At 56.4% G+C, this 114,755-nt stretch carries 108 protein-coding genes, 3 tRNA genes and 1 pseudogene; 63 read left to right on the top strand and 49 right to left on the bottom strand.

Features of this window, described 5'->3' with window-relative positions:
- A tRNA-Asp gene (locus AC2FPW_RS05210) sits at positions 1–77 on the bottom strand.
- A 181-nt stretch (positions 78–258) separates the two neighbouring features.
- Between AC2FPW_RS05210 and AC2FPW_RS05215 the strand changes: the two genes are divergently transcribed.
- A tRNA-Val gene (locus tag AC2FPW_RS05215) sits at positions 259–333 on the top strand.
- Positions 334–471: 138 nt separating this feature from the next.
- Here AC2FPW_RS05215 and lon read toward each other — a convergent pair.
- From lon to AC2FPW_RS05230, 3 genes are all read right to left on the bottom strand, one after another.
- Positions 472–2,880, bottom strand: a complete 2,409-nt coding sequence (gene lon, locus AC2FPW_RS05220; protein ID WP_480537778.1) for an endopeptidase La — start codon at positions 2,878–2,880, stop codon at positions 472–474.
- Positions 2,881–3,159: 279 nt separating this feature from the next.
- On the bottom strand, positions 3,160–4,290 hold the full coding sequence (tgt, locus tag AC2FPW_RS05225) for a tRNA guanosine(34) transglycosylase Tgt (protein ID WP_496812779.1): 1,131 nt from the start codon (positions 4,288–4,290) through the stop codon (positions 3,160–3,162).
- A gap of 63 nt (positions 4,291–4,353) precedes the next feature.
- A complete protein-coding gene (locus AC2FPW_RS05230; RefSeq protein ID WP_496812780.1) occupies positions 4,354–5,265 on the bottom strand; it encodes a nucleoside hydrolase in 912 nt (303 codons plus the stop codon).
- Positions 5,266–5,440: 175 nt separating this feature from the next.
- Here AC2FPW_RS05230 and AC2FPW_RS05235 point away from each other — a divergent pair, with 175 nt between their 5' ends.
- From AC2FPW_RS05235 to AC2FPW_RS05245, 3 genes are all read left to right on the top strand, one after another.
- A complete protein-coding gene (locus AC2FPW_RS05235; RefSeq protein WP_267364498.1) occupies positions 5,441–6,331 on the top strand; it encodes an SPFH domain-containing protein in 891 nt (296 codons plus the stop codon).
- Positions 6,331–6,609, top strand: a complete 279-nt coding sequence (locus AC2FPW_RS05240) for an NfeD family protein (protein ID WP_267364499.1) — start codon at positions 6,331–6,333, stop codon at positions 6,607–6,609. Before AC2FPW_RS05235 ends, AC2FPW_RS05240 begins: the two co-directional genes overlap by 1 nt.
- Positions 6,610–6,703: 94 nt before the next feature.
- Positions 6,704–7,066, top strand: coding sequence for an SUF system Fe-S cluster assembly protein (locus AC2FPW_RS05245; RefSeq protein WP_267364500.1), 363 nt, complete (start codon positions 6,704–6,706; stop codon positions 7,064–7,066).
- Positions 7,067–7,297: 231 nt separating this feature from the next.
- On the opposite strand, the gene AC2FPW_RS05250 is transcribed toward AC2FPW_RS05245, so the two are convergent.
- Entirely contained in the window at positions 7,298–7,639 is a 342-nt protein-coding gene (locus tag AC2FPW_RS05250) for a hypothetical protein (RefSeq protein WP_496812781.1), read from the bottom strand.
- A gap of 217 nt (positions 7,640–7,856) precedes the next feature.
- On the opposite strand from AC2FPW_RS05250, the gene AC2FPW_RS05255 reads away from it, so the two are divergent.
- Both AC2FPW_RS05255 and tpiA read left to right on the top strand, forming a co-directional pair.
- The gene (locus tag AC2FPW_RS05255) at positions 7,857–8,222 is read left to right on the top strand and encodes a HesB/IscA family protein (RefSeq protein ID WP_480481127.1); all 366 of its coding nucleotides are present in this window, start codon (positions 7,857–7,859) and stop codon (positions 8,220–8,222) included.
- 149 nt (positions 8,223–8,371) lie between these two features.
- Positions 8,372–9,121, top strand: a complete 750-nt coding sequence (tpiA, locus tag AC2FPW_RS05260; RefSeq protein WP_480537770.1) for a triose-phosphate isomerase — start codon at positions 8,372–8,374, stop codon at positions 9,119–9,121.
- Between the two features lie 9 nt (positions 9,122–9,130).
- On the opposite strand, the gene AC2FPW_RS05265 is transcribed toward tpiA, so the two are convergent.
- From AC2FPW_RS05265 to AC2FPW_RS05295, 7 genes are all read right to left on the bottom strand, one after another.
- Positions 9,131–9,646, bottom strand: coding sequence for a nucleoside deaminase (locus AC2FPW_RS05265; protein ID WP_267364504.1), 516 nt, complete (start codon positions 9,644–9,646; stop codon positions 9,131–9,133).
- On the bottom strand, positions 9,643–9,954 hold the full coding sequence (locus AC2FPW_RS05270) for a DMT family transporter (protein WP_480481130.1): 312 nt from the start codon (positions 9,952–9,954) through the stop codon (positions 9,643–9,645). The genes AC2FPW_RS05265 and AC2FPW_RS05270 overlap by 4 nt, the downstream gene beginning before the upstream one ends.
- Before the next feature lie 153 nt (positions 9,955–10,107).
- Positions 10,108–11,484 (bottom strand): TRAP transporter large permease, encoded by a 1,377-nt coding sequence (locus tag AC2FPW_RS05275; RefSeq protein WP_480505350.1) that lies wholly within the window; start codon positions 11,482–11,484, stop codon positions 10,108–10,110.
- The gene (locus AC2FPW_RS05280; protein ID WP_480772642.1) at positions 11,484–12,161 is read right to left on the bottom strand and encodes a TRAP transporter small permease; all 678 of its coding nucleotides are present in this window, start codon (positions 12,159–12,161) and stop codon (positions 11,484–11,486) included. Before AC2FPW_RS05280 ends, AC2FPW_RS05275 begins: the two co-directional genes overlap by 1 nt.
- 116 nt (positions 12,162–12,277) lie before the next feature.
- Positions 12,278–13,279 (bottom strand): DctP family TRAP transporter solute-binding subunit, encoded by a 1,002-nt coding sequence (locus AC2FPW_RS05285; protein ID WP_209504066.1) that lies wholly within the window; start codon positions 13,277–13,279, stop codon positions 12,278–12,280.
- Positions 13,280–13,565: 286 nt separating this feature from the next.
- Entirely contained in the window at positions 13,566–14,795 is a 1,230-nt protein-coding gene (locus tag AC2FPW_RS05290; protein ID WP_496812782.1) for a sigma-54-dependent transcriptional regulator, read from the bottom strand.
- On the bottom strand, positions 14,792–16,573 hold the full coding sequence (locus AC2FPW_RS05295) for a sensor histidine kinase (protein ID WP_496812783.1): 1,782 nt from the start codon (positions 16,571–16,573) through the stop codon (positions 14,792–14,794). Before AC2FPW_RS05295 ends, AC2FPW_RS05290 begins: the two co-directional genes overlap by 4 nt.
- On the opposite strand from AC2FPW_RS05295, the gene AC2FPW_RS05300 reads away from it, so the two are divergent.
- Entirely contained in the window at positions 16,572–17,753 is a 1,182-nt protein-coding gene (locus AC2FPW_RS05300; RefSeq protein WP_496812784.1) for a cytochrome P450, read from the top strand. The genes AC2FPW_RS05295 and AC2FPW_RS05300 overlap by 2 nt on opposite strands.
- Positions 17,754–17,798: 45 nt before the next feature.
- Here the strand turns inward: AC2FPW_RS05300 and AC2FPW_RS05305 are convergent, their stop codons facing one another.
- Positions 17,799–18,281 (bottom strand): Lrp/AsnC family transcriptional regulator, encoded by a 483-nt coding sequence (locus AC2FPW_RS05305; RefSeq protein ID WP_267365581.1) that lies wholly within the window; start codon positions 18,279–18,281, stop codon positions 17,799–17,801.
- Positions 18,282–18,455: 174 nt separating this feature from the next.
- Between AC2FPW_RS05305 and cobA the strand changes: the two are divergent.
- The 7 genes and pseudogenes from cobA to infC form a co-directional block, all read left to right on the top strand.
- Positions 18,456–19,202 (top strand): annotated as a pseudogene (gene cobA / locus AC2FPW_RS05310) (uroporphyrinogen-III C-methyltransferase); the annotation flags it as partial.
- Positions 19,202–19,516: a DUF2849 domain-containing protein gene (locus AC2FPW_RS05315; protein ID WP_267365584.1), complete on the top strand. Its 315-nt coding sequence runs from the start codon at positions 19,202–19,204 to the stop codon at positions 19,514–19,516. The pseudogene cobA and the gene AC2FPW_RS05315, both read left to right, overlap by 1 nt.
- A gap of 65 nt (positions 19,517–19,581) precedes the next feature.
- Positions 19,582–21,246, top strand: a complete 1,665-nt coding sequence (locus AC2FPW_RS05320) for a nitrite/sulfite reductase (RefSeq protein WP_496812785.1) — start codon at positions 19,582–19,584, stop codon at positions 21,244–21,246.
- Complete coding sequence (locus AC2FPW_RS05325) at positions 21,236–21,997, top strand: phosphoadenylyl-sulfate reductase (protein ID WP_480472505.1); 762 nt, start codon at positions 21,236–21,238, stop codon at positions 21,995–21,997. The genes AC2FPW_RS05320 and AC2FPW_RS05325 overlap by 11 nt, the downstream gene beginning before the upstream one ends.
- Positions 21,994–22,401, top strand: coding sequence for a DUF934 domain-containing protein (locus AC2FPW_RS05330; protein ID WP_267365587.1), 408 nt, complete (start codon positions 21,994–21,996; stop codon positions 22,399–22,401). The genes AC2FPW_RS05325 and AC2FPW_RS05330 overlap by 4 nt, the downstream gene beginning before the upstream one ends.
- A gap of 107 nt (positions 22,402–22,508) precedes the next feature.
- A complete protein-coding gene (locus tag AC2FPW_RS05335; protein ID WP_209504075.1) occupies positions 22,509–23,342 on the top strand; it encodes a ferredoxin--NADP reductase in 834 nt (277 codons plus the stop codon).
- A gap of 245 nt (positions 23,343–23,587) precedes the next feature.
- Positions 23,588–24,049, top strand: a complete 462-nt coding sequence (infC, locus tag AC2FPW_RS05340) for a translation initiation factor IF-3 (protein WP_480481680.1) — start codon at positions 23,588–23,590, stop codon at positions 24,047–24,049.
- A 57-nt stretch (positions 24,050–24,106) separates the two neighbouring features.
- Here the strand turns inward: infC and AC2FPW_RS05345 are convergent, their stop codons facing one another.
- Genes AC2FPW_RS05345 through AC2FPW_RS05355 form a run of 3 tightly spaced genes read right to left on the bottom strand, consistent with a single transcriptional unit; the run spans position 24,107 to position 26,659 of the window.
- The gene (locus tag AC2FPW_RS05345) at positions 24,107–24,565 is read right to left on the bottom strand and encodes a hypothetical protein (protein ID WP_496812786.1); all 459 of its coding nucleotides are present in this window, start codon (positions 24,563–24,565) and stop codon (positions 24,107–24,109) included.
- 7 nt (positions 24,566–24,572) lie between these two features.
- Positions 24,573–25,889 (bottom strand): aspartate aminotransferase family protein, encoded by a 1,317-nt coding sequence (locus tag AC2FPW_RS05350; protein ID WP_496812787.1) that lies wholly within the window; start codon positions 25,887–25,889, stop codon positions 24,573–24,575.
- Positions 25,886–26,659 (bottom strand): beta-keto acid cleavage family enzyme, encoded by a 774-nt coding sequence (locus AC2FPW_RS05355; RefSeq protein WP_496812788.1) that lies wholly within the window; start codon positions 26,657–26,659, stop codon positions 25,886–25,888. Before AC2FPW_RS05355 ends, AC2FPW_RS05350 begins: the two co-directional genes overlap by 4 nt.
- A 71-nt stretch (positions 26,660–26,730) precedes the next feature.
- Here AC2FPW_RS05355 and AC2FPW_RS05360 point away from each other — a divergent pair, with 71 nt between their 5' ends.
- Complete coding sequence (locus AC2FPW_RS05360) at positions 26,731–27,645, top strand: MurR/RpiR family transcriptional regulator (protein WP_496812789.1); 915 nt, start codon at positions 26,731–26,733, stop codon at positions 27,643–27,645.
- A gap of 64 nt (positions 27,646–27,709) precedes the next feature.
- Here the strand turns inward: AC2FPW_RS05360 and AC2FPW_RS05365 are convergent, their stop codons facing one another.
- Positions 27,710–28,711: a molybdopterin-binding protein gene (locus AC2FPW_RS05365; protein WP_496812790.1), complete on the bottom strand. Its 1,002-nt coding sequence runs from the start codon at positions 28,709–28,711 to the stop codon at positions 27,710–27,712.
- Positions 28,708–29,676 carry an XdhC family protein gene (locus AC2FPW_RS05370; protein WP_496812791.1) on the bottom strand — a complete coding sequence of 323 codons (969 nt, stop codon included), beginning with the start codon at positions 29,674–29,676 and terminating at the stop codon, positions 28,708–28,710. Before AC2FPW_RS05370 ends, AC2FPW_RS05365 begins: the two co-directional genes overlap by 4 nt.
- Positions 29,677–29,900: 224 nt before the next feature.
- Here AC2FPW_RS05370 and AC2FPW_RS05375 point away from each other — a divergent pair, with 224 nt between their 5' ends.
- Positions 29,901–30,407: a hypothetical protein gene (locus AC2FPW_RS05375; protein ID WP_496812792.1), complete on the top strand. Its 507-nt coding sequence runs from the start codon at positions 29,901–29,903 to the stop codon at positions 30,405–30,407.
- A 4-nt stretch (positions 30,408–30,411) separates the two neighbouring features.
- Here the strand turns inward: AC2FPW_RS05375 and AC2FPW_RS05380 are convergent, their stop codons facing one another.
- Both AC2FPW_RS05380 and AC2FPW_RS05385 read right to left on the bottom strand, forming a co-directional pair.
- Entirely contained in the window at positions 30,412–31,671 is a 1,260-nt protein-coding gene (locus AC2FPW_RS05380) for a vWA domain-containing protein (RefSeq protein WP_496812793.1), read from the bottom strand.
- Positions 31,672–31,729: 58 nt separating this feature from the next.
- Positions 31,730–32,638 (bottom strand): AAA family ATPase, encoded by a 909-nt coding sequence (locus AC2FPW_RS05385; RefSeq protein WP_480583993.1) that lies wholly within the window; start codon positions 32,636–32,638, stop codon positions 31,730–31,732.
- A gap of 163 nt (positions 32,639–32,801) precedes the next feature.
- Here AC2FPW_RS05385 and pyrC point away from each other — a divergent pair, with 163 nt between their 5' ends.
- Positions 32,802–33,839, top strand: a complete 1,038-nt coding sequence (pyrC, locus tag AC2FPW_RS05390; RefSeq protein WP_496812794.1) for a dihydroorotase — start codon at positions 32,802–32,804, stop codon at positions 33,837–33,839.
- Here pyrC and AC2FPW_RS05395 read toward each other — a convergent pair.
- Both AC2FPW_RS05395 and AC2FPW_RS05400 read right to left on the bottom strand, forming a co-directional pair.
- Positions 33,836–35,128 (bottom strand): MmgE/PrpD family protein, encoded by a 1,293-nt coding sequence (locus tag AC2FPW_RS05395; RefSeq protein ID WP_496812795.1) that lies wholly within the window; start codon positions 35,126–35,128, stop codon positions 33,836–33,838. The two genes, pyrC and AC2FPW_RS05395, sit on opposite strands and share 4 nt — an antisense overlap.
- Positions 35,129–35,165: 37 nt before the next feature.
- Positions 35,166–35,612 carry a type II toxin-antitoxin system RatA family toxin gene (locus tag AC2FPW_RS05400; RefSeq protein ID WP_480481682.1) on the bottom strand — a complete coding sequence of 149 codons (447 nt, stop codon included), beginning with the start codon at positions 35,610–35,612 and terminating at the stop codon, positions 35,166–35,168.
- Between the two features lie 72 nt (positions 35,613–35,684).
- On the opposite strand from AC2FPW_RS05400, the gene hpt reads away from it, so the two are divergent.
- Together hpt and AC2FPW_RS05410 are read left to right on the top strand one after the other, a co-directional pair.
- Positions 35,685–36,227 (top strand): hypoxanthine phosphoribosyltransferase, encoded by a 543-nt coding sequence (hpt, locus tag AC2FPW_RS05405; protein ID WP_267365856.1) that lies wholly within the window; start codon positions 35,685–35,687, stop codon positions 36,225–36,227.
- A 117-nt stretch (positions 36,228–36,344) separates the two neighbouring features.
- On the top strand, positions 36,345–36,704 hold the full coding sequence (locus tag AC2FPW_RS05410; protein WP_496812796.1) for a hypothetical protein: 360 nt from the start codon (positions 36,345–36,347) through the stop codon (positions 36,702–36,704).
- A gap of 11 nt (positions 36,705–36,715) precedes the next feature.
- On the opposite strand, the gene AC2FPW_RS05415 is transcribed toward AC2FPW_RS05410, so the two are convergent.
- Both AC2FPW_RS05415 and lipA read right to left on the bottom strand, forming a co-directional pair.
- On the bottom strand, positions 36,716–37,867 hold the full coding sequence (locus AC2FPW_RS05415) for an amidohydrolase (RefSeq protein ID WP_496812797.1): 1,152 nt from the start codon (positions 37,865–37,867) through the stop codon (positions 36,716–36,718).
- Complete coding sequence (gene lipA, locus AC2FPW_RS05420) at positions 37,864–38,814, bottom strand: lipoyl synthase (protein WP_496812798.1); 951 nt, start codon at positions 38,812–38,814, stop codon at positions 37,864–37,866. The genes AC2FPW_RS05415 and lipA overlap by 4 nt, the downstream gene beginning before the upstream one ends.
- A gap of 261 nt (positions 38,815–39,075) precedes the next feature.
- Between lipA and AC2FPW_RS05425 the strand changes: the two genes are divergently transcribed.
- Positions 39,076–39,624: a peroxiredoxin gene (locus tag AC2FPW_RS05425; RefSeq protein WP_496812799.1), complete on the top strand. Its 549-nt coding sequence runs from the start codon at positions 39,076–39,078 to the stop codon at positions 39,622–39,624.
- A gap of 50 nt (positions 39,625–39,674) precedes the next feature.
- Here AC2FPW_RS05425 and AC2FPW_RS05430 read toward each other — a convergent pair whose 3' ends face one another.
- The gene (locus AC2FPW_RS05430) at positions 39,675–40,757 is read right to left on the bottom strand and encodes a DUF6456 domain-containing protein (protein ID WP_496812800.1); all 1,083 of its coding nucleotides are present in this window, start codon (positions 40,755–40,757) and stop codon (positions 39,675–39,677) included.
- A 241-nt stretch (positions 40,758–40,998) separates the two neighbouring features.
- Here AC2FPW_RS05430 and AC2FPW_RS05435 point away from each other — a divergent pair, with 241 nt between their 5' ends.
- Positions 40,999–41,298, top strand: coding sequence for a DUF6477 family protein (locus AC2FPW_RS05435; RefSeq protein ID WP_496812801.1), 300 nt, complete (start codon positions 40,999–41,001; stop codon positions 41,296–41,298).
- On the opposite strand, the gene AC2FPW_RS05440 is transcribed toward AC2FPW_RS05435, so the two are convergent.
- Complete coding sequence (locus tag AC2FPW_RS05440; protein ID WP_267366259.1) at positions 41,299–42,843, bottom strand: trimethylamine methyltransferase family protein; 1,545 nt, start codon at positions 42,841–42,843, stop codon at positions 41,299–41,301.
- 306 nt (positions 42,844–43,149) lie between these two features.
- Here AC2FPW_RS05440 and guaA point away from each other — a divergent pair, with 306 nt between their 5' ends.
- The 9 genes from guaA (at position 43,150) to AC2FPW_RS05485 (ending at position 52,572) form a co-directional block, all read left to right on the top strand.
- On the top strand, positions 43,150–44,709 hold the full coding sequence (gene guaA, locus AC2FPW_RS05445) for a glutamine-hydrolyzing GMP synthase (RefSeq protein WP_480505386.1): 1,560 nt from the start codon (positions 43,150–43,152) through the stop codon (positions 44,707–44,709).
- A gap of 211 nt (positions 44,710–44,920) precedes the next feature.
- Positions 44,921–45,826, top strand: a complete 906-nt coding sequence (locus tag AC2FPW_RS05450) for a DMT family transporter (protein ID WP_480558544.1) — start codon at positions 44,921–44,923, stop codon at positions 45,824–45,826.
- Between the two features lie 123 nt (positions 45,827–45,949).
- Entirely contained in the window at positions 45,950–47,113 is a 1,164-nt protein-coding gene (locus tag AC2FPW_RS05455; RefSeq protein ID WP_480481189.1) for an OmpP1/FadL family transporter, read from the top strand.
- A gap of 99 nt (positions 47,114–47,212) precedes the next feature.
- Complete coding sequence (locus AC2FPW_RS05460; protein ID WP_496812802.1) at positions 47,213–48,109, top strand: DMT family transporter; 897 nt, start codon at positions 47,213–47,215, stop codon at positions 48,107–48,109.
- A gap of 46 nt (positions 48,110–48,155) precedes the next feature.
- On the top strand, positions 48,156–49,028 hold the full coding sequence (locus tag AC2FPW_RS05465) for an ATPase (RefSeq protein WP_480583960.1): 873 nt from the start codon (positions 48,156–48,158) through the stop codon (positions 49,026–49,028).
- A 36-nt stretch (positions 49,029–49,064) separates the two neighbouring features.
- Complete coding sequence (gene metA / locus AC2FPW_RS05470; protein WP_496812803.1) at positions 49,065–49,982, top strand: homoserine O-acetyltransferase MetA; 918 nt, start codon at positions 49,065–49,067, stop codon at positions 49,980–49,982.
- A complete protein-coding gene (locus AC2FPW_RS05475; RefSeq protein WP_496812804.1) occupies positions 49,972–50,925 on the top strand; it encodes an alpha/beta fold hydrolase in 954 nt (317 codons plus the stop codon). The genes metA and AC2FPW_RS05475 overlap by 11 nt, the downstream gene beginning before the upstream one ends.
- 49 nt (positions 50,926–50,974) lie before the next feature.
- Positions 50,975–51,844, top strand: coding sequence for a polyphosphate kinase 2 (gene ppk2, locus AC2FPW_RS05480; RefSeq protein WP_496812805.1), 870 nt, complete (start codon positions 50,975–50,977; stop codon positions 51,842–51,844).
- Between the two features lie 113 nt (positions 51,845–51,957).
- Positions 51,958–52,572, top strand: coding sequence for a TetR/AcrR family transcriptional regulator (locus AC2FPW_RS05485; protein WP_209504101.1), 615 nt, complete (start codon positions 51,958–51,960; stop codon positions 52,570–52,572).
- A gap of 6 nt (positions 52,573–52,578) precedes the next feature.
- On the opposite strand, the gene AC2FPW_RS05490 is transcribed toward AC2FPW_RS05485, so the two are convergent.
- From AC2FPW_RS05490 to pyrH, 11 genes are all read right to left on the bottom strand, one after another.
- Positions 52,579–53,637, bottom strand: coding sequence for an adenylate/guanylate cyclase domain-containing protein (locus AC2FPW_RS05490; protein WP_209504102.1), 1,059 nt, complete (start codon positions 53,635–53,637; stop codon positions 52,579–52,581).
- A complete protein-coding gene (locus AC2FPW_RS05495; protein ID WP_209596705.1) occupies positions 53,634–54,002 on the bottom strand; it encodes a group I truncated hemoglobin in 369 nt (122 codons plus the stop codon). Before AC2FPW_RS05495 ends, AC2FPW_RS05490 begins: the two co-directional genes overlap by 4 nt.
- A gap of 237 nt (positions 54,003–54,239) precedes the next feature.
- Positions 54,240–54,329, bottom strand: a tRNA-Ser gene (locus AC2FPW_RS05500).
- A 143-nt stretch (positions 54,330–54,472) separates the two neighbouring features.
- Positions 54,473–56,899, bottom strand: coding sequence for a DUF3772 domain-containing protein (locus tag AC2FPW_RS05505; protein ID WP_496812806.1), 2,427 nt, complete (start codon positions 56,897–56,899; stop codon positions 54,473–54,475).
- On the bottom strand, positions 56,899–57,933 hold the full coding sequence (locus AC2FPW_RS05510; protein WP_496812807.1) for a cysteine synthase A: 1,035 nt from the start codon (positions 57,931–57,933) through the stop codon (positions 56,899–56,901). The genes AC2FPW_RS05505 and AC2FPW_RS05510 overlap by 1 nt, the downstream gene beginning before the upstream one ends.
- 68 nt (positions 57,934–58,001) lie before the next feature.
- Entirely contained in the window at positions 58,002–59,117 is a 1,116-nt protein-coding gene (locus tag AC2FPW_RS05515; protein ID WP_496812808.1) for an NUDIX domain-containing protein, read from the bottom strand.
- Positions 59,118–59,143: 26 nt separating this feature from the next.
- Positions 59,144–59,584, bottom strand: a complete 441-nt coding sequence (locus AC2FPW_RS05520) for a TrgA family protein (protein ID WP_496812809.1) — start codon at positions 59,582–59,584, stop codon at positions 59,144–59,146.
- Positions 59,585–59,595: 11 nt separating this feature from the next.
- Complete coding sequence (locus AC2FPW_RS05525; protein WP_496812810.1) at positions 59,596–60,807, bottom strand: class I SAM-dependent methyltransferase; 1,212 nt, start codon at positions 60,805–60,807, stop codon at positions 59,596–59,598.
- Positions 60,808–60,876: 69 nt separating this feature from the next.
- Positions 60,877–62,301: a cryptochrome/photolyase family protein gene (locus tag AC2FPW_RS05530; RefSeq protein WP_496812983.1), complete on the bottom strand. Its 1,425-nt coding sequence runs from the start codon at positions 62,299–62,301 to the stop codon at positions 60,877–60,879.
- A gap of 48 nt (positions 62,302–62,349) precedes the next feature.
- Positions 62,350–63,576: an aminotransferase class V-fold PLP-dependent enzyme gene (locus AC2FPW_RS05535; RefSeq protein ID WP_496812811.1), complete on the bottom strand. Its 1,227-nt coding sequence runs from the start codon at positions 63,574–63,576 to the stop codon at positions 62,350–62,352.
- 262 nt (positions 63,577–63,838) lie between these two features.
- Positions 63,839–64,591, bottom strand: coding sequence for a UMP kinase (gene pyrH, locus AC2FPW_RS05540; protein WP_209504110.1), 753 nt, complete (start codon positions 64,589–64,591; stop codon positions 63,839–63,841).
- A gap of 97 nt (positions 64,592–64,688) precedes the next feature.
- On the opposite strand from pyrH, the gene miaA reads away from it, so the two are divergent.
- From miaA to AC2FPW_RS05565, 5 genes are all read left to right on the top strand, one after another.
- On the top strand, positions 64,689–65,582 hold the full coding sequence (gene miaA, locus AC2FPW_RS05545; protein WP_496812812.1) for a tRNA (adenosine(37)-N6)-dimethylallyltransferase MiaA: 894 nt from the start codon (positions 64,689–64,691) through the stop codon (positions 65,580–65,582).
- A gap of 352 nt (positions 65,583–65,934) precedes the next feature.
- The gene (locus tag AC2FPW_RS05550; RefSeq protein ID WP_480558556.1) at positions 65,935–67,605 is read left to right on the top strand and encodes an ABC transporter substrate-binding protein; all 1,671 of its coding nucleotides are present in this window, start codon (positions 65,935–65,937) and stop codon (positions 67,603–67,605) included.
- A gap of 123 nt (positions 67,606–67,728) precedes the next feature.
- A complete protein-coding gene (locus tag AC2FPW_RS05555; RefSeq protein ID WP_209504113.1) occupies positions 67,729–68,775 on the top strand; it encodes an ABC transporter permease in 1,047 nt (348 codons plus the stop codon).
- A gap of 13 nt (positions 68,776–68,788) precedes the next feature.
- Positions 68,789–70,252 (top strand): ABC transporter permease, encoded by a 1,464-nt coding sequence (locus AC2FPW_RS05560; RefSeq protein ID WP_209504114.1) that lies wholly within the window; start codon positions 68,789–68,791, stop codon positions 70,250–70,252.
- A gap of 93 nt (positions 70,253–70,345) precedes the next feature.
- Positions 70,346–72,433: a dipeptide ABC transporter ATP-binding protein gene (locus AC2FPW_RS05565; protein ID WP_267363907.1), complete on the top strand. Its 2,088-nt coding sequence runs from the start codon at positions 70,346–70,348 to the stop codon at positions 72,431–72,433.
- A gap of 111 nt (positions 72,434–72,544) precedes the next feature.
- On the opposite strand, the gene AC2FPW_RS05570 is transcribed toward AC2FPW_RS05565, so the two are convergent.
- The 3 genes from AC2FPW_RS05570 to AC2FPW_RS05580 all read right to left on the bottom strand — a co-directional run bounded on the left by AC2FPW_RS05570 (position 72,545) and on the right by AC2FPW_RS05580 (position 75,299).
- Entirely contained in the window at positions 72,545–73,531 is a 987-nt protein-coding gene (locus AC2FPW_RS05570; RefSeq protein ID WP_496812813.1) for an MBL fold metallo-hydrolase, read from the bottom strand.
- A gap of 130 nt (positions 73,532–73,661) precedes the next feature.
- The gene (locus AC2FPW_RS05575; RefSeq protein ID WP_267363905.1) at positions 73,662–74,624 is read right to left on the bottom strand and encodes a LuxR C-terminal-related transcriptional regulator; all 963 of its coding nucleotides are present in this window, start codon (positions 74,622–74,624) and stop codon (positions 73,662–73,664) included.
- Between the two features lie 96 nt (positions 74,625–74,720).
- Positions 74,721–75,299 carry a lytic transglycosylase domain-containing protein gene (locus AC2FPW_RS05580; RefSeq protein WP_496812814.1) on the bottom strand — a complete coding sequence of 193 codons (579 nt, stop codon included), beginning with the start codon at positions 75,297–75,299 and terminating at the stop codon, positions 74,721–74,723.
- A 201-nt stretch (positions 75,300–75,500) separates the two neighbouring features.
- Here AC2FPW_RS05580 and ssb point away from each other — a divergent pair, with 201 nt between their 5' ends.
- Positions 75,501–75,989, top strand: a complete 489-nt coding sequence (gene ssb / locus AC2FPW_RS05585; protein ID WP_209504119.1) for a single-stranded DNA-binding protein — start codon at positions 75,501–75,503, stop codon at positions 75,987–75,989.
- 18 nt (positions 75,990–76,007) lie between these two features.
- Entirely contained in the window at positions 76,008–77,078 is a 1,071-nt protein-coding gene (locus AC2FPW_RS05590; RefSeq protein WP_480537706.1) for a site-2 protease family protein, read from the top strand.
- Between the two features lie 9 nt (positions 77,079–77,087).
- Here AC2FPW_RS05590 and aroB read toward each other — a convergent pair whose 3' ends face one another.
- Positions 77,088–78,200 (bottom strand): 3-dehydroquinate synthase, encoded by a 1,113-nt coding sequence (gene aroB / locus AC2FPW_RS05595; protein WP_496812815.1) that lies wholly within the window; start codon positions 78,198–78,200, stop codon positions 77,088–77,090.
- Positions 78,200–78,787 (bottom strand): shikimate kinase, encoded by a 588-nt coding sequence (locus AC2FPW_RS05600; protein WP_496812816.1) that lies wholly within the window; start codon positions 78,785–78,787, stop codon positions 78,200–78,202. The genes aroB and AC2FPW_RS05600 overlap by 1 nt, the downstream gene beginning before the upstream one ends.
- 79 nt (positions 78,788–78,866) lie before the next feature.
- Between AC2FPW_RS05600 and AC2FPW_RS05605 the strand changes: the two genes are divergently transcribed.
- The 9 genes from AC2FPW_RS05605 to AC2FPW_RS05645 all read left to right on the top strand — a co-directional run bounded on the left by AC2FPW_RS05605 (position 78,867) and on the right by AC2FPW_RS05645 (position 90,412).
- A complete protein-coding gene (locus tag AC2FPW_RS05605; RefSeq protein ID WP_267363898.1) occupies positions 78,867–79,016 on the top strand; it encodes a hypothetical protein in 150 nt (49 codons plus the stop codon).
- Positions 79,006–80,526 carry a hypothetical protein gene (locus AC2FPW_RS05610; protein WP_496812817.1) on the top strand — a complete coding sequence of 507 codons (1,521 nt, stop codon included), beginning with the start codon at positions 79,006–79,008 and terminating at the stop codon, positions 80,524–80,526. Before AC2FPW_RS05605 ends, AC2FPW_RS05610 begins: the two co-directional genes overlap by 11 nt.
- A 2-nt stretch (positions 80,527–80,528) precedes the next feature.
- Positions 80,529–81,485 carry a site-specific tyrosine recombinase XerD gene (locus tag AC2FPW_RS05615; RefSeq protein WP_267363895.1) on the top strand — a complete coding sequence of 319 codons (957 nt, stop codon included), beginning with the start codon at positions 80,529–80,531 and terminating at the stop codon, positions 81,483–81,485.
- A gap of 63 nt (positions 81,486–81,548) precedes the next feature.
- Positions 81,549–82,856, top strand: a complete 1,308-nt coding sequence (locus tag AC2FPW_RS05620) for an HlyC/CorC family transporter (protein WP_209504126.1) — start codon at positions 81,549–81,551, stop codon at positions 82,854–82,856.
- Between the two features lie 96 nt (positions 82,857–82,952).
- Positions 82,953–85,370 carry a GcvT family protein gene (locus AC2FPW_RS05625; RefSeq protein ID WP_496812818.1) on the top strand — a complete coding sequence of 806 codons (2,418 nt, stop codon included), beginning with the start codon at positions 82,953–82,955 and terminating at the stop codon, positions 85,368–85,370.
- Positions 85,371–85,401: 31 nt separating this feature from the next.
- The gene (locus AC2FPW_RS05630; RefSeq protein ID WP_496812819.1) at positions 85,402–86,001 is read left to right on the top strand and encodes a nucleotidyltransferase family protein; all 600 of its coding nucleotides are present in this window, start codon (positions 85,402–85,404) and stop codon (positions 85,999–86,001) included.
- Positions 86,002–86,750: 749 nt separating this feature from the next.
- Positions 86,751–88,187 carry a DegQ family serine endoprotease gene (locus tag AC2FPW_RS05635; RefSeq protein ID WP_496812820.1) on the top strand — a complete coding sequence of 479 codons (1,437 nt, stop codon included), beginning with the start codon at positions 86,751–86,753 and terminating at the stop codon, positions 88,185–88,187.
- A gap of 181 nt (positions 88,188–88,368) precedes the next feature.
- A complete protein-coding gene (locus AC2FPW_RS05640) occupies positions 88,369–89,049 on the top strand; it encodes a response regulator transcription factor (protein WP_267366336.1) in 681 nt (226 codons plus the stop codon).
- Positions 89,042–90,412, top strand: a complete 1,371-nt coding sequence (locus AC2FPW_RS05645) for a sensor histidine kinase (RefSeq protein ID WP_496812821.1) — start codon at positions 89,042–89,044, stop codon at positions 90,410–90,412. Before AC2FPW_RS05640 ends, AC2FPW_RS05645 begins: the two co-directional genes overlap by 8 nt.
- Here AC2FPW_RS05645 and AC2FPW_RS05650 read toward each other — a convergent pair.
- The 3 genes from AC2FPW_RS05650 to AC2FPW_RS05660 are packed head-to-tail and all read right to left on the bottom strand — an operon-like array spanning position 90,409 to position 92,775.
- Positions 90,409–90,876, bottom strand: coding sequence for a CYTH domain-containing protein (locus AC2FPW_RS05650; RefSeq protein WP_496812822.1), 468 nt, complete (start codon positions 90,874–90,876; stop codon positions 90,409–90,411). The two genes, AC2FPW_RS05645 and AC2FPW_RS05650, sit on opposite strands and share 4 nt — an antisense overlap.
- A gap of 27 nt (positions 90,877–90,903) precedes the next feature.
- Positions 90,904–91,251: an AAA family ATPase gene (locus AC2FPW_RS05655; RefSeq protein ID WP_496812823.1), complete on the bottom strand. Its 348-nt coding sequence runs from the start codon at positions 91,249–91,251 to the stop codon at positions 90,904–90,906.
- Positions 91,252–91,254: 3 nt separating this feature from the next.
- Positions 91,255–92,775, bottom strand: coding sequence for a CHAD domain-containing protein (locus AC2FPW_RS05660; protein WP_496812824.1), 1,521 nt, complete (start codon positions 92,773–92,775; stop codon positions 91,255–91,257).
- Positions 92,776–92,987: 212 nt separating this feature from the next.
- Between AC2FPW_RS05660 and AC2FPW_RS05665 the strand changes: the two genes are divergently transcribed.
- Positions 92,988–93,335, top strand: coding sequence for a TfoX/Sxy family protein (locus AC2FPW_RS05665; protein WP_267364152.1), 348 nt, complete (start codon positions 92,988–92,990; stop codon positions 93,333–93,335).
- A 59-nt stretch (positions 93,336–93,394) separates the two neighbouring features.
- On the opposite strand, the gene ndk is transcribed toward AC2FPW_RS05665, so the two are convergent.
- Entirely contained in the window at positions 93,395–93,817 is a 423-nt protein-coding gene (gene ndk, locus AC2FPW_RS05670; RefSeq protein ID WP_008757405.1) for a nucleoside-diphosphate kinase, read from the bottom strand.
- A 115-nt stretch (positions 93,818–93,932) separates the two neighbouring features.
- On the bottom strand, positions 93,933–95,135 hold the full coding sequence (locus AC2FPW_RS05675; RefSeq protein ID WP_496812825.1) for a multidrug effflux MFS transporter: 1,203 nt from the start codon (positions 95,133–95,135) through the stop codon (positions 93,933–93,935).
- A 107-nt stretch (positions 95,136–95,242) separates the two neighbouring features.
- Here AC2FPW_RS05675 and AC2FPW_RS05680 point away from each other — a divergent pair, with 107 nt between their 5' ends.
- The 11 genes from AC2FPW_RS05680 to AC2FPW_RS05730 all read left to right on the top strand — a co-directional run bounded on the left by AC2FPW_RS05680 (position 95,243) and on the right by AC2FPW_RS05730 (position 109,036).
- Positions 95,243–97,093 (top strand): ABC-F family ATP-binding cassette domain-containing protein, encoded by a 1,851-nt coding sequence (locus AC2FPW_RS05680; protein WP_496812826.1) that lies wholly within the window; start codon positions 95,243–95,245, stop codon positions 97,091–97,093.
- A complete protein-coding gene (locus AC2FPW_RS05685; RefSeq protein ID WP_496812827.1) occupies positions 97,090–97,482 on the top strand; it encodes an ACT domain-containing protein in 393 nt (130 codons plus the stop codon). The genes AC2FPW_RS05680 and AC2FPW_RS05685 overlap by 4 nt, the downstream gene beginning before the upstream one ends.
- Complete coding sequence (locus AC2FPW_RS05690; RefSeq protein ID WP_496812828.1) at positions 97,479–98,099, top strand: MarC family protein; 621 nt, start codon at positions 97,479–97,481, stop codon at positions 98,097–98,099. The genes AC2FPW_RS05685 and AC2FPW_RS05690 overlap by 4 nt, the downstream gene beginning before the upstream one ends.
- Positions 98,100–98,141: 42 nt before the next feature.
- On the top strand, positions 98,142–98,723 hold the full coding sequence (locus AC2FPW_RS05695; protein ID WP_480583877.1) for a retropepsin-like aspartic protease family protein: 582 nt from the start codon (positions 98,142–98,144) through the stop codon (positions 98,721–98,723).
- 48 nt (positions 98,724–98,771) lie between these two features.
- Complete coding sequence (locus AC2FPW_RS05700) at positions 98,772–99,392, top strand: ImuA family protein (RefSeq protein ID WP_480558579.1); 621 nt, start codon at positions 98,772–98,774, stop codon at positions 99,390–99,392.
- Between the two features lie 62 nt (positions 99,393–99,454).
- A complete protein-coding gene (locus tag AC2FPW_RS05705; protein WP_496812829.1) occupies positions 99,455–100,669 on the top strand; it encodes an MFS transporter in 1,215 nt (404 codons plus the stop codon).
- The gene (locus AC2FPW_RS05710; protein WP_496812830.1) at positions 100,666–101,262 is read left to right on the top strand and encodes a YceI family protein; all 597 of its coding nucleotides are present in this window, start codon (positions 100,666–100,668) and stop codon (positions 101,260–101,262) included. The genes AC2FPW_RS05705 and AC2FPW_RS05710 overlap by 4 nt, the downstream gene beginning before the upstream one ends.
- An 80-nt stretch (positions 101,263–101,342) precedes the next feature.
- Entirely contained in the window at positions 101,343–102,563 is a 1,221-nt protein-coding gene (locus AC2FPW_RS05715) for an MFS transporter (RefSeq protein ID WP_496812831.1), read from the top strand.
- Positions 102,564–102,769: 206 nt separating this feature from the next.
- Entirely contained in the window at positions 102,770–104,488 is a 1,719-nt protein-coding gene (metG, locus tag AC2FPW_RS05720; RefSeq protein WP_496812832.1) for a methionine--tRNA ligase, read from the top strand.
- A 249-nt stretch (positions 104,489–104,737) separates the two neighbouring features.
- On the top strand, positions 104,738–105,895 hold the full coding sequence (locus AC2FPW_RS05725) for an efflux RND transporter periplasmic adaptor subunit (RefSeq protein WP_496812833.1): 1,158 nt from the start codon (positions 104,738–104,740) through the stop codon (positions 105,893–105,895).
- Between the two features lie 3 nt (positions 105,896–105,898).
- The gene (locus AC2FPW_RS05730; protein ID WP_496812834.1) at positions 105,899–109,036 is read left to right on the top strand and encodes an efflux RND transporter permease subunit; all 3,138 of its coding nucleotides are present in this window, start codon (positions 105,899–105,901) and stop codon (positions 109,034–109,036) included.
- Positions 109,037–109,078: 42 nt separating this feature from the next.
- On the opposite strand, the gene AC2FPW_RS05735 is transcribed toward AC2FPW_RS05730, so the two are convergent.
- Both AC2FPW_RS05735 and glpD read right to left on the bottom strand, forming a co-directional pair.
- A complete protein-coding gene (locus AC2FPW_RS05735; RefSeq protein WP_496812835.1) occupies positions 109,079–109,624 on the bottom strand; it encodes a DUF2087 domain-containing protein in 546 nt (181 codons plus the stop codon).
- A gap of 195 nt (positions 109,625–109,819) precedes the next feature.
- Positions 109,820–111,406, bottom strand: a complete 1,587-nt coding sequence (glpD, locus tag AC2FPW_RS05740; protein WP_496812836.1) for a glycerol-3-phosphate dehydrogenase — start codon at positions 111,404–111,406, stop codon at positions 109,820–109,822.
- A gap of 179 nt (positions 111,407–111,585) precedes the next feature.
- On the opposite strand from glpD, the gene AC2FPW_RS05745 reads away from it, so the two are divergent.
- The 5 genes from AC2FPW_RS05745 (at position 111,586) to AC2FPW_RS05765 (ending at position 114,755) form a co-directional block, all read left to right on the top strand.
- Entirely contained in the window at positions 111,586–112,347 is a 762-nt protein-coding gene (locus AC2FPW_RS05745; RefSeq protein ID WP_496812837.1) for a DeoR/GlpR family DNA-binding transcription regulator, read from the top strand.
- A gap of 107 nt (positions 112,348–112,454) precedes the next feature.
- The gene (locus tag AC2FPW_RS05750) at positions 112,455–112,610 is read left to right on the top strand and encodes a DUF5993 family protein (RefSeq protein ID WP_209595994.1); all 156 of its coding nucleotides are present in this window, start codon (positions 112,455–112,457) and stop codon (positions 112,608–112,610) included.
- A gap of 10 nt (positions 112,611–112,620) precedes the next feature.
- A complete protein-coding gene (locus tag AC2FPW_RS05755) occupies positions 112,621–113,190 on the top strand; it encodes a disulfide bond formation protein B (protein ID WP_496812838.1) in 570 nt (189 codons plus the stop codon).
- Between the two features lie 35 nt (positions 113,191–113,225).
- Positions 113,226–113,588, top strand: coding sequence for a DUF3302 domain-containing protein (locus AC2FPW_RS05760; RefSeq protein WP_480485873.1), 363 nt, complete (start codon positions 113,226–113,228; stop codon positions 113,586–113,588).
- 21 nt (positions 113,589–113,609) lie between these two features.
- Positions 113,610–114,755 (top strand): HlyD family secretion protein, encoded by a 1,146-nt coding sequence (locus tag AC2FPW_RS05765; RefSeq protein ID WP_496812839.1) that lies wholly within the window; start codon positions 113,610–113,612, stop codon positions 114,753–114,755.

Raw genomic sequence — 114,755 nt, forward strand, 5'->3', positions numbered from 1 at the left:
TGGCGCGGTTGACGGGGCTCGAACCCGCGACCCCCGGCGTGACAGGCCGGTACTCTAACCAACTGAGCTACAACCGCCCGCTGCATGTTCATTGCTGAACGTTTGGGTGTATTATGGCTACGCTCGGGCAGCGTCAAGCGGCGTTTTCAAGTTTTTTGCCAGATTCCAGATTTTTGTATACGGCGCGATTTTTTGCGGATGCCGCGGGTTCTATTTCCCTTGCAGCCAACCCTCGGGAAAGATATCACCCCGTCCCATGGGTGATTAGCTCAGTGGTAGAGCGCTTCGTTCACATCGAAGATGTCAGCGGTTCAAATCCGTTATCACCCACCATTTTCCAGATCACACCGATGCCCAAAATGAAACGCTGGTTTCATGCTGCGTCTTGGCGCTGCATGGTGCGGTCTTCACTACATCCCTCAACAAAAAAGGCGAAGCTATTGCTTCGCCTTTTTTTGACTCACCAAAGACTTAATGCGCGGTCGCGGAAGGTCCGGTATTACCGGGCGACGCGGCCGCCGCTGCTGCGGCCTCTTCCGCGGCTTCGTCCCATTCGATCGGTTCCGGTTTACGCACCAAAGCATGTTCCAGAACTTCCGAGACATGTTTGACCGGGATGATCTTCAGCCCTTCTTTGACGTTGTCCGGGATATCCGCCAGATCCTTTTCATTCTCTTCCGGGATCAAAACGGTCTTTATCCCACCACGCAGCGCGGCCAGCAGTTTTTCTTTCAAACCACCAATCGGCATCGCATTCCCGCGCAGTGAGACTTCGCCGGTCATAGCAATGTCTTTCCGAACGGGAATACCGGTCAGAACCGAGACAATCGACGTGACCATGGCCAGACCAGCCGATGGGCCATCCTTGGGTGTCGCGCCATCCGGTACGTGAACGTGAATGTCGATCTTGTCGAACTGCGGCGGCTTTACCCCGATCTGAGGTGAAATCGAACGCACATAGGACGAAGCGGCGTCGATGGATTCCTTCATCACATCGCCCAGCTTACCGGTCGTCTTCATCCGCCCTTTGCCGGGCAGTTTCAACGCTTCGATATGCAACAGGTCGCCACCCACTGACGTCCAGGCAAGACCGGTGACAACACCAACCTGATCGTCCTGCTCGGCCAGGCCATAACGGAATTTCGGCACACCCAGAAAATCTTGCAGGTTTTCGGGTGTGACCTTAACGGTTTCCGCGTCCTTCTTAATGATCTTGGTCAGCGATTTGCGCGCAACCTTGGCGATTTCACGTTCAAGGTTCCGTACGCCCGCCTCACGGGTATAGGTGCGGATGATCTTTTGCAGCGCCTCATCGGTCAGTTCGAATTCCTTGGCTTTCAAACCATGGTTCTTGACCTGTTTGCTGATCAGGTGCTGCTTGGCGATCTCACGCTTTTCGTCCTCGGTGTAACCGGCCAACGGGATGATCTCCATCCGGTCAAGCAGAGGCCCGGGCATGTTGTAGCTGTTCGACGTGGTCAGGAACATCACGTTGGACAGGTCATATTCAACCTCAAGATAATGGTCCATGAACGTGTTGTTCTGTTCGGGGTCCAGCACCTCAAGCATCGCGGATGCCGGGTCACCCCGGAAATCCTGCCCCATCTTGTCGATTTCATCCAACAAAATCAGCGGGTTCGTGGTTTTCGCCTTCTTCAACGCCTGGATGATCTTGCCGGGCATCGAGCCAATGTAAGTCCGACGATGGCCCCGGATTTCGGATTCGTCGCGTACACCACCCAATGAGATGCGAATGAACTCGCGCCCGGTTGCCTTCGCAACCGACTTACCCAGCGAGGTCTTACCCACGCCTGGAGGGCCGACAAGGCACAGAATCGGCCCTTTCAGCTTTTTCGAGCGCTGTTGAACCGCAAGGTATTCAACGATCCGTTCCTTGACCTTCTCAAGCCCATAATGGTCGGCGTCCAGAATCTCCTGCGCGCGGCCCAAATCCTTTTTGACACGGGATTTGGTGCCCCAAGGCAGAGCAAGAATCCAATCCAGATAGTTGCGCACAACTGTGGCTTCGGCCGACATGGGCGACATGTTCTTGAGCTTCTTAAGCTCACCCTCGGCCTTTTCCCGCGCTTCTTTCGACAGCTTGGTCTCGGCGATTTTGGCTTCCAGTTCAGCAACTTCGTTGCTGCCGTCCTCACCATCGCCAAGTTCCTTCTGAATGGCCTTCATCTGCTCATTCAGATAATATTCACGCTGCGTCTTCTCCATCTGGGATTTGACGCGGGTCTTGATCTTCTTCTCGACCTGCAGAACAGACATCTCGCCCTGCATCAGGCCATAGACCTTCTCAAGCCGCTCGCTGACGCTGAGAGTTTCCAGAAGCTCCTGCTTTTGTTCGACTTCGATGCCCAGATGCCCCGACACAAGGTCGGCCAGCTTCGCAGGCTCGGTTGTATCGCCCACTGCGGTCAGTGCCTCTTCGGGGATGTTCTTGCGCACTTTGGCGTAACGCTCGAACTCGTCCGCGACAGTGCGCAACAGTGCTTCGGTCGTGGTGACGTCGCCGGGAATTTCGGTCAGGTATTCCGCGCGGGCTTCGAAAAACTCTTCGTTCTCCAGAAACTCGGTGATCTGAACGCGCGCCTGCCCTTCGACCAGCACTTTTACCGTGCCATCGGGCAGCTTCAGCAGTTGCAGCACATTTGCCAGAACGCCGGTGCGGTAGATGCCTTCTTCATCCGGATCGTCAACGCCGGGATCGATCTGGCTGGACAACAGAATTTGCTTGTCATCCTGCATCACCTCTTCCAGCGCGCGGACCGATTTGTCACGGCCTACGAAAAGCGGCACGATCATATGTGGGAACACCACAATATCGCGCAGCGGCAGGACGGGGTAGGAGGAATTCAGAGGCTCTTGCATGCTCTATCCTTATCATTGGCAAGACGGCACTTGTCCCTCATCGAGGCAACATTTGTCCGTCTCCTGTCTTGGACGATAAAGGTGGGGCCTCATCGCCCATTTTCAACCTTACCGCCATGTATCACCAATCAGAATGAACCGAGGTTTGGCAGACTGCAAGGCGTGCCGGAAACATATCCACCAAAATAGTAGAATACGCCCCGGTCTTGCGCGATCAGTCGCCAGAAAACAGCCCGGCTGCGCAGAACTGGCCGTTTTCGCCTTGGAGGCGGCAAAACATCACAACGGTTCGATATCCCCCTGCGCGCGCTGCGCGTGGAAATCGGCCTGCCAGACTTCGAACGCACCCGCGGCAATCGCGTCGCGCATGCCGGCCATGATCTCCTGAAAATAATGCAGGTTATGCCATGTCAGCAACATGCCGGAAATCATCTCATTCGCACGGAACACGTGGTGCAGGTAAGCGCGGGAATAATTCGAACAAGCCGGGCAAGTGCAGCGTTCGTCCAGCGGCCGCGGATCGTCTGCGTGACGGGCATTCTTGATGTTCACCACACCGTAGCGGGTGAAAACCTGCCCTGTACGCCCGGACCGCGAGGGCAACACGCAATCCATCATGTCGATCCCGCGGGCAACAGCACCGACGATATCGTCGGGTTTGCCAACGCCCATCAGATAGCGCGGCTTGTCCGATGGCAGGAAATCGGGGGCATAGTCGAGGCAAGAGAACATGGCCTCCTGCCCTTCGCCGACGGCCAGGCCACCAACCGCATAGCCTTCGAAACCAATAGATTTCAACGCCTTGGCGCTTTCTTCTCGCAGATCTTTTTCAAGCCCACCCTGCATGATGCCAAACAGCGCATGCCCCGGACGATCGCCAAACGCATCGCGCGACCGTTCGGCCCAACGCATCGACAGGCGCATCGACTCGGCAATGCGGTCACGATCCGCTGGCAGCGCAGGGCATTCATCGAAACACATGACAATGTCCGAGCCCAACAGGCGCTGGATCTTCATCGACCGTTCCGGTGTCAATTCGTGCTTTGACCCGTCAATATGGGATTTGAAAGTCACGCCCTTTTCAGTCAGCTTGCGCAAACCGGCCAGCGACATGACCTGAAATCCGCCGGAATCTGTCAGAATGGGCCGATCCCAGTTCATGAACTTGTGCAGTCCACCCAGTCGATCAATACGCTCAGCGGTCGGACGCAACATCAGGTGATAGGTGTTCCCCAGCAGGATGTCTGCCCCCGTCGCGCGAACGCTTTCCGGCATCATCGCCTTGACCGTTGCCGCAGTGCCAACCGGCATAAAGGCAGGCGTTCGCACGTCGCCGCGCGGTGTGCTGATCACACCGGTCCGGGCTTTGCCGTCTGTGGCTTTCAGATCAAAAGAAAACTGTTGGGTCATGTCATCGCCTCGGGTCGCCGAACCGGGCAGGCTTTGCCCGATCCGGTCGGTCTTTGCAACCCGTCAGGGTAGCGAGGCAACACGGTCTGTAAACAGTTGAACAACCCCTGCCCCATCCACGTCGCGGCAGACCCGAACTGCGGGACGTTCCGGATCAGGTCGCGTCGCACCCTTCTGGTCGCCTTCGATGACGACCCGCAGACCCGTTTCGACCATGTCAAACATAGCACCATGAGAACAAGCAATCACAGCCGTCGAATCGTGCAGGCCACAGCCCTCCAGACCACCGACGTCCTTGTAGAACTTCAGGTAAAAGCGAGAGATATCTCGCAGAAAGGACCCCATGTCAGGTGATCGCATTGCCAGGCTTTCGAAATCTGCAGTCTCGTAGAGCGTTTTCAGCGTGACATCCAAGCCGACCAGTACGGTTTCCGGCGGTGTGGCAAAGACCTCTTCAGCGGCAATCGCATCATGATAGATGTTGGCTTCGGCATGTACTGTAATATTACCAGGGCAGTACACCGCCCCGCCCATGATCACCAAACGCCCCAGATTGTCGGCGAATTCCGGATCCAGACGAATGGCGTTGGCGATGTTGGTCAGGGGGCCCACGGCGCACACCACCAGCTCTTTCTTGTGGGTTCGCGCCATATCAACCAGAAATTCAGCAGCTGGCAGGGCGTGGTTGCTTCCAATTTCGGGAATTTCAGTCAGGTCACCGAATCCTTCGGGACCATGCACATGTTCGGAGGGCGAATGCGTATCGGCACCCAGGGCAACCGCAGCCCCTTCAGCGACAGGCAGATCCAAACCCAGCTTATCAAGCAGGAACCGGGCATTGCGGCTGGATTGATGAACATGCGTGTTTCCGAACACGGTGGTCAGGCCGATCAGCTCGATCTCGGGCGCTGCGGCGGCATAGGCGATTGCCATGGCATCATCGATGCCAGGATCTGTATCGATTATCAGTTTCATCCAAGCCCGATACCGCAAACAATTAGGGATGCAAAGCGGTCACAGCACTATTTTTCGATACAGCGTTTTACAGTTGGAGCATTTGCATGGGGCTGCTTTCCACTCATACCAGAGTTGAAATCGGGCGACTCAATCGCCACATGTATACTATAGTACACAAAAATAAGAGGACAGTATGACCGAAGACCAAATCATCGGATTGCTTTCGTCAAACATCATTTACCTGCTGGCTGCAGTGCTGGTAATTGTTATCATTTTCAAAGGCATCAAGATTGTGCCTCAGTCCGAAAAATACGTAGTTGAACGGTTTGGGCGCCTGCATTCCGTGCTTGGCCCCGGCATCAACTTTATTGTCCCGCTACTGGACATTGCGCGTCACAAGATCTCGATCCTGGAACGCCAGCTGCCAAACGCGACGCAGGACGCAATCACCAAGGACAACGTTCTGGTGCAGATCGATACATCGGTCTTCTACCGTATTCTCGAACCTGAAAAGACGGTCTACCGGATTCGCGACGTAGATGGCGCGATTGCCACCACTGTTGCCGGGATCGTTCGAGCCGAGATTGGTAAGATGGATCTGGATGAGGTTCAGTCGAACCGGTCCCAACTGATCACGCGCATTCAGGAAAGCGTTGAAACAGCTGTCGATGACTGGGGTATCGAAGTCACCCGCGCCGAGATTCTGGACGTAAATCTGGATCAGGCCACCCGTGACGCCATGCTGCAACAGCTGAACGCCGAACGAGCCCGCCGCGCACAGGTGACAGAAGCCGAGGGCAAGAAGCGTGCTGTCGAACTGCATGCCGACGCCGAGCTTTACGCGGCTGAACAAACCGCCAAGGCGCGGCGTATTCAGGCCGAAGCCGAGGCGTTCGCCACCGGTGTTGTCGCCAAGGCCATTCAGGATAACGGCATCGAAGCTGCTCAGTATCAGGTTGCCTTGAAACAGGTTGAAGCCCTGAACGCGCTTGGAAACGGTACTGGCAAGCAAACCATTGTTGTGCCTGCCAACGCACTGGAAGCCTTCGGTGACGCGTTCAAAATGTTAAAAGGAGGAAAGTGATGGCTGACCCCTTCTGGTTGACCTGGTGGATCTGGCTGGCCGCCGCATTGGCGCTGGGTATCCTTGAGATTTTCCTGCCCGGTTTCATTTTTCTGGGCTTTGCAATCGGAGCCGCAGTCACGGGGCTTATCCTTGCCGTACCCGGAATGGCTCTGTCTTTGAATGTATTGGCGCTGATCTTTGCAGTGATGTCACTGATTGCGTGGCTTGTTTTGCGGAAACTGTTTGCGTTGCCGAACGGTCAGGTCAAAACTTTCAACCACGACATCAACGACTAAATTGCCGCGGCGCCCCAATCGGCGCCGCCGCCCTACTGGACCCTGTTGCTCCTATTCCCTATATAATCGCTCAGGCAACTGACCCGAGGCAAAGATGACTCACCCAAGCGAACAGTTTGAAGGCACACCGCTGATTGCGCCGTCAACCATTGAGCACCCCCTGTACGAGCCCGTGGTCGAGGCGTGTCGCACAGTCTATGACCCGGAAATCCCGGTGAACATCTATGACCTCGGCCTGATCTACACGATCGACATTTCCTCGGACAACGCCGTGAAGGTGATCATGACGCTGACAGCACCCGGTTGCCCTGTTGCCGGCGACATGCCCGGATGGATCATGGAAGCGATCGAGCCTGTTGCAGGCGTCAAAGAGGTTGACGTGGAACTGACCTGGGAGCCGCCCTGGGGTATGGAAATGATGTCAGACGAAGCGCGTCTGGAACTGGGATTTATGTAGGCACCTGCCACAGTTTCCCGGGTATTTGTCACAAAACATTGGCGTTTTTGTTACCTGCTCGTGCAGTCCCTGTCACAATGATACGGGAAAAGACCTGCGGACGGCACCAATCGGTGTCGTGCCTCGGGCCAGACATGATTTGACCGCCCCCCGAGTTCCGGCCCCGAAACACGGACCGTTCTTGCCCGAGAACGGTCCTTTTTCTTATCCAAACCACCAAACGTCGGGTAATCAGTTCAAATTGCAAGTCTTTTTGATCTCCGCAGATCTGGCGTCAAGTTGATTGATGTAGTCGCCCGACAGCATTTGCAGCCGTTTGTGTTCCGTTCCTGTGACCAGCCCCAAAAGTGCCCCGGCAGGAGTAATGGCGGCAACACTTTCCAACTGTTGGTCCTGCGCGTGCTTTTTCTCGGCCGCGATGGCGCGCAGATCGCCCTCGGCGGTCGCGCAGTTTACTGGATGCCTCTCTCCATCATTGGTGGCCGCCGCATCATCCGGAACAAACAGAAGAACTGCAATGGTAAGCACCGCGCGCATCAAGATCGAATTATCAATCGCCTGTAACTCATTCACAATATTATCCTTTCTGATAGTATTTCAAAGCAAACCGAGTTAACGGCTGACCAACTTGAACCCATTCAGTTCCACGGTCTCACGGTTGGATATCTTCAGCGAACCCATTCTGAATGCCGGGTTGTTTCATCCGGATAAAACTCTTTATAACACACCGTCTTGAGCCTTGACCTCCTGAGCCCTAAATTAAACGCAACGCGCGACAACGGAGACTTACATGTTCGGCATTCCCGGCAAGCAGGCTGTGACCATGACGCCCAAAGCCGCAGAACAAATCACCCGCCTGATGAACTCGGGTGGCCACGCTGGCTTGCGCATTGGCGTCAAGAAAGGCGGCTGTGCGGGCATGGAATACACCATGGAATATGTCGATCAAGCCGATCCGCATGACGAAGTTGTCGAACAGGATGGAGCACGCGTCATGATCGCGCCAATGGCGCAGATGTTCCTGTTCGGCACTGAAATCGATTACGAGGTGTCGTTGCTGGAATCAGGATTCAAGTTCAGGAATCCGAATGTCGTCGACGCCTGCGGTTGCGGTGAATCCATCAAATTCGATGAAAGCATCACGCAGCAATCCTAGTTTGCGCCGGATAATCCCGTGACACGGGCCAGACAGAACGCAGTATTGTCGATCATAGCGCTTGAACTCACCCGATCCGTGGAATTGTAAGATCGCGTCGACAATGATATCCGCATCCTAAATCATCGAATGATCAGGGAGATACGGGTATGCGGCGCAGGCTTGCGGCAGGAAACTGGAAAATGAACGGAACCGGTGCTGCGCTGAGCGAGCTTGAAGCACTGTGCAAGTCTCACCCAGACGCTTCGGTCGATATCCTGATCTGCCCTCCGGCAACATTGCTCAGCCGTGCCGCAGACACCGTACGAGGGTCAGCAGTTACCGTTGGCGGGCAGGATTGTCACGCGGCAAGCGCGGGCGCGCATACAGGCGATATCAGCGCCGAGATGCTGCTGGACGCGGGCGCGACGTCAGTCATCCTGGGTCATTCCGAACGTCGCGTAGACCATGAAGAGCATGACGAGGATATACGCGCCAAGGCCCGTGCAGCGATGGACGCGGGTTTAAAAGCGATCATTTGCGTAGGCGAAAGTCTGGAGCAACGCGAGGCGGCCAATACGCTCGACATAATCGGCGGTCAGATGTCGGGGTCGATCCCGGATCAGGCAACCGGCGAGAACCTGATCATTGCATATGAACCGATCTGGGCCATCGGCACCGGCAAGGTTCCGACGCTTGATGAGATCGGAGAAGTTCACGACTTCATCCGCGCTCGGCTAGAGCGCCGCTTTGGCGAAGGTGTGGGCCGCTCTGTCCGTCTTCTGTATGGTGGGTCGGTCAAACCCTCCAACGCGGCGGAGATCTTTGCGGTTTCAAATGTCGATGGTGCGCTTGTGGGTGGCGCCAGTCTGAAGGCCGGGGATTTCACGGGCATTATTCAGGCGCTGGAGAGCGTCTAGGATTCGCCTTTACTCGGCAATATCTTCGGCCCAAAGCTCTGGCTTTTCTTCGATGAACCGCTGCATCAGTGCGATGCAGTCAGGATCGTTGGCTATCACCACCTCGACACCGCGTTCGCGCAGGAAGTCTTCGTTGCCACCAAAGTTCTGGGTATCGCCGATCACCACACGCGGGATACCAAACTGAACGATAGTGCCCGAGCACATCATGCAAGGTGACAACGACGTGTAAAGAACCGTATCCCGATAGGTTTTCTGACGTCCCGCTTTGCGCAAGGCATCCATTTCGCCATGTGCGATCGGATCCCCGCCCTGCACACGTTGATTACGCCCTTGTGAAACAATATCGCCACCCCGCGCCAGAACTGACCCGATCGGGCATCCACCTTCGTCAAACCCGGCTTTGGCCTCGTCATAAGCAACGCGTAGCAGGCGCTTGTCGGTCTCGGTCAGCATTCCGGTCTCCATTTCCCGTGTTTCCTGAACCCTGCCCAAGCGCAATAGCTTGGTCAATAAAGGGCTCATGCCAGCTTCATCAAGATAAGACCTGACACGATAAGAAGGGCCGCGAGAATCCGCGCAGGGCTTAGGGCTTCACCCAGAAACAGGATACCGACACAGAACGCCCCCACTGCCCCGATACCCGTCCAGATGGTGTAAGCCGTGCCTAATGGCAGGTCGCGCATTGCCAGCGCCAACAGGCCGAAAGACCCGATCATCGAAAGAGCCATCAAGGCCGTAGGCCACAATCGGGTGAAACCAGCCGATTGCTTCATCGCTACAGCCCAGACGATCTCCAACAGGCCAGCAAAAAGAAGAAAGATCCAGGGCATATGACAACCTCGTATTCGTTCGGGTCGTCCCGAAAGATGTCCCATTATGGGGAGGTCGTCCTCTGAACCCGAGTTAAGCACTTGATTCCGGGGTTCAAGATACGAAAAAACCGGGCAGTCGAAACCGCCCGGCTACGTACATCGTCAAACCACCTAATTGGTTATGATTTCCGGGCCCATGAAGGTGTTGGGCAGGAATGTCGAGATCCACGGAATATACGTCACCATAATCAGGAAGACGAAGAGAACAGCGAGGAACGGTAGCGCTGCCCTCACAACGCTCATCATTGGCATACCTGCAACGCCCGAGGTTACGAACAGGTTTAAACCAACCGGAGGCGTAATCATTCCGATTTCCATGTTCACCACCATGATGATGCCCAGATGGATCGGATCGATGCCCAACTCGATGGCAATCGGGAACACCAGCGGTGCGACGATCACCAACAGGCCCGACGGCTCCATAAACTGGCCACCGATCAGCAGGATCACGTTCACAACGATCAGGAATGCCACCGGCCCTAGCCCTGCGGTCAGCATCGCCTCGGCGATATGCTGCGGCACCTGTTCGTCCGTCAGAACATGCTTAAGGATCAGCGCGTTGGCGATCACGAACAACAACGTCACCGTCAGCTTGCCCGCCTCGAACAGTGTATGCTTGGTATCCGGGTGAAAGAACGCAGTGACCAACGCGTAAGGCTTTTTCAGCAGCGGCAGGTTCTGTGCGTCCCCTTCCGTACTCAGCGGACCCATGTCCTTGTAGACGAAACTGGCGATGAAAAAGGCATAGACGGCAGCAACCGCGGCAGCCTCGGTCGGGGTAAAGATACCCCCGTAAATGCCACCCAGAATGATAACGATCAGGAACAGGCCCCAACCGGCCTCGCGGGCCGAGGTAAAGACCTCACCCCACCCCTTCCATTCACCCTTGGGCAGGTTCTTGACCTTTGCCATGACATAGATGGTGATCATCAGCATGAAGCCAGCCATCAGACCGGGAATAACGCCAGCCAGAAACATGCGCCCAACTGAAACTTCGACGGCGGCAGCATACACAACCATCACGATGGACGGAGGGATCAGGATGCCCAGCGTACCCGCGTTACAGATCACACCGGCGGCAAACTCTTTGGAATACCCAACCTGGCGCATACCTGCGATGACAATCGACCCGATCGCCACAACCGTGGCCGGGGACGATCCTGACAGCGCGGCAAACAGCATACAGGCAAACACGCCCGCAATCGCCAGGCCGCCGGGCAGATGCCCCACGCAAGCAATCGAGAAACGGATGATCCGACGCGCTACACCACCTGTCGTCATAAAGGACGAGGCCAGAATGAAGAACGGGATCGCCAACAGGGTGAAATGCCCCTCGAACGCCTCAAACAGCGTGCCTGCAACTGAAGCCAGCGAACTGTCGGAATAGATCAGCAGGAACAGGGTCGAGCTGAGGCCAAGTGCTACCGCAATCGGAACCCCGATCAGCAGCAGGCCGATGACCATCGAGAAAAGAAGGATAACGTCCATCAGTCATGCACCCCTTGTTGTGCGCGGACTTCTTCAATCTCGTCCTCGACTTCGTGGCTGGCGACAAGGCGATCGGTCTCACCACGCCAAATTTGAACGGCGACCTGCGTAAACCGGATCACCAGCAGCAGCATGGACACCGGCAGAACCAGATAAGGTACGACCTTGGGCAGTTTTTCATACCCCTCGCCATAGTTGATCAGGTCTTCCAGAAAGCGCAGCGGAGCGACCATGGGGATGTCGTCTACCTCGTAGAAACTCTGGCTGCGTGCGCCGAAATCAAACCCGGTCGGGAACCAGCGGCCCGATGTTGGCGGCAGATCTGCAAAGACGGCCCAATAGTCATATGCCCCTTTGAGCATCAGCAGCGAGAACATCAGACAGAACCCGACCGAGACCAGCGCCATAATGCGCCTCGGTGCTGGCGCCAGCATGTTCAGGATTGCATCCACACCCAGATGAGCATGTTTCTTGACCGCGTAAGACGCGCCCAGCAACACCAGCCAGCCAAACGTGAACACTGTCAACTCAAGCGCCCATAGGATATTTGAATTAAAGACAAACCGCGCGATCACGTTGGCAAATGTAACGACCGTCATAAGGCCCAAAAGCAACGCGATCAGGGTTTCTTCGATATGGTCGATCAGCCCGCCCTGGCCGGAGTTCGCACCAGACATCTTTCAGTCCCCGCATTTTATTGAAGAGAGAGTTGAGAATGGGGCGGGCCATTTCAGCCCGCCCGGCCTGCGCGTCGAATACTCCCCAGTCCCCGGACGCGCGGTCTTGAACGGGATCAGAATCCGGCGTTGATGGCCTGCGCCGCGTCGATCTTGTCTTGACCCACGTCACCGGCGAATTTGTCCCAAACCGGTTTCATTGCGTCGACCCAGGCCTGACGCTGTTCAGGGGTCAGTTCACGGATGACACCGCCTGCATCGATGATCGACGCTTTGGCCGCTTCGTTCACAGCAAAGGCTTCTTTGTTCCGGGTCTCGGTAACTTCGGCCAGAATAGTCAGGAACTGGTCCCGCACCGCCGGATCAAGACTGTCCAGCCAATCCACCGATGTCACGACCAGATAGTCGATGATGCCGTGGTTGGTTTCGGTGATACCGTCCTGCACCTCAAAGAACTTCTTGCCGTAGATGTTCGACCAGGTGTTTTCTTGCCCGTCCACAACGCCCTGTTGCAACGCGCCATACACTTCCGAGAATGCCATTTTCTGCGGGCTACCACCGATGGCTTCCATCTGTGCCACCAGCACATCTGACGACTGCACGCGGAACTTCAGACCGTTTGCATCCGACGGATCAACCAAAGCCTTATTGGCCGACATCTGCTTCATGCCATTGTGCCAGAACGCCAGACCTTGCAGGCCACGACGCTGCATGCTGTCTTTCATCGCCTGTCCCTCGGCCGAGGCCTGGAACGCGTCTACAGCGTCGACATTCTTGAACATGAACGGCAGGTCAAACAGGCGGAACTGTTTGGTGAACTTCTCGAACTTCGACAGCGAGGGCGCGGCCAGTTGCACGTCACCCTGCAACATCGCTTCGAGAACTTTGTCATCGTTGTAGAGCGTCGAGTTCGGATAGACCTCGACACACATCGTGCCGTTCATTTCGTCGTTGACCCGCTGCTCCAGCAGCGATGCCGCGATACCTTTGGGGTGTTTGTCGGTGTTCGTCACATGCGCGAACTTGACGACGATTTCACCTTCGTCGCATGCAGCCATACCAGCCGTTGCGGTTACTGTCAGAGCAAGCGCAGTTGCTGCCGTTGTCAGAAGCTTCATCTGATATCCTCCCAGAGTTCCTTGAAACTTGCAGTCGACGCCGGGTAAGCGCCGTATGGCGTGCAGTGAAGCGACTCAGGGTAAAGCACACAACTTTTGACTGCGATTGCGGAACGTGTCTGATTACCTGTTTAATACCAAAGTGTTACGTCGTTGCTGGTTCAGGTTCTGCGCTTCACAGGTCCGAGCCGTGCGAAAACTCGCACATCCTCAGAGCGGCTTGTGCGGATTTCCGCACAATTTCCGAATCACTTCTTCGAATCAGATGCGCCAATCCGGTTCCTGCTTATCTGCGGTAATCCTCGGGACGAATCTGGTAGCGCGCCAGCTTGTCGTAAAAGGTCTTGCGCGGCAGCTTCAGCGCCTTGGCCGCATCTGACGCTTTTCCATTGTGGCGGCCCAAAGCTGCAATCAACAAAGATCGTTCAACCCGCGCCATCTGTTCGCTCAACCCCAGATCCGTAGCCTGCGTAACCTCCTCGGGCATTCCAAGAACAAACCGCATTGCTGCTGACATCAGCGAACGGGCGTTGCCCGGCCAGTCGCTGGCCATCAAGGCCGCCAGATGTTCGGACGAAATCTCGGGAATTGCGATGCCAGCCTGTTCGGCCGCTTGCGCCACATAGTGGCGAAAAATCACCGGAATGTCGTCGGGGCGTTCCGCCAATGAAGGAACACGCACCCGCATCACATCCAAACGATAAAACAGATCAGCGTTGAACCGCCCTTCCGAACTTAACGCGGATAGGTCGGCGGTTGTTCCTGCAATAATACGCCCCCCCGGACCGCGCTCGATGATCTCCAACGCCGCAAACTGCGTGGCTTGGGGCATGGCGGACACTTCGTCCAGAAACAGGGAACCACCCACGGCATCGCCACAGCTTCGGGCAAGGTCATCGGGGCTTAGACTTGAAGCCGGACGTTTGACAAAAGGCCCCTGACCAGCGGGCGACATCAGGTGGACCACTTCGGCTACTTTGGATATGCCGCTGCCCGGCGGGCCGGTAACAAGAACTTCGGCCCCCGTCGGTGCGACGGTCCGCACGCGATCCCGAAGCGCCTCAGCTTGCGGAGACAGGCCAAACAGCAAACGTGCGGCCGGGTCCCCCTTTTCAAGTTCGGATTTCAGGGCGCGCTGTTCCAACACTTGGGTGCGGGCTGCGAATGCGCGTTCAAGAACGTCCATCAGGTCAGACGCAGCGCAGGGTTTTTCGAGAAAATCAAACGCTCCTTTTCCCATGGCTTCTACGGCCATTGGGATATCACCTTCTCCGGTCAAAAGGATCACCGGAAGCTCGGGGTCGATGTCCCGAGCATACGCCAACAAGTGGAAGCCATCCCGCCCGGGCATTCGAATGTCCGAAATAATCACACCGGGGAAATCCCGCCGAATATTATCCTTGGCCGCCACAAAAGAACCGGCTGTTGTCGGTGCGTAATCTGCAAGTTCAATGGTTTGCGCCAATGCCTCGCGAACAGCTGCGTCATCATCGACCAACAGAACCCTGCGCATCATGCTGCCTCTTCTTTTCCGTAGGGCTCCAGCTCGACGGTAAACACTGCGCCATCAGCCGTGTTTGCCCCGCGGATTTCACCCCCAAAGCTTTGAACAAGACCATATGATATAGAAAGACCAAGCCCCAGACCTTCAGATGATCCTACGCTTTTGGTCGAATAAAACGGCTCGAACACCCGGTCGGGGTCTTCAATCCCCGGTCCGGTATCCTGCACAGAAACGCGCAACCGGTCTTCTTCGTGCATCACAATCGAAATGTACCGCTTGGGTCTCCCCAGCATCGCATCCGCCGCGTTATTGATCAGATTAACAAAGACCTGCACCAATCGGACTTCACCCCCCCAAACATAAACCGCAGCCTGTCCCGGTTCCCATTCCAGCGTCACATCATCGTCACGCAAACGGGTTTCGGTCAATTCGACGGCAGTTTTCAGAACCTGCACCAGATCGACCCGGCCCATCGGTTCGCTTTCATTGCGGGCAAACGCGCGCAGGTTCTTGATGATCCGGGCCATGCGGGCGGCCATTTCCGAAATACGCCCAAGGTTTTCGCTGGCCCTGTCACCTTTGCCGCGTTCAAGAAAGGCCGTACCATTGTCGGCGAACTGCTGGATCGCCATCAACGGTTGGTTGAGTTCGTGGCTGATCCTCGCCGACATCTGCCCCAAAGCGCTGAGCTTACCTGCCTGCACCAGCTCTGCCTGCGCTTTTTTCAGTGCTGCTTCGGCCTCCTGACGTTCTGCAACTTCGCGGCGCAATGCGGTGTTTGCTTGGGTCAAAGCACGGGTACGCTGCGCCACCCGGCTTTCCAGAACCGTGTTGGCATTAGCCAGCGTCCGTCGCCGTTCCATCGCAAGATACAGCATCGCACCAAACGCCAGACAGATCGCTGCGACCGCCGCCGCCTGCAACCCGGCAAGTCGCCGGGCCGGGGCCACATCCACCAAAACCTCGGCGGTCATATCGATCACAGGCAATTCAAGCGTTAGGTGCAACGCATCGCGTGGCAAATACCGCCCCCAGTTCAGTCGCCACAATTCATGCTGGCCGACCCGCGTCGCGGCAAAATCCACCGAGGCACCCTCTGGTGGTGTCAGCCCGGACTGACCAACCTCGCGGCTCCAAAACAGCAAGTCCGACCGGTTTGAGATGAAGACGACGCCGTCAGAATCAACAAAGAAAACGGCTTCGGTACTGCCCCGCCAAGTTTGTTCAATGTCCTGGACATCGGCAACCACCATCACTGCACCTTCGACTTGCCCGGAGGCGGCAAAAGTCGGAGCGGCATAGGAATATATCCGGTCGCCACTGTCTGGAACCACCTCATGCGCGGTGCCCACCGCACCCTGCATGGCGCGCCTGAACGCTGGATGTGCGGACATGTCTCGCTGTGCCACTGGCTGTGCGGCGACCAGAACCCGACCGCTGCGATCCAGGTACATCATGTTGACGGCCGCTGTCTTGTCGGCAACGTCCAACAGCATCGCTTGCGCGTCGTGTACTTGTGTCGGTGTATCTAACGCGTGCAAGGCGGGATGTGTCGCCATCAGAACCGCCAGTTCCTGGTAGACCTGCATCTGGGTGCTGAGCCGATCCGCCGCCAGTTCAAGGTCGGCTTCGGCCTTGTCACTTAGCTGAGACAGCGCCTGACGATAGTCATAAGACCAAACAAAACCTGACAGTAGCCCGACAGCGGACAAAAACCCGACAATGATCCAAACTCTCTGCATAGACAGGGTCTTGCATTCAACGCGGCTCGTGGCAAGTGTGCGTCGCATGAAGTCATTCTCGCAATCCCCGACAGACCCGGGTTTCGTTCAGAACCCCTACCCTTTTTATGATCAGGCCCGCGCTGCTGGTGATCTGTTCTATTGGCGCGACTACGATTTGGTTGCTGCGACGTCCTGCCATGCGGTGCGAACACTTCTTCGCGACCGCCGGTTTGGGCGGGAAGTTCCGCCTGAGTGCGCGACACAGGGCCCCGCCCATTTGGCCCCCTGGCTGGCTATCGAAGCCCATTCGCTGCTTGAAGCTGAACCCCCGCGACATACCCGCCTAAGGGCGCTTGTTATGCGCGCTTTCACGTCGCGGGAAATTTCTGCATTGCAGCCTTCCATTGAATCGCTATGCCACAGTCTTGTCGAGGCGTTTCCGAATACACCTTTCGATCTGCTGAGTGCTTATTGCACTCAGGTCCCGGTGATAACCATCTGCCGACTGTTGGGCGTTCCCGAAGACATGGCACCCAACCTGTTGCAGTGGTCGCATGACATGGTCGCGATGTATCAAGCCAACCGGACACAGGCGACCGAGGATAAGGCCGCCAAGTCGTCTCAGGAGTTCACGGATTTCCTGTTGGGATACATTAACCAGCGACGCAACGATCCGCGTGACGATTTGATCACCCGGCTTATCAGCGCCGAGGAGGAAGGCGAAAAGTTGTCTATCGACGAACTGGTCGCAACATGCATCTTGCTGTTGAATGCAGGTCACGAAGCAACGGTGCATTCGCTTGCGAACGGTGTGAAAACCCTGTTGCAAACACATACCAGCCCCGACGTTCTAGGCCCGGACCAGATCGACGCAACGATTGAAGAAATCCTGCGCTATGACCCGCCCCTACACATGTTCACACGTTATGCGTATGAAGACGTTGATATGTTTGGGCATTCGTTCAGACGCGGTGATCAGGTCGCGCTTTTGCTTGGCGCTGCAAACCGCGACCCTGCGGTCTGGGATGAACCCGAAAGGTTTGACCCGACGCGCTCGATTGAGGTCAACACAAGTTTTGGTGGAGGCATCCATTTTTGCGTCGGCGCACCTTTGGCAAGGTTGGAAATGCGCATAGCTCTGCCCATTCTGTTCAACAGCTGCCCGAACCTGCGGCTTGCCGATCCGCCGACCTATTCAGACAGCTATCACTTCCATGGTCTGGAACGGTTAATGGTTCAGGTCTGACCTGTATATGGCGCGGATCGATCCGGCGCTGGCAGCACCTGCCTTCTATGCCCCTTCAACCAATGCGTTGAGGGGAAGCATCGTTGTGGACTTGATTTCTTCCATCGACAAAAGCGCGGTCACGTTGTGCACCCGTACCTCCGAAATCAGCGACTGGTAGAATTGATCATAGGCGCGCGCGTTCTTGACCCGAACCTTGAGAATATAATCAATGTCGCCTGCCAGCCGATGCGCCTCCTGCACTTCGGGATGTTCGCGCAATGCCTTAAGGAACTTGCGCTGCCACTCAGCCTCGTGTTCCGACGTGCGGATCAAAACAAAGAAAGTCGCCTCAAACCCAAGCGCTTCGGCATCCAGCAAAACCGTTTGCTGACCAATGATTCCCGCACTCTTGAGCTTACGAATACGATTCCAGACAGGCGTCTTTGAACTGCCGACCCGAGCCGCTATTTCGTCCAGTGACTGCCCTGCATCACGTTGCAGCTCGGCCAGAATTTTCCGATCCGTATCATCTATCCGCACCGACATTCCAATATTCCTTCCACATCGAAGCTTTCGTTCCAAAATTTTGCTTGGATGGAACGTTTGTCCTTATTTGAGCGCCTATATGGCGCTTTGGTGGGAATATTTCCTATATTGAGGGTCAAGTCAAACCACACCCGAGATGATCCGATGCAGGACGTTCGCACAACAGGCACCAAAGGGCATGTCGACTTTGTCGGCGCAGGTCCGGGCGACCCCGAGTTGCTGACACTCAAGGCGCTGACTGCGTTTGAGCAGGCTGATGTTGTGCTGCATGACCGCCTTATCAGTAAACCCGTTCTGGACATAGCCGGTCAAAGCGCCGCTTTGGTTGATGTCGGCAAAGTCGGGTTCGGCCCATCCTGGAAGCAAAGTGATATCGACGCTCTTTTGGTCGAATATGCCCTGAAAGGTAACCGCGTGGTCCGCCTGAAGTCCGGCGATCCCACTGTCTTTGGTCGTCTGGATGAAGAGATTGAGGCCGTCGAGGCGGCTGGAATCACGTGGCAGATCGTTCCCGGTATCACGGCGGCCTCTGCCGCGGTGGCTGGTATCGGCCAAAGCCTGACTCAACGCGGCCGGAATTCCTCGGTGCGGTTCCTGACCGGGCATGACATGAAAGGTTTTGCCGATCATGACTGGAATGCACTGGCACGGGCCGGTTCGGTTGCTGCGATCTATATGGGCAAGAAATCTGCCCGCTTTATCCAGGGTCGCCTGATCATGCACGGTGCCGATCGCGCCACTCCAGTCACACTGGTCGAAAACGCCTCGCGCCCGAACCAGCGGATTCTGGCCACCACACTGGATCAACTGCCCGCCGACCTGGCCACCGCCGAAATGGACGGACCAGCCCTGACATTCTATGGCCTTGCCCCGCGCGAAGCGACGCAGGCTGTAACCGAATTCAACAAGGAGCTTGCCTGATGGCCCGCGCTTTTACCCCCAAAGTCGTCACCGCAAATGATTTGCTGATAGGTGACGTCATTTACCAGACCGAAGATGACAGTTGGACGCGTGATCTGTCGCAAGCGGAACTGATCACTGACGAAGCACATGCACAGGTGCGTCTGCTGGATGCGGCGCGTCAGGCAAATAAAGTCGTGGGCGCTTATCTGGCCGATGCCGTTGCGGGCAAAAAAGGCCCCGAGCCCACCCATTTTCGGGAAGATTTCCGCCGGACTGGTCCGTCCAACTATGCCCACGGCAAACAGGAAACTTCCCCGCAGCCCCGGGCCTGACCTCTGGCCACCTCTCTCCCCTTCAAGGCCCCTAGGTTCGGGGCTGCAAACAAGGACAGCTAGACATGTATCGCTACTCCGAGTTCGACACAGCATTTTTGGCAGAACGTAACGCGCAGTTCCGCGCCCAGGTGGAACGCCGCATTGACGGCTCGTTGACCGAAGACGAATTCAAGCCGCTGCGCCTGATGAATGGGCTGTATCTGCAACTGCACGCCTACATGCTGCGTGTCGCCATTCCCTATGGCACGCTGAACAGTGCACAGATGCGTCAACTGGCGTTGCTGGCCGAGAAGTGGGACAAAGGCTATGGCCATTTCACCACCCGTCAGAACATCCAGTACAACTGGCCAAAGCTGAGCGACGTGCCGGATATGCTGGACGCTCTGGCCGAGGTTGGCATGCACGCCATCCAGACTTCGGGCAACACCATTCGCAACGTGACCGCCGACCACTTTGCCGGTGCCGCTGCGGATGAGGTCGCTGATCCCCGCCCTTACGCCGAATTGCTGCGCCAGTGGTCGACCGACCACCCGGAATTCCAGTTCATGCCGCGCAAATTCAAGATCGCCATCACTGGCAGTGAAAACGACCGCGCCGTGATCAAGGCGCATGACATCGGCCTGCAACTGGTTGAGCGTGACGGCGTTCTTGGCGCGCGCGTCATTGTTGGCGGTGGCCTTGGCCGTACGCCCATGATCGGCAAGGAATTGTCCGAATTCGTCGCCTTTGACGACCTGCTGGCTTATCTGGAAGCAACCGTTTCAGTTTGGAACCAGATTGGTCGCCGTGACAACAAGTACAAGGCACGTATCAAGATCACCGTGCACGAGCATGGCATCGACGCTATCCGCGCCAAGGTCAACGAACGCTTCCTGAAGGTCCGCCCGCAGTTCAAAGGCGCGGATATGAACCTGCTGGAAGAGATCAAGGGCCACTTTGCACCGCCTGCCTTCCGCCAGGCTTCGGTTGCGTCGTTTGAAAGCGCCTATTCCAACGATCCGGTCTTCCGCTCGTGGGTCGATACCAACATTGCGCCGCACAAGGACGCGGACCATGCGATCGTCACGATCTCGATCAAGAAGCATGGGGCAACACCGGGCGATGCAACTGCCGAGCAGATGCGCGTTATGGCCGATCTGGCCGAAGAGTTCGCCTATGACGAGCTGCGCATCAGCCATGAGCAGAACGTGATCCTGCCGCACGTCCACAAATCGGACCTGCCTGCAATTCACGCCAAGCTGAAGGAATACGAGCTGGCAACCGCCAATATCGGTCTGATCAGCGATATCATCGCCTGCCCCGGCATGGATTATTGTGCGCTGGCGACGGCGCGTTCGATCCCGGTTGCTCAGGAAATTGCAACGCGGTTCGAGGACCTGAAGCTCGAGCATGACATCGGCCACCTGAAGATCAAGATCTCAGGCTGCATCAACGCCTGTGGTCATCACCATGTCGGCCATATCGGCATTCTGGGTCTGGACCGCGCAGGCGTGGAAAATTACCAGATCACTCTGGGTGGCGATGCGACCGAAACTGCGGCAATTGGTGATCGCACTGGTCCGGGCTTTGCCTATGACGAAATCGTTCCTGCCGTAGAGCGCATTGTCGACACCTATCTGAACCAGCGTGCAAGCGCAGAGGAGACATTCCTGGAAACATATCGCCGGGTGGGCATGGCGCCGTTCAAAGACGCCCTCTACCCCGAGGCCCGCGCAAATGCCGCTTGACCTGATCCAGACGGAACTGGGCCGGGACAGACGCGAACTGACTGAACGTGTCGAAGACCTGAATGCCCGGTTCCGGCACCACAGCGCCCATGATGTCATGCATGGAGCGATTGATGAGATCGATGAGCTTGCTCTGGTCTCAAGCTTTGGTGCGGAATCCGTCGTTCTGTTGCACATGGCGGCGGTGGTGAACAAGGCAACGCCCGTTCTTTTCGTGGACACGCAAATGCTGTTCACCGAAACGCTGGAATACCAGCAGGAGGTGAGCGAGCGTCTGGGGCTTACCAACATTCGCATCATCCGGGCCGAGGATGCAGAGGTTGAACGCGAAGACCCATACGGCGCATTGCGCCTGCGCGACACCGATGCATGTTGTAACCTGCGCAAGACTTTCCCGCTGCAAAGGGCGCTGGTGGGGTTCGATGGCTGGATAACCGGACGCAAGCGGTTTCAGGCAGGCACGCGCGCTGCGCTGGAATTCTTCGAGGTCGAGGACGGAACAGGTCGGATCAAGGTCAACCCGCTTGCCCATTGGGCGCCCGAGGATGTGCGGGCCTATATGGAAGAAAACAACCTGCCCCGGCATCCGCTGGTGGCCAAAGGATACCCTTCGATCGGCTGTGCGCCCTGCACCTCGCCTGTCAAAGAGGGCGAAGACCCCCGCGCCGGACGGTGGCGCGATCAGAACAAGGAAGAATGCGGCATCCATTTTGTCGATGGCAAGATGATGCGCGTCGGAGAGAAAACATGAACGTAATCGTAACGGATGAGGGCTTTTCGCCTGATGACTGGACCGACGGCTTTGTCACTCTGGATGATGCCGCCAATGACGTGGTCGCGCTAGACGTGAGCTCGGAGACAGACCCGGACGAACTGTTTGACCGGTTGGGCGGCACGAGGCTGGTTCGGGTAGACTTCCCGTCTTTCGCAGATGGTCGCGGATTTACCATCGCTCGCACATTGCGCCTGAAGGGCTACAAAGGCCGGCTGCGCGCCAAAGGGCATGTGCTTGCCGATCAATACGCCATGGCGCGCCGCAGCGGCTTTGACGAGGTAGAGATCGACGGAGAACTGGCAGACCGCCAACCCGAGGATCAGTGGCTGGCCCGCGCGAACTGGAAAGAGAATAACTATCAGGCTCGCCTGCGCGGCTGATCCCGCGATTGCCAGCCTGTGACGCAAAGAGGGCAATCTGTCCCCTTTTCCTGACTTGGATCAAAGATTAAACGGAGATGTCGGTTTAGCAGACCGGCAGGTAAACGATGACAGAGATGAAGCCCGTGAGCGAAGCAACCGCCGTAAAAGTCCCCGTCCTGCCGGACGCGCAAACTGTAACCGATGTCAAACACTGGACCGACAGCCTGTTTTCATTCAAGGTGTCTCGCCCAGCCTCGCTGCGTTTCCGTTCGGGCGAGTTTGTGATGATTGGTCTGCTGGGTGACAACGGCAAGCCGTTGCTGCGCGCCTATTCCATCGCCTCGCCCTCGTGGGATGAAGAGCTGGAGTTTTATTCGATCAAGGTTCAGAACGGCCCGCTGACCTCGAAATTGCAACATATCAAACCGGGTGACCAGATTATCCTGCGTCCCAAACCGGTTGGCACATTGGTGCATGACGCCCTGCTGCCCGGCAAGCGCCTGTGGTTTTTTGCGACCGGCACCGGCTTTGCGCCTTTTGCCTCGCTGCTGCGTGAACCGCAGACCTATGAGGACTATGACGAGGTCATCATCACCCACACCTGCCGCGAAGTGGCAGAGCTGGAATATGGCCGTCAGCTGATCGACAGCATCCGTCAGGACGAACTGTTGGCCGAACTGATCGGTGAAGGATTTGCCGACAAGATCCGCTATTACCCGACCACCACACGGGAAGAGAGCCCAAAGATGGGTCGCATCACCACTTTGCTTCAGGACGGCACCGTGTTTTCCGACTTGGGTATTGACGGTGGCATCAAGCCCGAAACCGACCGTGCAATGGTTTGCGGTTCGCTGGCTTTCAACCTGGATATCAAGGAAATCCTCGAAGGGTTTGGATTGCGTGAAGGTGCCAACTCGGAACCCAAGGAGTTCGTGATCGAAAAAGCCTTTGTCGGCTAAAGCAACCCTGCGTTCAGGGCTTTGCCACCCTGAACGCGAAAAACACCGGCAGAAAACAAGTTTTTTCGCATTACCCTGTATTTATGCCGCTTGAAGTGCGGCTCTGCCCGGTTTAAATTCCGGGCTCGAAATTCTGCAATCATCAAAGGAATGAACCCATAGCTCGCAGACCTCACAACGCGCCGCCACAGAGAGACACCGGCCCGCGCGTCAATGATAAGATCCGTGCCCCCGAAATTCGCCTGATTGGCGCCGAAGGTGAAAACGTCGGGGTGGTTCATCCCGCCAAAGCCATGCAGATGGCCGCAGATGCAGGTCTTGATCTGGTCGAAATCTCGCCCAATGCGAACCCACCGGTCTGCAAGATCATGGATTTCGGCAAGTACAAGTACGAAACGCAAAAACGCGAAAACGAAGCGCGCAAAAAACAAAAAGTCATCGAAGTGAAAGAGGTCAAGTTCCGACCGAACACCGATACGCATGACTATGACGTCAAAATGAAGAACGTCTTTAAGTTTCTGGAAAAGGGCGACAAGGTCAAAGTCACCCTGCGCTTTCGTGGCCGTGAAATGGCGCACCAGAACCTGGGTCGCGAATTGCTGGAACGTGTGGCCGAAGACATCAAAGAGGTCGGCAAGATCGAAAACATGCCAAAGATGGAAGGCCGTCAGATGGTCATGATGATCGGCCCGCTTCCGCATAAGTAATCTGCTTAAAAGACAGAAACGATCAAAGCCCCTTCGCTGCCGAAGGGGCTTTTTTGTTCAGGTCGCGCGTCTGCTTCGTAACCAGTTGACCGCATCTCTGAAGTCGAAAAGCAAGGAAACTATGTCAATGATCAGAAGCACCCAAAGAAACTTGATAAAGGCAATGCTCAGGGTCGCATCGGAAAACAACAAAAGCGTTACGATGACAACCAGTGGAACCCAGCACAGAATGTGCGGCAAAGCCATCGCGCCGCTCATCCCGCGCGCAACCGCCATGATGGGTATGTTCAGCGCCATACCGGTAGTCGCCAGAACAGCGATGAGCATCCCCTGCGGCTGATCCAGGAAAGCAAGCGGAACCAAATTAACCGGCACCAATATTACGGCCACCCAGATCTGCACCCAAAGGGGAAGCGCGCGGAAACTGCGCCAAATATCCAGCACCATTGATTTCGCTTTTTCAGATACTTCTCCCGCGACACTAACAAATAAGCTGCGGGCGAACAGTGCGCTCACGGTAATGTCAAAGCACGGCGGAAATGGCGCGTTCCAGTTTGCTGACGAGTTCGCCTATCTGTTCCTCTTCGATGATAAAAGGCGGCGCCAGCAGGACATGATCGCCGTTCCGGCCATCCCGCGTGCCTGCCATGGGATAGCAAATCAACCCTTCAGCCAGTGCTGCCTTTTTCACCTTACCTGCGATGCCACGTGATGGATCAAAAGGCTCCTTGGTGTCACGGTCAACGACCAGTTCAATACCTCGGAACAACCCACGACCACGGATATCTCCCACGTTCGGGTGCTGTCCGAATGCCGCCTCAAGGGCGGATTGCACCTTGTTGCCCATGACCCCGGCACGCGCAGGTAAGTCCCGTTCGGTCAACTCACGGACCACCGCCAATGCGGCGGCTGTGGCGACCGGATGACCGACATAGGTGTGCCCATGCTGGAAAAACCCTGATCCGTCGCGGATCGCGTCATAGATCTTGCCGGTGCACAGCATGGCCCCGATTGGTTGATATCCAGCCCCCAACCCCTTGGCGATACAAAGAATATCTGGTTTGATACCGTCATGATCGCAGGCAAACAGGTGACCGGTTCGGCCCATACCGCACATCACCTCATCCAAGATCAGCAACACACCATAGTGGTCGCAAATCTCGCGAATACGCTTGAAGTATCCTTCAACCGCAGGAACTGCGCCAAGGGTGGCCCCGACCACTGGTTCGGCCATAAACGCCATGACCGTATCGGGACCCAGCCGCAGGATTTCGGTTTCCAATTCATTCGCCACACGCTGGCCGTAGTCAAAACTGCTCTCGTCTTCCGGTTTTTCGGCATATTCGTAGCAGGCAGAGATATGGGTCATCTCGATCAGCATCGGGGCGAATTGCGCCCGTCTCCATGCGTTACCCCCAGCGGACAAAGCCCCTAAAGTGTTGCCGTGATAGCTTTGCTTTCGCGCGATAACGTGACGGCGTTCAGTTTGTCCGATTTCTAGAAAGTACTGGCGCGCCAGTTTGATTGCCGCTTCGGTCGCCTCGGACCCGCCCGAAACAAAATACACCCGGTCCAGATCCCCCGGCGCGTGCCGGATCAACAATTCAGCCAAAGCCTCGGCCGGTTCCGATGTCATGAACCCGGTATGTGCAAAAGCGATCTGTTCTACCTGTTGCTGTACCGCTTGGATCACGGCCTGATTCGAATGGCCCAAACAAGACACCGCCGCATCACCGCAATCCAGGTAACGCTTGCCCTCTGCATCAATTAGATAACAGCCATCGCCACCAACCGCGACAGGGAGGTCCGATTTCGTGTGACGTGGGAAAACATGACTCATTTCTGTGCCCTTCCAAGCAATTCGACTAATGCTGCGACCGAAGCCGCGTTATCTGTCCACGGTCTGCCATCGGCCCCCGTCAGACTGTTTTCAAAACCAACCCGCAAGTCACCACCGCGTCGCGCTGCCTCGGCCAGACAAGCATGTTCTTGCGCTCCAAAGGCGCACACCATCCAACGGGCCTGGCATTTTGGAAAGGCGTCAAGATCGGATGGCATAGATTGCTGGCCATCGCTGTATCGCCCCAGAACAAGCAAACGGTCTGTCTGATCCGCCTGTACGATTCCCAAAGCGAGCCACCGGTCCAGTAAATGTGCATCGTCAGCATCATACAGAATATGCTGAACCCGCGTGCCCTGATCCGCGCATTGTGCATAGACCCTAGGCGCAAGGTTCAGGTCGCGGGCGATTTCACGCACCGAGATTGAGGCCCATTCAGGTCGCACCTTTTGCAAACAGTCCAGTTGCGATGCTACGTCGAACTGCCCAACGGCTTCGGTCGTGATCTGTAGCTCCATTTCTGGAACCTCGCGCTGCAATTCCGCAAGCGTTTCCCGGTACAATCCGGCGTCCAGTGAATGCCGTCCATCTGCATCCCGAATATGCAGATGCAACCCGTCCGCACCCGCAGCATGGCAATCCCGTGCTGACGTGACGATCTGATCAATCCTGAGCGGTAAGGCGGGATGATCCAACGCGCTCCGCCGGGCGCCGTTTGGCGCAACCAGAATGTAGGGCCTGTCCGAGCTGTCAGTTGTTTTTGATGTCATAGCACCACCCAAGTCTTTGCCTTCAGTTAAAGTCTCCGGATGACGTTTTCAATTTACACAAAAGAAAACATATGTTTCTTTTTGCTATGGCACCCACCCTTACAGCCTTGACCAGCCAAATTCGACGCGAGATCGACGAGATGCCTGCGCAGATGCAAGTCGCGGCGAAATATATCATCGACCATCCCGGTGATTTCGGCCTGAACCCGGTCCGGGTGACCGCTGATCGGATCGGCATCAGCACCAGTGTTCTTGTTCGACTGGCGCAGCGTATGGGTTTCGACAGTTTTGACGCCTTCCGCCACCCATTTCGCCTTGCCCTCACAACAGACAGCGAAGACAGGATAGGTCAAGAGTGGCTAACCACATCACCCGGCCAAGACCTTTTCCACGGCGCACAGGCCAGATTCGCGCGCAATGAGATGAATGTTGTGTCCCGCTCTCTCCGTCTGATGGAGCCGAATTTGGCCAATCGTGCCGTTGAATACATGGTGTCTGCACGTCGCTGTTATGTGACCGCCACAAGGGCCAGCCATGCGCTGGCCTATTATTTTCACTACGCCGGCCGCATGGCCCATCCCGGATTACAGCTGATACCTCGGCACATGGGCTCGGCCACCGACGACCTGGTCGAGGCCACGTCCGAGGATTGTTTGTTTGCCGTCACGGTCCATCCCTATTCCGCAGATACGATCCAGTCGATGCGCTTTGCCCGCGACCGCGCCATGAAGATTGTGTTGCTGTCGGATAGCGAGGTGATTGCCCCCGGCGTCAATCCGGATGTGGTTCTGAGCGTCAGCACCCGCACATTACATCCGTTTTCAAGCTTTTCTGGCGCGATGGTGGTTCTGGAATGCCTGCTCGGTCATCTCTTTGATGCAGGGGGCGAAGCTGCACGGGATAGGGTCGAACAGTTTCAGAAAGCGCGGGAGGACACCGGCGCGTATTGGCGACCCGGCGTGTTGCCAAGGATGAGAAAACCCTAGAATATCAGTAATAAATTGGCCGCAAGCGCGGTGTGATATGCCATATCACGAACCTTGGCGGCGGTCAGTCGTTTCGTTTCGCTCGCGGCTGAGGTCTGGTCGGGATTTCCTTCAGCAATCCGCCAACACCCATTCCGGCAATATCTGCACCTGTTGTTTCAATCCCGCATGCAACACGCGACAGCACCCAATCCGCCCCATTCAACGCCGGAGAGCGGGCGCATCCCGGCAAACCGATCACAGGCCGGCCCTGCAAGTCCCCCAGAAACAGCAGGTTTCCCGGATCAACCGGCATACCAAAGCGATCAATCGTCCCACCGGCCTGCCGAACAGCCGACGGTGCGACATCGTTCGGGTCCGAGGTGGCCGATCCCGTCAATATCATCAGAAGATCGCCCTTCCCCTTAGAAATCGCGCTGGTCAAGGAATCTGTTCGATGCGGAACAATCTGCACCTGCGCAAGCTCCATTCCCAATGCCTCGACCCGTCCCCGAATGGCCGCAATCCCCTTCTCGTTCGGTGGGCCACCGGGAATATCCGTGACAACAAGCCCGGCTGTCCGATGAACAGGCCGCGCCAAACGCACGGCCCCTTGTGCCAGCCCGGCGGCGCGCCGAACATCAGCCTCGGGCACAGCGTATGAGATGACCTTGATGGTCGCCACCATGCCGTTCGCCCCCATTTGCTGATACTGCGGAACGGTCGCAACGGTAATCATCGGATTGACCAGATTGAACAATGCAAGTGCATGAACATCAAGCACGGCAACTCCAGGCCCGTCGGCCAAAAGGTTTACCCGCCCGGTAAATGCCTCGGTAACCCGCAAGTTGGCTGAAGCTGGATCAGGTGCCAGCGCAGACGCCAGCTTGCGCGCCGCCTGATCTTCATGGCAATCATCGGCATCCAGCCGGGCAACAATGACCTCGTTTAGACCAGCCTTTTCCAGTTGCGCCACATGTTCCGAGCGCAATTCAAGCCCTTTGCGAAACTTTCGCCCATCCGCTGTAACCGAATGCGCCAGAATGGCCCCCTCTGCCTGGGACACCGGCACAGGCCCAAATTTCATGCTTTCCCTCGAAGAACTGCAGTGATCTGCGCCAGTATCGCAACCGCGATTTCCGAGGGACCGGCGGCCCCTATATCCAGGCCAATAGGCCCATGAATGCCAGAGATCTGCGCATCGGTGAAACCGGCCGCTTTCATACGCTCAATGCGCTTGGCATGGGTGCGTGTTGACCCCAATGCACCGATATAGAACACATCGGCGTCCAATGCGGCTTGTAGCGCCGGATCATCAAGTTTTGGGTCATGTGTCAGCAGGACAATCGCGGTCCGCGCGTCCAGTCCCAGCTTCGCAACGGCTTCATCCGGCCAATCCGTCAGGATCGTTTCGCCGGGAAAACGCGCACTAGACGCGAAGGCGTCACGCGGGTCGATAATGGTTGGATCATAGCCCGCAATCCGCGCCATCGGTACCAGAGCCTGCGCGATGTGAACCGCCCCAACGACCAGCAACCTCAGCGGTGGGTTATGTACTGCGACAAAGGTCTGGCCATCCTCTTCGAACCCTGACCGATCCATACGCAGCCTGTCGGCATAAGCGTTGCGGCGCAGCGCCCTGCGACCGGTCTCGATGTTGACTTCGTAGGCAACGGACGTTCGAGCGGCCCGAGCGGCAACCAGTTCCGCCAACATAGATTCTGGCAGGACTTTTCCTATGGGTTCGACAAGAATGCGTATGGTCCCCCCACAGGCCAAACCAACCGCGAAGGCATCGTCGTCACTGACCCCGAATTCAAGCAAACGCGCTTCGCCTTCATCAATGGCTTCAAGCGCCTCGACGATAACAGCACCTTCGACACATCCACCAGAAACGGAACCTTCGATCCGACCATCGCCGCCAATCACCAATTGGGATCCCACCCGCCGCGGCGCACTGCCCCAGGTTTCGACAACCGTAGCGAGCGCCGCGCCGCGCCCGCTGCGGTGCCAGTCAAGCGCCGTTTCAGGACTATTGTCGAATCGCTCCATCGGAACCTCCGGATGACCTATGACACCAACATAAGCGGGATTTGCGGGATGAAAAGCGCATCAGGCTTACCAAAAGGTCTATATTGAACCCCATAAGGCAACGCCACGGCCTGAAAGATATTCAACAAATCATAGCATTGATTGTTTGTGACCCGAGTTCTAGCCTGTGCGGGCAACCGACATCAGGTCTGGCTTGCATAACAAACAATTCATAGATCGGAGACATGCAGTTGAAACGATTTCTTGCACTGGGCGCGGCAGTTGGTCTTTTGACTTCAACCGCTGCGTGGGCTGACACATTCCAACGCTATGGAGAGGTTGAAGGCTGGAAAGTCTTCATCGACAATGAAAAGAAATCCTGCCTGATCGAGGCCGTCGATGATGCGGAAAACGTCGTTCAGATGGGCCTGACCGAAGATCGCGGTGTGGGATATGTCGGCGTGTTCACCAAGGCTGAAACCGATATCAAACGTGGCGAGACACAAGAAGTTGCCATCCTGCTGGGCGACAACATCTATCTGGGTGAAGCGACCGGCATGAAGGGTAACATCACCAAAGGCTATTCCGGTGGATATGTCCTGTCGGACAGCCCTCAGTTCGCGGATGATCTGGCTAAGAAAAAGGTCATGATCGTTTTCCCTGAGACAACATATGCCTTCACGGTCGATCTGACAGGCACTTACAAAGCCATGGAGATGGCCCGCAAGTGCAATGAAGAACAGCTGTCGTAAGCTGCTAGTCGGAAAGCGCGGCCATCAGCCGCGCTTTCTGCCCCTGGTCGTCGGGTTCTGAAATCGCTGCGGCCAAGTCTTCGAGTGAGGCAATCGAATGCCCTGCGCGAAAACTGTCAACATGCGGCAGCATCGCGGCAACCCCTTGCGCCCTGGGCGCAAACCCGTCCCAACGCAACAAGGGATTCAGCCAGATCAGGCGTTTTGAGGACAGGTGCAAACGCTCAATCTCTTTCCTAAGGAGCTCGGGATCACCTCGCTCGAGCCCGTCGGTGATCAGCAGAACAACCGCCCCTTGCCCCATCACCCGGCGTGACCAGTCCCGATTGAATTGATGCAGGCACTCGCCGATACGAGTGCCGCCCTCCCAATCCTGCGCCTCAGCCCCTGCGGCGGCAAGTGCCGCGTCTACATCCCGTTGGTGCAGGTGGCGCGTTATGTTGGTCAGGCGTGTGCCGAATGTGAAGGCATGGACCTTGGCCCAACCCGCTCCCTTGGTGTTCGATACCGTGTGCAGGAAATGCAGGATGATCCGACTGTACTGGCTCATCGAGCCGGAAATATCGCAAAGTGCGACAAGATTTGGCCAGCGCGGTTTGGGTTGTAGTCTGGCAATATCGCGCAACTCACCCCCTTGCCGCATGGCCGCGCGCAAGGTGCGGGTACGGTCGATGCGGTGCCCCAGATGGCTGGTCTGCCCGCGGCGTGATTCAATTGGCTTTACTGGCAGTGTCATCCGCGCCAATACACGCTTGGCCTGCGCGATTTCGGCCGTGCTCATCTGCTCGAAGTCCAGATTGCGCAGCCGCTCCTCGGACGATGCAGTCTGGGTTGCGTCGATTTCGATCTCGGTTTCGTCTTCCTCTTGCCCGGCAGCGTCCGGCAGATCACGCTCAACCCCGTCCAGCAGCGCCTCAGCTGCGCGCTTTTCACCGGCATCGGCCTTGCGTTCTTCCTGAACGCCGCGAATTGCAGGAAGCATCATCGCCATCATGTGTTCCATGTAACGCGGATCTCGCCAGTACATTCGGAAGACTTGCGCGAAAACCACGCGGTGTTCCGGGCGGTTCACGAAACAGGCGTGTAAGGTCCAGTAGAAATCCTGTTTCTCGGAAAAACCTGCCGCCTGCACGGCACGAATTGCGTCGATCACACGACCGGGTCCGATTGGCAGCCCAGCCTTTCTGAGTGCGCGGGCAAAATGGGTGATGTTGTGCGCCAGCTTTGGGTTGTCCGGGATATCCAACGGAAGTTGTTCGGCCATCAGACGTTATGGGGGCTCTGCCCCCATACCCCCGGAGTATTTGGAAAAAGGTGAAACATCAAACCGGTTCGAGCGTCGCCTTGGCCTCGTCGAGGATGCGTTTTGCCTCGGACCCCTGAAGTTTTTGAATGTCGTCCTGATATTTGAGGATCGCACCCAGCGTATCCCCGATTACCTCGGGGCTCAGGTTCATCACATCCAGCGCCAACAGGCATTTCGCCCAGTCAATGGTCTCGGCCACGCCAGGTTTTTTGAACAGATCCTCGGTGCGCAAACGTTGAACGAAGGCTACAACCTCGCGACTGAGTGCTTCCGCGGCTTCAGGCGCACGGGCATGCAGGATTTCGATCTCACGCTCGAAGTTCGGGTAATCGACCCAGTGATAGAGGCAACGGCGCTTGAGCGCGTCGTGCACCTCCCGCGTCCGGTTCGAGGTGACGATCACGATGGGCGGTTCGGGGGCTTTTATCGTGCCAAGTTCGGGGATGGTGACTTGAAAGTCACTAAGCGCTTCAAGCAGAAACGCTTCAAACGGCTCATCGGTCCGGTCCAGTTCGTCGATCAGCAGAACTGGCGCTCCGTTTTCGTCCGGGCGCATTGCCTGCAGCAAGGGGCGTTCGATCAGGTATTCGTCCGAGAACAGTTCAGTCTGCAACGCGCCCCGGTCGGCCCCACCTGCGGCCTCGGCCGTTCGGATCGCGACCATCTGAGCCGGAAAGTTCCATTCGTAAACGGCAGAAGACGCATCCAGACCTTCGTAGCATTGCAGACGGATCAGGCGCCGGTTCAACCCGGATGCCAGAGCCTTGGCGATCTCTGTCTTTCCCACCCCTGCCTCGCCTTCCAGAAACAACGGGCGTCCAAGTTTCAGCGACAGGAACACAACCGTCGCAAGGGCGCGACCGCAGACATAGCCCTGACGACCCAGCATCTGCTGCACGGCATCGATGGAAACTGGCTGTGTCATGGAACCCCTCTCTGCTTTAGGGATAAACAGGTCATGCAACCGTCTGGCCGTCAAGGCCTCAACCTTGGTCAGAGCTACGACGTTCAGGTCGGTTGACAAGATTTTCTTTGTGGCTTGCGCGGACGCAGTTGGTCTTTCGCAACAGCTATGCTAGCGGAAGGCCATGACCGACACCCTTACGCTCCGCCGCCCCGACGACTGGCACCTGCATCTGCGCGATGGCGCGATGCTACAGGCCGTCCTGCCCGAAACCGCGCGCCATTTCGCCCGTGCGATCATTATGCCGAACCTGGTGCCGCCGGTTGTGCGCGGCGACCAGGCCGCCGCCTATCGAGACCGCATTCTGGCGGCCCTGCCCGACGGTATGACGTTCGAACCGCTGATGACCCTGTATCTGACCGAGGATACAGATGCCGAAGATGTCGCTGCAGCCAATGCCAGTGGTCTGATCAAGGCCGTCAAACTGTATCCTGCCGGGGCTACGACCAACTCTGCCTCGGGTGTGCGCGATTTCGACAAAGTGCGCCCGGTGCTTGAGAAGATGGCCGAAATCGGCTTGCCCATGTGCGTACATGGCGAGGTGACGGATCCCGAGATCGACATATTTGACCGCGAAGCCGTGTTCATCGACCGTGTTCTGGATCCGATCCGCAGATCGACACCTGGCCTGCGTGTGGTGATGGAACATATCACCACGTCAAATGGTGTGGATTATGTCAAAGCCAACGCGGTTGATCTGGGTGCAACGATCACGGCGCATCACCTGATTATCAACCGCAACCATATCCTGATTGGTGGCATCAAACCGCATTACTATTGCCTTCCTGTTGCCAAGCGAGAGGAACACCGTCTGGCCCTGCTATCCGCCGCAACATCGGGCGATGCGCGGTTTTTTCTGGGCACAGACAGCGCCCCGCACACGGATTCCAACAAGGAAATGGCTTGCGGCTGTGCCGGTTGTTTCACAGCGACCAACACCATGTCTTTGGTCGCCGAAATGTTTGACCGGGAAGATGCTTTGGACAAGCTGGAAGGCTTTGTGTCGCTCAACGGGCCAGGTTTCTATCGCTTGCCGGTGAACCAGGATATGATCACCCTGACCAAGGGTGAGCCCGTTTCGTATCCCTCAAAGATTGACACAGGCGATGGACCGGTCACTGTGTTTGACCCGGGCTTTCCGTTGCACTGGCGCGTGGCTTAACCCGCCATTCGTTCGGCCAGATCGCGGGCACGCCCCCCGGTGCGCAGCATCGACCAGATCGTGTCCGCCTCATCCGCGCCGATCAGCTTGGTCGCTTTGTCGCGCAGGCGGTCCTCGCGGTCAGACAGCGACATTGGGTTCAGCAGATCATGCGTTGCTTCGCGGCGAATGCCATCGCGACGCAACAGGGACAGATGCGCCTGCGTTTCTGACAGGCTGTCATCTGCCTCGACCGTGATGCGGTCGCGCAAAGACGTAACACGCAGGTCAAGGCAGACCTTGTCAGTGAAACTGCCAGGCAAAGCCGTATCATATCCCAGCGCCTGCATCGCGATCACTGTCCGATAGGAAAACTTGGCTCCCAGTCCGGTTGTCGGTGACAGCTGATTGCACACACTCATCCAGCGCGGATGCGTTTTTATCTGGATCTCGGCGACCTCCGGTTCTGCTATGTCCAACTCCCGCGCGGCTTCCAGCGCGGCGTGAAGACCGTTGCAACAGGCGTGAAACTTGTGGCTGACCGTTTCAAACAGCCATTCATCGCCCAACCCATCCAGAGCAGTTTGGTCTGCTGCGCCTTGATGCGTTGCGCCAAACCCATAAGGACCTTCCAGCGCGTCGGCGTTGGCCTGAAAACCACGCTGCACCAGCAAGGCTGTCTCGACCCCTGCCGAAGCGGCAAGTCCGGCGTTATAAGGCTTGCCCATGGTTCCGAACTGCGCCTTCAGCCCCGCCGCACGCGTTGCCGTCAGACCCAGAACCATTCGCATCTGGTTTGCGTTAAACCCCAGCAAACGACCAACAGCAACTGCCGCCCCGAAGGCACCGGATGTTGCCGTCTGATGAAACCCTGCCTGATAGTGGCCGCGTCCCAGCCACAAGCCAATTCGGATTGAAGTTTCCATACCCACCAAAGCGGCTTCGAGCATGTCGACTAGAATACGGTCATCCCATTCGGCCACAGCAAGGGCTGCGGGCAAAATGGCGACGGAAGGATGCCCGATATGGGCGAAATGCGTGTCATCGTAATCCAGCGCGTGGGACACCGTGCCATTGACCAACGCCGCACCACGCAGCGGTGCAGAGTCGCCGCCAAAGAGATGCGCCTGAGGGTTCCCGCCCTCGGACAGTATCATGTCGCGAACCGTGGTTGAGACAGGTTCGCGCGCGCCTGCCCGGCCCACAGCGACCCAGTCAAGAACAGATAGCGACGTGACGATTCTTGCCTGAGACGACGTCGAAACCGGGCCTGCCGCAAAAGCGGCCAATGATGCTGTAAATTCCGTCATGCGCTTAGTCTAGCGTGCGCCTGACAAGGGTAAAGACCTAGCTGTAGAGTTGTTGCGCGCGCGCCTCGAACGCGCGCACGATCCGATGCATGGCTTCGTTGAATACCACGCCGATAATCCCTTGCAGGATGGCATTCTTGAATTCGAAGTCCACATGGAACGAGACGTTGCAACCCCCATCAGGCGCGTCCTCGAACTGCCAGTCGGATTTCATGTATTTGAAGGGGCCGTCCAGGTATTCGGTGTCGATTTTCTTTTGATCCGCAAACAGGGTTACCTTGCTGCCAAATCGTTCCCGGAAAACCTTGAACGAGATGACCAGATCAGCCTCCATCACCTCAGCCTCTTCCAGCGCATAGGTCTTGCGAATGCGGGCAGCAGCACACCACGGCAGAAATTGCGGGTACTTGGCCACGTCGGCAACCAGGTCGTACATCTGCTGGGCTGTATAAGGCAGGTGGCGGGTTTCCGAATGGATAGGCATGACGTCCGGTATTTGCAGGTGACAATGGCGCGTCATGTCGTATGTTGCGCGCCAAAGATCAAGGGGGCTGCGATGACTGACCGCGCATATGTGATAGATGAGATGATCTCGGCAAAGGCCATCGCTGCTCGAATCGAGGAGCTGTGTCGCGACATTTCGGCAGAGTTCAAAGACACCGACAAGCTGGTGGTCGTGGGTCTGCTGCGCGGCAGCTTTGTATTCATCGCCGACCTTGTGCGCGAACTTGACCTTCCGATCGAAGTGGATTTCCTTGAAGCTTCTTCTTACGGAGACGCGATGGAGAGCAGCCGAGAAGTTCGTATTCTTAAAGACTTGCGCGGCGCAATTGAAGGGCGCGACGTGCTGGTTGTCGAGGATATCGTTGACACCGGCCATACGTTGAACCATGTCACCAAGTTGCTGCAAAGCCGTAACCCCGCGCGCCTGAAATCCATTGCCTTGCTGGACAAGCCGAGCCGCCGCGAAGTGGATTTCCGATCAGACTGGATCGGGTTTGAGATTCCAGACGAATTTGTCGTGGGATATGGAATTGACTACGCCCAACGCAATCGCAACCTGCCCTATATTGGCAAAGTCCGCTTTACAGACGAATAGCTGAGCGGGCAATTTACAGATCTCGTGCTCAGACCCGTTTAACAATTCAATTTCCAGAATATCATTGGACTATCATCGCCTCGTCGCTTTACCTTTCAGGAAATAGCAGGAGTATTGATGATGAAGCGGTTTTTCGCGATAGCGGGCGTCTTTTTGGCGATCGTGTCCCTTGCAGGTGCGTCTTATGCAAAAGACAACAAAGGCAAAGGGCAAGGTGCCAACAAAACCAAAGTAGAGAAATCCATTAAGTCAAACGGCAAAGCTGTTCCGCCTGGTCAAATCAAACGATACACCCGAGGTCAGAAATTGCCGAACGACCTGCGTTTTGATTATATTAACGACCTCGACAACTGGAAGCTCAAGCCACTGAAGCCGGGGCAACGGTATATTCGGGTCGACGACGAAATAATCTCGATATCGGATGATACGAAGACTGTAATAGAAGCTGTTGGAATCGTTGGCGATCTGATGAACTGAAAGCCTCGGTCCTAGCAGTCGCGGCCTAACACAGCTTCGATGGCCTTCAAAAATACCCCGGTCCCAATCGGAATAAGCGCATCCGGGAAGTCGTAGTCCGGGTTGTGCAACTGGGGATGGTCGCTCCCCGACCCCAACCAGAACATGGCGGTTTTCGCGCTTTTTCCAAACTGGCCGAAATCTTCTGAAAACCGCTGTGGCTGATCGGTCAACCTGCAAGAAACGCCCTGCTCCGTGCAGGCCTTGGACAGGATCGAAACTGCTTCCGGGTGATTGCCACAAGCCTCAAACACTTCGTCATAACTGATTTCGACCGCCAGCCCTTCGGCTTTGGCCATTTCACAGACCAACGATTCAGCGTCGCTGATCAGTTGCGCCATTCTCGCGTCCGTGACGGTGCGAAGCGTCACCCACAGCTCGGCCCGCCCCGGTGCTACTCCGACCGTGCGCTCACCCAACGCGGCATGTGTGACGGTCGTCAACGCGTAGTCGTCATTCAGATCCCCGCCGCCGCCTAACGCGGTCAAAGCAGGTATCAGGTTTGCCAGCGCACCGGCAGGTGACACCCCATCTTGCGGAGCGGATGCATGTGACGTCTTTCCGGTCAGAACGATCTGCATCCCGCGTGAGGCGCAATTGGCAGAACCGCTGCAAATTTCGACCGCCCCCAACTCCAATCCCGGTAAGTTGTGCAAAGACAACACCAGGTCGGGCGCAACCTCGGCGTATTTGGGATCAGCTCGGAAAGCGATTGCACCATGGCCGGTCTCTTCGGCTGGCTGGAAGATTAATACGACGCGGCCCTTCTTGGGGCGTTGATGATTCAACACGTCTGCCACGCCCAGAACCATTGTCATATGCCCGTCGTGGCCGCACAAATGCCCTTTGCCCGCGACCTGTGATGCATGGGAATGGTTCGCCAACTCCTGGATCGGCAGCCCATCCAGTTCGCAGCGAATGCCCAGCGTGGGACCGGGTTGGCCACTTTCGAAAACAGCAGCGATCCCGTGCCCACCTATTCCGGTCATGACATGGTCAGCACCAGCGTCGCGCAGAAATTCAGCCACCCGCGCCGCGGTTTTCTTTTCTTGTCCCGAAAGTTCGGGGTGTTGATGCAGCTCGTGGCGCAGACGAGTCAGTCGCGCGATCTGATCCGGTGTCACGCTTTTTGTAGCTTTTCTAGGCGCGCCGCGCGCAGTCGGGTGAAATCGTCACCAGCGTGATAAGAAGACCGGGTCAAAGGTGTCGCAGATACCATCAGAAAGCCTTTGCCGTATGCCGCCTTTTCGTATGACGCGAACTCGTCGGGTGTTACGAAACGATCAACGCCATGGTGTTTCGGCGTTGGTTGCAGATACTGGCCAATCGTCAGAAAATCGATATCCGCCGCGCGCATATCATCCATGACCTGGCGCACCTGCTGTTCGTTTTCGCCAAGCCCAACCATGATGCCAGACTTGGTAAAGATCGACGGATCAAGTTCTTTCACCCGCTGCAAAAGACGCAGGGAATGGAAGTACCGCGCACCAGGGCGAACCTCGGGGTACAGACTCGGTACGGTTTCCAGATTGTGATTGAAGACATCCGGCTTTGCCTGGACCACAATTTCCAGAACATCCGCATCGCATTTCAGAAAATCGGGCGTCAGAATCTCGATCGTGGTTTTGGGAGAGCGCTGCCGCACCGCGCGGATGGTCTGCGCAAAATGCTCGGCTCCACCATCGCTCAGATCATCCCGGTCAACCGAGGTGATAACCACATGGTTCAGGCCAAGTTTTTCGACTGCATGTGCCACCCGGCCGGGTTCAAAGGCGTCAAGGTCGTCTGGGCGACCGGTAGCGATATTGCAGAATGTGCATCCACGGGTACAAATCTCGCCCATGATCATCATGGTGGCGTGACCCTGACTCCAGCATTCGCCGACATTGGGGCATCCTGCCTCTTCGCAGACGGTGACCAGATTGTTGTCGCGCATGATCCGGCGCGTATCTGCATAACCTTTGCCGCCGGGTGCCTTGACCCTGATCCAGTTCGGTTTCTTGGGTTGCGCATTATCCGGGCGGTGCGCTTTTTCCGGGTGGCGCTGTTCGGGGATCTTCAGATCTCGCACGGGCAATATTCCTGACTTTGGGTCAATCTTGTCGCTCATAACATAGACAGATGCGCAGTGTTACACCAGCGGCGCATAGCCGCTATGCAACGCCGCCGTGCATGAACTAGAACACGATTCCAATTTCCCGTTTTACCGCATGTTTTCAATGCCTAATGAGAAGAGATTATTAGTTCAATATGCGGCGTTTCGTCGATTGAAGGTAGTTTAGAACTGTTTTAAGTCACAACAAAATCACAAGTGAATCACAGGAGCTTGACCATGAAATCCGGCGCAATTCTGCCCAACGTGACCTTTCACACCCGTGTCCGTGATGACTCAATCGAAGGACCAAACCCATTCCGTTGGGAAGACAAGTCCACCGCTGACTATTTTGCAGGAAAACGCGTGATCCTGTTCTCGTTGCCCGGCGCGTTCACGCCCACCTGCTCGACATTTCAACTGCCCGGCTTTGAAAACGGGTATAGCGATTTCATTGCCCGGGGTGTCGATGAAATCTACTGCATGTCTGTCAACGACAGCTTTGTGATGAACAAATGGGCACAAGATCAGGGCCTGACCAACGTAAAGGTCATTCCGGATGGATCGGGCGAGTTCACCCGCAAAATGGGTATGTTGGTTGACAAGGACAATCTGGGCTTTGGTATGCGGTCATGGCGCTATGCGGCCATCGTAAACGACGGTGTTGTCGAAGCCTGGTTCGAAGAACCTGGCCTGATGGATAACTGCCCCGAAGATCCCTATGGCGTGTCTTCGCCCGAAAACCTGATGAAACATCTTCAGGCGACGGCAGAGCCCGAACTGGCCTGAGTATTAACAAGACGAAAAAAGGCCCGTTATGACGGGCCTTTTTTGTGCCTTCAGCCAATCATGCGGTCGCGTTCAGCCTGATCCTGATAGTGGCGTTTCAGCCGCTGTAATGCGATCCGCAGAACAATCTTGCCGGATCGTGCAGACCAGCCCATACGCTTTTCCGCCAGTTCCAACCCTTCGAGATAGCAACAACACCGCAGGGCAACGTCACTTAGTCCGGGGCCAAGATCAGACAAGGCCCGCGCCACGCGGTCCCGCGCATCAGATGACCCCTTTCCTCCGTGGCTTTCACTGTCATAACAGCCACGGCCACCAGCCGTTAGAAACCGGTCCCAGTTCTGTGAAACCTGTGGGCCAATCTGCGCCAATTCGAAATCTTCGCGCAAACGCTCCCCGGCGCTGACAAGCGATTCATCTAGAAAAGGCTTGCCATCGCGGTCACGCCTGCGTGCAAGGGCAACCAACGGGCTTTCCGTGGCGCTATAGCGAATGCGCTTGATCCGGTCGGCCGCCCCGGCCGACTTCTTAGACTGAAACAACGACTGGGCTTCGGCAAATCCAAATTCAGTCCCCACCCGCGCCTTGTTTTCCGCTTTCGCAATCAGGTGGCTCAGGGCCGTTCGGCCAGCTGCAGAAATCCGATACCGTGAAATACGACCGGGGTTATCGCAGGAAATCCAGTCCTTTAAGGCCAGAGCCTGAGCGATCTCGCAATCGACGACCGCGGTTCTGGTCGCTCCGGCGTTGCCAGTGTCGCGAACGACTACCGCTTTGTCCATTTCTTCAGCCACGGCAAGAACCGAACCGGTTTCACTCAGGCGGCGCAAAATGCGCAATGCTTCTCTTTCGAACGCTTCTTCCTGGGCAGCTTCATCCGCGACCACGACCGCGTCGCCTGCGTCGTCGGACATGGAAAAATGTGTTTCTGCCAGCGATTGCAAAGCAGCATCCACCAATGGATCGTCACGGCGCATCTCGATACGCCGGATTTGCCGGAGGATGGTTGACGCATGGCAGCCTGCCGATCTCGCGATATCGCGGATCGAGCGTCCGGTTTCGGTATGAGCAAGGTATCTTTGCGCCCCCTCTGGAACCCATGCCGGAATGGTGAAAGCCATGTTGTTTTCCATGATTATTTGCCCTCGTCGACAAAACAAAATGTCACTTTTCGCCCTCGGATTGCGGGTTAACCAAATCTAACTAGAGGTCCATTTGTTACTCGTTCGTTAACCTCACGAGGCACGAACCAGATTTGATTCAAAAAGATAAACAGTCGTGAAACCATCGTTCGGAGAGGCTGTCACGCAGGCAACACCCGCTTAGGTTGTGCATTTAATGGTCCCGTAAACCTTCAGACACAGGACACATAAGATGCAGGACCTGATGACAATGATCTCAACGCTTCACCGCCCACGCATGTTGGCAAGAGCCGCCAATTTCGGAGCGAGAGAGTACAACCGGGACAGGCATCTGCAACGTATTCTGGGATACGGATCATTGCCGGGTTCAGGTCAGGCCCTGCTGCGACTGATGGAGATGGAAAAAGAGGTAAATGAACTGCGCAAAGAAGAAGATGCCGCATACTCTCTGGTCCGGCATCTCGACATTCTTATCGCGCTGTTGGGTGAGGCGCGGCTGTATCAGGCCAGCCGCGCCCCGGTCCTTCAGTAATCAGGAGAACGCATCCGGCATGGAGGCCTTTTTCTCGGCGATATAGGCTTCCAGCGCTGCGGCTGTATCCGGTTCCATATGCGGTTGCTGGTAATTAGCAAGCAGGTGTTCAACCCGCGCAGAGGCCAGAGCCCGCGTATCACGCGCGCCTTCTTCCTGCCAGGTTTCATATGGCTTGTAGTCCAGCAGATCGGACTTCCAGAACGATTCCTTGAAGTTCGCCTGCGTGTGGGCACATCCTAGGTAATGCCCGCCCGGGCCAACTTCCCGGATCGCATCCATGGCCTGCGCGTTTTCGTCATAGGCCACGCCCTTGGCCAGCGAATGCAAAACACCCAACTGGTCGGCATCCATAACGAATTTCTCGAAGTCGGCCACCAGGCCGCCTTCCAGCCAGCCGCAGGCATGCAACATGAAGTTCACGCCAGCCAACAGTCCCATATTCAGCGAGTTCGCTGTTTCATAAGCCGCCTGCGCATCCGGAAGTTTCGAGCCACAGAACGATCCTGCGGACCGATAGGGCAAGTTCAGACGCCGCGCCAGTTGACCCGCGCCATAGGTGATATGCGCAGCTTCTGGTGTTCCAAAGGTCGGTGCACCTGAATTCATGTCGATCGAAGTCACGAATGCACCAAAGATCGCGGGTGCACCGGGACGGACGATCTGGCTGTACGCCACACCGGCAAGAACCTCGGCCAGAACCTGTGTCAAAGTACCGGCTACCGAGACCGGCGCCATCGCGCCGCCCACAATAAAGGGCGAGATGATGCAGGCCTGATTGTTACGTGCATAGACTTCCAGCGAGCCCATCATCACATCGTCGAATGTCATCGGCGAGTTGATGTTGGTCAGCGACGTCATCACCGTGTTTTGCTGAACGAACTCCTTGCCGAACAGGATTTCGCACATTTCGACCGAATCCTGCGCCCGGCTGGGATCGGTCACAGAACCCATGAAAGGCTTGTCCGACAGGGTCATGTGCGCCTTCAACATGTCCAGATGGCGCTTGTTCACCGGAATGTCGGTCGGCTCACACACAGTACCGCCCGAATGGTGCAACCACTTGGACATATAGGCGAGTTTCACGAACTTGTTGAAGTCGTCCATCGTCGCGTATCGGCGGCCGCCCTGTGCATCGCGCACGAAAGGAGGGCCGTAAACCGGGGCCAGAACCATGTTTCGACCACCGATTACGACCGATTTCTCGGGGTTGCGGGCATGTTGGGTAAACTCGCTGGGCGCAGTTTTGATCAGCTCACGAGCCAGGCCACGCGGAATGCGCACGCGTTCACCGTCGATATCCGCGCCAGCGTCGCGCCAGCGTTCCAGAGCGGCAGGGTTATCAACAAAGTTAACACCGATCTCTTCCAACACGGTTTCCGCATTGTTTTCGATGATCTCCAGTGCCTCTTCATTGAGGATTTCGAAGTTCGGAATGTTGCGTTCGATGTATTTCGCGGTCTCGATACGAACTGCAGTCCGCTCGGCACGGCGGGCAGCGCCACCGCCACCTCTCGCCCTGCGCCGGGTGTTTGCCTCGGTCATGAGAAGATCCCGTGTTGTTGGTTAGATTGAGCGTTTGATACAGGTTTGCCGGAACGCAAGCATAGGGATTGCGGCACGTTGGGGGAAAAAGCGACATTGCCGTTCTGCAATCCCGCCAACGGGCTGCAATTGGGGATAATCGGATTTTGGAAAGTGCGGCCCAATTGTTACCGCGCCTGCCTACTTCGGATCACGAACGGCAGGAAACACGAGTGCCGAAGGCCTGTGTGGCGATCTTCATCGAATCCCGCGCCGGAATCGGACCTCGCTCTTGCGAAATGTGCAGGCTTGCCCTAAGGCGCTGACATGACCCAGACATCCCACGACCGCCTTCTGATCATCGACTTCGGCAGCCAGGTTACGCAGCTTATTGCCCGCCGCCTGCGCGAACTGAATGTCTATTGCGAAATTCACCCTTACCAGAATGTCACGATGGATTTCGTGCGGGAAATGGCCCCGCGCGCCGTGATCTTCTCGGGCGGGCCGGACAGTGTGACGCGCGAAGGGTCGCCCCGTGCTCCGCAAGAGATTTTTGACTACGGCGTGCCGATTCTGGGCATCTGTTATGGCCAGCAAGTGATGATGCACCAGCTTGGCGGCAAGGTCGAAAGTGGCCATGGCACCGCCGAGTTCGGTCGGGCTTTTGTCACGCCAAAAGACGAACTGGAAATTCTGAAGGGCTGGTTTGACGACGGGGATGAACAGGTCTGGATGAGCCACGGTGACCACGTCAGTGAAATCGCGCCGGGATTTCAGGTCTTTGGCACATCGCCCAACGCGCCCTTTGCGATCACAGCCGATCCAGCGCGCCATTTCTATGCCGTGCAGTTCCACCCCGAGGTGCACCACACGCCCAAGGGCGCGAAGCTGTACGAGAACTTCGTCAAGCTGGCCGGTTTCAAGGGCGACTGGACCATGGGGGCCTATCGCGAAGAGATGATCCGCAAGATCCGCGAGCAGGTTGGTGACAAGAAGGTCATCTGCGGTTTGTCGGGCGGCGTTGACAGCTCGGTCGCGGCGATCCTGATCCACGAGGCGATTGGAGACCAGTTGACCTGCGTCTTCGTTGACCACGGGCTGTTGCGCAAGAACGAGGCGACAGAAGTCGTCGGCATGTTCCGCGACAACTACAATATCCAACTGATCCACGCGGACGAATCCGAACTGTTCCTTGGCGAGCTTGAAGGGCAAAGCGACCCGGAGACCAAACGCAAGATCATCGGCAAACTGTTCATCGACGTGTTCCAGAAACACGCCGATACCATTGAAGGGGCCGAGTTCCTGGCCCAGGGAACGCTTTATCCGGATGTAATCGAATCGGTGTCATTTTCGGGCGGTCCTTCTGTAACCATCAAATCGCACCACAATGTCGGTGGCTTGCCGGAAAAGATGGGCCTGAAACTGGTCGAACCCCTGCGAGAGCTGTTCAAGGATGAGGTTCGCGCGCTTGGCCGTGAACTTGGCCTTCCGCAGAGTTTCATCGGGCGTCACCCCTTCCCCGGGCCCGGTCTGGCAATCCGCTGCCCCGGCGAGATCACACGTGAAAAACTGGGTATTTTGCGGGAAGCCGATGCGATCTATATCGACCAGATCCGTAAACACGGCCTCTATGACGACATCTGGCAGGCTTTTGTCGCCATCTTGCCAGTGCGCACGGTAGGCGTCATGGGTGATGGACGCACCTATGACTACGCCTGTGCGCTGCGGGCCGTCACATCTGTCGATGGCATGACCGCAGACTACTACCCGTTCAGCCATGAGTTCCTGGGCGAAACGGCAACGCGGATCATCAATGAGGTTAAGGGCATCAACCGTTGCACCTATGACATCACATCGAAACCACCCGGCACCATCGAGTGGGAATAACCGGTGGGTGTCTGCGTAAAACTTAACTGATTGAGCTGCAAAACGTCCTTCTCGTTCAAGCCTTTGTTCGGGGCAGTCATCTATACGACCTTGAATCTGGTGCACCTTCGACGTTTGAATGGCCGGGCAAACCTAGCCTGCTTATCATAAGCTCTTGGCCTTGCGGTCTTTTGGCCGCGCGGCTACGCGACGAACCTGAGGGACGCCCGAAATGAGCCATGCGCAGAAAGACGTGTTGAAGGCCGGTCTATGGATGACAGGTGCGATCGCCTCATTCTCATCCATGGCGGTTGCAGGGCGTGAGCTGAGTTCTGCGCATGATACCTTTGAAATCATGATGTATCGCAGCATCGTGGGGTTCGTTGTTGTTGCAACAGTCCTGACTTTAACGCGCAACTGGCAGCAGGTTTCAGCCGAACGGCTGGGATTGCATGCTTTACGAAACACCTTACACTTTACAGGGCAAAATCTCTGGTTCTACGCCGTGGCAGTGGCTCCTTTGGCACAGGTTTTCGCGCTGGAGTTCACTCAACCGCTTTGGGTGATCCTGCTTTCGCCGCTGTTTCTGAACGAACGGTTGACCCCGCTCAAGTTGATTGCGGCGCTAATTGGGTTTTCAGGGGTTCTGATCGTCACACGCCCAGGCGCTGCCCCCCTGAGCCCCGGCTTAATAACAGCAGCGGCATCAGCGGTTTTCTTTGCGTTTACAACGATTACCACCAAGAAGCTTACGCGATTTGCCAGTATTGGGTGTATCGTTTTCTGGCTGACCGCAATGCAAGCGGTCCTTGGGGCCACAGCCGCTGGCATCGACGGTCAGATTGTGCTTCCGACAATGCAAACCGCGCCCTACTTGATTCTGGTTGGGTTGGCGGGTTTGCTGGCGCATTTTTGCATTACCAATGCCCTGTCTATCGCCCCGGCAACCGTCGTCATTCCCTTTGATTTTGCACGCCTTCCGACAATCGCGGTGATCGGAATGATCCTCTATCACGAGCCCATCGACCATTGGGTGCTGATCGGCGCCGCCATCATCTTTGCAGGCATTTTCCTGAACATCTGGTCCGAAAATCGTAACAGTTTAGCAACAGTTCAGAACTGTAGTGGCAACAAGTAACGCACCGTCACCAGTTGACCTTAAACTAACTGAAAAGAAAGTATCGCGCATTACACACGAGTAGGCGCTGGACTCACTCAATTCTTCGCCAGGCAAATACTCGAAAAAGTTCGGGAGGACAGAATGAAAACAACACTACTCGCAACGTGCGCTTTGTGCGTTGGAGCAACGGCTGGTTTTGCAGGCGGCCTGGACCGCAGCGGTCAGGGTATCAACCTGATCTTTGAAGAAGGCTCTGCAGTTCAGTTTCGGTTGGGGTATACCGACCCAAGCGTGACCGGTACGATGCCAGACGTTTTTGGCACAAATGGTGGCCAACCCGTTGATTCAGGTGAAGTTGCGAACGACTTTTTTACACCGCACTTGGGGTACAAAACGGCGCTTACAGAAAAGCTTGATTTCGCCATCATGTATGATCAGCCCTTCGGTGCCGATATTCAGTACGCGAGCACGTATCCCCTGTCTATCAACCCAATTCCCGGCGGTCGAACCGACAGCCTGAGGGCGACAGCGGATACAGATGCCATCACAGCGCTGCTGCGCTACAAATTCGATGGCGGGTTCAGTGCGATCGGTGGTATTCGCGCGCAGCGCGTCAAGGCCTCGATAACTGTTCCCATTACCGCAGGCTATCAGGTGGATACCAGCGCTGATACCGCATTTGGGTATGTTGTTGGTGTCGCCTGGGAAAAACCCGAAATCGCAGCACGTGTATCGCTGACTTACAACTCCAAGATCAGCCACGACCTTTCGCAGACAGAATCGCTCAATCCGCCTCCTATCCCACCAATTCCGCCGGGGACTGTGGCAACGTTCAACACCACAAGTGAGATTGAAACACCGCAGTCAATCAACTTGGATTTCCAGACCGGTGTGGCGCCCAAGACATTGTTGTTTGGCTCGATCCGTTGGGTCGACTGGCCACAGCTTGTGTATAACCCGCCAAACTATCCGCCGACCACGAACCTGGTTGACTATGACGAAGCCACCTTCACCTACTCTCTGGGTTTGGGCTATCAGTTCTCGGAAGAGTTTTCTGGTGCTGTGACACTGGGCTACGAATCTTCCCAAGGTACGCCGGTGTCGAACCTCGGCCCGACAGATGGATTCTGGAGCATCGGTCTGGGTGGCACCTATTCTCTTGAGAATGCCAAAATTTCCGGTGGTGTGCGTTACACGGATATCGGAGATGCCACCGCAAATGGCGCCGGTCCGGCGGCACGTGGTACATTCACAGGCAACAGCGCCTGGAGCGTTGGTTTCCAGATCACATACGCCCTGAACTGATCTGAGTATCATATGTTCCTACAAAGCCTCGCAGTTTCTGCGGGGCTTTTTCGCATGAACCGGGTCGCCGTTGGTTAACTTCAATGAAACAGTGCCCGTATGGATGCACAAAAACACCTCTCTCTTCGCGCCTGGGCCGAGCTTTTGTTGCTTGGACTGATCTGGGGCGCTTCCTTTGTTTCCATCCGGGTCGCTCTGGACACGCTTCCCGTGATGACGTCGGTTTTGCATCGCACATTCTGGGCCATGCTTGTCTTGTGGCTGGTGACTTGGATCAAGGGGATCAAGGTGCCGCGCTCGCCCGGTATCTGGGGCGCTTTTTTGGTCATGGGGCTATTGAACAACGTCATCCCCTTTAGCCTGATGGCTTGGGGGCAGCTGTACATTGACACGGGTCTGACGGCGATCCTGAACGCGGCGACTGCGATCTTCGGCGTTCTGATTGCAGCACTGTTTTTTCGCGACGAACGATTGACAAAGACCCGGCTACTGGGTGTCTGCCTGGGCTTTCTTGGTGTCTCAATCGCGATCGGAGTGCAGAATTTCTTGAATTTCAGCCTGCAAAGCACCGCTCAGATTGCAGTGTTGACCGGAACAGTTTCCTACGCATGTGCCGCGGCTTGGGCGAGGCAAACGTTATCGCACCTTTCCCCGGTGATTGCAGCCGCCGGTATGCTGACGGCTTCGACAGTGCTGGTATTACCAATAACACTAGCAGTTGATGGAATACCCAGCCTGGCGTTACCCGCGATAACCTGGGCGGCCATCGGGTACTATGCGATTGTCGCAACGGCCGGCGCATATCTGCTTTACTATCGGGTTTTGGCAATGGCCGGCAGTGGCAATCTGATGCTGGTGACGCTTGTCATACCTCCGGTCGCAATTGTTCTGGGTGCATTGCTGCGCGACGAGTCCCTGCCTCCCAACGCCTTTTTAGGCTTTGCCGTTCTGGCGATTGGCCTTTTGGTCTTAAATCGCTCGTCCCGGCCCAATTGACGCCGTGCGCTGCCCGATTTAGCTAGGGCAAAAAGGACAGCGCAAAATGATCTACACCTCAGCCAATGACTGGCGCACCGCAAGCCGCAAGAAAGTGCTGTTCTTTGGCATGTCAGGATTAGGCAAGACCTACGTATCCAACATCCTCAGAGATTCCGGGAACTGGTTCCACTACTCGATCGATTACCGGATCGGAACGCGCTATATGGGCGAGTACATCACCGACAATGCCAAGGCCGAGGCCATGAAAGTTCCGTTCTTGCGTGAACTGCTGTTGTCGGATTCGATCTATATCGGTTCGAATATTTCATTCGCCAATCTGACACCTGTTGCTGCTTATCTGGGCAAGCCGGGAAACCCCGATCTGGGCGGCTTGGACATGCCGGAATACCGCCGCAGGCAAGAACAGTTTCGCTTGGCCGAAATTCATGCGCTGCTGGACACCGAATACTTCATCGACCGCGCCGAGCGTTTATATAAATATCCCCATTTTATCTGTGATACGGGTGGGTCGATCTGCGAATGGGTAGACCCCGAAGACCCAAGAGATCAGGTTTTGTCCGAACTCGCACGGCATACCCTCATGATCTGGCTAAAGGGTGACGAGGGTCACACGGTCGATCTTGTGCGCCGTTTCGACAAATCCCCGAAACCCATGTCCTATCAGGCCGATTTCCTGACCCGTTCCTGGACAGAGTATCTGGATCAACACGGCTGTGCCGAGACCGAGGTCAACCCCGATGATTTTGTCCGCTGGACCTATGCGCAAGCCCTGGCCCATCGTCAGCCCCGGTACGAGGCGATGGCAAAGAACTGGGGCGTGACGATTGATGCCAACGACATCGGCAAGATCCGCGATGCGGCTGATTTCGACGAGTTGATCGAACGCACCCTTGAGGCCAGTCGCAATAACGCCTAACTACCAGTTTTCCCTAATCTCTTCGAAGTCAGACACATGCCCATCAAAATCCCCTCAGATCTGCCCGCTTTCGACGTCCTGAACAAAGAGGGCGTTATGGTCATGTCCGAGGATCAGGCAATGCGTCAGGATATTCGCCCCCTGCGCATTGGGCTGCTGAATCTGATGCCGAAGAAGATCCAGACGGAAAACCAGTTCGCACGTCTGATCGGCGCAACTCCGTTGCAGATCGAACTGTCTTTGATCCGTATGACGGAACACCAGACAAAAACCACCACCGCCGAGCATATGTCCGAGTTCTACCAGCCTTTTCAGGAGGTTAAGGACAAGAAATTCGACGGCTTGATCATCACCGGTGCGCCGATTGAGCATCTGGAATTCGGTGACGTCACCTATTGGGATGAAATCAGCGAAATCTTCGACTGGACCCAGACAAACGTTCATTCAACCTTTGGCGTTTGCTGGGGCGGGATGGCGATGATCAACCATTTTCATGGTGTCCGAAAACACATGCTGGATGCCAAGGCCTTTGGCTGTTTCCGTCACCGCAACCTGAACCCTGCATCACCTTTCTTACGTGGGTTCTCTGACGATTGCGTTATCCCGGTCAGCCGCTGGACGGAAATGAAACAAGTTGAGATCGACGCCGCGCAGGGATTGACGACCCTGCTGGGCAGCGATGATGTGGGCCCTTGTCTGGTCGAGGATCCCAGCCATCGCGCGCTGTATATCTTCAACCATTTTGAATATGACAGCGACACGCTGAAACAGGAGTATGACCGCGACGTCGCCAATGACACGCCCATCAACGTACCGATCAACTACTATCCGGATGATGACCCATCCAAGACACCTCAAAACCGTTGGCGCAGCCACGCGCATCTTCTTTACGGAAACTGGATAAACGAAATCTATCAGACGACGCCTTTTGATATGAGCGAAATTGGCCGCTAAAACATTGATATCCTTTGGCCTCATCGTTCTGGGCCTTGCCGTTGTGACTGCGTGGCGCAGCGCCCGGAACGAAGCACAGGCAGAAGCGGCTTTCCCACCCGAAGGTCAGATTCTTGATGTCGACGGGATCGCCGTTCATGCGGTTGTCATGGGGAAAGGGCCAGATGTGGTCCTTCTTCACGGCTCAAGCGGCAACACCCGCGACATGACCTTTGCGCTGGCACCCATTCTGGCGGAAAACTACCGCGTCATCGTTTTTGACCGGCCCGGCCTGGGGTTTTCAGAAAGTTTCAACCCAGACGGTGAAACGATCACGGAGCAAGCGGATATCCTGCAAAAAGCTGCTGCCCAACTTGGGGCGGAAAAGCCAATCGTTGCGGGCCAAAGCTATGGCGGTTCAGTGGCACTTGCATGGGCGGTCACAAGGCCCGAGGATCTCTCGGCGCTTGTTCTGATCGCACCTGCTGCCATTCCGTGGGAAACGCCGCTGGATGGTTTTAACCAATTGGCATCTACCACGGTCGGCAACGCGCTCGCCCTGCCCCTGATCTCTTCCTTCGTGCCCGATTGGTACGTGACACGGGCATTGGACACTGTATTTGCGCCCCAATCGGCCCCCGCTGGATATGCCCAGCATTTCGGACCCGGCCTGACCATCCGGCGCAGTTCCATGCATGCAAATGCCAAGCAACGGGCCAATCTATTGGATGAGATAACCCAATTGCAGCCAAAATACGGTGAGATTTCAGTGCCAACCGAAATCGTTCACGGCACCGCCGACGACACTGTCGGCCTCGAGTGGCATTCCCAACGACTGATCCAGCAAATCCCGCAGGCCGAACTGGTCGCGTTACCGGGGATCGGTCACATGCCGCAGGTTGTCGCAGCGCCCGAGGTTGCCGCCGCAATTGATCGTGCAGCGCGGCGTGCAGGTTTGCGTTAATCCAAGCTCTAATCCATAGTCGGATATGGGTTTTATCGCGAGGTGACATATGGCCCGGACCGAAAAAGGTTCTATCGAGAAGTATTTTCAGGAAAGCGCGCCCAAAGCTGTGCGGGACGAGATCAAGAATTCGAAGAAAGGCGAAATCCTGAACCCGACCTACCCGTATAGCGAGAAGATGAAGACCAAAGACTATGAAGAGCAGATGGAACTGCTCCAGATCGAGCTGGTCAAAATGCAATCTTGGGTCAAGGACACGGCGCAACGGATCGCCATCATCTTCGAAGGCCGCGATGCCGCCGGTAAGGGCGGAACGATCAAACGGTTTCGCGAGAACCTGAACCCACGCGGCGCGCGCAATGTGGCGCTCAGCAAACCCTCAGAGACTGAACGCAGTCAATGGTACTTTCAGCGCTACATCCCTCACCTGCCTGCCGCTGGCGAGATCGTGTTCTTTGACCGCAGCTGGTACAATCGCGGCGTGGTCGAGAACGTCTTTGGTTTCTGCACCCAGGAAGAGCGCGAGCGGTTCTTTCGTCAGGTTCTGCCGCTTGAAACGGGTCTGGTCAATGATGGCATCAAACTCTTCAAGTTCTGGCTCAATGTCGGGCGGGCTGAGCAGCTGAACCGCTTTCTGGCCCGTGAAACCGACCCATTAAAGCAATGGAAACTCAGCCCGATTGACGTGGCCGGGTTGGACAAGTGGGACGAATACACACAATCGATTTCAGAAACTCTGACCCGGTCACATTCAGACGTATCTCCTTGGACAATTGTCCGGTCGGACGACAAGAAACGCGCCCGTCTTGCAGCAATCCAAACGGTTTTGCACACGCTGGACTATGATGAGAAGGACGCAAAAAGCATTGGCGACATTGATCCCCTGATCTGCGGTGGTCCGGATGTCTGGGAAGCCTAGGTTGCGTTTTCACCCTGCCCGGCCAAGGATTTCAAGGGCAAGCGTTGGACGACCGTGTGTATTTGGTCTATCCCCTTGTCTTCCAATACCTAATCAAAGAACCTGAGGCCGGGATGTCGAAACGCGGTTATCATCACGGAAACCTAAAGCAAGCCCTGATCGAGGCAGCCTTGTCCCTGATCGAAGAAAAGGGGCCGACAGGTTTTACGTTATCTGAAGCCGCCAAAACCGCTGGCGTAACACCCGCCGCTGTCTATCGCCATTTTGAAGGGCGCGAAGACCTTATCGCCGAAGCTGCACGGCAAGGGTTCGAGATGTTCGCGGACCTGATGCAATACGCTTATGACAAGGGCCAACCCTCTGCCCTTGCCGCCTTCGAGGCAACCGGGCGGGCCTATCTGGCTTTTGCGCGGAAGAACCCCGGCCATTACATCGCCATGTTCGAAAGCGGAATATCGTTGAATCGCACCCCCGAACTATCAATGGCCGCCAATCGGGCCAAATCGGTTCTTGAAAAAGCCGCCGACGACCTGTCACAACATATTCCACCTGAAAAGCGCCCGCCCGCGTCGATGTTCAGCGCACATATCTGGGCGATGAGCCATGGCGTGGTTGAATTATACGCGCGCAATACCGGAGCGACGTCACCCTTCCCCCCGGAAGACCTGCTGGAAAGCGGCATTGGTATCTACCTGCGAGGGCTGGGCCTGATCCCGCAGGACGATTGACACTTGTCAAAAAGTTCTGCTGCTTTGCGGTAAGCTCAGCCCGGACGTTACGTTGATCAGATTCATCTCGCCCATTCCCTTTATGTCAACACGTCCCAAGTCCGAGACCTGAAATTCGTCAATCAGGGCGTATTTCATCTCTTCCGGCGCAACGATTTTCATAGGATTGGCAAAAATTTGCAGTCGGGACGCGATATTTACCGCCGGACCGAAAACGTCGTAGACGTATTTCTGAATACCCACGACAGACCCGACCGCGGCCCCCATGCCCAAACCGATCCGGGCCTGCCATTTGTGCGGGTGGCTTTCGTTCCGGCGTTCGAGATAACGCAGGAAACGTACCGCGCAATGGGCCACAGCAGTCGCGTGATCGGGTGTCGGGTCAGGCATGCCTGAGACCGCAAGATATGCGTCACCTATTGTTTTGATCCTTTCACACCCGAATTGCTCAACGATCCTGTCAAACGCTGTGAAAATGTCGTTCAACTCACTCAGGGTCACTGTCGGGTCGGTCTTGGCCGCGAAATCGGTGAAACCCACAAAGTCCAGCATAACAACAGACACCTGCTTGTAGAGCTGCGGAGTGACAACACCGAAGGTTTTGAACTCTTCATAAACGGCCCGTGGCATCAGGTTCAGAAGCAGCCGTTCAACCCGTTCTTTCTCGCGCTCCAGCTCTCGCGTGTTGCGTTCGACCATGGTGGAATAGCTGTCGATCATGCTTTCCAGCTCGCGAATGCGCGTGATGTTCTGGCATTCGACAATCAGAACCTGCTCGGACAGCCCTTTGGCCAACGAAACTGCGACTGCAAAGATCAAGGTCCGCCGCTTCGGCTTGATTTGCAATTCAACCGAATATCTCAAGCCCGATTGCTTGACGTCTTCCAATTCTTTGGGATCAAGGGCGGGAAGAATGTCCGTAAGAGTACTGCCGTTCTCGGGCGTTCCAAACCACTCCGAAAACGGCCCGTTATGAAAAACGAACTGAAGATCCGAGGCGCGCACCACGGCAATGCCGACACCGATGGCGCGTAACAGCTGTTCGTTTATTGCATGAATGCTCATGCCGCGTTTCGGGCGACGATAATTGAACGCTTCCCTTCAATTGCGGCCAGCGCGGTTTTGATATCCTGATCGGACATACCATGCACGCTCAGCGCTTCGCCAAACAGCTCAGCCATCACATCAAATTCGTCATGTGAGATACTCAGATGCCTGTGTACGGCTTCGATCCTGTCATCACTGAATGACGCCGGTCCGCCGATCAGGGATGATACAAACTTCGTCTGATGATCAATCAGCCGCGGCATATCTATATCTTCAAAATAATGGCCGATGTCATCCGAATCCAACGCCATTTCATAGAAGGTCATCACGACACGGCTGATCGTTTTGAAGCCACCGTATTTATCATAAAGCGTTTGCGCCACACGAAAACCCAAGAGTTACCGAACAAAAACACTGTAATTCTATATCAGATGGACATTTTTGTTAATGTTTATGGTATTTTTTTCGTTTTCCGGCTTAACGCGCGTTCATTTTAGGAAAAGCAAAAGTGTCCGGGATGTAAAATCCTGCGCTTTCGAAGACCCGGCGTGGTACACGAAACCAAGTTGTACACAGCCAAGACGCCGGGGCTGGTTTGGGTTTCTGTCTGAGGGGGGTAATGGCGGAGAGACAGGGATTCGAACCCTGGAGACGGTTCCCCGCCTACACACTTTCCAGGCGTGCGCCTTCGACCACTCGGCCACCTCTCCGTGCCGGCGATGTTTGGACCAATGTCATGAGATTTGCAAGGCCCCAATTCGGTGAAATCACCGGAAAGGATCAATTAAATCCGGTAGTCTACCCAGAGCGTCAAGCAACCAGAAACGCGACCTTTCAGCTGTCGGGCTGGTCGTCAGATTTCATCGCCCGCGTCAGGGTCCAGATCAGATTCTGTCAGTTCAACTGGCTTTCCTGCCGTTGAATCGGTTGTGTTCTGTTTGGGCGCAAGGCCTGCCTCTTTAACCTTGTTCGAGGTCTGCAAAGCTTCGGGATTGCGCAACCAGATATCACGCTGTGCAAACGGCACCTCGATACCCGCTTCCAGAAAGCGCCGATTGATCTCGTGGTTCATGTCGGATTTGACGGATAAAACCCAGTTCACATCCCGTAGGATCGCTCTGATCTCGAAATCCAACGCATCCGCTCCAAATCCCTGAAACACCACACTGGGCGCCGGGTTGGCCAGAACCATCGGGTGGTTGTTTGCGACCTCGCCCAGAATGGTCTCGACCAGCCGTGTATCTGTTCCGTAGGCGACACCGACCGGTACAATCACCCTGCCGATGGTATTGCCACGTGTGTAGTTGGTGACGACGCCGCTGATCAGGTCCGAGTTGGGAATGATCACATCCGTTCTGTCGAACGTCTCGATCCGGGTCGATCGGACGGAAATGTCACGCACATAGCCCATCATCCCGTTCACATCTATCCAGTCACCCTTGGAGATCGGCCGTTCGACCAGAAGGATGATGCCGGACACGAAATTAGACACAATCGTTTGCAGCCCAAAGCCAATACCGACAGACAGTGCGCCTGCAACAATTGCCAGAGACGACAGATCAAACCCCGCGACCATGATCGCGGCCAGCGCAGCCAGAAATATCCCGATATAACCCGAGCCAGCGACAATTGCGTTCTGCCCGCCCGGATCGATACTGGTTTTGGGTAACAGCGAGTTGCGCAGCCCGCTTTGCAACAACCGCGTCAGCGTATAACCGATTGCGAAAACGGCGATAAATGTCAGGAAATTGCTGGGTGAGATCGTGACACCACCGATGTCAAAGCCAAGCAACAGACGTGACCATACTTCAAGCAGGTCCGTTTCGCGCGCGCCCCAGTATATCGCCAGAACAGGCAGCGCGACGATGGCCAGTGCAAAGCCCACCAAGACTGAAAAAAGAGAGTCGCGCGCAGCGTCGCCCTGCCCTGTGATCCATCCGTATATCTGACTGACAAACCGTTGGAAAATTGCCAGTGCGGCAATCAGAACCAGTGTTTTTACCGCCGGAAACACGATCGCTTCGGCCGCATTAGTATAGCCGACCAGTGCCAGTACGGGTGTTGCGATCCCCAGCAGGAACATGGCCTTGCGCAGGAATTCCACCATTTGGCTGAATCCGGCCGCCCTTGTGGACGCCGTTTGATCCAGCAGGTGGTCGTTCGTCCGGATTTGGCGCACACGGAGCAAAAGCAAAGCCGTTCCGACGATCACGGGGAAACTGATGACCGCACGGGTCGCGTCCGAGACGTTTTCGATCTGCTGGAACAGAAGCGCCAATTCATGCAGGATCAGCATCAAAGCCAACAGATCGATGTAGATGCGCAACTCGGTAATTCGCGCGGCAGACAGCCGCTTAAACCCCTGTGAGGCACCAATCACGTAAATCTGTCGGCCGATCCAGTCATAGAATAAGGCGATTGCCGCCCAATACGGGATATTCTCCAACAACAAACTGCCGCGCAGGCCCGGAATACCCGATAGGCTGATCGCCGTAATGGCGGCAACGACACCAATCCAGGGCAACAGGATCCGCAGCAGCGAAATGATGAAGGACCAGGCACCTGTCCCGGCTCCACCCAGCAATCTAAGATAATCGCCGCCTTTCTCTGACCAACGCTTGCCAAAGATCAGCAGAACTGCCGCGAGGATTACCAAAAACAGAATGCCCAAACCGCGATCACGGATGCGTTCTTTGACAACGTCCGACCGCAGGTTGGCAAATATTTCATTCGTCAGGCTCAAAAGCGCTTCTTTTACATCCTGCCATGCAGGCCCCCAATAAACAGGGTTGATCGGCGACGGACCGCGCTGGAAGAACTCCTTCGTTTGCCGTTTCCGGATAATCTGGTCGATTTCGCTGATCAATCCGTTTGCGCGGCTATACGCTTCTTCGGAAATGATGCGAGGCACGCGCAAACTGTTGAGCTGATCATTAAGATGAGTTCGCAATTTAGCGATATCTTCAGGTTCGGTCGCGTCCCCTTCGGGTTTCGGACCAAGCGCCTTGATCTGGCTTTCCAGCGTTGCGATACGATCCGTGTTGGCGCTGCGCGCCTTGTTAAAGTCCTCGCGGTAACCGTTTATTTCGGAACGTAAATTCTCGAATGCCGCATTTGAAGCACGGTTCGCTTCGATCACGGATTCGGCACGGTCCGCAGTTTTTATCCAGCCCCGGTAATACTCACTTTGCCTGTCGGTCAGCTGCGCAACAGCACCGCCTGCGACCCCGACAAGACACAGGAAAACCAGTGTCAGAAACAGGCGAACCTGCTTAGGCATCACACGTCCTCAAAAACGCCAGGAATGCTGCGCGGTGCTTCGGTCATCCAATTCGGTACCGGCAGGTCTTTTTCGCGCAGGAAATCCGGGTTGAAAAGCTTGGACTGATACCGTGTGCCATAGTCACAAAGGACAGTCACAATCGTGTGGCCCGGCCCCATTTCCTTGGCCAGACGCACGGCGCCCGCCATGTTGATCGCGGTCGACCCGCCCATGACCAACCCCTCTTCACGGAGCAGGTCAAAGATATACGGCAACGCCTCGGTGTCAGTGATCTGATAGGAATGATCCGGCGTGAACCCTTCCAGGTTCTTTGTTATTCGCACCTGTCCGATACCTTCGGCAATCGATCCGCCCTCCATCGCGATTTCACCGGTGGTGTAGTAGGAGTAGAGACCCGCACCCATAGGATCGGCCAGACCGATTTTCACACCCTTGGGCTGCAACGCTTCGGCAACCCCGGCCAACGTACCGCCCGACCCGACAGCACAGATAAACCCGTCGACCTTACCGTCTGTTTGTTCCCAGATTTCGGGTCCAGTGGTTTCAACATGGGCCTGACGGTTCGCCACGTTGTCAAACTGGTTGGCCCAGAATGCCCCATTGGGTTCCGTCTGCGCCAATTCCTCGGCCAAACGCCGGGAATAATGCACGAAATTGTTGGGATTGCGATAAGGTGCAGCCGGAACTTGAACCAGTTGTGCACCGGCCAGCCGCAGCATGTCTTTCTTTTCTTCCGACTGGGTTTCCGGGATCACAATCACGGTCTTGAACCCCATTGACGCACCCACCAGCGCCAGACCTATACCGGTATTGCCGGCGGTGCCTTCCACAATGGTGCCACCGGGCTTCAAATCGCCCCGCGCAATGGCATCACGGATAATATAGAGTGCAGCACGGTCCTTGACGGATTGACCGGGGTTCATGAATTCGGCTTTGCCGAGAATTTCGCAACCAGTTTCTTCACTGATGCGGCGCAGCCGGATCAGCGGTGTTTTTCCTACTGCGTCAGCAAGATCTCGTGCAATGCGCATGATGGCCCCTTGTCGTTTTGTACCATCGAAGATTTACAGCCGCACCGCCGCGACCACAAGCGGGATAGTCACCCACGCAATCTGTCCCGGTGGCGGGCCAGCCAATAAGCCAGAGACACTAATTGTAGATCCTTGAAAACATGGCGATCCGTCATGTCTATGAATTCGTCGAACGGCAGGATTTGACTGCGGATGTCTTCACCTTCTGTGTCCAGGCCACCGGTGATTGTGGTGTGCGTCAACTCACCCAGACCAACATAAAGATACATGAACCCGGTGGAAGATCCGCTCGATGTGTAGGCACCGCCAGCATATTCCAGCCTGTCAAAACGAATACCCGCCTCCTCCATCGCCTCTCGATGCGCGGCCTGTTCGGGTGTTTCGCCCGGATCAATCATCCCAGCCACCGCTTCCCAAAGCCAAGGTTCCGGATCGTTGTTCAGAAAAACCGGTGGTCTGAACTGTTCCACGATCAAAACGGTATCGCGGACCGGATCATAGGGCAGAACGCCGACCGCACTGCCCTGCAACAAGCTTCCACGGCGCAGTACCGGACCCATGCTGCCGTCATGCCGCCGATGTTGCAGATCGATTTCCTCCATCCCGAAATAATCAAGATACACCCGGTCATGGCGATGCACGATCACATCTTTTACAATGTCCCGCGGATCACCGGTTCTCCGCTGCCCGGCCATAATCTTTGACCAGGCACGCGTTTGAGTGGCGCGAATACTGCGGGCCATGATCCGGGGATCAACCTTCCCGAAATAGGCCATCTCTTCCTCCGCGGCGAGCGTTGTAAGTTCGCCCAATCTGTCCGCCCAGTCCTGAAGCGACCACAAATCACCCGGTCTCCAGGCACCGGGGGCAGGAAAAAAGACCTGCGCTTCGGCCTCGATCCCATCTTCCAATTCGACCTTCAACGGCTTCAGATCATAGTCGAAAGACCCTTCGTAATAATCAAGCCTGGCCAGATCCACAGACGACAATTCCTGCACCAGTAAACCTTCGGCACTGGCACCTTCCATTTCCAGGATCATTGGGAAATCCTGCCCCTGAACAGAATGGACAGCATGGCCACGAAGTCGGGCGGGCCGTGCTTTGCGTTCGCTCAGAGGATGGCCAAGAACGCGTTCCAACAGTGGCAAGTGTCGCAGCGTTCCATAAAAAAACAAATCAGACAAAGTCGATCTCTCTTGTCAGTAACGGATCAGCGCCACGACCGGCTGGCCTGTTCTGTGGCCAGCCCCGAGACAACAGCCCCAACTAGGAATGCAATCAGGATTTCCGGGTAAATCAACAGCTTACCGTACTCAACCCCGATCTTGAAAATGGCCAAAATGGCCTCAAACGGGCCACCGTAACGATTGCGCATGGCAAGCCGGAACATTTCGTAACAGCCCTGCACGAACAGCGCCCAGAAAATCAGCGAGGCGACACCAGTCAGACCGTTATTGATCCCAGCAGTCCAGCCGCGCCCTGCACGCTTGCCCATGATGCCCCACCCGCAAACCGCACCAAGGCCCATGTTAACCAGCGTAAAGTACCCGTAATCCTTACCTTCTTCACCGTTTTCGATAATCATTCCTGAGACAATGAATGCCAGCACGATGAGACAAACGGCGGCTACAAGACGCGAGGCAGTGGGCATGTTACGGTCCGTCAGTTAACTTGCTTTGCTACGGTGATCTGTGTCACATCGCAATTGCGCGTGTCAAAGGCTGCGCCACAGGCAGTCAAATAATAATTCCACATGCGGCGAAATCGCTCATCAAACCCCAGATCTGCGATCTGTTCCCATTTTGCGTTGAACGTTTCATACCATCTCCGCAGTGTCAGATCGTAACTTTTGCCGAATTCTTTCGACTTCACCACATTCAGACCGGCCTGATTGATCTGCTGCCGCAAGATCGTAGGCGACGGAAGCATTCCACCTGGAAATATGTATTTCTGAATGAAATCAACACCGTTCTTGTAATAATCCCAGCGGTGGTCACCTACGGTTATGATTTGCAAGGTCGCTTGCGCCCCCGGCTTCAGCCTCTCACGAACGGTTTCGAAATAAACCGGCCAGTATTTTTGGCCAACCGCCTCGAACATCTCGATTGAGGCGATGCCATCATATTGCCCACGCTCGTCACGATAGTCCTGCAACTTGAATGTCACTTGATCAGAAAGTCCTGCCTTTTCAATACGTTCATTGGCAAACTTGAACTGTTCCTCACTAATCGTAAGGCCGGTTACATGCAAACCCCGCTCTTTCGCGGCATATTCGGCAAAACCGCCCCAACCGCATCCGATTTCCAGTATGTGGTCGCCGGGTTTGGCCCCCATTTCATCGACAAGGCTGGCGTATTTCGCAGTTTGCGCCTTCTCAAGACTTTCTTGCCCGGTTTCAAAGATAGCGCTGGAATAAGTCATAGTGTCATCCAGCCACAAACCGTAGAAGTCATTGCCCAGATCATAGTGGTACGAGATATTCTTTTTCGCCTGCGTCCGGTTATTGCGATGAAGCCAGAACCGCAGACGTTCATAGGCCTGGACAAGGAACTTCCCAGTAAACCCGTCATAGACGGTTTCGGACCCCAGATGGACAAGATCCATGAATGAGCGCAGATCAGGCGTGCTCCAATGTCCTTCAAGGTAGGCATCAGAAAACCCCAGCTCGCCTTCGCGGATCAGACGGGCAAAAACATCTCCGTCGTGGATATCGATCTGAGCAACAGGCCCTGCCTTTGGCCCCTCTGCGCGAAAGATGCGGCCATCGGGCAATGTTATGTCTAGTCGCCCCGACTCCATTCGGGCCAGCATCTTGAAGACCTGGGCGAAATACCTGGGCAGATCCGACTGCCCCTCTATCGTCGTCAGCACCATCCGCTCTCCCCTCTGCGGCACAGGTATCAGGCTAGGCCGCGATTTTGTTTCTGGCAAGTTTTCAGTTCCTTAGTGGGATTTTCGGCTTTCATACGCACGCAAGGCGCGGATTCGTCCATCCGCCAGTTTCACGACAGGTTCGGGATAATCCGCCTGCGGACACAGGTTCCATGAACCGGGAACCGCAGCGAAATATGAAAGTGCAACGTCACTGGGTTTCGTCTGGCCTTCGGCGATCCAGCGCCGCATGTAAGCCCCCTGCGGATCAAACTTTTCCGCCTGCGTTTCGGGGTTGAATATCCGAAAGAAGGGCGACGCATCGGGGCCTGATCCCGCAACCCACTGCCAGCCCATGGCGTTACAGGCTGGGTCCCAGTCAATCAGGCAATCTTCGAACCAGTTAATCCCGATTTTCCAGTGTGTCATCAGATGTTTGGTCAGGTAACTGGCAACAATCATCCGGGCCCGGTTATGCATACGGCCTGTCACATACATCTGCCGCAGGCCAGCATCGACGACAGGAACTCCGGTTCGGGCCTGCATCCAGGCGGCAACTTCAGGGTGGTCTGGATCGATATTCCACGGGAAATCATCCCATTCCGCTTTCCAGTTATCGGTCAGCAGATGCGGTGAGTGATACATCAGGTGATAGGCAAACTCACGCCAGACCAACTGCCGCAGAAATGCCTCTGCGCCGGGGGTTCCCGTCATCGCAGCCTGTTGAACCCTGTGCCAGACCGTACGTGGCCCGATCTCGCCCAATGAAAGGTATTCTGACAGGTTTGATGTTCCGTCCAGATCCAACCGGTCACGGTCATTGGAATAACGGGGGACTTGGTCGAGAAAGTGCTCAAGTCGATCGCGGGCGGCCTTCTCGCCGGGTTGAACATAGGGGCGCACGATTGCAGCACCTCGGTTCATGCCCGCACCCATCTGCCAGGTGCTCAGTTTATCACTGGAAGGCCAGGTTGCAGGCCCCGCCAAGCGTGACACCAACGCATCCGGCGCTGGCACGTCCCGCCGCTGAACCGCGCGCCACATAGGGGTGTAGACACGAAACGGCTGGCCCTGCTTTGTTGCTACCGTCCAGGGCTCAAAAAGCAAATGACCAGGAAAGGACTTTGCGCTTACACCCAGTTCGGTCAGCGCCGTTTTGATCTGTGTATCGCGTCTGATCGACGCTGGATCATAGGCCCGCGACCAATAGACAGCCTTTGCGCCCGTCTCTTTGACAAGTGTCCGCAATTGCTCAAGCGCATCGCCACGCCGCAGGATCAGACGGCTACCAAGCCTCGTCAGAGCGTCGCTAAAGACCTCCAGACCCAACCCCAACCGCCATTTCGGGGCCGCGCCAAGGTGTTGCACAAGAGGGTCATGAACAAAGACTGGTATGATCGGACGGCCGCTTGCAACAGCAGCAGTCAATGCCGGATGGTCCGACAGGCGCAGATCCCGTCGGAACCATAAGATGATCGGAGACCGCTCGTTTTCCATATCCACCCTGAGGTTTTCTTCGTTCTACGAAGCCCCAAGCAGAGTGGATCACAAAACGCGTTCAAGCGCCTCCAAAAGCTGATCAATCTCCTGCTGCGAGGTATAATGCGTAAAGCTGACCCGCAAAACACCCTGTGCCGGATCCACGCCCATCGCTTGCAATGGGCGCACAGCATAAAAGTCGCCTCCCCCCGCCATAACATCGTATTGCGCCAGTTCTGCTGCAACTGACTCAGCGGGACGGTTCAGCGACAGCGCTACCGTCGGCGCACGCCGGGTGGCATCTGAAGTGCCGATCAGACGTACCGCGTTGCGGTCCTTAACCGCATCCAGAACCGGTTGAAGTAAGGACACCTCATGCGCGCGCATCAGGTCATGGGCAAAGGCACCCTGCTCTGCTGCGCCGGCGTCAGGCCCACCGTGATGCGTGCACAGGAGCTCGACGTAATCGGCCATACCTGCACTTGCCGCAATCTGAGCATGATCCGGGCCTGCCGGGGTAAAGCGCTTGTAAAGAACGTCGGCGTTGAAGTAGTGCGCTTGGTTGGGTAGCAACTCTCCCAGTGTTCGGCGAATGACCATGCAGCCTTGATGCGGGCCGAAAGTTTTATAAGCTGAAAACAGATAGATATCCGGCCCCAAATCGCCAACATTCGGAAACCCATGCGGGGCGTAGGATACGCCGTCCACGCAGACAAATGCACCAGCCGCGTGGGCAATCGCAGTGATCTCGGTGACCGGGTTAATCTCGCCCACGACATTGGAACAATGCGGGAAACAGACCAGACGCACTTTTTCGTCCAGCATGTTTTCCAGATCCTGCGGGTTCAGTGATCCGGTTTCAGGATCGATCTGCCACTCCCGCACCTCAATCCCTGCCTCGGCCAGACGACGCCATGGGCCCGAATTTGCCTCGTGATCCTGATTGGTCACGACAATCGCCTCGCCAGGTTTCATCCATTGCCTGAACGCCTGTGCCAAAACATAGGTATTCTGTGTCGTCGAAGGGCCAAAGCTCAGCTCATCGGTTTCAACACCAAGGATGGCGGCCATGCGCGCGCGTGCCTCATCCATCTCGGCACCTGCAAGACGGCTGGCCTCATAAGGGGCGTAGGGCTGAACCTTTCGCTGCGTATAGAACCGCGTCAACCGGTCGATCACCGGCTTGCAGGTATATGACCCGCCCGCATTCTCAAAAAACGCCTGTCCTTTCAGGCTGGGTTCGGAAAAAGCCGGAAACTGTGCCCGAACGAAATCGATATCCAGAGAGCTCATGCCTCATTGCTCCTTAGTTGTGCTGTCATATCAACAAGATGCCCGCTCATGTTTCCGGACATCTCAGAAATCATGGCAGGTCTTCCAGCCCAGCCTGTGCTTGCGCCATGGGCTGACGAAACACCGGGCAGCCCTTCACTTCGGAAGGACAACGCTACTTAGACAGCACCATCCGCGACCGTCAAGCTGAAGCAAAAGAAAAAGCCCGGCGGGGTTGCCGGGGCTGAATTTCTAACACTCTGGGGCAGGTCTCGTTCGGGCCTCAACCCTGAACTTTGGTATATGTCCCCTCGCCTGCAAGAATTCCACGGAAACCACCGGGCTCATCCAGACCAAAGACGATCAGAGGCAGGTTGTTGTCACGCGCCAGCGCGATGGCTGACGCATCCATGACCCGCAACCGCTTGGCTAGAACGTCGTCATAGGTGACCGTGTCATAACGCACCGCGTCGGCATGTTGTTTGGGATCCTTGTCGTAAACGCCGTCGACACCGTTCTTGCCCATGAAAATCGCCTCACACGCCATTTCATTGGCGCGCAAGGTCGCCGCGGTGTCGGTGGTGAAATACGGGTTGCCGGTACCGGCCGCAAAGATGCAAACCCTTTTCTTTTCAAGGTGCCGTACGGCGCGGCGGCGGATATAAGGCTCGCACACTTCATCCATGCGAATGGCCGAAATGACCCGGGTGAACACCCCAATTTCTTCCAGGGCAGATTGCATACCCAGTGCGTTCATCACCGTGGCCAACATCCCCATATAGTCTGCTGTGGTCCGCTCCATACCCTGAGCAGATCCACTCAGGCCCCGGAAAATGTTTCCGCCACCAATAACCATGCAGATCTCAACGCCCAGATCGTGAACCGATTTCACCTCTTGCGCGATGCGCTGAACGGTTGGCGGGTGCAGGCCAAAGCCCTGATCCCCCATCAATGCCTCTCCTGAAATTTTCAACATGACACGTTTGTATGTGGTTTTCGGGGTTTCGGCAGTTTCAGAAGACGGGGAAAGGCTCATGTTGCGCTCCGGGCTGGCACGGGGTTAATTTCCGGCGCAAAATGAAGCAAAAGCTCCGCAGGTTCAATGCGGTTGGTGAGGATTGAGGCAGCCGCATATGACCCAGCGATCAACAGACGCGATATTTCAGCAATTGCCCCCTATTCCCGACGACAAACCTGTCCTGATTGCAGGGCCGACGGCATCCGGGAAATCGGCACTGGCGCTGGAGATCGCCGAGCGGCATGGCGGCGTCATCGTCAATGCAGACGCAAGTCAGGTCTATGACTGCTGGCGAGTGATCTCGGCCCGACCATCTGTCGAAGAAGAAACACGCGCGCCGCATCTGCTCTATGGTCACATCGCCTATGATCAGGAATATTCAGCCGGTCACTGGCTGCGCGAAGTGGTGCCACAGCTGACCGGGGGCCAGCGGCCAATCATCGTCGGCGGGACAGGATTGTATTTCACGGCCCTGACCGAAGGCATGGCCGAAATTCCTGCGACCCCAGCGCACGTGCGGGCCGAAGCAGACTTGCTGACCGTTTCTGAGCTTGTCGCCGGGGTCGACGAACAGACTTTGGCTGGCCTGGATACGCAGAACCGCGCGCGCGTGCAGCGCGCTTGGGAAGTGCAGCGTGCCACGGGGCGAAGCCTGTTATCTTGGCAGGCCGATACGCCACCGCCAATATTAAGGCTGAATGATGCGGTTCCTATCGTTTTTGACGTCGACAAAGCGTGGCTTCTGGATCGGATTGAACGCCGTTTTGATCAGATGCTTGAACTGGGTGCAATTGACGAAGTGAGCGCGATGCGGGATCGTTTCGACCCCGTTCTTCCCGCCTGCAAAGCCATTGGCGTGCCAGAACTTATGGCCTATCTGGATGGAATGATGACGTTGGATCAGGCCCGTGAACGGGCCACGATCTCGACCCGGCAATTTGCCAAACGTCAACGCACGTGGTTCCGGGCCAGAATGAAAACATGGAATCACGTCGATTTCTCAAAGTGATATCTGGTGTTGTTCATTCCACAGGATTTGACACCGAAAGCAAACAGATCAACGGAAACTAACTGGTTTTTCGTCTGTTATCAGTAATTTGACGCAGAATCTCCGCAAGGGTTTCTTCTTGCGGGGCGCCACATGACAAAATCCGTACTGAAATATCAACAATGCGCTAACGTCGCTTTTGTGCATTTTATGTCGATTCCGAACGTTGACGTTGAGTGATTTCTGGTGCCGAATGGCGGCATGGGGATGCACAGAGTCCAAAAACCGGAATCCTTCTTTCTTGCGACCGGACAAGCCCGCGTCGCTTAGAACAAGAACAAATCAACAAAATCAATGTCACAGGGAGACATTTATGACCAATACGGCAATCACCAACGACAAGGTGCACTGGGCGGCCGAGATGCACGCGCAGGAATACCGTGACGGCAAGCTTAGCCGCCGGGAATTTCTGGTCCGTGCGACGGCGCTGGGTGTCGCGGTACCGACGGCCTATGGTTTGATCGGTCTGCAATCGCCTGCGGCGGCACAAGAGCCGCAGCGCGGCGGTACCATTCGCTACCAGATGGAAGTGCGCGCGCTCAAAGATCCGCGAACTTATGACTGGACGCAAATTGCCACTTTCACAGCAGGCTGGCTGGAGTACCTCGTTGAATACAACAACGACGGCTCGTTCAAGCCAATGCTGCTGGAAAGCTGGGAAGCCAACGCCGACGCCACCGAATACACATTGAACGTTCGCAAAGGCGTAAAGTGGAACAATGGCGACGATTTCACAGCCGAAGACGTGGCCCGCAACATCGCAGGATGGTGTGACGCTGGTCTGGAAGGCAACTCGATGGCATCGCGTATGGCGTCGCTTATCGACGAAAGCACTCAGCAAGCTGCGGACGGTGCAATCACTGTGGTTGACTCCCATACTGTCAAACTAAAGTGCAACGCGCCTGACATCACGATCATCCCGGGTATGGCGGACTATCCCGCCGCAATCGTGCACAGCAGCTTCGATGCAAACGACATGCTTTCAAACCCTGTCGGCACGGGCTTCATGCTGCCTGACAGCCACGAAGTTGGCGTCAAAGGCGTGCTGGTGCGCAACGAAGGTTTCGACTGGTGGGGATATGAGGCTGGCAAAGGCGGCTATATCGACCGCATCGAGTTCATCGACTACGGCACTGACCCGGCGGCATTCCTTGCGGCTTATGAGGCCGAAGAGATCGACATGAACTGGGAATCTGTTGGCGAATTCGTCGACATCTTTGACGGCATTGGGCTTGTGCGCTCGGAAATCCCGTCGGGCTTTACCATCGTTATCCGACCGAACCAGTTGGCCGAAGACGAAAACGGCAACAAGATCTATGGCGACAAGCGCGTTCGTCAGGCTTTGGCCATGGCGGTGGACAACGAAGTGTGCCTGGAGCTGGGCATGTCGGGCTACGGCATTCCGGCTGACAACTGCCACGTCGGGCCGATGCACCCTGAACATGACTCGGCCGTGACTCGTATCCCATATGATCCTGCCGGGGCGAAAGCCCTGATGGACGAAGCGGGTATGGGTGATTTTGAGCACGAAGTGCAATCAATCGACGATGACTGGCGCCGTAACACCACGGCCGCAGTTGTAGCGCAGCTGAACGACGCGGGTATCAAGGCCAAGCACACAGTTCTGCCGGGATCGACCTTCTGGAACGACTGGACGAAATACGCCTTCTCGTCGACGAACTGGAACCACCGCCCATTGGGCACTCAGGTGCTGGCACTGGCCTATAAATCGGGAGTCGCGTGGAACGAATCCGGTTTCGCCAATGCAGAGTTTGATGCGTTGCTGGCCGAGGCGAACTCGATCGCAGATGTCGACAAACGTCGTGAAGTGATGGCCAAACTGCAGGGGATCATGATCGACGAAGGTGTCACGATCCAGCCTTATTGGCGGACAGCGATGCGCCATCACCGCGACAATTTGGTGGGTGTTGAAAAGCATATCGCTGACTTGCCGCAGCTTTATAAGTTCGGCTTTACGTCCTGAGCCAAAACGCAAAAGGCCGCGCCACCCTGGCGCGGCCTCTTCGTCCTGAACGCGACGAACAAGTAATAACAGCTAAGCGTGGCGTTCCATGAAACCCGCGCTAGCCGACCCACAGGGGCAAATATGGGACTTTTCATTCTAAGGCGGGTTGGCATCATGCTGTTGACGGCATTGTGTCTGACATTCCTGGTTTTCTTCTTAACTAACCTCTATCCGAACCTCGAGAAGCTGGCGAAAACGCAGGGCAACTTTCGGATGTCGGATGAACAGGTTGAGAGCTACCTGAGCAAAAATGGTTACCTCCAATCCACTCCGATAAAATACGGCGAATGGCTGGGTGTCCTGCCCTCGTATCGGTACACGAATGAAGACGGAACCGTTCAGGGAAGATGCATCCTGCCGGGCAAAACCGCCGAAGAATCCCCGAATTTCTGCGGAATCCTGCAGGGGTATTGGGGCTATTCGACTGTCTTCAAGGAAGAGGTTTCGACTGTTGTTGGGAACCGGTTGGCTCTGACTGGTCGTCTGATGCTCTGGGTCATGCTACTGATGGTTCCGTCTGCGTTGATCCTTGGTGTTTTGGCAGGAATGAAAGAAGGATCTGCCACTGACAGGACGTTGTCGACTTTCGCCATCACAACGACAGCAACACCGGAATACGTCTCGGGCGTGATCTTTATCGCCATCTTCACCTCATCCGCAGTTGGTTTGAAGTGGTTTAAAGGTACGGCCACGCAAGCGATGGAGAACCCGACCTTTGAGAACTTCTTCCTGCCGGTCCTGACCATTGCGCTTTATGGGATGGGCTATATTGCACGGATGACCCGCGCCTCGATGACCGAAGTGATGACCGCGCAATATATCCGCACCGCGCGCCTGAAGGGTGTTTCGTTCCCGAATATCGTCATGAAGCATGCGTTGCGTAACGCGCTGATTGCACCGTTCACCGTCATCATGCTGCAGTTCCCCTGGCTGCTGAATGGTGTAGTGATCGTCGAGACACTGTTCAACTACAAGGGCTTCGGCTGGGCGCTGGTTCAGGCCGCGGGCAATAACGACATTCAGCTGTTGCTGGCGATTTCGGTCGTTTCGGTCTTTGTGGTGCTGGTGACCCAGCTGATTTCGGATATCGGCTATGTCTACCTCAACCCGCGCATCCGCATTTCTTAAGGAGGGTTAGATCATGGAACCACTTACCTGGACCGGCTCTATCGCCTTCCTGAACCCGCTTTTTGCCCTTGGCCTTGCGCTAATGGTCTTGTCCATTGCCGTCTGGATGCTGGCCAGCATCGTGCTGCCTGAAGACCAGATGACGGTGAACCCGGACGGTACGTTGAGCTCAAGCTCGGGCCTGCGGACACTGATACAACTTGCACTGCGCTACAGTTTCTTGGCCAGTGTCGGAATCGCACTCGCCTATATCGTACTGGGCGTACTAATGGGCACCAGCGCCGGGATTATTGGCGCCATGTCCCAGCAGTTTTTGCCCGTATGGGTGTCGTTGATCATCCTTTATGCCATGTCGATAGCCTTCAAACGCAAGCTTGGCCTCTACGGCAAACTGTTTGACAGCCCCATCGGCATGATTGGCTTTGGCCTTGTGATGTTCTGGGTTTTCACCGGGGTATTCGGCGCGATGGATTTGATCGTTACGCATGACCCGCTGTCGCAGGTTTCGGGCATGAAGAACAAAGTGCCAGGTACGCCACTTTCAAATCTGGAGGACGGTCAATACGCCTGGTATCTGCTGGGTGGCGACAATCTGGCCCGCGATGTGTTCAGCCGCATGGTCAAAGGTGCATGGATTGTTGTTCAGATCGCCCCGCTTGCCACGATGTTTGCGTTCATGGTTGGAATCACGCTGGGTCTGCCGGCAGGCTATTATGGTGGTCGGCTGGATACTTTGCTGTCGTTCCTTGCGAACCTGATCCTGGCCTTCCCGGTGATCCTGCTGTTCTATCTGCTGGTCACGCCCGAGATCGTTGCGACCGGTGTACCGAACTACATGGCGGCCGTCTTGTTCGTATTCCCGATCATATTCCTCGGCGTGCTGTTGAACTCACGCTACTATACCAGACCGAACTTCCGAACACCGCTGCTGATCGGAGTTTTGGGAGTAGCGGGTTGGTTCTACCTGTCTCTGATTTCGACCGGTGGCTACATCATCAATACCGACGCCTATCGTATCTGGGGGCTGCCAACCTATCTGGATCTGTTCGATATCCCAGGCGGTATTCTTGTGGTCTTTGTCTCGGTGGTCTTTGTGAATTCGCCCACCGTTTTCCGCATCGTGCGCGGACTGGCGCTGGACATCAAAACACGGGACTACGTAGCGGCAGCACAAACCCGTGGCGAGGGTCCGTGGTACATCATGCTGTGGGAAATCCTGCCCAACGCGCGTGGCCCGCTGATCGTCGATTTCTGCCTGCGCATTGGCTATACCACCATCCTTCTGGGAACCTTAGGTTTCTTTGGTCTGGGTCTGCCACCCGAAAGCCCGGACTGGGGGTCGACGATCAACGAGGGGCGCAAGCTTTTGTCGATCTACCTGCACCCTGCTCTGCCACCCGCGCTGGCCTTGTTGACGCTGGTTCTGGGTCTGAACCTGCTGGCCGACGGGTTGCGCGAAGAAAGCCTGAAAGACTGACGTGAAAACAACCGGGGGGCCAGCCCCCCGGACCCCCCGAGATATTTTTAGCCAGATGAAGAGGATCCCCTCGATCTGGCGAGGAGATACAAGATGAGCAAGATGGCGGATTATGACGGCCCGATCCTTGAGATCGACAAGCTGTCGATTTCCTTCTTTACCCGCCTGCGGGAAATTCCGGCCGTGATGGATTTCTCTGTCAGTGTGCAACCCGGTGAAGCTGTTGGTCTGGTCGGTGAATCCGGTTGCGGCAAATCCACGGTGGCGCTGGGTGTCATGCAGGACCTTGGCAAAAACGGTCGCATCGTTGGTGGTACGATCAAGTTCAAGGGTCGTGATCTGGCGGAAATGAGTTCAGACGAATTGCGCGACATACGTGGCAATGAGATCGCGATGATCTATCAGGAGCCGATGGCCTCACTGAACCCGGCAATGAAGATCGGTAAGCAGCTGATGGAAGTGCCCATGATTCACGAGGGCGTCAGCGCGGAAGAAGCGTATTCGCGCGCGCTGGAAGTTGTCACCGATGTGCGCCTGCCGGACCCCGAGCGAATGCTCAACTCGTTCCCGCACCAGCTGTCAGGCGGTCAACAGCAGCGCATCGTGATCGCGATGGCCTTGATGTCGAAACCGGCGCTGCTGATCCTTGACGAACCAACAACGGCACTTGACGTGACGGTTGAGGCTGCCGTGGTCGAGCTGGTGAAGGATCTGGGCAAGAAATACGGCACCTCGATGCTGTTCATTTCGCACAACCTCGGGCTGGTTCTGGAAACCTGTGACCGGCTTTGCGTGATGTATTCGGGTGAGGCGGTCGAGCGCGGCTCGATCAAGGATGTGTTTGACGAGATGCAGCATCCTTACACGCAAGCCCTGTTCCGGTCGATCCCGCTGCCGGGGGCCGACAAGAATTCGCGTCCGCTGGTGGCTATACCGGGGAACTTTCCCCTACCCCATGAGCGGCCCCCTGGTTGTAACTTTGGTCCGCGCTGCGACTATTTCGAAGAGGGGCGCTGTGACGCCAAGGACATCCTGATGGAGGCGGTGCCCGGAAATGACCGGCACCATACCCGTTGCCTTAAATTCAAAGAGATTGACTGGAACGCACCAATCACGGTGGGTGAACAGAAAGAGAAAGGTGAGATCGGCAGGGTCGTTCTGAAGATGGACAACCTCAAGAAATACTATGAGGTTGCAGCAAATGCCCTGTTCGGCGGTGGCGAAAAGAAGGTTGTGAAGGCAAACGAAACGCTTAGTTTCGAGGCGCATGAATCCGAGACGTTGGCCATTGTGGGCGAATCCGGTTGCGGCAAGTCCACGTTCGCCAAAGTTCTCATGGGTCTTGAGACGGCCACGGACGGGCAGATTCTTCTGGACAACCGCAATATCGAACAGGTGCCCATAGAAGAGCGCGACGCAAAGACCGTTGGTGAAGTTCAGATGGTGTTTCAGAACCCGTTCGACACGCTGAACCCGTCGATGACCGTTGGGCGCCAGATCATCCGGGCATTGGAAATCTTCGGTGTTGGCAATTCTGAGGCCGAGCGCAAGAAGCGGATGCTGGAGCTGCTGGATCTGGTAAAACTGCCGCGCGCCTTTGCCGACAGGATGCCGCGTCAGCTGTCGGGTGGCCAGAAGCAGCGCGTAGGTATCGCGCGCGCCTTTGCTGGCGATGCGCGCATCGTGGTGGCCGACGAGCCCGTATCGGCGCTGGACGTTTCGGTGCAAGCTGCGGTGACCGACCTGCTGATGGAAATTCAGCGCGAGCACAAAACCACGTTGCTGTTCATCAGCCATGACCTTTCCATCGTGCGATACCTCAGCGACCGAGTGATGGTGATGTATCTGGGCCATGTGGTCGAGCTGGGCACAACTGATCAGGTTTTTGCCCCCCCCTACCACCCTTATACCGAAGCGCTTCTGAGTGCTGTTCCCATCGCCGATACATCGGTCGAAAAGCAGCACATCGTTCTGGAGGGTGATATTCCTTCGGCCATGAACCCGCCACCGGGTTGCCCCTTCCAGACACGGTGTCGCTGGAAATCCGAAGTGCCTGACGGCCGCTGCGAGTCACATGTGCCACCGGTGCAGACATTGGCCGAGGGTCATCAGGTGAAGTGCCACTTGTCCGAAGAGGTGCTGGCACGGATGCAACCCGTGATCAAAGTCGCGGCCGAGTAGGTTTGCGGATCTTCACTGGAAAGGGCCGGTCGTTGACCGGCCCTTTCTGTGAGCGCCGCGTTTCACGAGGAAACTGGCGGCGCCTGTGAGTGGTGGTTCCCTGTCAGACTCTCAGCCGGTCATGACATTGTTGCCGAAATGCATGAACTCCTGGTTCATACCAGCAATCTCTCCGGCCTCCAGTTTCAGGCTGGCACTGTCAAGCATCTGATAGCTTTGCTGTCCCTTTACCCACTCGTCTGCTGATTGCAGCGTGGTCAGCGTATAAGACGTGACTTCGTTCAGGTAATGAGTTGGGATAATGATCTTGGGCTTTAGCTTGGCCACGATGTTATTACCCTGATCGAAACTCAGGATATGTTGCGACCCGTCTACCGGAAGGGTCAGAACATCGACCTGTCCGACGGCGTCCCAAAACTCCTGAGGCGGATTGTGGCGATTATCACCCCAGATCAGCGTACGAATGCCGCCTGTTTCCACCAGATAGACCACCATATCCATATGACCCACATTGTTCGGTGGGCAGGCTTCGACCCCAAACTCGGCCAGTGCATTGGTCCAATTGTACCACCCCGGCGCCACGCAGGCATGTTTATCTGCAAAACCGGTGATCTTGATATCGGCGAACTCGAAATTGCCCACCATCCTGTCCAGCACCATGGTCGAGCTTGGTCGTTCGATCGCGTCGTGATCGAAATGCGCATGTGTCGACAAGGTAATGTCCACCGGGATCTGGGGGAATTCATTGCGGAACCAAAGCCCCCACGCGCCCGACGGGTCATCACGCCAGGGGTCGAACAGGACCGTTGCGCCGTTGGGCGAGGTGATCTTGATGGCGCAATGCCCATAATAGTCGACACTGACAACTCCGGCACTGGCCTGCCCCGTCGATCCCTGCAGCTCGATCACATGGTTATTGTTTCCTGGCTGCAACCAGGCTTGCGATTGCGCCTCGGCCGGTTTTGCCCCCAGCACTGAAGCTGTCGCGCCAACACCGGCAGCACCTGCCGCCATGAAAAATGACCGCCGAGACAACCCCGGTGCCAGATGATCCCTGTCCCCTTTCAGGATGGTCGGTTTCAGATCCTTGCGATCCATATCTTTGTACCTCTCTGTTGGACGTGCGCCGTTTTTCCGCACCTCAACCCAGAGGGTAACAAACCAAAGCACATCGGCTCAGACCGAAAAAATGGGGGTGAAATATGGGGGCAATCCCCATATTCGGCATTCACGAAATCGAGAGCAAATGACTACGCAGGTTTTGATCCCGTCCCTCAAGTCCTAGTTTTCGACGAATGTTGTTGCGGTGAAAATCGATTGTCGACGTCTCTCGGGACAGGGCCTTGGCAATGTCCTTCGTGGTTTTCCCAAACATGACCATCTGTGCAATTTCCATTTCGGTCGGGGTCATTGCCGCGAAGGCATCCGTCAACTTGTCAGACAGCGAAGACGTGATCTCGTTCAGGTTCTTTTCGGCCAGCTCAAGATAGACAAATTGCGCCTCGTCGCCGGAAAGCTGCGCCCGAACCTTTTCAAGATACGGCAAAACTCTGCTTCGAACCTGCTCGACGATTTCGTGATCCCGGTTCTTGCGGTCATCGTCGAGACTTGAGAGCAATACGCGCAACGCTGTGTTCGTCTCCTGCAACTCTCGGGTTCGATCCGAAACACGCGTTTCAAGCTGGGCAAGTGTTTCGTTCAGTTTCTCCTCCAACGCGCGTCTCAGATAAACCTCTTGCAACAAAGCCAAATCCGACTCGACCATGCGCGCGAACTGCGCCAGCCCCTCTCGGAACAACAAGGCCCGCCGGTTCTGTTTACGGTCCAGAACACAGATTGTGCCAAACACCGAGCCATCGGGCCATTTCAGCGGTAAGCCGATGTAAAAGGTCATTCCGTGTTCCAGGTCGTCGTTGTCCGCCCAAACCGGATCACATTTGGCGTCCTCGACCACCAATTCTCCGTCACGCTCCAGAACACCCTGGCAATATAGCTTGGGGTTCAACTGGAAACTCAGACCGACCGGATATGGATTCTCGGGGTGATCGGATGTGATCAAAACCGCATGATCCGGCGCGTCGGTTTTCATGATCAGGCTTGCGGGCACGTCGGCCAGTTCTGCGACCAGATCAACAAGTTGCTGCCAGTTTGCCAGCGTTTCTTTGGGAATCTGCGGGTGATCAGCAGGCATAAGGGGCCTCACCAGTTACTGGGCGATACCCTGTCAGGTTAGTTGGAGGCGTTACACTGAATCAAGAATACGACACTCTGCGGCGCAGCATCGGTTTCAGCCGCCCCAGATAACCTTCACGTAGTTCTGGGTTTCCTTGTACGGCGGGATACCACCATGCTTTTCAACCGCATCAGGTCCCGCGTTATAGGCCGCCAGCGCCAAAGGCCACGATTTGAACTTGCGGTACTGCCAGGACAGATATCTGGCACCGCCTTCGAGGTTCTGCTTGGGATCATGCGGGTTTACGCCCAAAAGCTCAGCCGTTTGTGGCATAAGCTGCGCCAATCCCAACGCACCTTTATGTGACTTCGCCTGTGGGTTCCAACCACTTTCCTGCTGCACGAGACGCAAGAACATATCTTCAGGGATGTTGTGAAGGCGGGCAACACGCCGCGCGATTTCCAGATATTCTCCGCGATATTTTCCTGAATATCGTTTGCTGACCTGATCGCGCGTTGTTTTGGGTTTCAGCCGGGCCGAGTCGCGGTACTGGGTTGCCGCACGAGAATCCAGAACCTTCGCCTGTTTAAGGAAAATATCCTTGCGGCTTTTGCTGGACAATGTTTGTGCCTGCACCGGCGCAACGGCCAATACAAGGCAGGCAACGGAAAACCCAGCAACCCAAGAACGCATCTTTGCTTATCCTGCTCGATCAAAACCAGTGGGAGTATAGGTATTCCCGCAAAAAATGAAAGCTTGGTAAATAGTACAGTAAGACTCTTGTTCGACAGTGTTGTATCAACTGTTTTCAACCATGATGCAGGCCGTATAGGGTCTCACCAAACTCATTGCGCCAGATTCGGCGCATTTACGCAGAACAGAACGAGGATTTACATGGCGGGTTCAGTCAACAAGGTCATTCTGGTGGGAAATCTTGGCCGCGACCCCGAAGTCCGGTCGTTCCAGAACGGTGGCAAAGTGTGCAACCTGCGCATTGCCACCTCGGAAAACTGGAAAGACCGCAACACGGGTGAACGTCGTGAACGGACAGAGTGGCATTCGGTTGCTATCTTCTCGGAACCGCTGGCCCGCATCGCCGAGCAATATCTGCGCAAGGGCAGCAAGGTTTATATCGAAGGCCAGCTGGAAACCCGCAAATGGCAGGATCAGTCCGGTCAGGATCGTTATACGACCGAGGTTGTCTTGCGCCCCTATCGCGGGGAACTGACCCTGTTGGACGGTCGTAGTGAAGGCGGTGGCGGCAGCGGCGGCGGGTATGGTGGCGGCCAAGCCGGTGGCGGTTACGGTGACCCCTATGGCGGTCCATCCAGCTCTCCGGCGCCCGCATCGGGCGGAATCGACGACGACGAGATTCCGTTCTAAACAAAGCGGAGAAACAACATGACATGGTCCTTCTCTCTCGGCCGATTGCTCGGGTCCGAACTGAGGGTCCATGTCACCTTTTTTCTGCTGCTCGCCTGGGTCGGTTTTGCCGCTTTCTCAGCCGGTGGCATGCCAGCCGCGATTGAGAACCTTCTCTTTGTTCTGGCGCTGTTTGCCTGCGTTGTCGCGCATGAGTTCGGTCACGCCCTTATGGCGCGGCGCTATGGCATCAAAACCCCCGACATCACCCTTCTGCCCATCGGCGGCCTGGCCCGGCTTGAGAGAATGCCGGAAAAACCCATGCAAGAGGTTCTGGTGGCGCTTGCGGGCCCGGCAGTGAATATCGCTATCTTCATTGGCCTTGCCGTGCTTGGCGCAGGGATGCCGCTTGAGACCCTCGCGCAATTGGAGTCACCAAATGTGAGGATTGTGGACAAGCTGGCCTATATCAATCTGCTCTTGGCCATCTTCAACTTGATCCCGGCATTCCCAATGGACGGAGGCCGCGTCTTTCGCGCCCTTCTGTGTTTACGCATGAATCGTGTCAAAGCCACCCGAATTGCAGCCGTTGGTGGCCAGGTTGTCGCCATCGGGTTTGGATTTCTAGGGCTGAGCTCCGGCAATCCAATTCTGGTATTGATCGCCGTATTTGTGTTCTTTGCGGCCAATGCAGAAAGCCAGGAAGTCGCTTTGCGATCCGCGGTCCGCCGCGTTCTGGCCCGTGACGCGATGATCACTGAGTTTCACGCACTTTCTCCCAGTGATACGCTGAGCACAGCTGCACAAGCCGTCATTCACACCACTCAGCACGAGTTTCCGGTACTGGACTCAAATCATACTTTGCTGGGTTTTGTGACACGCGATCGCCTGTTCACTGCCCTGGCAAGCGACCAGCCCAGAACTGCGCCCGCGACCTCGATCATGGATGCCAACGTTCCCGCAGTCTTGCTGACAACCGGCCTTGAGGACGTGCTGGAACACCTGCACAATGGGGCGCCAGCCATTGCAGTTCTGACCCATGGCGGTCACATGATCGGTTACATAACCCGCGAAAACATTGGCGAGCTGATGGTTATTCAGGGCCGTTAATCCCCTGCGTCACACCGGGGCCAGCGCGTCCGACAGAACCGACAAGACCGCATCCTTCGGCACATCCGAGGTCACAAAAGCCTGACCAATTCCGCGGGCCAGGATAAACCGCAGCTGGCCGTCCACAACCTTTTTGTCCTGCCCCATCAGATCCACCAGCGCCTCGGCACTTGGCAAGTCACCGGGAATATCAGCCAGATCCGTTTTCATACCCATCGCCCGCAGATGCGCGCGTACCCGGCTTGGGTCTTCTTGCGAACACAGGCCAAGGCGGGACGAAAGCTCGAACGCAAGTGCACAGCCGATGGCCACGCCCTCGCCATGCAAAAGACGGTCGGAATAACCTGTGGCGGCCTCCAAGGCATGGCAGAAGGTGTGCCCCAGATTCAGCAGGGCGCGGTCACCTTGTTCGGTTTCATCCCGGGCCACGATATCGGCTTTCATCTGAACCGAGCGGGTTACCGCACGCACACGTGCGGCCATGTCGCCCGAGGAGACGCTTTGCCCGTTCACCTCAAGCCATTCAAAGAATTCCGCATCCCCAAGCAAGCCGTATTTCACCACCTCGCCATACCCTGAAAGAAAGTCCCTCTGGGTCATGGTCTGCAAGACAGATGTATCTGCCAGAACCAGCGATGGCTGATGAAAAGCGCCGATCAGGTTCTTCCCCTGAGGGGCGTTGATCCCTGTTTTCCCCCCAACGGAGCTGTCGACCTGCGCCAGCAAAGACGTGGGGATTTGCACGAACCGAACGCCTCGGCGCAGGACGGCCGCGGCAAAGCCTGCAAGATCACCAATTACCCCACCACCAAGGGCCACAACAACGTCCCTGCGTTCAACCTTTTCTGCCAACAGCCACTCAACCGCGCGTTCGAAATGAGGCCAGCTTTTGGTCGCTTCGCCGGCGGGCAAGGCCAGCGCGGACATTTCGATCCCGGCGACTTTCAGACCCGCACGCAGCGAGTCCAGATGCAGATCAGCGATGTTTTCATCTGTCAGGACGGCCACCTTGGGGCGCGCCAATTGTGGTGCAATCCATTCGCCAGCTCGCGCCAGAAGATCCGGACCGATCTCAACGTCATACGACCGGTCACCCAGTTCCACATGTACTGTTTGATGCATTATCTGATTTCCAAAACATCAGGGCGCGCCAACAAGGCGTCGACAACCCGGTCCACCATATTCTCGATCGACGTTTCGCCATCCGAATCCACGATCAAATCTGCCTCGGCGTAAACCGGAACACGCGCCTCGTAGAGGGCTTTCAATGTCGCAAACGGATCAACGGTGCGCAGCAGTGGGCGCGTGTCCTTGTGGCGAACTCGGCTCCACAAAACTTTCAGGTCTGCCCGCAACCAGACAGACGCCCCACGCAAGGTGATCAAACGCCGATTGTCGGGCTGAAGAAACGCCCCGCCACCCGTTGAAAGGATGCCTTTTTTTTCGTCCAGCAGGCGGCTGATGACCTGTGTTTCCTTGGTGCGAAAAAACGGCTCTCCGTCCCGCTCAAAGATTTCGGGGATGGTCATGTTGGCGGCTGATTCGATTTCGGCATCACTATCCAGAAAGGGAACACCCAGACGCGCGGCCAAAGCGCGGCCCACGGCCGTCTTGCCGGCCCCCATCATGCCCACCAGAACCACGGTTTTGTGCAGATCAAATCGGGTCTGCGTGTCCGCTGAATGCGTGTTATGCTTAATTTCGCTCATTTCACCGTGAATGACGTGATCTTGGGAAAAATGCCAGTTATAACTTGGTCAAAATCAAAAATTGAGGCAGCGTGACGCCATGAGCCGTCTGATCAAGTTCCTGATATATGTTCTGTGCCTGACATTCATCGGGCTGGTTGCCTATGCCTATGTCGGTCCATTCTTTGGTGTGGATTTCTCTGCGCCTCAAAGTGAAATTCGCGAGCCGGTTGTACTGGATGTCAACTAAGCAACTGCTTTTGGCAATCACACTGGCCGGGTCGGCACATGCGCAGGAACCCTTATCCGCCATCGAATGGCTGACAGACCCGCCGGAAAACCTGCCGGGAACCGTTCTGCTGGAACCACCGGTTACGCAAGATGGCGCATTGCCGGAAATTGAGGTGACTTCGCTTGAGGCACTGTCGCAGCCGCTGGGCCTTGTTTCGTCCTCTGTCACCGGTCTGCCCGTCGACCTTTGGCAGGGCAGCGATGCGGATCGCCTGGCCGAACTGATCGCCGACGTCCACGTGCGTGACAACCCGGCCATGCAGCGTTTGTTGTTCACGTTGCTCTTGTCTGAAACCCGCGCGCCGTCGGGGCCTCTGGCCGAAGAAACCCTTTTGCTGGCCCGGCTGGATCGGTTGATGCAACTGGGTGCCGCTGATCCGGCACAATCGCTTGTTCAACTGGCCGGACCCACTGACACGCAGGACCGGTTCAAGCGCTGGTTCGATGCGACGCTCTTGACCGGGGATGAGGATCGCAGTTGTACCGCCCTTATTGCCGAACCGTATCTTTCGCAGGACTATGCGGCTCAGATCTTCTGCAAGGCCCGCCGCGGGGATTGGGCTTCGGCTGCGCTGACGCTTGAGGCGGCACATGCGCTTGAAATCCTTCCACCCGAGGATCTGGCGGTTCTGGACCGTTTCCTTAGCCCGGAACTGTATGAAGGCGCAGCTTACCTGCCGCAGCCGGAAAACCCTGATCCCCTGACGTTCCGTTTGTTTGAGGCAATTGGCGAACGACTCCCCTCCGCTCCGCTGCCGCGGGCGTTTGCCAATGCGGATCTGCGCGATGTCGCGGGTTGGAAGGCACAGATCGAAGCAGCGGAACGGCTGACCCGTATTGGCGCATTAACCCCCAATCAGCTGCTGGGCCTTTATACCGAGCGTGATCCGGCAGCCTCAGGTGCTGTCTGGGATCGGGTGGCCGCCGTTCAGCGTTTTGAAAGCGCGTTAGACACCGGGAACGCGGAAGCGATCGGAAAGACTTTGCAACCGGTCTGGCAACAGATGCGCGGTGTCGGGCTTGAGGTTCCGTTTGCCGAACTGTTCGCCGAGCGCTTGTCGTCTGTCACATTGCCGGTTGCCACCACCGAAATCCTGCGCTGGCGTATTCTGATGCTGTCGGGGCTTTACGAACAGGCCGCCTTGGCAGCGCCCGACACATCCAACGAAACCCGATTTCTTGCCGCTTTGGCACAAGGTGACCCCGGGCGCGCGGTGTCCCCGTCCCCTTTGGCTGATGCTGTCGCTCAGGGGTTTGAATGGGCAGCGCCTGTGCCAGGCGACATTGATGCGCTGCTGGCCAACGGTCAATTGGGCGAAGCCATTATTGAAGCCATGCAACTGTTTACACATGGCGCACGGGGCAATCTGGTGGACCTGACAGCGGCGATTGCAACGTTCCGGCGCGTTGGGTTGGAAGACACCGCGCGACGTGCGGCCCTGTCCCTTTTGATCCTGCAAAAGCGTTGATCATGGGCTCTCCGGCATCAGACGCCCTGTGGATTTCAACGTTCTTGCAGGCGCAGGCGGCAGAGCTTGGCGCGGCTACCAATACGCTGCTGGCTTATGGGCGCGACCTGAAAGATTTTGCCGAATGGCTGGACCCCAAGAAATCCGGATTTGATCAGGTAGATCGCGACCTGATCGAAGCCTACCTGATCGACTGCGATGCACAGGGCTTGTCACGTTCGACCCGCGCACGGCGTTTGTCTGCTATCAAGCAGCTGTACCGGTTTGCCTTCGAGGAAGGCTGGCGCGCGACCAATCCTGCCATTCAGATCAAAGGTCCCGGCCGGCAGAAACGGCTGCCCAAGACGCTGGATGTGCCCGAAGTTGATCGTTTGCTGGAGGCTGCCCGAAAAACCGGGCGAACCGAATCTGACAGGCTAAGAAACACCTGCCTGATGGAGGTTTTGTACGCCACCGGAATGCGGGTGACTGAACTTGTCTCCCTGCCCGTCTCCTCGGCCCGTGGCGACCCCCGGATGCTGCTGGTGCTGGGAAAAGGGGGGAAGGAGCGAATGGTCCCTCTGTCGCCTCCGGCCCGGGATGCTTTGGCCGCGTGGCTGAGCGCGCGGGACGAGGCCGAGGACCTGGCCGCGGAAAAAGGCGCTCAGCGCTCGCGCTTTCTGTTCCCTTCACGCGGAAAGTCCGGTCATCTGACACGGCACAGGTTCTTTTTGCTGGTGAAAGAGCTGGCTGTACGCGGCGGTGTTTCTTCTGAAAAAGTCACACCACACACGCTGCGCCATGCATTCGCTACGCATCTGCTGGCCAACGGCGCTGATCTGAGATCGATCCAGACGTTATTGGGCCATGCAGACGTAGCGACGACAGAAATCTATACGCATGTTCTGGATGAACGTCTGGCGGAACTGGTGTTGCAACATCACCCGCTGAGCAAAGACCGCAATGAGGACAAGGGCTAAGACCTTGATCCAGCGGGGCGACGTCCCCATAACGGATGCAGTACACAAACCTATCAAGGACCAATGGAACCCTTACCTTCTATGATCGACGGCGCATTCTGGTTTACGACCGGCGCTATCCTGTTCCTGCTTATCCTGTCCGGATTCTTCTCGGGCTCGGAAACGGCGCTGACCGCCTCATCTAGGGGGAAACTGCGCGCTCAGGCCGACAAGGGATCGCGCGGGGCCAAAAAGGCTCTGGAAATCACCGACGACAACGAACGTCTGATCGGGTCGGTTCTGCTGGGCAACAACCTCGTCAACATTCTGGCCGCGTCACTGGCGACGGCGTTGTTCACACGTCTTTTTGGCGAAAGCGGCGTGGCATTGGCAACGCTGGTCATGACCTTTCTGGTGTTGATCTTTGCCGAAGTGCTGCCCAAGACATACGCCATCACCAATTCCGAAAAGGCCGCTGCGGCCGTTGCGCCGATCATCAGCGTGGTCGTGACAGTGTTTTCGCCTGTCGTCGCGGCCGTACGTTTGTTGGTGCGTGGCGTATTGCGCCTGTTCGGAGTTCAGATCGATCCTGACAGCAACATTCTGGCCGTGCGCGAAGAAATCGCAGGCGCCCTGCAACTGGGCCATTCCGAAGGGGTTGTTGAAAAAGAAGATCGCGACCGCATCCTCGGCGCGCTGGACCTGGGCGACCGCACGGTGGAAGAGATCATGCTCCACCGTTCCAACATCGAGATGATCGATGCGAACGCCCCACCCGAAGCTATCCTGAGGCAATGCCTTGAAAGCCCTCACACTCGTCTGCCCGTTTTCAGGGACGAGCAGGAGAACATTGTTGGCGTTGTTCACGCCAAGGACTTGTTCCGCGCGATGTATGCACAGGCTGGCAGCAGCGACGGCGGCACCGACCGGCTGGCCAGCTTCGACATCGGCAAGGTCGCAAATGCCCCCTATTTCGTTCCGGAGACCACAACTCTGGATGACCAGATGCGCGAGTTTCTGCGAATGCACGGTCACTTTGCGCTGGTGGTGGACGAATACGGCTCATTGCGTGGACTGATCACGCTTGAGGATATTCTGGAAGAAATTGTGGGCGAAATCGCCGATGAGTTCGATATCGCCGAAGAGGTGCCGGTCGTTCGAACGGATGATGGCCAATTCCTTGTCGAAGGTGCTATGACCATTCGCGACGCCAATCGTGCGCTGGACTGGTCGCTACCGGATGAAGAAGCCAACACTCTTGCTGGTCTGGTCATCCACGAAGCCCAGATGATCCCGGTTGTTGGGCAAGTGTTTTCGTTCCATGGCTTCCGGTTCGAGGTTACAGCACGCGAAGGCAATCGTATCACCGCCCTGAAAGTGCGGCCCTTATAGGGTTCGGACGCCAGACAAAAACGACGCGCTCTGTCGCTCGTATGACAGAATGCTTTATCGTTGATCTGCACCGTCCTACCAGAGATGGAGGAGCAGATGAAAAACACATGCCAGGTGGCCGTCATCGGTGGCGGCGTTGTCGGATGTTCGGTTCTTTATCACCTGACCAAGCTCGGGTGGTCGGACGTCATGTTGCTGGAACGGTCCGAACTGACCAGCGGATCGACCTGGCATGCGGCAGGCGGGTTTCACACCCTCAACGGCGACACCAACATGGCGGCGCTACAGGGATACACGATCAGGCTGTATAAAGAACTGGAACAGATCACTGGCATGTCCTGTGGCCTGCACCATGTGGGCGGTGTGACACTTGCCGACAATCAGGACCGGTTCGATATGCTGTTGGCGGAACGCGCCAAGCATCGGTTCATGGGGCTTGAGACAGAAATCGTCGGCCCGGAAGAAATCAAAAAGATCGCGCCCATTACAAATATCGACGGAATTATCGGTGCTCTTTACGATCCGTTGGATGGACATTTGGACCCCTCAGGAACCACCCATGCCTATGCCAAGGCCGCGCGAATGGGCGGTGCCACAATTGAAACCCATTGTATGGTGCGTGAAACCAACCAGCGCCCCGATGGAAGCTGGGATGTCGTCACCAACAAGGGCACAATCCATGCCGAACACATTGTTAATGCAGGCGGGCTTTGGGCACGTGAAGTTGGCGCCATGGCCGGTGTCTATTTTCCCCTGCACCCGATGGAGCATCAATATCTTGTCACCGACGCGATCCCACAGATCGAAGCAACTATCGATGCGGGTGGCGAGCATCCGCATGTCATGGATCCGGCAGGCGAAAGCTATTTAAGGCAGGAAGGGCGTGGCCTGTGCATCGGGTTCTACGAACAGCCCTGCAAGCCCTGGGCAGTAGACGGCACCCCGTGGGATTTCGGGCACGAGTTGCTGCCCGATGACTATGACAAGATCACCGACAGTATCGAATTCGCGTATCGCCGCTTTCCTGTACTGGCTGAGGCTGGGATAAAATCGGTGATCCATGGGCCGTTTACCTTTGCCCCTGATGGCAACCCGCTGGTCGGCCCTGTACCCGGAATGCGCAACTACTGGTCGGCCTGCGGTGTCATGGCCGGGTTCAGTCAGGGTGGCGGCGTTGGCCTGACGCTGGCGCAGTGGATGATCGAAGGCGAGCCCGAGCGCGATGTGTTTGCCATGGATGTTGCCCGCTTCGGAGACTGGATCAGCCCAGGTTACACCCGCCCCAAAGTCATCGAGAATTATCAGAAACGCTTCAGCGTCGCCTATCCGAACGAAGAACTGCCTGCCGCGCGCCCCAACCGCACAACACCAATGTATGACATCTTCAGCGAGCTGGGCGCGGTCTGGGGGCAGCAATACGGCCTTGAGGTCCCAAACTATTTTGCTCAGGAAGATGAGCCGGGGTTTGAAACGCCATCCTTCCGCCGCTCGAACGCGTTCGCGGCGACAGGGCGCGAAGTGCGGGCGGTGCGTGAAGCTGTGGGTATCAACGAAGTCCACAATTTCGGCAAATACCGCATCACCGGACCCGATGCTCGGAACTGGCTGGACCGGATCATGGCTGGCCGCATTCCGAAACCCGGTCGGCTGTCTTTGGTCCCGATGCTGTCGCACAAGGGCAAGCTAATCGGCGATTTCACTGTTTCCTGCCTGACTGACACCGAGTTCCAGCTTACGGCATCCTATGGCAGTCAGGCCTTCCACATGCGGTGGTTCCAGCAAAACGCTCAGGACGGCGTGAGGATTGAAAACGTCAGCGACCGGTTGAACGGCTTCCAGATTGCCGGCCCGAAGGCAACGCAGGTTCTGGCAGCCTGCACCCGAGACGACTTGGCCGATTTCAACTTCCTGAACGTGCGCCGGATGACTGTCGGCATGACCGACTGTATCGTTCAGCGTGTCAGCTATACGGGTGATCTTGGTTATGAAATCTATTGCGACCCCTTAGCGCAGCGTCAGCTTTGGTGGACGCTGTGGGAGGCCGGACAACCCCACGGCATTGTTCCGTTCGGAATGCGCGCAATGATGAGCCTGCGGCTAGACAAGTTCTTTGGCTCATGGATGCGGGAATATTCGCCAGATTACACCGCCGCAGAAACGGGGTTGGACCGGTTCATTGCTTTCAACAAAAGCACCCGTTTCATCGGCCGCGATACAGCGGAAGCAGAACGGGCCAACGGAACCACCCGCCAGCTGGCAGCCTTCGAGGTTGAAACAGACGATGCAGACGTCAACGCCTATGAACCGATCTGGCTGGATGGTTCGGTTGTCGGGTTCTGCACCTCGGGCGGCTACTCTCATTTTGCGCAAAAATCCGTCGCCATGGGCTTTCTGCCGTCCGGGTGCATAGAAGATGGTCTGGAGGTTGAAATCGAGATTCTGGGGCAGATGCGCAAAGCGAAGGTTATCTCGACACCTTTGTTTGACCCAGATGGCACACGCATGAGGGGATGACAGCACACATGACTGACGGCAGTGAGGCACAATGACCGAAATCCCAATCATCCTGCTTGCCGCCGGTCAATCCAGTCGTATGGGCGGGTTGGACAAGCTTTTGCAGCAAATCGACGGCATTCCACTGCTGACCCGTACGGCGACCCTTGCGCGTGGTGTGGCGCCTGTCCTTGTCGCCCTGCCACCGCGTCCACACCCAAGATATGACGCACTTGCGGGACTGGATGTTCAGACCGTTCCGGTTCCGGACGCGGCAGAGGGAATGAACGCCAGTTTGCGCACCGCCATAGAATACCTTCCTGTAGACGCACCCGCAGTCATGGTTTTGCTGGCCGACTTACCTGACCTGACCCAGGCTGATCTGAGAACGATCTTGAATGCACGTCAATTACATCCCGACAATGTAATCTGGCGTGGAACAACCGCAGATGGAAAGCCCGGGCACCCGGTGATCTTCGATCGGACGCTTTTCAGTCAGCTCTTGGCATTGCACGGCGATCACGGCGCGCAGACGGTGGTTCGGTCACAACAGGGTGGCGTATTCCTGCAACCACTTCCCGGTCAAAACGCGGTTTTGGATTTGGATACGCCGGAAGATTGGGATGCTTGGTGTAAGAAGCGCACTTCTTGAATAAACACGGCCCGGTCGATATCGACCGGGCCGGTGCCCAATACAGGACTACCACTTTCCACAATTCCAAAAGTTTGACCAATAGGTCTTAAAGACACTCTGGTTCCCTAGCAGCTAAACCTAAACAAGACCCCCTCGTTAACACGCCGCTAAAACTTCCGGTAACTGAGTTAGCCGCCAGCGCCCCCTAGCGCTTTTGGCTTCCCCTCACTTGGGCAATTTCATCCTCACTTATCCGATCCTTAGAAACAACGTAAAATTGGAAGAATAGGTTAATTTCGCGCACCTCGATTTGGCTTTTAGGCAACATAGCCCCAGGGCTTGCTCAACCTATAGGCGATCCAAGTCCGGTGCGCATATCAACGATTCGGGATTAAGCGCAAACTTATGCACCCATTCAGCTGCCTGTCAGCAAAGTTACAGCGTCAAGTCCGATGACTCCCGGACTCGCCCACAACCATTGGAAGAGCAGCATTTTTCCCCACTGTTCAGTGAAAGCATTGTCAACAAAACAATGAAAATTCAACTTTTTTGAAAGTTTGACGTCTGTTTTGGCAACAATCCTCCGATTCGCCTTCGACCTACCCGGTTAAATCAGCGAATCCTGATCAACGTCCTTCGCCACAAAACATCTGCTTTGTGGCAAAATTAAGATTTATTAATTGATCAGTCAGGAAACCCCAATCCTGCCAGTGCATCTCATGTCTCAACGCGCAACGGAAATTGCGTGATCAAACCAGGAGACAGAAATGAGCATCCGAAAATCTTCGCTTTTACTTCCCCGCACATCCAACTGGATGGGGGTCAGCGCATTGGGCGCAGCCATGCTGGCCACAACCGCTTTACCTTCGATGGCGGATGAGGCGCTTGCCGATCTTGTCGAATCCGTTTCCCCTTCGGTTGTAACCATCATTGCCGAACAAAAGGCCGCCTCAAGCCCCGCACAGGGGCAGAATTTTGATTTCGACGGTCATCCGTTTGGGGAATTCTTCAAGCGCTTTGGTGGGCCTGAAGGGTTCAACATGCCTCAACGCGGGCCGGCACAAGGGCTCGGGTCAGGGTTTGTACTGGATGAAGCCGGTTATATCGTTACCAATCACCATGTGGTGGACAATGCCGCGACTGTAACCGTTCGCCTAAGTGATGACCGGACATTTGAAGCCGAGGTGGTTGGCACCGACCCGCTGACAGACATCGCAGTCTTGAAGATCGATGCAGGCCCGGGCCTGCAAGCTGTCGAACTGGGTGACAGCGATGCAATCCGCGTTGGCGAAGATGTCGTTGCGATCGGCAACCCGTTTGGTTTGAGCTCGACAGTTACTACCGGCATTGTATCGGCGAAAGGTCGCAATATCTCGGACGGGCCTTATGCCGAGTTCATTCAAACGGACGCCGCCATCAACAAGGGCAACTCTGGTGGCCCGCTTTTCAACATGGACGGCGAAGTGATTGGTGTAAACTCGGCCATATATTCCCCAAGTGGCGGATCTGTCGGGCTGGGATTTGCCGTAACCTCGAACATCGTTGAGCATATTGCGGCCGATCTGCAGGATGACGGGCAGGTCAGCCGTGGGTGGCTGGGTGTATCTATCCAGAATATCAGCCCGCAGCTTGCGGCGGCACTGGGAATTGATGCCTCCTCGGGCGCACTGGTGGCAGATGTTGTCGCCGACAGCCCTGCAGATGGCGTTCTGGAGCAAGGCGATGTTATCCTGTCCTTCAACGGCGAAGCCGTAGACTCCAGTGGTGACCTGCCCATTCTGGTGGGCACAACCAAGGTCGGCACCGCCAGTAATTTGACCATTCTGCGCGATGGCAAACAGGAAACGGTCACTTTGACCGTTGGCCAGCATCAGGCAGCGGCGGTCCAGTCCGACACCCCTGTCGAATCCGAGGCGGCAGGCACGTCGCTTGGTGTCACCGTGGCCCCCCTGACCGAAACGGTGCGGGCCGAGGCAGGTATCGCTAAAGCCGTCGAAGGTGTGGTCGTCACAGACCTGCAACCGGACAGCCCTGCGGCTCGGGCGGGTCTGCAACGTGGTGATGTGATCGTCAAACTGGGCAACCAAGACACGTTCACACCCGAAGCGCTGAAGGCGGCACTGGACAGCGAAAAGACAGACCCGGCACTGGTATTGATCAATCGGGCCGGCAGCCAGATCTTCGTTGCCGTCGAACTGGTCTGACCAACACTATGCGCGCGCCGCTTGATGGGGAGATCCGGCGCGCGCCTCACCCGGCGGACCTGAGTTGTCCGCTGTCCGTCGGGCTTGCCGGGTGCGTGCCCAGCACCCGGCAAGATATTCTGCATTCCATGGGCTTTGTTTGGATAATGTGTTTAAATCCCAAGGGAAAAGGAGCCAGATCATGAGCCGCCGTCTGTTGATCGTCGAAGATGACGCTGACACCAGGGATTTCATTGCCAAGGGGTTTGGCGAAGAAGGCTATGTGGTCGAAACGGCTGCTGATGGCCGAGAGGGATTGTACCATGCAACGGATGGCGGGTTTGACGCCATTGTGCTGGACAGGATGCTTCCCGGTCTGGACGGGCTGTCGCTGATCAAATCCCTCCGCGCGGCGGGGTTGAAAACACCGGTCTTGATGTTGACGGCCATGAGCGCAGTGGACGAGCGCGTCAAAGGATTGCGATCAGGCGCCGACGATTATCTGGTCAAGCCCTTCTCGTTTCAGGAACTTCATGCACGGATCGAAGCCCTGTTGCGACGTCCGCAGGAATCCGAGGAAACGCCGACTCTGACCTGCAAGGATCTTGAAATGGATCTTCTGACCCGCAAGGTTACGCGGGACGGCCATGAGATCACGCTGACGCCCCGTGAATTCCAGATCCTTGAATTCTTTCTGCGCCGCAAGAACCGTGTCGTGTCGCGTACCATGCTGCTTGAGGGCGTCTGGGATTATCATTTCGACCCGAACACCAACGTTGTGGATGTTCACATCTCAAAGCTGCGCCGCCAGTTGGATGAAGGCGGAGACACACCTTTGATTGAAACTGTTCGCGGAGCAGGTTACATGATGTCCGATGGATAACCTTCGGCTTTCCCTTAATAATTCACGAACAAGACTTGTCGCCACCAGCATGGTGCTAAGCACGTTCCTGACCGCGTCCGTGCTGGCACTGGTCTATGTGACGGCCAACAGAAGCATCGAATCCGAGACCCGATCAGTCGTGTCCGCCGAACTGACCGGGCTTGCAGATGAATATGAACGGCGCGGGCTGATCGGGCTGATCACAGCGATCGAACGCCGTCTTCCAAGCGCGCCCGACCGAGACGCGCTGTATCTTCTGGCGGATCGGCAAGGCGTCAAGCTTGTGGGTAACCTGAAAACATGGCCGGTCAATGTGACCGCCGGAAGCGGTTGGGTCGACCTTGAGCTGCGCAGGGCTGACAATGACCAACTGGTGCCTATCTCGGCGGCATCGATCCGCCTGCCCGGTGGCGAACGCCTTCTGGTGGGACGGGATGCGGCGGCCCGTCAACAATTCGACCGTGTATTGTTCCGATCTCTGGCACTGGCGCTAGGGATAGCATTTGTTCTGAGCGTGATCACCGGCTGGCTGTTCACACGCCTGGTGTTTTCCCGCCTGTCGGACATTGCAAGCACAGCCGAAAACATCGTTTCCGGCGATCTTTCCAAAAGGATGCCCCTGCGCGGAACCGGGGACGAGTTCGATCAGGTCTCTGGAACGCTGAACAACATGCTCGACAGGATCGAAGAGCTGGTCAGTAATCTGCGCACCACCTCAAACTCGATCGCACATGATTTGCGCTCTCCTTTGTCCCGCCTTCGTCAACGGGTCGAATCCCTTTCCGAGCCCGGCAAAAGCGATCTGGACCGCGAAATCGACATTGCGCGGGCAACGGGAGAAATCGACCATGTTTTGCGGGTCTTGGGGCAGCTTACCGAAATTTCGCGGGCCGAGGCTGGTCTGGGTCGCGAGCAATTCGAAGACATTGACTTGCAGCAACTGGTTGGCGATGTCGTAGAGCTTTACGATCCGGTGGCCGCGGATCAGGACATCCGTCTTGAGGTTACGGGCTCTGCCCCAGCTATTCAGGGGCACCGGCCCCTCCTCTCGCAGGCTCTTTCCAATCTGCTGGAAAACGCTATGCGCTACGCACCGGCAGATACCGCAATCACGATCTCAATCGGTACCCACGGCGGATTTGCCCAATTGCGGGTTCGGGACCGTGGTCCGGGTGTTCCGCCCGGAGAGTTGGATCGCCTTCAGCTTCCCTTCGTTACGCTTGATCCGGCGCGGACGGAACGCAACGCGGGATTGGGACTCGCACTGGTTGCCGCGATTTCCCATATGCATGGCGGGACATTCGCAGCCCGAAACTGCGACCCGGGTCTGGAAACCACGATCAATCTGGCAATTCAGAGTTAATCCGGCAGTCCGTTTACCGCCAATATCGTGTTTTTATACCGTTTATCGCCTGTAACTTCCGCACCGAACCAATCCGGTGGGACATAAGCATTTGCGGCTTCACTGGTATGGAATTCAACCTCAACCAAACGCAGGGGTTCCAGGCCGCCTGAGAAAACATCCAGCTCGAACTGGTGGCCGTCCGGCATTTGATCCGTGTAACGTACCTTCTCGATCCGGCGTCCTTGGGTTTCCGGCCAGAAAGTTTCGAACTGGTCTCGGGTTATCACTGTCTCACGCTCAACACGTACAAGATCACCGCCGCCTTTCAAAGTCAGGAAGAACACATCGTTCTTTTGCCTTAGGCGCAATTCGGTCGAGTCCTCCGGAGAGGTAAGATAACCCTGACGCACCATTGCTTTTTCTGCGCGGCTCAAGTCCGGTAAGTTTGCCACCAAAAACTTGCGCTCAATTTCTGTACTCATCGGAGCGCCCCCACTGTTTCTTCCAGCTCATCGAACAGCGCCCGGTATGCTTGCCAGCCGTGCCGCGACCTGCGTAAGTATTGGCATAGGCCCGATGCTGCGCCATTGAAAAGAACGCCCGCAGCTTATCTGATGCATATTGTGTTTGTCGAAAATGCTAACCGGTTGACCAAATAACCGCTCGAACAGGGTTGTGAGAATGGCAGGAAAAAGGATTTCATCGGCGGCTCGAGAATAGACTCCAGACGCACCCCCAGAATCGCGATCGCACAGCAAAACCTGCCGACCGGTTTGCACACAGACATAGGCAAGGTTCACGGAAGTCTCGGTTTGTCCAACACCGCCCTTATTGCAGTAAAAGGCAATGATTTTCATTCCTTACTCCTTTTTGTGGTGAAACAGACTGCGGAACATGTGCCGGATTTCTTGCCCGTCAAAATGATGGAAACTTGCGACAACGCGCTTTCTTTCCGTCTTTTGGTGTTGATCAAGCACAGCGATTAGGCCGCCCACGGACAAACCGATCTGCGCGTCCACGCGGCCTTGCGTATCGGCGCGAGACGCTACAAAGGTCAACAACGCATTTTGCTGAACAGAATAGTCGTTGAACAAACCAAGACTATCCTGAAGTTTTTTCAACGGCTTAAGGATCACTTTAAATCTATTCCCGTCGAATAGTGGGGCAAACAATTCCATCAGATATCTTAGTTTTTTGCATTCGATACGAAGGTCATGCACCGTCCTGTCTGGTTTATCGTCGCTTATGCCGCGCGCCAGTTTGCACACCTTGCGATAGCGCTTCCAGATCAGCGCGCAGGCATAGTCATACGCACCAAGATGCGCGTTTGGCCCAAGGTCCAAGTGATCTGAACTTGCGAACATTGCGGTCAGGTCGGTCATGGACGTCGTGTAGTCGGCGCTGCGCAACCAGCGTGACAGGCGCAGTTGCTCTTGTGTACGATCCGTTTGAAACTGATCAAACATCTCGGACAGTCCTGAGTGAAGGTTCGGCGGGATAAGATTGAAATACTTGTCTTTTTCCAGAAGGTAGACATCCAAATCACGCAGAGGTCCAGTACGGGTCATGAGGTCGGAAAAGACCCGCTTCAGCTCGGCCGTCTGGGCTTCGGACAACACGCCCTTGAACAGGCTAATCACTGACCTGATCTTGCGCAACGATACCCGGTAATCGTGCAAGAACTCAGTGTCGATATCAGCGATCACACCCTCTTCGTTTTGCCGCGCAACCCGCAGATATGTTTGAATGATTTTTGCAGCGACTTCGCAGGAAGGTTCTGCTTGACCAATCTTCATTTCAGGCTTGGCCTGATAGGGAACCATGTCTGGAACCAGGCTGGTATAGAGCGTTTCAATATCATGAACACCGCCCGTAATGCTGGCGATAGAGGAACAGACCGACTGATAAGCCTTCTTGTACCCGCGCAACTTCTGAATTCGTACAATAGTCGCCTGCCCCGATGGCGTCGACATGTACGTTAAAGTTCCCCTGACTTTTGTCTTTTGCAGATCATCTAGTACGGCAAAGGTCTGAACCTTGATCTCCCCAACACCGATCTGCGTCAGCGCCCGCAGTTCAGGAAAGTCGTTCAGCGCCTTCTGAACCGGCCCTTCTGGCAAGTCCCGCGCAAACCGCAGATACCCCGAGTATTGCTGAGACAAAGGGCCATGATCCTTCCGCAGCAGGTGCAACATCCCGCCAGTATGGATCAAAGCACGACCGGAGGCGCGCAATGACTGATCGTGACAATCGAGCAATGCGAAAGCTGCGACGGAACTATCGGGTGAAGCTTTTCGGGAAAACCCGGCAATGGCATGTGCCAGAGCCGTTTCGTCAATCCTCGCTGGGAAAATGAACTGATCGCCTGACGATCTGGTCATGATAGGCCTTTCCAGTTCAAATTCAGAAACCCCTTTACAGGCTTCTCAACGGTCATTTGCGCGCCCGCCCCTTTGTTTGGTGGGCTGCCCCAACGCCATTCTGGGTTTTCTTGTTCAGTCTCGGCGGAACCCGAAAGGACATCAAGGCATTAGACTGCGACCGAGTGTATTCACGGGGTGACAGGCCCCGGGCGCCGAAGTAAGACACCGCTATGAGCGAACCAGTATCTTCAATCCGAAACCTTGGCCCCGCCTTTGAACAGGCCTGCGCCCGCGCTGGTATTCATTCGGCTGAGGCGCTGCGTGAACTGGGGCCGGACGAAGCCTATGCTCGCCTGTTGCGCGCCGGCACCAGGGCGCATTTCATCGGATATTACGTTCTGGTGATGGGATTGCAGGGCCGCCCGTGGAACGACTGCAAGGGCGACGAGAAAAAAGCCCTGCGCGAAAGGTTCGACGCAATCAAAGCCGGTAACGCGGCTGCCCCCGAAAACCAGATGATTGCAGATCTGGACGCTATCGGAGTTCGTGTTGCACAAAAGGACCTAAAGCAGGTCTGAACGAATAAGGCCGCACCCAACCAAGGATGCGGCCCCAATCTGTCGGCAATGGCTGTGGCTTAGCCGACCAGCTCAATGCCCGAGAAGAAATATGCGATTTCAACCGCTGCGGTTTCCGGGGCGTCCGAACCGTGGACCGAGTTTTCACCGACCGATTCCGCGAATTCGGCGCGGATGGTGCCGGGTGCTGCGTCTGCAGGGTTGGTTGCGCCCATGACTTCACGGTTCTTTGCAATGGCACCTTCGCCTTCCAGAACCTGAACAACAACCGGAGCCGACGACATGAATTCGCACAGTTCGTCATAGAACGGACGTTCGGCATGAACGTCATAGAACTTGCCAGCCTGAGCTTTGGTCATGTGAATGCGCTTTTGCGCCACAATGCGCAGGCCAGCTTCTTCGAACTTGGCGTTGATTTTGCCGGTCAGGTTGCGACGGGTTGCATCGGGTTTGATGATCGAGAATGTGCGTTCCAGTGCCATGTCGGCCTCTCCTTATAATGTGGCGCGGGACCCGCGCCGAAATCCATCGCGCGCCGGGTATCACGGTCTTTGGCCCATGAAAAGTGTAATGATGCCTTGCCCGTGGCTTTGCAGTTCAGATTGTGTCCGGCAAAGGGTCGACGCGGTCCAGTCGACGGACGTAAAGCACCGCCAGCAAGCCAGCAAAGCTACAGGCCCACATCATGCCCAGTACCAGATACGGCCCATTTTCGGGGCTAACGAACGCGCCGGTCATTGAGGTCAGAACAGCGCCCAAAGCCACGATCATTGCCCCCGACAGCCCTGCCGCGCTTCCTGCCAGTCCGGGGCGTACCGACATGACACCGGCCGCGGCATTGGCATTGGTCAAACCGTTGCCAAAGCCGACACAGATTGCCGAGCCGAAGAAGACCCAGACCGATCCCAGATCAGCGAGGAACAGCAACAATCCGCAAAACGGCCCGGTCGAGGCCACGATCCGCCCCGACAAGATCATCGTCGTCAGCCGCGTCCGGGCCGCAATCCGACCGGTGACAAAATTGCCAACCATGAACCCGCCGGTGATGATGCCAATCCCCAGCCCCAGCGTTGCTGGGCTCAGGTCGAACCACGCTACGGCAACCAGCGGCGCACCGGTGATAAAGCTGTAGAACCCCCCAATCGAAAACGCCGCGCATAAGGCATACCCCCAGAACCTGCGGGCACGGAACAGGTGCGGATACTCGCGCAGTTGGGCACCAAATGTGGACGAGCGGTTGGTGTTGGTCTCGCCCATGTCGAACCAAAGCAGCACCAGCAACCCTGCCCCGAGCAACGAGTACAGGACAAACCCCGAGCGCCAACCGAAAAGCATATCCAGCGCCCCACCCAACATCGGCCCAAGCATCGGGGCCAAAGCCATGGCCATTGCGACGTAACCGAGTTTGCTTGCCGCCTCATTCGGTGCGTAACGGTCTCTGATCGACGCGCTGGACAGGACCGAGCCCGCGACCACAGCAGCCTGAAGCAGACGGAAGCCAAGAAAAACCCAGATCGATCCAGCCAGCGTGCATCCGATCGACGCAAGGACAAATATTGATATACAAATCAAAAGGATAGGCCTGCGTCCAAAGCGATCCGATAAAGGGCCCATAATCAGTTGCAATACTGCCGAAAGCGCCAGATACCCCGCGACCGACAGGTTCATCAGACCGTAATCCACAGCGAAATCTTCACTCATATGTGCCAGCGACGGCAGGAACATGTTGAGCGTCAGTACAGACAGCGCCGTAGCAAAGATCAACGTGATCAGGGATGGAGGCGTCCGGGCCGCGCGCATGTGGAAAACCGTTTCAAAAAGCAAACGAGACAGCGCTAACACATTGCTTGACGCTTGAAAATGCCAAGCCGCTGGCGGCGGCATCACACCTCTGCTAAGAGCGCTCCATGTTACGGATCGAAGACATCACCTATGCCGTTGAAGGCCGCCCATTGTTTGATGGCGCCAGCGCAACCATACCAGACGGTCACAAGGTTGGCCTTGTGGGCCGGAATGGCACGGGAAAGACCACGCTTTTTCGCCTGATCCGCGGGGAACTGGCGCTGGAATCGGGCAATATTTCGGTCCCCAAGCGCGCCCGCATTGGCGGGGTCGCGCAAGAGGTCCCCTCGTCCAACGTTTCGCTGATCGACACTGTTCTGGCCGCTGATACCGAACGCAGCGCCCTGATGGCCGAGGCTGGCAACGCAACAGATCCCACGCGAATTTCCGAAATCCAGACGCGGCTGGCCGATATCGACGCCTGGTCGGCCGAGGCCCGCGCGGCCTCGATCCTCAAGGGGTTGGGATTTGACGACGCAGACCAGTTGCGCCCCTGCTCGGATTTCTCGGGCGGTTGGCGGATGCGCGTGGCCTTGGCGGCGGTTTTGTTCTCGCAGCCGGATTTGTTGCTGTTGGACGAACCGACCAACTATCTGGATCTTGAAGGCGCGCTGTGGCTGGAAAGCTATCTGGCGAAATATCCGCACACGGTCATAATCATCAGCCATGACCGGGGCTTGCTGAACCGTGCCGTAGGGTCGATCCTGCATCTGGAGGATCGCAAACTCACCTATTACGCCGTGCCTTATGACAAATTCGCCGAACGGCGGGCGGAACGTCTAGCGCAGGCGGAATCCGAGAATGCAAAGGCAAAGGCCCGCATCGCTCATTTGCAGAGCTTCGTGGATCGGTTTCGATATAAGGCATCCAAGGCCGTTCAGGCCCAATCGCGCCTGAAAATGATCGAACGCATCCAGTTGGTCTCAACCCCGCAAGAGGCCGCGCTGCGTGCGTTTTCCTTCCCCGAACCTGAGGAATTGTCGCCGCCGATCATCCAGATCGAAGGTGGTGTCACCGGCTATGGCGAGATCGAAGTACTGCGCCGCTTGAACCTGCGCATCGATCAGGATGACCGCATCGCGCTGCTGGGTAAGAACGGTCAGGGCAAATCAACCCTGTCCAAACTGCTGTCAGACCGCCTGCCCCTCATGGCGGGTAAGATGGCCCGCAGCAACAAGCTGCGCATCGGGTATTTCGCTCAGCATCAGGTGGACGAGCTTTATGTGAACGAAACGCCACTGGACCACCTGCGCCGCCTGCGCCCGGACGAGGCGCCAGGCAAGTGGCGCTCGCGTTTGGCGGGGTTCGGCCTGAACGCAGCTCAGGCGGAAACCGAGGTTGGCCGCCTGTCGGGTGGGCAAAAAGCACGCCTGTCACTGCTGCTGGCCACCATCGACGCACCGCATATGCTGATCCTCGATGAACCGACGAACCATCTGGATATCGAAAGCCGTGAGGCGCTGGTCGAAGCACTGACAGCCTATTCCGGCGCTGTCGTGCTGGTCAGCCACGACATGCACCTTCTGTCGCTTGTTGCCGATCGGTTGTGGCTGGTCTCGGACGGTACGGTCAAATCTTATGACGGTGACCTTGAATCCTACCGGGCCCTTTTGCTGGCGCGTGACAAGCCGGTGAAAGAAAAGCCGCAAACAGAGAAGCCCAAACGTACCTCGCGCGATACCATGCTGGCACTGCGGGCGGACCTGCGCAAATGCGAGGACCGGGTCGAGAAACTGACAGAGATGCACGACAAGCTCGCGGCAAAACTGGCCGACCCGGCGCTTTACGAAGACGACAAGATCAACGATCTGGAAACCTGGAACCGCAAATTCGCCGAGGTGGTCGAGGCCATGCAAAAAGCAGAAGCGCTTTGGATCGCCGCTGCCGAGCGACTGGAACAGGCAGAAACGGTATGAGCGATCCCGTTGTTGAAACCAAAGCGATGATCGCGGGAATGCACCCCGAAATTCAACCCGACGAATTCGCATTTGTGGTCTGGCCCGAAGATATGGACTGGCCCGACGGGACACGCGCCAGTTACGTCGAGGCCGAAGGGCTGTCTTTGATCGTTCCGATCCATTGCGCACCAAAAGAGGCGGTTGCTATGCGTTGTATCACGCTTCAAGTGCACTCCTCGCTCGAAGGCGTGGGTCTGACCGCTGCGGTCTCGGGGGTGTTGGCACAGGCCGGAATTCCGGCGAACATGGTTGCGGGCTATCACCACGATCATGTTTATGTTCCGTCCGGACGGGTCGAAGACGCCCTGAGAATTTTGAAACATCTGCAACAGAGTAGCAAAAAGTGATTGACACCGCATTTCTGATCACTGCGTTCACGACGCTTTTCGTGGTTCTTGATCCACCGGCGCAAACCCCGATTTTTGTGGCCCTGACCCAGAACATGGATTGGCACACGCGCCGCTCTGTCGCGATACGCGCATGCCTGACGGCAGGCGGCATTCTGGCCATGTTCGCGGCCTTTGGCGAAGCGTTGCTGGGTTTTGTCGGCATCTCGATGGAGGCGTTTCGCGTTGCGGGAGGTGTTCTTCTGTTTCTGACCGCGCTCGACATGCTGTTTGAACGCCGGACCAAACGTCGTGAAAACAGCGCCGAAGAAGAAGAACATCCGGACCCGTCAGTGTTTCCGCTGGGCATCCCACTGATTGCAGGGCCCGGTGCGATTGCCACTATGATCCTGCTGGCCGGTCAACATCCCGGCATTCAGGGTCTGGCGGTGGTCATCGGCGTTATGCTGGTCGTTCTGACAATGGTTTTTGTGATGTATCTTACATCCGGGGCCGTGGCACGGCTTTTGGGAAAAACCGGGTTGAACGTGTTGACCCGGCTTCTTGGGATGCTGCTGGCTGCATTGTCTGTTCAGTTTATTCTTGATGGCCTCAAGGCCTTTGGATTCGCATCTTAAATCCCCATATTCACAAGGTTTAGGGGATTTCCGGGTAACCGCATGGACAGTTTCGATATTGGACGCCTGATCTATCTGGCCCTGCTGGGGGCGGCGCTGCTGATGTGGTTTGTCACGCATAATCGGCAGTCGCTTGGCAAGACATTGCAGCAGGTTATGGCATGGGTGTTCATTTTTGTCGGGGTCATTGCACTGGTCGGTCTGTGGGAGGATATTCGTTCCTCGGTCACTCCCGCGCCGCAGATGAGTGTCACCGGTAACTCGGTTGAGGTTCCCCGCGCTTATGATGGCCATTATTACCTTCCGGTTCTGGTGAATGGTGAGCTGATCACCTTTCTTGTCGACACCGGTGCCAGCCAGATCGTGTTGAACGCGCGGGATGCCAAACGGGCAGGCATTGATCCCGATCAGCTGAACTATTTCGGGCGCGCCTTGACTGCAAACGGTGAGGTGCGTACCGCGCCGGTGCGGCTTGAGACCCTGACGATAGGACCCATTACGGATCAGAACGTTTCGGCCTGGGTCAACGAGGGTGAGCTGGATAAATCGCTTTTAGGGATGGAATATCTGCACCGTTTTTCAAGCATTCAGTTTGCTGATGGCAAGCTGATCCTGTCCCGTTGATGCTCCTCACCTCTTGAGAACAAAAGTGGAACATGATAGCTTGCGGGCATGTCTGCTCAGCTTCTTGGTCCCAAACCTGCACGTCAGATCCCGGGGATAAATCTCCATTCGCAGATCACCCTGCAACCGGGTCGCGTGCACGAGGCTTGCGGACCTGCCCGACGCAGCTTTGCCATCTGGCTGGCCGGTCAGACACAGGGTCCCGTGCTGTGGATTTCCCCCGCGTGGGAGCCCGCTCAACTGAACCCCGACGGAATTATGGCCTTTGCTGATCCGGCGCGTTTTCTGTTCGTCCACCCCACCCGCGCCGAAGATCTGCTATGGTGTATTGAAGAGGCGCTGCGCAGCGGGGCCATCCCGCTGATCATAGGCGACCTGCCCGGCGCGCCGGGGCTGACGCCGGTGCGGCGGATGCATCTGGCCGCAGAACAAGGCGGTACGATGGGCCAAGCCCCGCTTGGCTTGCTGCTGACGCCCGGTGATGGCGGCGCACAAGGGGTTGAGACACGCTGGCACATGGCCGCCGCCCATCAGGGAGATACCAGACACTGGACCCTGACCCGCCGCCGCGCCCGCGCCCTGCCCCCGGTCAGCTGGCAGGCCACTCAGACTGCTGCCCGCACCGGTCTGCACCTGAAACGCATTGAAACAGAGGACATTCTGACGTGAAGCCGCAAGGATCACGCAAGATGTGACTCGCCAAACTCCGGATCGCACCCTAGCGTCGCCGCATGAGCCATCCGATCCATGACAGCCGCTATTCCTGGATTCGCCTTCTGATCACGCTCGCCATCGCAACTGTGGCGAATGTAGGGATGTGGGCGGTCATCGTGGTCATGCCTACTGTCGAAGCAGAATTCGACGCCAGTCGCGCCGAAGCCTCGATGCCATATACGCTTACGATGATCGGATTTGCGCTGGGCAATATGTGGCTAGGACAACTGGTGGACCGGCTGGGCGTGACACGCGCCCTGATCGGTGCCGCTGTATTAAGCGCCTTCAGCTATCTATTGGCAACGCTGGCCCCGAATATAACACTACTATCTGCGGCGCATCTGCTGGTCGGGCTGGGAACATCGATCGGGTTTGGCCCCTTGATCGCCGATATCTCGCACTGGTTCATGAAGCGGCGTGGGTTCGCCGTCGCATTGGTGGCCAGCGGAAACTATATCTCTGGCGCAATCTGGCCCACCCTGCTGTCCGGCATTCTGTTACGGGATGGCTGGCAACAGGTCTACCTGACATTGGCGCTATTGACGCTGCTGATTGTCATCCCCCTGTCCTTGCTGTTGCGTCGTCAGGTCCCGGTCGAAGCACACAGCACAGCCGCGGCCACAGCCCAGATCAACGCGCGCACTGTCGGCGTTTCACCACGCGTGTTACAGTACATCCTTGGCCTGGCTGGTATTGGATGCTGCGTAGCGATGTCCATGCCACAGGTCCATATCGTGTCGTATTGCGTCGGGCTGGGATACGGCCCCGCAGTGGGGGCCGAAATGCTATCGCTGATGCTGCTAGGTGGCGTCGCCAGCCGTATTCTCTCGGGCCTGTTGGCCGACCGTCTGGGCGGCGTCATGACGCTCTTGATCGGCTCAGTCTTGCAGTGCATCGCCCTGTTCCTGTTCCTGCCATATGACGGAATGGTCTCACTTTATGTGATCAGCTTGCTGTTCGGTCTGGCGCAGGGTGGCATCGTGCCCAGCTACGCTTTGGTTGTCCGTGAATACATGCCGCCGCAAGACGCAGGGGCGCGGGTCGGATTCGTCTTGATGATGACCATCCTTGGCATGGCGCTTGGCGGATGGATGTCAGGCTGGATTTACGATGTCACCGGAAGTTACCAACTGGCCTTCGTCAACGGAATTCTTTGGAACGGTTTGAACATTGCCATCGTTCTGATGTTGATCAAAAGATCCCGCCCCAGACGGGACACGGTCATGGCATGATACACCTAACCCGCCGCTTGGTGCTTGCAGGGATGGTGGCTCTGCCTTTGGCCCGTACGGTGCAGGCCGCGTTGCAGCCATACATTTTGTCAACGAAAACCACCGTGGTTGGTTTTACCTTTGATCTGTCAGGTATCCCTCAGACCGGATCAATGCCGATCCGGCAGGCGGACGTACAGATTGACATGCACCGCCTGCAAAATAGCCGGGTCACGGTGGTGCTGGATGTCAACAAGGCCAGAACACGCTTGCCCTTTGCCCGCATGCCGATGCTCGGCCCCGGTGTTTTGGGCGCCGAAACCTACCCGACAATTCAATTCGTATCGACTGACATTCAATTGGGGGCCGATGGGCGCATATCGAATGGTGCTCGTGTCACGGGGGAACTGAGTATCCGAGATGTGACGCACCCCATAACCTTGGATGCCAACCTATACCGCCAGCCCGGAACAGCCGCGAACGACCTCAACCGCCTGTCCATAGGTTTGACCGGGACATTGAACCGGCACGATTTCGGTGCCTCGGGTTATCCCGATCTGGTAGGACAAAACGTCGGACTGGACATACGTGCCGAGATCATTCGTGCAACCTAATCGACAAAAAGCAAAAAACGACTGGATAAAGTCGAATAGTTGCGCGCATTGTCCGGTGACGCCGCCTATCTGAGAAAACCATGCGCACGATCATTTCATTTGCCGCCCTGTTTCTTTCGGTCATTCTGCTTCAGCTTTCAACGGGCGGCGTCGGGCCACTTGATGCCATTTCCGGGATCACCTTAAGCTTTTCGACCGAACAGATCGGTATGCTGGGTTCAGCGCATTTCCTTGGCTTTTTCATAGGTTGCTGGTGGGCGCCGCGTTTGATGGGCAGTGTCGGGCATTCCCGCGCATTTGCCGTATGCACAGCGCTGGGCGCGATGGGGTTGATCGGGCACACCCTGACAGACAATCCTTATGTATGGGCGGCGTTGCGCATCGCCTCGGGCACATGTGTGGCAGGTAGTTACACCGTCATCGAAGCCTGGCTGAATGCAAAAGTGACCAATGAGACACGTGGACGAGCCATGGGCACCTATCGCATCGTCGATATGGGTGCCTCGCTGAGTGCTCAGTTGATCATCGCCGTCCTGCCACCCGCCTCGTATGTTTCCTATAACCTCTTGGCGATCCTTTGCTGCGCCTCATTGCTGCCGCTGACACTGACACGCGCAAGTCAGCCGAAGACACCAGACGCCCCGCGCCTGCGCCCGAAACTGGCATGGCACAGTTCGCCGTTGGCCGTCGCGGGCGTCATTGTTTCGGCACTCAGTTCAGCATCTTTCCGAATGGTCGGGCCCGTCTACGGTCAGGAAGTCGGGTTGGGAGTGGATCAAATCGCCTTCTTCCTCGCCTCTTTCGTTCTGGGCGGGGCGCTGGCGCAGTATCCGATGGGATGGCTCGCGGACAAATACGACCGGCGCTGGGTCTTGATCTGGCTTTCGGTCGCGGCGGTACTAAGCTGCGGGGTTACAATGGCGGCAAGCGACACGGGAACCGTCGGTGTCATGCTGGCCGCAGGGCTTTTTGGCTTCACGACATTCCCGATCTTTTCGGTGTCCTCCGCGCATGCCAACGATTTTGCGACGACCGAACAAAGGGTCGAATTGTCTGCCGCCCTGATGTTCTGGTACGCGCTGGGGGCAATTGCATCTCCCTATATCACATCAACACTGATCCAGGATTTCGGTCCCAGCGCTTTGTTTGCATTTGTCGCGGTTGGACATGTGTTCCTGATCGGGTTCGGACTGGCCCGGATGCGTTCCCGTCCAACACCAGAGGAGAGAACCAATTATGTTTACGCGCCGCGTACATCATTTACTGTCGGAAGGCTGCTGAAACGCGCCCGAGAGGAATGAATAGCGGACCCGCAGCCCTGCATTTCGGAGATTCTGCGTATTGGCTGACCACATTCTGACCGGTTTACAACGGCCATCGGTGACTTGGTCGTCCCATAAGGTGCGCGTCACAAATCAGAGTTATTCCAGTCATCTACGAAACCGGGCTTTTGCTGAGCGGTGACTTAGGTTAGACGAACGCGCAGTTAGATACGCGGAAACGGAATATGGCTCGGATTCTCATCACCTCGGCGATCCCATACATCAATGGGATCAAGCATCTCGGCAACCTGGTCGGCTCGCAACTGCCTGCCGACTTGTATGCACGCTACCAGCGTGGCCGGGGGAACGAGGTCATGTTCCTGTGTGCCACCGACGAACACGGCACCCCGGCCGAACTGGCCGCGGCCAAGGCGGGAAAGCCGGTGGCCGAGTATTGCGCGGACATGTACGAAATTCAGGCCGACATCGCCAAGCGTTTTGGGATGAGCTTTGATCACTTTGGCCGCTCATCCAGCGAGCAGAATAAAAAGCTGACCCAACATTTTGCCGGAAAGCTGGATGAGGCCGGGTTGATCCGCGAGGTCACGGAAAAGCAAATCTATTCCAACGCAGATGGTCGCTTTCTTCCGGACCGCTATATCGAGGGCACCTGCCCCAATTGCGGATACGAGAACGCACGTGGCGACCAGTGTGAAAACTGCACCAAGCAGTTGGATCCAACCGACCTGATTGAACCGCGCTCGGCCATTTCGGGCTCGACAGATCTGGAAGTACGCGAGACCAAGCACCTCTATCTGCGCCAATCGGCAATGAAGGATCAGCTGGATGCCTGGATTGACAGCAAAACCGACTGGCCGATCCTGACCACATCCATTGCCAAGAAATGGCTGCATGATGGCGACGGGTTGCAAGACCGGGGGATCACCCGCGATCTGGACTGGGGCGTTCCGGTCAAGAAAGGCGATCAGGACTGGCCCGGTATGGAAGGCAAGGTCTTCTATGTCTGGTTCGACGCGCCGATTGAATACATCGCCTGTGCCAAGGAATGGGCGGATTCCACGGGGAAACCCGATTCTGAGTGGGAACGCTGGTGGCGCACCGATAAGGGCGCGGACGATGTGCGCTATGTCCAGTTCATGGGCAAGGACAACGTGCCGTTTCACACGCTTTCTTTCCCCGCCACTATTCTGGGATCGGGCGAGCCGTGGAAAATGGTCGACCACCTGAAATCCTTCAACTATCTAAACTACGACGGCGGCCAGTTCTCGACCTCGCAGGGGCGTGGCGTTTTTATGGATCAGGCTCTCGAGATTCTGCCAGCTGACTACTGGCGGTGGTGGCTGCTGAGCCATGCGCCAGAAAGCAGCGACAGCGAATTCACGTGGGAAAACTTCCAACAATCCGTGAACAAGGATCTGGCCGATGTTCTAGGCAACTTCGTCAGCCGCATCACCAAGTTCTGTCGCTCGAAATTTGGTGAGGTGGTGCCCGAAGGCGGTGAGTTTGGCGAGCGTGAGAACGCTCTGATCGATGAACTCACCAAACGCGTCCGCGCTTACGAGGCGCATATGGAAGCAATGGACGTCCGCAAGTCGGCTCAGGAACTGCGGGCCATCTGGGTGGCTGGCAATGAATACCTGCAAGCTGCGGCGCCGTGGTCAACCTTCAAGGAAGACCCCGAAGGGGCCGCTGCGCAGGTGCGTCTGGGCCTGAACCTGATCCGGTTCTATGCCGTGCTCAGCGCGCCGTTCATCCCTGATACCTCAGCCAAGATGCTAAGCGCCATGAACACGCTCGACACCAGCTGGCCCGAGGACGTGGCCGCAGCGTTGAACGCCCTGCCAGCGGGTCACGACTTTGTCGTGCCAGACGTTCTGTTCGCCAAGATCACAGACGAACAGCGTGAAGAATGGCAGGCAAAATTTGCCGGTAAACGCAGCTGACCACCCTGACATTCGTCAGCTCAAACGGGGGCCGTTGGCCCCTGTTTTCGTTCGGCACCTCGGAACGGACCAGCACCTAAACTAGCTTAGTTGCTGAAATTTTTGGCGTCATCGCAAACAACAGCGGGATTCATCGCGCTTGAGAAATCGTGGCAAACAAGCCATCCTGCAAACAAGTTTTGTCGACTCGCGCGATTGTGACCGCCGAGATGGACACCAATTGTTTCTGAAATGCACGAGGCTTTCGCCATGTCCCAAGTTTTCCCTTTTCCAACTCAGGCCCGCAATCCAATTGCCACCGCAATATTGCTGATTTCCCTGGGACTGGCCCAACCTGCAACTGCACAGGACGAAGGAGCGGCACCGAAAGTTACGATTGCGGCCGCCTACACCGAAGAAATCACCGACGAGGCTTCCTTCATAGGGCGCGCTCAGGCGATCAATAAGGTCGATATCGTCGCCCGCGTGAACGGTTTTCTCAACAGCCGGAATGTCGAGGATGGGGCTACGGTCAAGGAAGGAGACCTGTTGTTCACCATCGAACCGGACCTTTACGAGGCGACATTGGAGGCCCGAAAAGCTGATCTGAACCGGGCCGAGGCGAACCTTGAGCTGGCCAAGGTTGACCTGGCGCGTAAGGAAGAGCTTTACAAACGCGACGCGACACCTGAATCCGAACGCGACATCGCGCGGGCCAACGAACTGGTCGCCGAGGCTGAGGTCAAGGCCGCAAATGCGGCGATCCAGCAGGCCGAACTGGACCTCAGCTATACACAGATCCACGCACCTTTTGATGGGCGTATCGGAAGCATCACCACTAGTGTCGGCGATGTGGTAGGCCCGACCAACCCGCCGCTGGTAAACATTGTCAGCGAGACGCCGATCTATGTGAATTTCTCGCTCAACGAAAAACTCTTCACTTCGGTTCTTCAGACCGTTGGCGCAAATTCCGCTTCTCTTGCGGAAAGCCCGCAAAGCCCCAATGTGCATATCACGCTGCCAAATGGAACCAAGTTGGATGAAACGGGCAGGATCGTATTTGTTGACAATCGTATCGACCCGTTGACCGGCGCGATCACAATGCGCGCCCAGTTCGAAAATGCCGACCGTTTGATCCTGGACGGTGCATTCGTGAATGTGCAGATCGAAGCGTTGCAACCGACCTTGCAAGTTCTGGTGCCGCAAGCTGCGCTGCAACGCGACCAGCGCGGTGACTTTGTTCTGGTTGTAAACGACAAGCAGATGGTGGAGCAGCGATATATCACCACAGGCAACACGGAAGGTACCGCCATCATCGTTACCGAAGGCTTGCGTGAGGGTGAAAGTGTGATTGTCGAGGGCCTGCAACGGGTCCGTCCCGGTGTGGCTGTTGACGCGGTCGTCGCCTCTGAACAGCCGGGAGAGTAATCGATGTTCTCAGCCCTGTTCATCAGCCGGCCGAAGCTGGCGTTAGTCATTTCGCTTGTGCTGACCATCATGGGTGGCATCGGCTATCTGGTGCTGCCGGTCGCGCAGTTCCCCGACATTACCCCGCCCGTGGTCAACGTATCCACCAAATACACCGGAGCAAATGCGGAAACAGTGGAAAACACCGTTGCCGCTCCGATCGAGGCGCAGGTCAACGGCGTGGACGACATGATCTACATGACGTCCAGATCGTCTGACAACGGGTCCTATTCGCTGGATGTGACCTTTGAGGTCGGCACCGATCCCGACATCGCATCGGTCAACGTTCAAAACCGGGTGGCGCAGGCCATGTCGTCGCTGCCAGCCGAAGTGACTTCGTCCGGCGTGGTGACACAGAAATCTTCGACCAACATGCTGATGCTGGTCACGCTGACCTCGCCCAACGGCACCTATGACAGTGTGTTTCTTTCCAACTATGCCTCGATCAACCTGCGCGATGCGCTGGCGCGTGTGCAGGGCGTGGGTAAAGCTGATGTTCTGACCAACCTGGAATACGCCATGCGGGTCTGGATGGACCCTGACAAGATGGCAGCCCTGTCCATAACACCAGGCGATGTGATCAACGCGATCCGCGAACAGAATATCGAAGTGTCTGCAGGCTCGATCGGTGCACCGCCTGTGCCCGAAGGGCAGACCTTTCAATACACGATCAAATCCAAAGGTCGACTGACGTCAGCCGAAGAATTTGGCGACATCGTGATCCGTACCGGAGATGCCGGCGCAATTGTCCGCGTAAGGGACATCGCCCGAGTTGAGCTTGGCGCACAGTTCTACTCGGCATCCGGCTATTTTCAGGCCGTGCCTGCCACCGTCATCGGTATTTATCAAGCCCCCGGCGCGAACGCCCTCGCCGTTTCAGAGCGCGTACAGGCGGAACTGGAGCGGCTGTCCCGCGCATTCCCGACGGATGTCGAATATGAAGTACCCTTCAACACGACAGACTTTGTCGAAGCTTCATTGAATGACGTCGTATCGACACTGATCCTGACCTTCACCCTCGTGATCTCGGTCGTTTTTGTGTTCCTGGGAAGTTGGCGCGCGACGATCATCCCCGCGGTTGCCATCCCGGTCTCACTGATCGGCACGTTTGCTTTCTTGCTGGCCTTCGGCATGTCGTTGAACACGATCTCGCTGTTCGCGCTGGTATTGGCCATTGGGATCGTGGTTGATGACGCCATCGTCGTGGTCGAAAACGTCGAGCGCATCATCGCTGATGAGGGGCTGCCCCCAGCCGAAGCCACCCGTAAGGCGATGGGGCAGATCACAGGCCCGGTCATCGCGACCACGCTGGTATTGCTGGCGGTATTCGTGCCCGTGACCTTCATGCCGGGCATCTCAGGGCGGCTGTACTCTCAGTTCGCTGTCACGATCTCGACCGCTGTTGTGATCTCGTCGATCAACGCGCTGACACTGTCGCCCGCGCTGTGTGGACTGGTCCTTAAGGCCCGCTCAGGGCCGCCCAAAGGGCTGCTTGCACTGTTCGAAAACTTCATTGGTGGCGTTCGCAACGGCTATGTCGCCATTGTTCGCAAACTGCTTGTCTTTCCGGCTATCGCGCTGGCCATCGTGGTTGGGCTCGGCATGGGAACAGGGGCCATCATGTCAAACACGTCCGCCGGGTTTATCCCGCTGGAAGACAATGGCTATCTCTTTGTCGACGTGCAACTGCCTGACGCCGCGACGCTGGAACGGACCGAGGCCGTGACAAAGCGCCTCGATGACCAGATACGCGAGATCCCGGGTGTGTCCAGCACCGTTCTGATCAATGGCTTTTCATTGCTGAACGGCACAATCACCAACGGCGCTGCGATCTTCGTGAACCTCGACAACTGGAGCGAACGGCAGGAAGAAGACCTGAGCGCCAAGGCCATTCTGGCCAAGGTGCTGGCCATCGCGAATAACGAGACCGCAGCCTCGACCGTTGCCTTCAACCCGCCACCAATTCAGGGTCTCGGCATGTCGGCCGGGGTCGAGATGGAGGTGCAGCAAACCGGTGGCGGTTCACCGCAGGATCTGGCATCGGCTGTGGGGTCGTTTGTCTATTCGGCCAACCAACGACCCGAGATCGGGCAAGCCTATACGACATTCCGTGCCAACGTTCCGCAGCTGTTCGTGGATCTGGACCGCGAGAAAGCCAAGACACTGGACGTCTCGGTGGCTGAAATCTTCCAGACCATGCAAGCCCAGCTGGGGTCGTATTATGTCAACGACTTCAACCTGTTTGGTCGCGTCTATCGCGTAATGATCCAGGCGGAAGGCAGCTATCGCGACAATGTCGATGACATTGCCAGCCTCTATGTGCGTTCACAGAAGGGCGACATGGTGCCATTGGGCACTCTGATTGACGTGGAAAACGTCTTGGGGCCGGTTCTGCTGAAACGGCATAACCTGTTCCGGTCGGCAACGGTGACAGCGGTGCCAGCGCCGGGCCTGTCCAGCGGCGATGCGATCACAGCGATGACAGAGGTCTCTGCTTCGGCTCTGCCGCCGGGATACTCGTTCGAATGGACGGGAACGGCACAACAACAGTTGGCGTCCGGCAGCCTGGTGATCATCATTCTGGGGCTGGCTATCCTATTCGGTTACCTGTTTCTGGTTGGACAATATGAAAGCTGGACTATGCCGGTCTCGATTTTGCTGTCTGTGGTCGTGGCCCTGTTCGGGGCGGTGGCCGCGGTTGCCATCGTCGGCAGTGACATCAACCTCTATACGCAGATCGGTATGATTATGCTGGTGGGTCTGGCCTCGAAGAACGGCATTCTGATCGTCGAGTTTGCAATGGAACAGCGCGCCAAGGGTCTTTCGATCAAGGAAGCTGCCGTCGAGGCCGCTCATCAGCGTTTCCGCGCTGTCATGATGACTGCCCTGTCTTTCCTGTTGGGGGTCGTACCGCTGCTGGCTGCCAATGGTGCGGGTGCGGCCAGCCAGAAAGCCATCGGTGTCGCCGTGTTCGGTGGCATGTTGGCCGCGACGCTGGTTGGCGTGATCGTGGTGCCTGTCCTCTACGCCCTGATGCAAAGCATGCGTGAGTGGCTGAAAGGCAGCAAAAACGATCCCGGCCCTTCAGAAGAAGCGGCCTGATCCAATCAAAGCCCCGCCCTTCGGCGGGGCTTTTTTCTGGCGTCAGTCTGGTCTTCCCCGCCGACGTTCAGAGAGTTCGCGGATCACCACCTTTGCTTCTGGTGTCGGTGCCTGCTCGACCCGGCGATAATCCGATCCATCCCGGTTCCGTGTCAGCAGCCCACAGGAAATCATGGTCCGGCGCAGGGTTGCAGGGTCATCAAAACAATGTTCGGCATTGAGGCACGCGTTGACCTCACCCTCTTGCAGCACCGCGGCTGCCGGTACCGCAGACCAGAGCCCCCACAAAGACAAAGTCTGCACCGATCGTTTTGACGGCCATTGTCGAAGCCTGCCTTGTGCGTCGAACAGGTGCAATGTGCGCTCAACCGTGCGCATGTCAGCAGTCGGTTGTTTCGGGCGGGCCTCGATCCGCCTGGCAGCGGCACTGGTGGCGCGCATATGTTGCACGTTCTGAAACCCGGCGGCACGAGCGACCATATTCATCAGGGTCAGGTGCGACGGGCTGGAGTCGCCAAGTTGTTGGGACAGGATACGCACGAATCCGGTCAGATCATCGGCGTGCAAGGGTACAGGAGTTTTGCTCATCACAAATCCATATCGGGCGTTTTGCGCGATCGTTGGTCGCTGACTTGACGAAACAACGCCCTGATGGTTGCGATAGTTTCACATACACTGGCAGGTTTAGCACTCTGGGTAAGAGCAGCGACGCCTCGGTGTCTGCCGACCGTATCCAACGGCTAGCACAACGCTCATCACCCGCCAAGAGGATAGAAAGATGGATCAGGTCGAGCCGGGGGTCAGCCGTTCAGCCATCCAGCCGTCGATCCGCGCGATCTGCTCGGCATTCAGTCGCAGGCCCAGCTTGTTGCGCCGCCAGACGACATCTTCGGCGGTCCGTGCATATTCCTTGTCGATCAGCCACGCGACTTCCCGCGCGGTCAGGGTTGCGCCAAAATCCTCGCCCAGATCAGACAGCTGTTGCGCATCCCCAAGGACATCTGTTGCTTCGGTTCCATAGGCCCTGATCAGGCGTGCAGCCCAGGCGGCACCCAGAAACGGATACGCGGCTTGAAGCTGATCAGTCAGGGCTTCAACTGCGTCAACCGGAAAGTCACCGCCCGGCAGCGCCACACCAGCGGTCCAGGGGCCCGGCATATTTGGAAAGAATTCACCAACCTTCTCCAGAGCACTTTCCGCGAGCCTGCGATAGGTGGTGATCTTGCCGCCAAACACGTTCAAAACAGGCGCCCCACCCTGCGCATCGACTTTCAGCGTGTAATCTCGCGTTGCTGCGGTGGCACTGCTGGCATCGTCGTCATAAAGCGGCCGCACACCAGAATAGGTCCACACAACATCTTCGCGGGTCACAGGGCGCTTGAAATACTTCGATGCGAAGGCGCACAGATACTCCTGTTCGACCTCGGTACAGACGGGTTTCGTGTCAGGGTCCGGGTGATCCTGATCCGTTGTGCCGATCAGGGTAAAGTCCTGTTCATACGGAATGGCGAAAATGATGCGGCCGTCTTCGCCCTGAAAGAAATAACACTTGTCGTGGTCATAGAGCCGGGGTGTCACAATATGGCTGCCCCGAACAAGTCGAACACCCTCGCGTGAGTTCACTCGGATCTTGGTCTGGATGATGTCCCCGACCCAAGGGCCACCCGCATTGATCAGCATTCTGGCCCGGACAAGACGGGTTTCGCCGCTGCTGCGATCACGAAGTGATACCTGCCAAAGGTCGTCCACCCGCTCGGCCGAAATCACCTCGGTTCGCACCATGATCTGCGCACCGCGCGCCTCGGCGTCGCGGGCATTCAGGACCACCAACCGTGAATCTTCGATCCAGCAATCAGAATATTCATAAGCCGTTTCGAACTTGTCCTGTAACGGGACGCCTTCCGGACCCGATCGCAGGTTCAGCGACGTGGTGCCCGGCAGAATTTTGCGACCACCCAGATTGTCATACATGAACAAACCCAACCGGATCAGCCAAGCCGGACGCCGCCCCCGCATCCACGGCATGACCGTACTGAGCAGCCGGGAGGTCGGCGTTTCCGAGTCAAACCGCATGTCCTTGTGGTAGGGCAGCACAAAGCGCATCGGCCAGCTGATATGCGGCATCGCGCGCAACAGGGTTTCACGCTCGATCAGGGCCTCACGGACTAGACGGATTTCGAAATACTCCAGATAGCGCAAACCGCCATGAAACAATTTTGTCGAGGCTGATGACGTGGCCGAGGCCAGATCATTCATCTCTGCCAATGTAACTGACAGCCCGCGACCAGCAGCATCCCGAGCGATGCCGCAACCATTGATCCCACCACCGATGATAAAAAGGTCCGTTGTCTGAACGTCCGCTGACTGCATGCCAATGATTCCTTGTCAGGATGGATGATAGGCATTTGCCAGAACATCCTTCGTATGGTCAATGTTTATGTTCGATTTTTTTCGCTTTGCAGCACTAGCCTGAAATCTTCTAATACCATTCTTGCAAAACCGGCCAAAAAGAACAAAAACGAAAGAAACACTTCAAGTTTGGAAACACCATGTCCCTGTCTTTTCGCCAATCTGACATTCTGGACATTGCCGGGGCCGAAGGCCGCGTCACCGTTGACGGGTTGGCCGAAAGATTTGGTGTCACGGTCCAGACGATCCGGCGCGACCTGACCGAGTTGGCCGAGGCAGGTAAACTGGATCGGGTGCATGGCGGCGCGGTGCTGCGCTCGGGCGTGTCCAACATCGGATATGAAGACCGCCGTGCCCTGAACGCCGACGCCAAGACCCGTATTGCACAGGCTTGCGCCACCGATATCCCCGACGGCGCATCGATCTTCATGAACATCGGAACCTCGACCGAGGCCGTGGCGCGGCAATTGCTGAACCACAAGAATCTGATGGTTGTGACCAACAACATGAATGTCGCAAACATTCTGATTGAGAACCCGGATTGTGAGGTCGTCATGGCCGGTGGCGTTCTGCGGCGCACCGACGGCGGGTTGATCGGAAATCTGACCGTATCGACCATTCGGCAATTCAAATTTGACCTTGCCGTAATCGGCTGTTCAGCTTTGGACACTGACGGAGATCTTCTGGACTTCGACTTTCAGGAGGTACAAGTCAGCCAGACCATCATTGCGCAGGCACGCCGCACATTTCTGGTTGCCGACCATTCAAAGTTTTACCGCTCGGCCCCGGCGCGCATCGCTTCTTTGGCTGAAATCAATGCGATTTACACGGATGCGCCGTTACCTGGCGATCTGCACCTGCGCGGTCAGGAATGGCAAACGGACATCGTCCTGTGTAACTAGCGGACATTAAGAATAGTCCCCAAATTACCGCGCCGCTTGCCAGATGCCACCCGGCCTGACACTATCGTTTGCATAAAGATATGTGCACGGGAGGGGAGCACCGGGCCATGATTGCGCTTTTATTTGCACTACTTACCGCCACGATGGGGCTCAACTATTTCAACATGACAAAGGCAGGCAATGCGCTGTTCTTCCTTACGATTGCCCTGAGTATCTACTGGTTGAAATTCCACGCCACCAGTCAGCTGACAATTCAGCTTTGAGGGCCTCGTCATGACACCCGAATTGTCACGTACACTAAACGCGATCGGAATGCTGGCCGTCAGTCTCGTTCTGGCGCTGGCGTTCTTCTATCAACTTGTCCTTTACGAACTGCCCTGCCCGCTTTGCCTGTTGCAGCGTGTCGGCTTTGTAGCCGTCGGCGTCGGGCTGGGCCTGAACCTGCTTTATGGCGCGCGACCGCAGCACTATGCCATCATGCTCATTGCCGCTTTGTATGGCGGCAGTGTTTCGATCCGGCAAATCCTGTTGCACATTGTGCCTGGAACCGGCCACTACGGATCGCCCGTTCTGGGGCTGCATTATTACACTTGGGCGGGCATCGCCTTTTTCCTTGTCCTGCTGGGTACTTCGTTCATGCTGCTGTTTGATCGCCAATATGACTCGGGTGCGGCCAGCGAGGTACGTTTTGGGGGAAACAAGCTGGCCAAAACCGCCTTCTTTGTCATGCTGGCACTGACCGTACTGAACGCCGGTTCAACTCTGCTGGAATGCGGACCAGGCATTTGTGATGACCCGCCCACGGACTACAAGTTGATTGACGAACTGAAAACGAATGATTGAGGATACCCTAACCTTCCCCTGATGGAGGCACGCACATGGGACTATTGGGCCAGCCGCTGGGCTATTATGACTATCTGACATTGGTCGCGCTGATCCTGCTGCTTGCAGCAGTTATGGCGCTGTTCCTGTTCATTATGGGCCTTCCGGGGCGGATCGCGATCAAACGTAATCATCCCCATGCCGAAGCCGTAAAGATCATGGGATGGATGGGGTTTTTGGCTGTCGTGCCTTGGGTTCACGCCTTCATGTGGGCTTTCCACGATGGCGTCACGGTCGATATTCGCCGGGGCCCGGACGAGGAAAAAGATGCCATTCGCGATGAAATCAAACGCCTTGGCGGCAAGGTCAAACCCGAATACCAGGATCGTCTGGACACAGACGACACACAACCCAGTTAAGACCGAAGGACCCTAATTCCTATGTTCGTCGCCCTCGGCATCACGCTGTTCTACATCATTTTCGTCTGGCTCATTTTTTTCAAGCTGGAATGGCTGAAGTTCAACATTGCCTGGGGCATTGTTTCGTTCTGGGTGGGCGCACATCTGCTGCTGATCTTCCTTGTGGCGCTTCGCTTCTTTCAGCCGTTTTCCGCAGACAGCCACGTGGTACGTTCGACCATACAGATCATCCCCAAGCTGACACAGCCGACGATCCTGTCCGAGGTACTTGTCGAACCGAACACACCGGTAACAAAGGGAGATCCGCTGTATCGGTTCGATGATACGGTGTTTTCGCTGGCGGTCGATAATGCGCAGGCCCAGTTGGTGGCGGCACAGCAGAACGCCAAAATCCTTGAACAGGATGTCATTGCGTCGACCGAAGCTGTCGAACGGGCCAATGCGCAATTGGCCTATGCGCAAACCCAACAGGCGCGGTATGAGAATCTTGTTCCGGCCGGAGGCGCCCGTCAGGACGATCTGGATCGATGGAACGAACAGGTGTCGGAAGATCAGGCCGCCGTCAAACAGGCTGGGGCCAACCTGACCAAGGCTCAACTGGCGCTGGAATCGCAGATTGACGGCGTGAACACCGGTATCCTTCAGGCGCAGGCGCAATTGGCCGAGGCCGAGTATTTTCTGGAAAACACAACAATCTATGCGCCTGAAAATGGCATGATCGTCTCGCAGCAGGCCCGCCCCGGATTGGTAGTCGGTGACGTCCGGTTGGGTGCGATTGCCAGCTTTGTGACTGATGAAAGCCCTTATATCCTTGCCACATTCCGCCAGCAGAACCTGAAATTTGTCGAGCCGGGGCAAGAGGTCGAAGTCGCACTTGATCTTTATCCCGGTGAAATCCTGACGGGCAAGGTCGAAGCGATCTGGTGGGCGACCCGGCAAGGGCAACTCATCCCGTCGGGCCGCCTGCCCGGTTTCGAGTTGCCCAAACTGCCCGGTCGGATTGCGGTTCAGATCACCGTCGATGTGCCGGAAGACCACATTTTCCCAGCGGGCGGCCATGCCGCTGTGGCGATCTATACAGGTCAAGGCAAGAGTTTTGAGTTTCTGAGGCGCATCAACATCCGCCTTTATTCCTTCGCCAATTTCATCCGACCCCTGGATATCTGA

The organism is Ruegeria sp. SATB027, from assembly GCF_059613825.1.

Coding starts and splice junctions, on each gene's coding strand:
- lon (WP_480537778.1), bottom strand. CDS start 2,880: ATGCAAGAGCCTCTGAATTCCTCCTACCCCGTCCTGCCGCTGCGCGAT.
- tgt (WP_496812779.1), bottom strand. CDS start 4,290: ATGACCCAACAGTTTTCTTTTGATCTGAAAGCCACAGACGGCAAAGCC.
- AC2FPW_RS05230 (WP_496812780.1), bottom strand. CDS start 5,265: ATGAAACTGATAATCGATACAGATCCTGGCATCGATGATGCCATGGCA.
- AC2FPW_RS05235 (WP_267364498.1), top strand. CDS start 5,441: ATGACCGAAGACCAAATCATCGGATTGCTTTCGTCAAACATCATTTAC.
- AC2FPW_RS05240 (WP_267364499.1), top strand. CDS start 6,331: ATGGCTGACCCCTTCTGGTTGACCTGGTGGATCTGGCTGGCCGCCGCA.
- AC2FPW_RS05245 (WP_267364500.1), top strand. CDS start 6,704: ATGACTCACCCAAGCGAACAGTTTGAAGGCACACCGCTGATTGCGCCG.
- AC2FPW_RS05255 (WP_480481127.1), top strand. CDS start 7,857: ATGTTCGGCATTCCCGGCAAGCAGGCTGTGACCATGACGCCCAAAGCC.
- tpiA (WP_480537770.1), top strand. CDS start 8,372: ATGCGGCGCAGGCTTGCGGCAGGAAACTGGAAAATGAACGGAACCGGT.
- AC2FPW_RS05265 (WP_267364504.1), bottom strand. CDS start 9,646: ATGAGCCCTTTATTGACCAAGCTATTGCGCTTGGGCAGGGTTCAGGAA.
- AC2FPW_RS05270 (WP_480481130.1), bottom strand. CDS start 9,954: ATGCCCTGGATCTTTCTTCTTTTTGCTGGCCTGTTGGAGATCGTCTGG.
- AC2FPW_RS05275 (WP_480505350.1), bottom strand. CDS start 11,484: ATGGACGTTATCCTTCTTTTCTCGATGGTCATCGGCCTGCTGCTGATC.
- AC2FPW_RS05280 (WP_480772642.1), bottom strand. CDS start 12,161: ATGTCTGGTGCGAACTCCGGCCAGGGCGGGCTGATCGACCATATCGAA.
- AC2FPW_RS05285 (WP_209504066.1), bottom strand. CDS start 13,279: ATGAAGCTTCTGACAACGGCAGCAACTGCGCTTGCTCTGACAGTAACC.
- AC2FPW_RS05290 (WP_496812782.1), bottom strand. CDS start 14,795: ATGATGCGCAGGGTTCTGTTGGTCGATGATGACGCAGCTGTTCGCGAG.
- AC2FPW_RS05300 (WP_496812784.1), top strand. CDS start 16,572: ATGAAGTCATTCTCGCAATCCCCGACAGACCCGGGTTTCGTTCAGAAC.
- AC2FPW_RS05295 (WP_496812783.1), bottom strand. CDS start 16,573: ATGCGACGCACACTTGCCACGAGCCGCGTTGAATGCAAGACCCTGTCT.
- AC2FPW_RS05305 (WP_267365581.1), bottom strand. CDS start 18,281: ATGTCGGTGCGGATAGATGATACGGATCGGAAAATTCTGGCCGAGCTG.
- AC2FPW_RS05315 (WP_267365584.1), top strand. CDS start 19,202: ATGGCCCGCGCTTTTACCCCCAAAGTCGTCACCGCAAATGATTTGCTG.
- AC2FPW_RS05320 (WP_496812785.1), top strand. CDS start 19,582: ATGTATCGCTACTCCGAGTTCGACACAGCATTTTTGGCAGAACGTAAC.
- AC2FPW_RS05325 (WP_480472505.1), top strand. CDS start 21,236: ATGCCGCTTGACCTGATCCAGACGGAACTGGGCCGGGACAGACGCGAA.
- AC2FPW_RS05330 (WP_267365587.1), top strand. CDS start 21,994: ATGAACGTAATCGTAACGGATGAGGGCTTTTCGCCTGATGACTGGACC.
- AC2FPW_RS05335 (WP_209504075.1), top strand. CDS start 22,509: ATGACAGAGATGAAGCCCGTGAGCGAAGCAACCGCCGTAAAAGTCCCC.
- AC2FPW_RS05350 (WP_496812787.1), bottom strand. CDS start 25,889: ATGAGTCATGTTTTCCCACGTCACACGAAATCGGACCTCCCTGTCGCG.
- AC2FPW_RS05355 (WP_496812788.1), bottom strand. CDS start 26,659: ATGACATCAAAAACAACTGACAGCTCGGACAGGCCCTACATTCTGGTT.
- AC2FPW_RS05360 (WP_496812789.1), top strand. CDS start 26,731: ATGTTTCTTTTTGCTATGGCACCCACCCTTACAGCCTTGACCAGCCAA.
- AC2FPW_RS05365 (WP_496812790.1), bottom strand. CDS start 28,711: ATGAAATTTGGGCCTGTGCCGGTGTCCCAGGCAGAGGGGGCCATTCTG.
- AC2FPW_RS05370 (WP_496812791.1), bottom strand. CDS start 29,676: ATGGAGCGATTCGACAATAGTCCTGAAACGGCGCTTGACTGGCACCGC.
- AC2FPW_RS05375 (WP_496812792.1), top strand. CDS start 29,901: ATGCAGTTGAAACGATTTCTTGCACTGGGCGCGGCAGTTGGTCTTTTG.
- AC2FPW_RS05380 (WP_496812793.1), bottom strand. CDS start 31,671: ATGGCCGAACAACTTCCGTTGGATATCCCGGACAACCCAAAGCTGGCG.
- AC2FPW_RS05385 (WP_480583993.1), bottom strand. CDS start 32,638: ATGACACAGCCAGTTTCCATCGATGCCGTGCAGCAGATGCTGGGTCGT.
- pyrC (WP_496812794.1), top strand. CDS start 32,802: ATGACCGACACCCTTACGCTCCGCCGCCCCGACGACTGGCACCTGCAT.
- AC2FPW_RS05395 (WP_496812795.1), bottom strand. CDS start 35,128: ATGACGGAATTTACAGCATCATTGGCCGCTTTTGCGGCAGGCCCGGTT.
- AC2FPW_RS05400 (WP_480481682.1), bottom strand. CDS start 35,612: ATGCCTATCCATTCGGAAACCCGCCACCTGCCTTATACAGCCCAGCAG.
- hpt (WP_267365856.1), top strand. CDS start 35,685: ATGACTGACCGCGCATATGTGATAGATGAGATGATCTCGGCAAAGGCC.
- AC2FPW_RS05410 (WP_496812796.1), top strand. CDS start 36,345: ATGATGAAGCGGTTTTTCGCGATAGCGGGCGTCTTTTTGGCGATCGTG.
- AC2FPW_RS05425 (WP_496812799.1), top strand. CDS start 39,076: ATGAAATCCGGCGCAATTCTGCCCAACGTGACCTTTCACACCCGTGTC.
- AC2FPW_RS05430 (WP_496812800.1), bottom strand. CDS start 40,757: ATGGAAAACAACATGGCTTTCACCATTCCGGCATGGGTTCCAGAGGGG.
- AC2FPW_RS05435 (WP_496812801.1), top strand. CDS start 40,999: ATGCAGGACCTGATGACAATGATCTCAACGCTTCACCGCCCACGCATG.
- AC2FPW_RS05440 (WP_267366259.1), bottom strand. CDS start 42,843: ATGACCGAGGCAAACACCCGGCGCAGGGCGAGAGGTGGCGGTGGCGCT.
- guaA (WP_480505386.1), top strand. CDS start 43,150: ATGACCCAGACATCCCACGACCGCCTTCTGATCATCGACTTCGGCAGC.
- AC2FPW_RS05450 (WP_480558544.1), top strand. CDS start 44,921: ATGAGCCATGCGCAGAAAGACGTGTTGAAGGCCGGTCTATGGATGACA.
- AC2FPW_RS05455 (WP_480481189.1), top strand. CDS start 45,950: ATGAAAACAACACTACTCGCAACGTGCGCTTTGTGCGTTGGAGCAACG.
- AC2FPW_RS05460 (WP_496812802.1), top strand. CDS start 47,213: ATGGATGCACAAAAACACCTCTCTCTTCGCGCCTGGGCCGAGCTTTTG.
- AC2FPW_RS05465 (WP_480583960.1), top strand. CDS start 48,156: ATGATCTACACCTCAGCCAATGACTGGCGCACCGCAAGCCGCAAGAAA.
- metA (WP_496812803.1), top strand. CDS start 49,065: ATGCCCATCAAAATCCCCTCAGATCTGCCCGCTTTCGACGTCCTGAAC.
- ppk2 (WP_496812805.1), top strand. CDS start 50,975: ATGGCCCGGACCGAAAAAGGTTCTATCGAGAAGTATTTTCAGGAAAGC.
- AC2FPW_RS05485 (WP_209504101.1), top strand. CDS start 51,958: ATGTCGAAACGCGGTTATCATCACGGAAACCTAAAGCAAGCCCTGATC.
- AC2FPW_RS05490 (WP_209504102.1), bottom strand. CDS start 53,637: ATGAGCATTCATGCAATAAACGAACAGCTGTTACGCGCCATCGGTGTC.
- AC2FPW_RS05505 (WP_496812806.1), bottom strand. CDS start 56,899: ATGCCTAAGCAGGTTCGCCTGTTTCTGACACTGGTTTTCCTGTGTCTT.
- AC2FPW_RS05510 (WP_496812807.1), bottom strand. CDS start 57,933: ATGCGCATTGCACGAGATCTTGCTGACGCAGTAGGAAAAACACCGCTG.
- AC2FPW_RS05520 (WP_496812809.1), bottom strand. CDS start 59,584: ATGCCCACTGCCTCGCGTCTTGTAGCCGCCGTTTGTCTCATCGTGCTG.
- AC2FPW_RS05525 (WP_496812810.1), bottom strand. CDS start 60,807: ATGGTGCTGACGACGATAGAGGGGCAGTCGGATCTGCCCAGGTATTTC.
- AC2FPW_RS05530 (WP_496812983.1), bottom strand. CDS start 62,301: ATGGAAAACGAGCGGTCTCCGATCATCTTATGGTTCCGACGGGATCTG.
- AC2FPW_RS05535 (WP_496812811.1), bottom strand. CDS start 63,576: ATGAGCTCTCTGGATATCGATTTCGTTCGGGCACAGTTTCCGGCTTTT.
- pyrH (WP_209504110.1), bottom strand. CDS start 64,591: ATGAGCCTTTCCCCGTCTTCTGAAACTGCCGAAACCCCGAAAACCACA.
- miaA (WP_496812812.1), top strand. CDS start 64,689: ATGACCCAGCGATCAACAGACGCGATATTTCAGCAATTGCCCCCTATT.
- AC2FPW_RS05550 (WP_480558556.1), top strand. CDS start 65,935: ATGACCAATACGGCAATCACCAACGACAAGGTGCACTGGGCGGCCGAG.
- AC2FPW_RS05555 (WP_209504113.1), top strand. CDS start 67,729: ATGGGACTTTTCATTCTAAGGCGGGTTGGCATCATGCTGTTGACGGCA.
- AC2FPW_RS05560 (WP_209504114.1), top strand. CDS start 68,789: ATGGAACCACTTACCTGGACCGGCTCTATCGCCTTCCTGAACCCGCTT.
- AC2FPW_RS05565 (WP_267363907.1), top strand. CDS start 70,346: ATGAGCAAGATGGCGGATTATGACGGCCCGATCCTTGAGATCGACAAG.
- AC2FPW_RS05570 (WP_496812813.1), bottom strand. CDS start 73,531: ATGGATCGCAAGGATCTGAAACCGACCATCCTGAAAGGGGACAGGGAT.
- AC2FPW_RS05575 (WP_267363905.1), bottom strand. CDS start 74,624: ATGCCTGCTGATCACCCGCAGATTCCCAAAGAAACGCTGGCAAACTGG.
- AC2FPW_RS05580 (WP_496812814.1), bottom strand. CDS start 75,299: ATGCGTTCTTGGGTTGCTGGGTTTTCCGTTGCCTGCCTTGTATTGGCC.
- ssb (WP_209504119.1), top strand. CDS start 75,501: ATGGCGGGTTCAGTCAACAAGGTCATTCTGGTGGGAAATCTTGGCCGC.
- AC2FPW_RS05590 (WP_480537706.1), top strand. CDS start 76,008: ATGACATGGTCCTTCTCTCTCGGCCGATTGCTCGGGTCCGAACTGAGG.
- aroB (WP_496812815.1), bottom strand. CDS start 78,200: ATGCATCAAACAGTACATGTGGAACTGGGTGACCGGTCGTATGACGTT.
- AC2FPW_RS05600 (WP_496812816.1), bottom strand. CDS start 78,787: ATGAGCGAAATTAAGCATAACACGCATTCAGCGGACACGCAGACCCGA.
- AC2FPW_RS05605 (WP_267363898.1), top strand. CDS start 78,867: ATGAGCCGTCTGATCAAGTTCCTGATATATGTTCTGTGCCTGACATTC.
- AC2FPW_RS05610 (WP_496812817.1), top strand. CDS start 79,006: ATGTCAACTAAGCAACTGCTTTTGGCAATCACACTGGCCGGGTCGGCA.
- AC2FPW_RS05615 (WP_267363895.1), top strand. CDS start 80,529: ATGGGCTCTCCGGCATCAGACGCCCTGTGGATTTCAACGTTCTTGCAG.
- AC2FPW_RS05620 (WP_209504126.1), top strand. CDS start 81,549: ATGGAACCCTTACCTTCTATGATCGACGGCGCATTCTGGTTTACGACC.
- AC2FPW_RS05625 (WP_496812818.1), top strand. CDS start 82,953: ATGAAAAACACATGCCAGGTGGCCGTCATCGGTGGCGGCGTTGTCGGA.
- AC2FPW_RS05630 (WP_496812819.1), top strand. CDS start 85,402: ATGACCGAAATCCCAATCATCCTGCTTGCCGCCGGTCAATCCAGTCGT.
- AC2FPW_RS05635 (WP_496812820.1), top strand. CDS start 86,751: ATGAGCATCCGAAAATCTTCGCTTTTACTTCCCCGCACATCCAACTGG.
- AC2FPW_RS05640 (WP_267366336.1), top strand. CDS start 88,369: ATGAGCCGCCGTCTGTTGATCGTCGAAGATGACGCTGACACCAGGGAT.
- AC2FPW_RS05645 (WP_496812821.1), top strand. CDS start 89,042: ATGGATAACCTTCGGCTTTCCCTTAATAATTCACGAACAAGACTTGTC.
- AC2FPW_RS05650 (WP_496812822.1), bottom strand. CDS start 90,876: ATGAGTACAGAAATTGAGCGCAAGTTTTTGGTGGCAAACTTACCGGAC.
- AC2FPW_RS05655 (WP_496812823.1), bottom strand. CDS start 91,251: ATGAAAATCATTGCCTTTTACTGCAATAAGGGCGGTGTTGGACAAACC.
- AC2FPW_RS05660 (WP_496812824.1), bottom strand. CDS start 92,775: ATGACCAGATCGTCAGGCGATCAGTTCATTTTCCCAGCGAGGATTGAC.
- AC2FPW_RS05665 (WP_267364152.1), top strand. CDS start 92,988: ATGAGCGAACCAGTATCTTCAATCCGAAACCTTGGCCCCGCCTTTGAA.
- ndk (WP_008757405.1), bottom strand. CDS start 93,817: ATGGCACTGGAACGCACATTCTCGATCATCAAACCCGATGCAACCCGT.
- AC2FPW_RS05675 (WP_496812825.1), bottom strand. CDS start 95,135: ATGCGCGCGGCCCGGACGCCTCCATCCCTGATCACGTTGATCTTTGCT.
- AC2FPW_RS05680 (WP_496812826.1), top strand. CDS start 95,243: ATGTTACGGATCGAAGACATCACCTATGCCGTTGAAGGCCGCCCATTG.
- AC2FPW_RS05685 (WP_496812827.1), top strand. CDS start 97,090: ATGAGCGATCCCGTTGTTGAAACCAAAGCGATGATCGCGGGAATGCAC.
- AC2FPW_RS05695 (WP_480583877.1), top strand. CDS start 98,142: ATGGACAGTTTCGATATTGGACGCCTGATCTATCTGGCCCTGCTGGGG.
- AC2FPW_RS05700 (WP_480558579.1), top strand. CDS start 98,772: ATGTCTGCTCAGCTTCTTGGTCCCAAACCTGCACGTCAGATCCCGGGG.
- AC2FPW_RS05705 (WP_496812829.1), top strand. CDS start 99,455: ATGAGCCATCCGATCCATGACAGCCGCTATTCCTGGATTCGCCTTCTG.
- AC2FPW_RS05710 (WP_496812830.1), top strand. CDS start 100,666: ATGATACACCTAACCCGCCGCTTGGTGCTTGCAGGGATGGTGGCTCTG.
- AC2FPW_RS05715 (WP_496812831.1), top strand. CDS start 101,343: ATGCGCACGATCATTTCATTTGCCGCCCTGTTTCTTTCGGTCATTCTG.
- metG (WP_496812832.1), top strand. CDS start 102,770: ATGGCTCGGATTCTCATCACCTCGGCGATCCCATACATCAATGGGATC.
- AC2FPW_RS05725 (WP_496812833.1), top strand. CDS start 104,738: ATGTCCCAAGTTTTCCCTTTTCCAACTCAGGCCCGCAATCCAATTGCC.
- AC2FPW_RS05730 (WP_496812834.1), top strand. CDS start 105,899: ATGTTCTCAGCCCTGTTCATCAGCCGGCCGAAGCTGGCGTTAGTCATT.
- AC2FPW_RS05735 (WP_496812835.1), bottom strand. CDS start 109,624: ATGAGCAAAACTCCTGTACCCTTGCACGCCGATGATCTGACCGGATTC.
- glpD (WP_496812836.1), bottom strand. CDS start 111,406: ATGCAGTCAGCGGACGTTCAGACAACGGACCTTTTTATCATCGGTGGT.
- AC2FPW_RS05745 (WP_496812837.1), top strand. CDS start 111,586: ATGTCCCTGTCTTTTCGCCAATCTGACATTCTGGACATTGCCGGGGCC.
- AC2FPW_RS05750 (WP_209595994.1), top strand. CDS start 112,455: ATGATTGCGCTTTTATTTGCACTACTTACCGCCACGATGGGGCTCAAC.
- AC2FPW_RS05755 (WP_496812838.1), top strand. CDS start 112,621: ATGACACCCGAATTGTCACGTACACTAAACGCGATCGGAATGCTGGCC.
- AC2FPW_RS05760 (WP_480485873.1), top strand. CDS start 113,226: ATGGGACTATTGGGCCAGCCGCTGGGCTATTATGACTATCTGACATTG.
- AC2FPW_RS05765 (WP_496812839.1), top strand. CDS start 113,610: ATGTTCGTCGCCCTCGGCATCACGCTGTTCTACATCATTTTCGTCTGG.